The sequence below is a fragment of the Eubacterium aggregans genome (genome assembly GCF_900107815.1).
In the GTDB taxonomy this organism is placed as follows: Bacteria; Bacillota; Clostridia; order Eubacteriales; family Eubacteriaceae; genus Eubacterium_O; species Eubacterium_O aggregans.
The window spans coordinates 1-115,343 of sequence record NZ_FNRK01000008.1 but is presented as its reverse complement, the minus strand read 5'-3'; the positions used below and the strand labels follow the sequence as shown (position 1 = coordinate 115,343).

General features: G+C 50.4%; 111 protein-coding genes and 1 riboswitch (1 of these 112 running past the window's edge). Of the genes, 24 read left to right on the top strand and 87 right to left on the bottom strand.

Annotation, left to right across the window (positions count from 1 at the left end; genetic code table 11):
* Both BLW33_RS06355 and BLW33_RS06350 read right to left on the bottom strand, forming a co-directional pair.
* Nucleotides 1-144 carry the start of a DUF4956 domain-containing protein gene (locus tag BLW33_RS06355; protein WP_090306562.1) on the bottom strand. 528 nt of this gene lie to the left of the window's left edge, so 144 of the gene's 672 nt are visible here — the first part of the coding sequence; it begins with the start codon at nucleotides 142-144; its stop codon lies off the left edge, out of view.
* On the bottom strand, nucleotides 126-866 hold the full coding sequence (locus BLW33_RS06350; protein ID WP_090306559.1) for a polyphosphate polymerase domain-containing protein: 741 nt from the start codon (nucleotides 864-866) through the stop codon (nucleotides 126-128). Before BLW33_RS06350 ends, BLW33_RS06355 begins: the two co-directional genes overlap by 19 nt.
* Before the next feature lie 210 nt (nucleotides 867-1,076).
* Here BLW33_RS06350 and rbr point away from each other — a divergent pair, with 210 nt between their 5' ends.
* Nucleotides 1,077-1,676: a rubrerythrin gene (gene rbr, locus BLW33_RS06345; RefSeq protein WP_090306556.1), complete on the top strand. Its 600-nt coding sequence runs from the start codon at nucleotides 1,077-1,079 to the stop codon at nucleotides 1,674-1,676.
* 62 nt (nucleotides 1,677-1,738) lie between these two features.
* Here the strand turns inward: rbr and BLW33_RS06340 are convergent, their stop codons facing one another.
* The 13 genes from BLW33_RS06340 to dnaX all read right to left on the bottom strand — a co-directional run bounded on the left by BLW33_RS06340 (nucleotide 1,739) and on the right by dnaX (nucleotide 17,105).
* Complete coding sequence (locus BLW33_RS06340) at nucleotides 1,739-3,445, bottom strand: hypothetical protein (RefSeq protein WP_143032595.1); 1,707 nt, start codon at nucleotides 3,443-3,445, stop codon at nucleotides 1,739-1,741.
* 18 nt (nucleotides 3,446-3,463) lie between these two features.
* Complete coding sequence (gene trpS / locus BLW33_RS06335) at nucleotides 3,464-4,468, bottom strand: tryptophan--tRNA ligase (protein ID WP_176966646.1); 1,005 nt, start codon at nucleotides 4,466-4,468, stop codon at nucleotides 3,464-3,466.
* Nucleotides 4,469-4,483: 15 nt separating this feature from the next.
* Complete coding sequence (gene murI / locus BLW33_RS06330) at nucleotides 4,484-5,296, bottom strand: glutamate racemase (RefSeq protein WP_090306549.1); 813 nt, start codon at nucleotides 5,294-5,296, stop codon at nucleotides 4,484-4,486.
* Nucleotides 5,297-5,349: 53 nt separating this feature from the next.
* Complete coding sequence (locus BLW33_RS06325) at nucleotides 5,350-6,015, bottom strand: Crp/Fnr family transcriptional regulator (protein WP_090306546.1); 666 nt, start codon at nucleotides 6,013-6,015, stop codon at nucleotides 5,350-5,352.
* 374 nt (nucleotides 6,016-6,389) lie between these two features.
* Nucleotides 6,390-8,858, bottom strand: coding sequence for a DsrE/DsrF/DrsH-like family protein (locus tag BLW33_RS06320; protein WP_090306543.1), 2,469 nt, complete (start codon nucleotides 8,856-8,858; stop codon nucleotides 6,390-6,392).
* 256 nt (nucleotides 8,859-9,114) lie between these two features.
* Nucleotides 9,115-11,202: an elongation factor G gene (gene fusA, locus BLW33_RS06315; RefSeq protein WP_090306540.1), complete on the bottom strand. Its 2,088-nt coding sequence runs from the start codon at nucleotides 11,200-11,202 to the stop codon at nucleotides 9,115-9,117.
* Nucleotides 11,203-11,404: 202 nt separating this feature from the next.
* Complete coding sequence (locus BLW33_RS06310; protein WP_090306537.1) at nucleotides 11,405-11,761, bottom strand: DUF948 domain-containing protein; 357 nt, start codon at nucleotides 11,759-11,761, stop codon at nucleotides 11,405-11,407.
* A 3-nt stretch (nucleotides 11,762-11,764) separates the two neighbouring features.
* Nucleotides 11,765-12,181 carry a YtxH domain-containing protein gene (locus BLW33_RS06305; protein WP_090306534.1) on the bottom strand — a complete coding sequence of 139 codons (417 nt, stop codon included), beginning with the start codon at nucleotides 12,179-12,181 and terminating at the stop codon, nucleotides 11,765-11,767.
* A 79-nt stretch (nucleotides 12,182-12,260) separates the two neighbouring features.
* Nucleotides 12,261-12,542, bottom strand: a complete 282-nt coding sequence (locus BLW33_RS06300) for an HPr family phosphocarrier protein (RefSeq protein ID WP_090306531.1) — start codon at nucleotides 12,540-12,542, stop codon at nucleotides 12,261-12,263.
* 64 nt (nucleotides 12,543-12,606) lie between these two features.
* On the bottom strand, nucleotides 12,607-14,337 hold the full coding sequence (ptsP, locus tag BLW33_RS06295; protein ID WP_090306594.1) for a phosphoenolpyruvate--protein phosphotransferase: 1,731 nt from the start codon (nucleotides 14,335-14,337) through the stop codon (nucleotides 12,607-12,609).
* A gap of 21 nt (nucleotides 14,338-14,358) precedes the next feature.
* Nucleotides 14,359-14,958 carry a recombination mediator RecR gene (gene recR, locus BLW33_RS06290; protein WP_090306528.1) on the bottom strand — a complete coding sequence of 200 codons (600 nt, stop codon included), beginning with the start codon at nucleotides 14,956-14,958 and terminating at the stop codon, nucleotides 14,359-14,361.
* Nucleotides 14,959-15,318, bottom strand: coding sequence for a YbaB/EbfC family nucleoid-associated protein (locus BLW33_RS06285; RefSeq protein ID WP_090246773.1), 360 nt, complete (start codon nucleotides 15,316-15,318; stop codon nucleotides 14,959-14,961).
* A gap of 107 nt (nucleotides 15,319-15,425) precedes the next feature.
* A complete protein-coding gene (gene dnaX / locus BLW33_RS06280; protein WP_090306527.1) occupies nucleotides 15,426-17,105 on the bottom strand; it encodes a DNA polymerase III subunit gamma/tau in 1,680 nt (559 codons plus the stop codon).
* A gap of 164 nt (nucleotides 17,106-17,269) precedes the next feature.
* Here dnaX and BLW33_RS06275 point away from each other — a divergent pair, with 164 nt between their 5' ends.
* On the top strand, nucleotides 17,270-18,172 hold the full coding sequence (locus BLW33_RS06275) for a DMT family transporter (protein ID WP_242911609.1): 903 nt from the start codon (nucleotides 17,270-17,272) through the stop codon (nucleotides 18,170-18,172).
* 18 nt (nucleotides 18,173-18,190) lie between these two features.
* Here the strand turns inward: BLW33_RS06275 and BLW33_RS06270 are convergent, their stop codons facing one another.
* From BLW33_RS06270 to BLW33_RS06170, 21 genes are all read right to left on the bottom strand, one after another.
* Entirely contained in the window at nucleotides 18,191-18,937 is a 747-nt protein-coding gene (locus tag BLW33_RS06270; RefSeq protein WP_176966645.1) for a hypothetical protein, read from the bottom strand.
* Nucleotides 18,937-19,707, bottom strand: coding sequence for a ParA family protein (locus tag BLW33_RS06265; protein WP_090306521.1), 771 nt, complete (start codon nucleotides 19,705-19,707; stop codon nucleotides 18,937-18,939). Before BLW33_RS06265 ends, BLW33_RS06270 begins: the two co-directional genes overlap by 1 nt.
* Before the next feature lie 120 nt (nucleotides 19,708-19,827).
* The gene (locus BLW33_RS06260; protein ID WP_090306519.1) at nucleotides 19,828-20,376 is read right to left on the bottom strand and encodes a BMC domain-containing protein; all 549 of its coding nucleotides are present in this window, start codon (nucleotides 20,374-20,376) and stop codon (nucleotides 19,828-19,830) included.
* 63 nt (nucleotides 20,377-20,439) lie between these two features.
* Nucleotides 20,440-21,393, bottom strand: a complete 954-nt coding sequence (locus BLW33_RS06255) for a DUF7973 family transport facilitator (protein WP_090306515.1) — start codon at nucleotides 21,391-21,393, stop codon at nucleotides 20,440-20,442.
* 23 nt (nucleotides 21,394-21,416) lie between these two features.
* A complete protein-coding gene (locus tag BLW33_RS06250; RefSeq protein WP_090306512.1) occupies nucleotides 21,417-22,742 on the bottom strand; it encodes a 4Fe-4S dicluster domain-containing protein in 1,326 nt (441 codons plus the stop codon).
* A gap of 14 nt (nucleotides 22,743-22,756) precedes the next feature.
* On the bottom strand, nucleotides 22,757-24,166 hold the full coding sequence (locus BLW33_RS06245) for an aldehyde dehydrogenase family protein (RefSeq protein WP_176966644.1): 1,410 nt from the start codon (nucleotides 24,164-24,166) through the stop codon (nucleotides 22,757-22,759).
* 24 nt (nucleotides 24,167-24,190) lie between these two features.
* A complete protein-coding gene (locus BLW33_RS06240; RefSeq protein WP_090306509.1) occupies nucleotides 24,191-25,201 on the bottom strand; it encodes a cob(I)yrinic acid a,c-diamide adenosyltransferase in 1,011 nt (336 codons plus the stop codon).
* A gap of 14 nt (nucleotides 25,202-25,215) precedes the next feature.
* On the bottom strand, nucleotides 25,216-25,515 hold the full coding sequence (locus tag BLW33_RS06235; RefSeq protein ID WP_090242606.1) for a EutN/CcmL family microcompartment protein: 300 nt from the start codon (nucleotides 25,513-25,515) through the stop codon (nucleotides 25,216-25,218).
* 8 nt (nucleotides 25,516-25,523) lie between these two features.
* Nucleotides 25,524-26,381, bottom strand: coding sequence for a flavoprotein (locus tag BLW33_RS06230; protein ID WP_242911608.1), 858 nt, complete (start codon nucleotides 26,379-26,381; stop codon nucleotides 25,524-25,526).
* A gap of 22 nt (nucleotides 26,382-26,403) precedes the next feature.
* On the bottom strand, nucleotides 26,404-27,228 hold the full coding sequence (eutJ, locus tag BLW33_RS06225) for an ethanolamine utilization protein EutJ (protein WP_090306507.1): 825 nt from the start codon (nucleotides 27,226-27,228) through the stop codon (nucleotides 26,404-26,406).
* On the bottom strand, nucleotides 27,228-27,887 hold the full coding sequence (gene pduL, locus BLW33_RS06220; protein ID WP_090306504.1) for a phosphate propanoyltransferase: 660 nt from the start codon (nucleotides 27,885-27,887) through the stop codon (nucleotides 27,228-27,230). The genes eutJ and pduL overlap by 1 nt, the downstream gene beginning before the upstream one ends.
* Before the next feature lie 37 nt (nucleotides 27,888-27,924).
* Nucleotides 27,925-28,362, bottom strand: a complete 438-nt coding sequence (locus BLW33_RS14465) for a BMC domain-containing protein (RefSeq protein ID WP_090242602.1) — start codon at nucleotides 28,360-28,362, stop codon at nucleotides 27,925-27,927.
* An 11-nt stretch (nucleotides 28,363-28,373) separates the two neighbouring features.
* A complete protein-coding gene (locus BLW33_RS06210) occupies nucleotides 28,374-28,742 on the bottom strand; it encodes a glycerol dehydratase reactivase beta/small subunit family protein (RefSeq protein WP_090242600.1) in 369 nt (122 codons plus the stop codon).
* A gap of 1 nt (nucleotide 28,743) precedes the next feature.
* Nucleotides 28,744-30,558, bottom strand: coding sequence for a diol dehydratase reactivase subunit alpha (locus BLW33_RS06205; RefSeq protein WP_090306501.1), 1,815 nt, complete (start codon nucleotides 30,556-30,558; stop codon nucleotides 28,744-28,746).
* Nucleotides 30,559-30,641: 83 nt separating this feature from the next.
* On the bottom strand, nucleotides 30,642-31,142 hold the full coding sequence (locus BLW33_RS06200; protein WP_090306499.1) for a diol dehydratase small subunit: 501 nt from the start codon (nucleotides 31,140-31,142) through the stop codon (nucleotides 30,642-30,644).
* A 12-nt stretch (nucleotides 31,143-31,154) separates the two neighbouring features.
* Nucleotides 31,155-31,811, bottom strand: a complete 657-nt coding sequence (locus tag BLW33_RS06195) for a propanediol/glycerol family dehydratase medium subunit (RefSeq protein WP_090242593.1) — start codon at nucleotides 31,809-31,811, stop codon at nucleotides 31,155-31,157.
* A gap of 18 nt (nucleotides 31,812-31,829) precedes the next feature.
* Nucleotides 31,830-33,491: a propanediol/glycerol family dehydratase large subunit gene (locus BLW33_RS06190; protein ID WP_090306496.1), complete on the bottom strand. Its 1,662-nt coding sequence runs from the start codon at nucleotides 33,489-33,491 to the stop codon at nucleotides 31,830-31,832.
* Nucleotides 33,492-33,534: 43 nt separating this feature from the next.
* A complete protein-coding gene (pduB, locus tag BLW33_RS06185) occupies nucleotides 33,535-34,320 on the bottom strand; it encodes a propanediol utilization microcompartment protein PduB (RefSeq protein WP_090242589.1) in 786 nt (261 codons plus the stop codon).
* A gap of 23 nt (nucleotides 34,321-34,343) precedes the next feature.
* Nucleotides 34,344-34,619 (bottom strand): propanediol utilization microcompartment protein PduA, encoded by a 276-nt coding sequence (gene pduA, locus BLW33_RS06180; protein ID WP_090242587.1) that lies wholly within the window; start codon nucleotides 34,617-34,619, stop codon nucleotides 34,344-34,346.
* A 287-nt stretch (nucleotides 34,620-34,906) separates the two neighbouring features.
* Nucleotides 34,907-35,974, bottom strand: a complete 1,068-nt coding sequence (locus BLW33_RS06175; RefSeq protein WP_090242585.1) for a response regulator transcription factor — start codon at nucleotides 35,972-35,974, stop codon at nucleotides 34,907-34,909.
* Nucleotides 35,967-37,226: a sensor histidine kinase gene (locus BLW33_RS06170; RefSeq protein ID WP_090306494.1), complete on the bottom strand. Its 1,260-nt coding sequence runs from the start codon at nucleotides 37,224-37,226 to the stop codon at nucleotides 35,967-35,969. Before BLW33_RS06170 ends, BLW33_RS06175 begins: the two co-directional genes overlap by 8 nt.
* 232 nt (nucleotides 37,227-37,458) lie before the next feature.
* Here BLW33_RS06170 and BLW33_RS06165 point away from each other — a divergent pair, with 232 nt between their 5' ends.
* A complete protein-coding gene (locus tag BLW33_RS06165) occupies nucleotides 37,459-38,448 on the top strand; it encodes a biotin--[acetyl-CoA-carboxylase] ligase (protein WP_090306490.1) in 990 nt (329 codons plus the stop codon).
* 13 nt (nucleotides 38,449-38,461) lie between these two features.
* Nucleotides 38,462-39,139 (top strand): tRNA (guanosine(46)-N7)-methyltransferase TrmB, encoded by a 678-nt coding sequence (trmB, locus tag BLW33_RS06160; RefSeq protein WP_090306487.1) that lies wholly within the window; start codon nucleotides 38,462-38,464, stop codon nucleotides 39,137-39,139.
* On the opposite strand, the gene BLW33_RS06155 is transcribed toward trmB, so the two are convergent.
* The 25 genes from BLW33_RS06155 to BLW33_RS06035 all read right to left on the bottom strand — a co-directional run bounded on the left by BLW33_RS06155 (nucleotide 39,084) and on the right by BLW33_RS06035 (nucleotide 68,477).
* Nucleotides 39,084-41,033: an NAD(+) synthase gene (locus BLW33_RS06155; RefSeq protein ID WP_090306588.1), complete on the bottom strand. Its 1,950-nt coding sequence runs from the start codon at nucleotides 41,031-41,033 to the stop codon at nucleotides 39,084-39,086. The two genes, trmB and BLW33_RS06155, sit on opposite strands and share 56 nt — an antisense overlap.
* 417 nt (nucleotides 41,034-41,450) lie before the next feature.
* Complete coding sequence (locus BLW33_RS06150; protein WP_090306485.1) at nucleotides 41,451-43,076, bottom strand: CTP synthase; 1,626 nt, start codon at nucleotides 43,074-43,076, stop codon at nucleotides 41,451-41,453.
* A gap of 183 nt (nucleotides 43,077-43,259) precedes the next feature.
* The gene (locus BLW33_RS06145) at nucleotides 43,260-43,853 is read right to left on the bottom strand and encodes a type II secretion system protein (RefSeq protein ID WP_090306482.1); all 594 of its coding nucleotides are present in this window, start codon (nucleotides 43,851-43,853) and stop codon (nucleotides 43,260-43,262) included.
* 30 nt (nucleotides 43,854-43,883) lie between these two features.
* Entirely contained in the window at nucleotides 43,884-48,311 is a 4,428-nt protein-coding gene (locus BLW33_RS06140; protein ID WP_090306480.1) for a bacterial Ig-like domain-containing protein, read from the bottom strand.
* A gap of 17 nt (nucleotides 48,312-48,328) precedes the next feature.
* Entirely contained in the window at nucleotides 48,329-49,510 is a 1,182-nt protein-coding gene (locus BLW33_RS06135) for a prepilin-type N-terminal cleavage/methylation domain-containing protein (RefSeq protein WP_090306477.1), read from the bottom strand.
* Nucleotides 49,507-50,658 (bottom strand): pilus assembly PilX N-terminal domain-containing protein, encoded by a 1,152-nt coding sequence (locus BLW33_RS06130; protein ID WP_090306474.1) that lies wholly within the window; start codon nucleotides 50,656-50,658, stop codon nucleotides 49,507-49,509. The genes BLW33_RS06135 and BLW33_RS06130 overlap by 4 nt, the downstream gene beginning before the upstream one ends.
* 19 nt (nucleotides 50,659-50,677) lie before the next feature.
* On the bottom strand, nucleotides 50,678-51,688 hold the full coding sequence (locus BLW33_RS06125; protein WP_176966643.1) for a hypothetical protein: 1,011 nt from the start codon (nucleotides 51,686-51,688) through the stop codon (nucleotides 50,678-50,680).
* 162 nt (nucleotides 51,689-51,850) lie between these two features.
* Nucleotides 51,851-52,753 (bottom strand): hypothetical protein, encoded by a 903-nt coding sequence (locus tag BLW33_RS06120; protein ID WP_090306469.1) that lies wholly within the window; start codon nucleotides 52,751-52,753, stop codon nucleotides 51,851-51,853.
* Nucleotides 52,753-54,258 (bottom strand): type IV pilus biogenesis protein PilM, encoded by a 1,506-nt coding sequence (gene pilM, locus BLW33_RS06115; protein WP_090306464.1) that lies wholly within the window; start codon nucleotides 54,256-54,258, stop codon nucleotides 52,753-52,755. The genes BLW33_RS06120 and pilM overlap by 1 nt, the downstream gene beginning before the upstream one ends.
* 9 nt (nucleotides 54,259-54,267) lie before the next feature.
* Complete coding sequence (locus tag BLW33_RS06110) at nucleotides 54,268-55,452, bottom strand: type II secretion system F family protein (RefSeq protein ID WP_090306462.1); 1,185 nt, start codon at nucleotides 55,450-55,452, stop codon at nucleotides 54,268-54,270.
* A 30-nt stretch (nucleotides 55,453-55,482) separates the two neighbouring features.
* On the bottom strand, nucleotides 55,483-56,250 hold the full coding sequence (locus BLW33_RS06105) for a prepilin peptidase (protein WP_176966642.1): 768 nt from the start codon (nucleotides 56,248-56,250) through the stop codon (nucleotides 55,483-55,485).
* 9 nt (nucleotides 56,251-56,259) lie between these two features.
* Complete coding sequence (locus BLW33_RS06100; protein WP_090306459.1) at nucleotides 56,260-56,721, bottom strand: prepilin-type N-terminal cleavage/methylation domain-containing protein; 462 nt, start codon at nucleotides 56,719-56,721, stop codon at nucleotides 56,260-56,262.
* Between the two features lie 141 nt (nucleotides 56,722-56,862).
* Nucleotides 56,863-58,299: a pyruvate carboxylase subunit B gene (locus BLW33_RS06095; RefSeq protein ID WP_090306457.1), complete on the bottom strand. Its 1,437-nt coding sequence runs from the start codon at nucleotides 58,297-58,299 to the stop codon at nucleotides 56,863-56,865.
* 19 nt (nucleotides 58,300-58,318) lie between these two features.
* Nucleotides 58,319-59,515: a sodium ion-translocating decarboxylase subunit beta gene (locus BLW33_RS06090; RefSeq protein ID WP_090306455.1), complete on the bottom strand. Its 1,197-nt coding sequence runs from the start codon at nucleotides 59,513-59,515 to the stop codon at nucleotides 58,319-58,321.
* Between the two features lie 21 nt (nucleotides 59,516-59,536).
* Entirely contained in the window at nucleotides 59,537-59,896 is a 360-nt protein-coding gene (locus BLW33_RS06085; protein ID WP_090306453.1) for a biotin/lipoyl-containing protein, read from the bottom strand.
* Between the two features lie 27 nt (nucleotides 59,897-59,923).
* Complete coding sequence (locus BLW33_RS06080; protein ID WP_090306450.1) at nucleotides 59,924-60,316, bottom strand: OadG family transporter subunit; 393 nt, start codon at nucleotides 60,314-60,316, stop codon at nucleotides 59,924-59,926.
* Between the two features lie 190 nt (nucleotides 60,317-60,506).
* Complete coding sequence (locus tag BLW33_RS06075; RefSeq protein ID WP_176966641.1) at nucleotides 60,507-61,391, bottom strand: putative ABC transporter permease; 885 nt, start codon at nucleotides 61,389-61,391, stop codon at nucleotides 60,507-60,509.
* Between the two features lie 156 nt (nucleotides 61,392-61,547).
* On the bottom strand, nucleotides 61,548-62,783 hold the full coding sequence (locus BLW33_RS06070) for an O-antigen ligase family protein (protein ID WP_176966640.1): 1,236 nt from the start codon (nucleotides 62,781-62,783) through the stop codon (nucleotides 61,548-61,550).
* A gap of 119 nt (nucleotides 62,784-62,902) precedes the next feature.
* Nucleotides 62,903-63,397, bottom strand: coding sequence for a prepilin-type N-terminal cleavage/methylation domain-containing protein (locus tag BLW33_RS06065; RefSeq protein WP_090306442.1), 495 nt, complete (start codon nucleotides 63,395-63,397; stop codon nucleotides 62,903-62,905).
* 108 nt (nucleotides 63,398-63,505) lie between these two features.
* Nucleotides 63,506-63,590: riboswitch (cyclic di-GMP riboswitch) on the bottom strand.
* Nucleotides 63,591-63,742: 152 nt separating this feature from the next.
* Entirely contained in the window at nucleotides 63,743-64,315 is a 573-nt protein-coding gene (locus tag BLW33_RS06060; RefSeq protein ID WP_090306441.1) for a YcbK family protein, read from the bottom strand.
* The gene (locus BLW33_RS06055) at nucleotides 64,296-64,529 is read right to left on the bottom strand and encodes a DUF2922 domain-containing protein (RefSeq protein ID WP_090306436.1); all 234 of its coding nucleotides are present in this window, start codon (nucleotides 64,527-64,529) and stop codon (nucleotides 64,296-64,298) included. Before BLW33_RS06055 ends, BLW33_RS06060 begins: the two co-directional genes overlap by 20 nt.
* Before the next feature lie 64 nt (nucleotides 64,530-64,593).
* Nucleotides 64,594-64,818 carry a DUF1659 domain-containing protein gene (locus tag BLW33_RS06050; RefSeq protein ID WP_090306433.1) on the bottom strand — a complete coding sequence of 75 codons (225 nt, stop codon included), beginning with the start codon at nucleotides 64,816-64,818 and terminating at the stop codon, nucleotides 64,594-64,596.
* A 99-nt stretch (nucleotides 64,819-64,917) separates the two neighbouring features.
* Nucleotides 64,918-65,505 (bottom strand): RNA polymerase sigma factor, encoded by a 588-nt coding sequence (locus BLW33_RS06045; RefSeq protein ID WP_176966639.1) that lies wholly within the window; start codon nucleotides 65,503-65,505, stop codon nucleotides 64,918-64,920.
* A gap of 177 nt (nucleotides 65,506-65,682) precedes the next feature.
* Nucleotides 65,683-66,186, bottom strand: coding sequence for a gamma carbonic anhydrase family protein (locus tag BLW33_RS06040; RefSeq protein ID WP_242911611.1), 504 nt, complete (start codon nucleotides 66,184-66,186; stop codon nucleotides 65,683-65,685).
* Nucleotides 66,187-67,121: 935 nt separating this feature from the next.
* Nucleotides 67,122-68,477, bottom strand: coding sequence for a butyryl-CoA:acetate CoA-transferase (locus BLW33_RS06035; RefSeq protein ID WP_090306427.1), 1,356 nt, complete (start codon nucleotides 68,475-68,477; stop codon nucleotides 67,122-67,124).
* Nucleotides 68,478-68,696: 219 nt separating this feature from the next.
* Between BLW33_RS06035 and BLW33_RS06030 the strand changes: the two genes are divergently transcribed.
* Nucleotides 68,697-68,996 carry a hypothetical protein gene (locus tag BLW33_RS06030; RefSeq protein WP_090306424.1) on the top strand — a complete coding sequence of 100 codons (300 nt, stop codon included), beginning with the start codon at nucleotides 68,697-68,699 and terminating at the stop codon, nucleotides 68,994-68,996.
* A gap of 63 nt (nucleotides 68,997-69,059) precedes the next feature.
* Here the strand turns inward: BLW33_RS06030 and BLW33_RS06025 are convergent, their stop codons facing one another.
* Entirely contained in the window at nucleotides 69,060-70,424 is a 1,365-nt protein-coding gene (locus tag BLW33_RS06025; RefSeq protein WP_090306421.1) for an NCS2 family permease, read from the bottom strand.
* 833 nt (nucleotides 70,425-71,257) lie between these two features.
* On the opposite strand from BLW33_RS06025, the gene BLW33_RS06020 reads away from it, so the two are divergent.
* Nucleotides 71,258-71,668, top strand: coding sequence for a MerR family transcriptional regulator (locus tag BLW33_RS06020; RefSeq protein ID WP_090242511.1), 411 nt, complete (start codon nucleotides 71,258-71,260; stop codon nucleotides 71,666-71,668).
* A gap of 48 nt (nucleotides 71,669-71,716) precedes the next feature.
* Here BLW33_RS06020 and BLW33_RS06015 read toward each other — a convergent pair whose 3' ends face one another.
* The 18 genes from BLW33_RS06015 to BLW33_RS05930 all read right to left on the bottom strand — a co-directional run bounded on the left by BLW33_RS06015 (nucleotide 71,717) and on the right by BLW33_RS05930 (nucleotide 92,418).
* Nucleotides 71,717-72,727 (bottom strand): electron transfer flavoprotein subunit alpha/FixB family protein, encoded by a 1,011-nt coding sequence (locus tag BLW33_RS06015; protein WP_090306418.1) that lies wholly within the window; start codon nucleotides 72,725-72,727, stop codon nucleotides 71,717-71,719.
* Between the two features lie 16 nt (nucleotides 72,728-72,743).
* On the bottom strand, nucleotides 72,744-73,526 hold the full coding sequence (locus BLW33_RS06010; protein ID WP_090242500.1) for an electron transfer flavoprotein subunit beta/FixA family protein: 783 nt from the start codon (nucleotides 73,524-73,526) through the stop codon (nucleotides 72,744-72,746).
* Nucleotides 73,527-73,546: 20 nt separating this feature from the next.
* Nucleotides 73,547-74,683 carry an acyl-CoA dehydrogenase gene (locus BLW33_RS06005; protein ID WP_090306415.1) on the bottom strand — a complete coding sequence of 379 codons (1,137 nt, stop codon included), beginning with the start codon at nucleotides 74,681-74,683 and terminating at the stop codon, nucleotides 73,547-73,549.
* A 105-nt stretch (nucleotides 74,684-74,788) separates the two neighbouring features.
* A complete protein-coding gene (locus tag BLW33_RS06000) occupies nucleotides 74,789-75,628 on the bottom strand; it encodes a 3-hydroxyacyl-CoA dehydrogenase family protein (RefSeq protein WP_090306412.1) in 840 nt (279 codons plus the stop codon).
* A 95-nt stretch (nucleotides 75,629-75,723) separates the two neighbouring features.
* Nucleotides 75,724-76,500, bottom strand: coding sequence for an enoyl-CoA hydratase-related protein (locus BLW33_RS05995; RefSeq protein ID WP_090306409.1), 777 nt, complete (start codon nucleotides 76,498-76,500; stop codon nucleotides 75,724-75,726).
* Nucleotides 76,501-76,525: 25 nt separating this feature from the next.
* Nucleotides 76,526-77,722, bottom strand: coding sequence for an acetyl-CoA C-acetyltransferase (locus tag BLW33_RS05990; RefSeq protein WP_176966638.1), 1,197 nt, complete (start codon nucleotides 77,720-77,722; stop codon nucleotides 76,526-76,528).
* A gap of 526 nt (nucleotides 77,723-78,248) precedes the next feature.
* The gene (locus BLW33_RS05985) at nucleotides 78,249-79,583 is read right to left on the bottom strand and encodes an acetyl-CoA hydrolase/transferase family protein (protein ID WP_090306403.1); all 1,335 of its coding nucleotides are present in this window, start codon (nucleotides 79,581-79,583) and stop codon (nucleotides 78,249-78,251) included.
* Between the two features lie 36 nt (nucleotides 79,584-79,619).
* Entirely contained in the window at nucleotides 79,620-80,816 is a 1,197-nt protein-coding gene (locus BLW33_RS05980; protein ID WP_090306400.1) for an MFS transporter, read from the bottom strand.
* 396 nt (nucleotides 80,817-81,212) lie between these two features.
* Nucleotides 81,213-82,097, bottom strand: coding sequence for a LysR family transcriptional regulator (locus tag BLW33_RS05975; protein WP_090306397.1), 885 nt, complete (start codon nucleotides 82,095-82,097; stop codon nucleotides 81,213-81,215).
* Nucleotides 82,098-82,142: 45 nt separating this feature from the next.
* Nucleotides 82,143-83,384 (bottom strand): DVU_1553 family AMP-dependent CoA ligase, encoded by a 1,242-nt coding sequence (locus tag BLW33_RS05970; protein ID WP_090306394.1) that lies wholly within the window; start codon nucleotides 83,382-83,384, stop codon nucleotides 82,143-82,145.
* Nucleotides 83,381-84,679 (bottom strand): radical SAM (seleno)protein TrsS, encoded by a 1,299-nt coding sequence (trsS, locus tag BLW33_RS05965; RefSeq protein WP_090306391.1) that lies wholly within the window; start codon nucleotides 84,677-84,679, stop codon nucleotides 83,381-83,383. The genes BLW33_RS05970 and trsS overlap by 4 nt, the downstream gene beginning before the upstream one ends.
* Before the next feature lie 3 nt (nucleotides 84,680-84,682).
* A complete protein-coding gene (locus BLW33_RS05960) occupies nucleotides 84,683-84,982 on the bottom strand; it encodes a hypothetical protein (protein WP_090306388.1) in 300 nt (99 codons plus the stop codon).
* A complete protein-coding gene (locus BLW33_RS05955; RefSeq protein ID WP_090306385.1) occupies nucleotides 84,969-86,102 on the bottom strand; it encodes an aminotransferase class V-fold PLP-dependent enzyme in 1,134 nt (377 codons plus the stop codon). Before BLW33_RS05955 ends, BLW33_RS05960 begins: the two co-directional genes overlap by 14 nt.
* A complete protein-coding gene (locus tag BLW33_RS05950; RefSeq protein ID WP_242911610.1) occupies nucleotides 86,103-86,519 on the bottom strand; it encodes a DVU_1555 family C-GCAxxG-C-C protein in 417 nt (138 codons plus the stop codon).
* A gap of 37 nt (nucleotides 86,520-86,556) precedes the next feature.
* Entirely contained in the window at nucleotides 86,557-87,111 is a 555-nt protein-coding gene (locus BLW33_RS05945) for a class I SAM-dependent methyltransferase (RefSeq protein ID WP_090306380.1), read from the bottom strand.
* Entirely contained in the window at nucleotides 87,108-87,323 is a 216-nt protein-coding gene (locus BLW33_RS05940; RefSeq protein WP_090306377.1) for a DVU_1557 family redox protein, read from the bottom strand. Before BLW33_RS05940 ends, BLW33_RS05945 begins: the two co-directional genes overlap by 4 nt.
* 15 nt (nucleotides 87,324-87,338) lie before the next feature.
* Nucleotides 87,339-89,573, bottom strand: a complete 2,235-nt coding sequence (locus BLW33_RS05935; protein WP_090306374.1) for a pyridine nucleotide-disulfide oxidoreductase/dicluster-binding protein — start codon at nucleotides 89,571-89,573, stop codon at nucleotides 87,339-87,341.
* A gap of 121 nt (nucleotides 89,574-89,694) precedes the next feature.
* The gene (locus BLW33_RS05930) at nucleotides 89,695-92,418 is read right to left on the bottom strand and encodes a molybdopterin-dependent aldehyde oxidoreductase (protein ID WP_090306371.1); all 2,724 of its coding nucleotides are present in this window, start codon (nucleotides 92,416-92,418) and stop codon (nucleotides 89,695-89,697) included.
* 110 nt (nucleotides 92,419-92,528) lie between these two features.
* Between BLW33_RS05930 and BLW33_RS05925 the strand changes: the two genes are divergently transcribed.
* From BLW33_RS05925 to BLW33_RS05860, 14 genes are all read left to right on the top strand, one after another.
* Nucleotides 92,529-92,792: a hypothetical protein gene (locus BLW33_RS05925; RefSeq protein WP_090306368.1), complete on the top strand. Its 264-nt coding sequence runs from the start codon at nucleotides 92,529-92,531 to the stop codon at nucleotides 92,790-92,792.
* Nucleotides 92,793-93,070: 278 nt separating this feature from the next.
* Complete coding sequence (acpP, locus tag BLW33_RS05920; protein ID WP_090306365.1) at nucleotides 93,071-93,298, top strand: acyl carrier protein; 228 nt, start codon at nucleotides 93,071-93,073, stop codon at nucleotides 93,296-93,298.
* Nucleotides 93,299-93,384: 86 nt separating this feature from the next.
* Nucleotides 93,385-93,822: an acetyl-CoA carboxylase biotin carboxyl carrier protein gene (locus BLW33_RS05915; protein WP_090306362.1), complete on the top strand. Its 438-nt coding sequence runs from the start codon at nucleotides 93,385-93,387 to the stop codon at nucleotides 93,820-93,822.
* Between the two features lies 1 nt (nucleotide 93,823).
* Nucleotides 93,824-95,221, top strand: coding sequence for an acetyl-CoA carboxylase biotin carboxylase subunit (accC, locus tag BLW33_RS05910; RefSeq protein WP_090306359.1), 1,398 nt, complete (start codon nucleotides 93,824-93,826; stop codon nucleotides 95,219-95,221).
* Nucleotides 95,218-96,102, top strand: a complete 885-nt coding sequence (accD, locus tag BLW33_RS05905; RefSeq protein ID WP_090306357.1) for an acetyl-CoA carboxylase, carboxyltransferase subunit beta — start codon at nucleotides 95,218-95,220, stop codon at nucleotides 96,100-96,102. The genes accC and accD overlap by 4 nt, the downstream gene beginning before the upstream one ends.
* Complete coding sequence (locus BLW33_RS05900) at nucleotides 96,099-97,076, top strand: acetyl-CoA carboxylase carboxyltransferase subunit alpha (protein WP_090306352.1); 978 nt, start codon at nucleotides 96,099-96,101, stop codon at nucleotides 97,074-97,076. The genes accD and BLW33_RS05900 overlap by 4 nt, the downstream gene beginning before the upstream one ends.
* Entirely contained in the window at nucleotides 97,063-98,016 is a 954-nt protein-coding gene (locus tag BLW33_RS05895; RefSeq protein ID WP_090306349.1) for a beta-ketoacyl-ACP synthase III, read from the top strand. The genes BLW33_RS05900 and BLW33_RS05895 overlap by 14 nt, the downstream gene beginning before the upstream one ends.
* Nucleotides 98,009-98,941 (top strand): nitronate monooxygenase, encoded by a 933-nt coding sequence (locus tag BLW33_RS05890; RefSeq protein ID WP_090306347.1) that lies wholly within the window; start codon nucleotides 98,009-98,011, stop codon nucleotides 98,939-98,941. The genes BLW33_RS05895 and BLW33_RS05890 overlap by 8 nt, the downstream gene beginning before the upstream one ends.
* The gene (locus BLW33_RS05885) at nucleotides 98,938-100,005 is read left to right on the top strand and encodes an NAD(P)H-dependent flavin oxidoreductase (protein WP_090306344.1); all 1,068 of its coding nucleotides are present in this window, start codon (nucleotides 98,938-98,940) and stop codon (nucleotides 100,003-100,005) included. The genes BLW33_RS05890 and BLW33_RS05885 overlap by 4 nt, the downstream gene beginning before the upstream one ends.
* Nucleotides 100,002-100,934 (top strand): ACP S-malonyltransferase, encoded by a 933-nt coding sequence (gene fabD, locus BLW33_RS05880; RefSeq protein WP_090306341.1) that lies wholly within the window; start codon nucleotides 100,002-100,004, stop codon nucleotides 100,932-100,934. The genes BLW33_RS05885 and fabD overlap by 4 nt, the downstream gene beginning before the upstream one ends.
* 9 nt (nucleotides 100,935-100,943) lie before the next feature.
* Nucleotides 100,944-101,687, top strand: coding sequence for a 3-oxoacyl-[acyl-carrier-protein] reductase (gene fabG, locus BLW33_RS05875; protein ID WP_090306339.1), 744 nt, complete (start codon nucleotides 100,944-100,946; stop codon nucleotides 101,685-101,687).
* 21 nt (nucleotides 101,688-101,708) lie between these two features.
* On the top strand, nucleotides 101,709-102,950 hold the full coding sequence (gene fabF, locus BLW33_RS05870) for a beta-ketoacyl-ACP synthase II (RefSeq protein WP_090306336.1): 1,242 nt from the start codon (nucleotides 101,709-101,711) through the stop codon (nucleotides 102,948-102,950).
* Between the two features lies 1 nt (nucleotide 102,951).
* Nucleotides 102,952-103,383: a 3-hydroxyacyl-ACP dehydratase FabZ gene (fabZ, locus tag BLW33_RS05865; protein ID WP_090306333.1), complete on the top strand. Its 432-nt coding sequence runs from the start codon at nucleotides 102,952-102,954 to the stop codon at nucleotides 103,381-103,383.
* Nucleotides 103,384-103,473: 90 nt separating this feature from the next.
* A complete protein-coding gene (locus BLW33_RS05860; protein ID WP_090306330.1) occupies nucleotides 103,474-103,926 on the top strand; it encodes a MarR family winged helix-turn-helix transcriptional regulator in 453 nt (150 codons plus the stop codon).
* Nucleotides 103,927-103,986: 60 nt separating this feature from the next.
* Here the strand turns inward: BLW33_RS05860 and BLW33_RS05855 are convergent, their stop codons facing one another.
* From BLW33_RS05855 to BLW33_RS05845, 3 genes are read right to left on the bottom strand one after another with little or no spacing between them, the layout of a single operon-like run.
* On the bottom strand, nucleotides 103,987-105,513 hold the full coding sequence (locus tag BLW33_RS05855) for a Ppx/GppA phosphatase family protein (RefSeq protein WP_090306327.1): 1,527 nt from the start codon (nucleotides 105,511-105,513) through the stop codon (nucleotides 103,987-103,989).
* The gene (locus BLW33_RS05850) at nucleotides 105,503-107,638 is read right to left on the bottom strand and encodes an RNA degradosome polyphosphate kinase (RefSeq protein WP_090306325.1); all 2,136 of its coding nucleotides are present in this window, start codon (nucleotides 107,636-107,638) and stop codon (nucleotides 105,503-105,505) included. Before BLW33_RS05850 ends, BLW33_RS05855 begins: the two co-directional genes overlap by 11 nt.
* Nucleotides 107,635-109,179: a Ppx/GppA phosphatase family protein gene (locus BLW33_RS05845; protein WP_090306322.1), complete on the bottom strand. Its 1,545-nt coding sequence runs from the start codon at nucleotides 109,177-109,179 to the stop codon at nucleotides 107,635-107,637. Before BLW33_RS05845 ends, BLW33_RS05850 begins: the two co-directional genes overlap by 4 nt.
* A gap of 137 nt (nucleotides 109,180-109,316) precedes the next feature.
* On the opposite strand from BLW33_RS05845, the gene BLW33_RS05840 reads away from it, so the two are divergent.
* Nucleotides 109,317-110,021, top strand: coding sequence for a DUF554 domain-containing protein (locus BLW33_RS05840; protein ID WP_090306320.1), 705 nt, complete (start codon nucleotides 109,317-109,319; stop codon nucleotides 110,019-110,021).
* Nucleotides 110,022-110,059: 38 nt separating this feature from the next.
* Here the strand turns inward: BLW33_RS05840 and BLW33_RS05835 are convergent, their stop codons facing one another.
* The 4 genes from BLW33_RS05835 to BLW33_RS05820 all read right to left on the bottom strand — a co-directional run bounded on the left by BLW33_RS05835 (nucleotide 110,060) and on the right by BLW33_RS05820 (nucleotide 113,264).
* Nucleotides 110,060-110,233: a rubredoxin gene (locus BLW33_RS05835; protein WP_090242402.1), complete on the bottom strand. Its 174-nt coding sequence runs from the start codon at nucleotides 110,231-110,233 to the stop codon at nucleotides 110,060-110,062.
* A gap of 72 nt (nucleotides 110,234-110,305) precedes the next feature.
* Entirely contained in the window at nucleotides 110,306-111,238 is a 933-nt protein-coding gene (locus tag BLW33_RS05830; RefSeq protein WP_338070073.1) for a cation diffusion facilitator family transporter, read from the bottom strand.
* 55 nt (nucleotides 111,239-111,293) lie between these two features.
* Entirely contained in the window at nucleotides 111,294-112,136 is an 843-nt protein-coding gene (locus tag BLW33_RS05825; RefSeq protein ID WP_090306315.1) for a deoxyribonuclease IV, read from the bottom strand.
* A gap of 318 nt (nucleotides 112,137-112,454) precedes the next feature.
* Nucleotides 112,455-113,264, bottom strand: coding sequence for a ZIP family metal transporter (locus BLW33_RS05820; protein ID WP_090306312.1), 810 nt, complete (start codon nucleotides 113,262-113,264; stop codon nucleotides 112,455-112,457).
* Nucleotides 113,265-113,469: 205 nt separating this feature from the next.
* Here BLW33_RS05820 and BLW33_RS05815 point away from each other — a divergent pair, with 205 nt between their 5' ends.
* The 3 genes from BLW33_RS05815 to BLW33_RS05805 form a co-directional block, all read left to right on the top strand.
* Complete coding sequence (locus BLW33_RS05815; RefSeq protein WP_176966637.1) at nucleotides 113,470-114,186, top strand: LytR/AlgR family response regulator transcription factor; 717 nt, start codon at nucleotides 113,470-113,472, stop codon at nucleotides 114,184-114,186.
* 2 nt (nucleotides 114,187-114,188) lie between these two features.
* Nucleotides 114,189-115,046 carry a hypothetical protein gene (locus BLW33_RS05810; RefSeq protein WP_090306306.1) on the top strand — a complete coding sequence of 286 codons (858 nt, stop codon included), beginning with the start codon at nucleotides 114,189-114,191 and terminating at the stop codon, nucleotides 115,044-115,046.
* 66 nt (nucleotides 115,047-115,112) lie between these two features.
* Nucleotides 115,113-115,343, top strand: a 231-nt coding sequence (locus BLW33_RS05805) for a transposase (RefSeq protein WP_090306303.1), incomplete at its 3' end; no start/stop codon positions are given.

Below are 115,343 nucleotides of genomic sequence, written 5' to 3'. Positions count from 1 at the left end.
GGTCAGCACGAAGCTGCGGGTATAGCTCCCTGTCTTCATGTGGACCAGGGCGATGAGAAAACCCAGGATCACCGCCGCCGCCGTACAGATGAGGGCACTGCCGATGGTCACCCCGGTGGTGGTATTTATGATACTCGTAAACATGGTGTTCTCCCTTCCATTCCATGGGTGGCTTTATAAATATTCCCTACCTTTGAAAAAGAGGTGGGGTAAATGGCCAGCTCGGACAAAATGTCCACCAGCCATAGAGGAAACGCTCCCTCAACCTTAATTTCCAGCAAAAATTGTTCCTTTTTAAGCAAAGGTTTGCCATAGTCCCCTAACCCCAGCCACAAATCGTCCTCCCGGCTGCGGATGCCGTGGTCAAAGGTCATGCGCAGCTCCGGGTCCTCATTGCCAAAACAGGCGATGCGGTCATAGGCGATGAACACCTTGGGTATTGGATGATAAAAACTGCGACAGTAGTCCAGCTCCCGGAGGATCTGCCGATCCTCTGGCTCCACCTGGGGCAAGGGTCCTCCAGCCATAAAGGCGCCGGCCTGGGTCAGAGTCAGCGGAATCCGGCGTTTATAGACCACCTTCCGCCATTTCTTTTTAATTTCTAAAAAGACGGTATCCTCCGGGCCCGGTACACCATAGCTGCGCAGGCGGATTTTTTCCTTATACTTCGGACCTTCAATGGACCGTCGAACCATCTCATTCCCTGGTGTATCGTAGTATATATTACAAATGGTGTGCAGACCATAATCATCCACTTGCACATGGGGCTTTAGTCTCCTCACCAATTCCCGATATTGCCCTTCCGATAATAAATACTTTTTTTCAACCCGCTCAAAAACACAGCCGGGTTGTAATGCCTTTGTCATCAGTCATTCCTCCAATCAATGGTATGGCCTTATTTTACGAAGAAAATGTGTAGGCTCTTTGATTGGAATTTGATGTTTTCGTGAATTTTACCTGTTTTTTACTTAAATCTACCTTACTACACCTTATATTTATTCTAAATCTTACTTTCTTTTTTTATTGGAAAGACGTATAATATAAGTATTGATTTTAATGAGTAAGGGAGGATTACAATGGGTAGATTAAAAGGTACAAAGACTCTGGAAAATTTGATGAAGGCATTTGCCGGTGAATCACAAGCACGCAACCGTTACACCTTCTTCGCATCAAAGGCTAAAAAAGAAGGTTATGTCCAAATGCAGGAAATTTTCCTGGAAACCGCAGCCAATGAAAAAGAACATGGTGAAATGTTCTACAAATATATCGTCGCCTCTGAAGCAGAAGACGGTGGCTGTGTTGAAGTCAACATCGATGCCGGTTATCCGGTTGCACTGTCAGATTCCACTTATGACAATCTGATCCACGCTGCCGAAGGCGAAAACGAAGAATGGGCAAAATTATACCCTGCCTTTGCCGCCATTGCAAAGCTGGAAGGCTTTGACGATATTGCCAGCACCTTCATCCATGTTTGTGTGGCTGAAATGGCCCACGAAACCCGTTATCGCAAATTAGCGGAAAACATCAAAGAAGGCCGGGTATTCACCCGTGTCAGCCCCACCAAATGGAAATGCGGCAACTGTGGCTATATCCACGAAGGCGATTCTGCACCCCAGCTTTGCCCTGCCTGCAAGCATCCCCAGGATTATTTTGAACTGTTTGTAGAAGCCTACTAAAATTTAATGCAATAAAAAGAGCCATCCAGGGATGACAGCATCCTCTGTGAATGGCTCTTTTTTTAGTGGGCCTTAACCCATTTTTTCTTAAGTTGTCCTCCCAGCCAATAGAGACACAGGAATTCCACCACCTGCATCAGTGTACAGGCTGGGGAGGTGTAGTTATAAATATTATAGGGATAGTCTCCCACCATCCAGGAGGTAAACCAGACCACCCCAGCCAGTAGGACTAAACTGCTGAGGAAGAGTCCAGTGATCACCAACAGGATCGGTAAATCCTCAAGCTGCTGATGCCTGATTCCCCGGATGACCTGTACCAGCATGACTACCCAGGCCACACCGGCAAGCACTGCCAGGGCCGTTCCACTGGCCTTATACAGGCTACCCACCCCAGAGAAAATCTTCTGGCTCAGGCCCCCAACCTCACCCTGGATAGTCGCCCCGATATTTTCATCAGGATTAAAACCGGTCTCAGGATACAGTGTCAGGTTATTGGTGATGACCTCCATGGTGCGAATCCGCTCCATTGGGCCCGTAGAGGGCAACAGCCTGCAGGCGTATTGGGCATAGCTTATAATATCCAGAAAGCCGTTTTTAAAATTCTCGGCTAAAAGGGGAACATCCTCTGCCGTCATCCCCCGGGCAGCACCGGAAATATAGAAACTATTCCGCTTTTGAAGCCGGCCGTCGGCGTAGGCCGCTGACAGCTCAGCATTAATCTGGCTACAGGTTTTTTCCAGGGTAGTAGCATCCGCAAAGGCACCGCCTCGGTAAAGACCATCCCGAAGAGCCCAGACCGTGATATCTCCCGCAATGCCCCGATCCTCCGGGGTACTTCCCCAGGCTTCCAAGGCTTCATCGATGGCACCGGACATTTTCGCTAAGGTCGGACTAACGGCGTAGGCCTGCTTTAGCATATCCTTGGAGATCCACACAGCCACGTCCTCCTGACCATCATCCACATGAATGAGCTGGGTGATCATTTCGCCAAAGGCTGTGCCAGTCCGGTTGTTAATCATGTATTCCCCATAGACCACCTTGTTGATCATCCCCTGGCCAACCTGAACCATCCCCAGGCACAGCAGGGGGAGGAGGAGGAGCCCGAGCTTTTTCGTTCCCGCACGCCCTTCAGCCCTCCAAATGGTAATCCCGGTAATCCCAAGGGCCACCACCACAAAGGGCAATAGCCAGATGGTATCCTCCCGGATGTTCCAGAAGTAGGCGAAGGATAGGCCCAGGCCCAGGCTCCAGGGCCATAGTCTCCGGCTGGAATGCCCACAGCGGATATAGAGTCCAATGGCAGAGCCCAGTACTAAAAGGAGGGCTGGAGCCAAAATAGCGTTACGATATACCATCCCTGAAATCTGAGTGTCAAAGGTAACCGGGGAGTAGATTAAAAAGAGATAGAGGGCCAGCTGCCCATATCCATTCTTTACCCAGGGCTTTAGGGCATGGACAAAGAAGGCGGCTGCCCCAACATTGCACAGGGCCAGGGTGAGGGCGTAGGGCATTCCCACCAGATAATTCACCGCCAAAAATAAGGGGAAGGAAAGTCCCTTAACACAAACCATCAGGGTAAAGGGGCCCATCCATTGCCCGGCGGCCAGATACGCGGCATAGCGCACCATTAAGAAATCATCATGACTGGTTTCTCCCTGCATCACCAGGGGCATTTTCTGGGCCAATACCAACCGTAAAACGGTCAGTAAGGCCACTCCGATGATTGCCGCCAGCCAGGGCTTACGCATCGCCCTCCAGTCGCGCTTCATGACATCTCCCAAATCATTCTATTTCACCGTGACAAAGCCGACCTTACGCCGGACCTTGGACAGGGTCTTTCCAGCGATACGCCCGGCCTGTTCGGCACCGTGCTTCATAATGGATTCCAACGCACCCTTATCGGACAACAGGCGATGGTATTCCTCCTGAATGGGATGAATGGCATCGGCCACCACTTCCCCCACAGCTTTTTTAAAATCACCATAGCCCTTTCCCTCAAAGGCCGCACTGACTTCTTCCAGGGTCTGGCCCGTGGCACAGCCATAGATTTCCATGAGATTGGATACCCCAGCCTTATTTTCCCGGTCATAGCGAATGACGGTTTCTGAATCCGTCACTGCCCGCTTGAATTTACGGATAATGGTATCTGGATCGTCCAGCATGGATACAAAGCCATTGATGTTTTCGTCGGACTTGGACATTTTACGCACCGGGTCCTGGAGACTCATCACCCGGGCGCCGGCTTCCCCAAACCAGGGCTCCGGTACCTTAAAGGTTGGGGAATACTGACCGTTAAACCGTTCGGCAATATCCCGGGCCAGCTCCACATGCTGCTTTTGGTCGCTCCCCACGGGCACCAGGTCTGTTTGGTACAGCAAAATATCCGCTGCCATGAGCACGGGATAATCGAAGAGTCCCACCCGAATGTTATTTCCCTGCTTCTTGGACTTATCCTTAAACTGAGTCATCCGGGACAGCTCACCCATATAGGCCGAGCAATTTAAAATCCAGGTGAGCTCGGTGTGGGCCGGCACCTGGGACTGGACGTATAAAATACATTTTTCAGGATCGATGCCGATGGCCATAAGCAGTGCCATACATTCGTAGGTCCGGCGACGCAGATCCGCGGGCACCTGGGGAACAGTGATGGCGTGAAGGTCTGCCAGGCAGAACAGGCAGTCATGGTCATTCTGCATAGGGACCCAATTTTTCATGGCCCCAAAATAATTCCCGATGGTGAACATACCCGAGGGCTGGATGGCCGAGTACACAATTTTCTTTTGATCTTCCATAATCTTTCTTTTCTCCTAAGCTTTATCAATATCCAGCACGGCTTGATTCAGGCTGTGACACCGGATATCTAAATAGTCTACCATATCGCAAAATATTTTATAATCTGCCTGAGTCCCGGTGGTGTAGATTTCGGTTTTTCCACCAGCATCCATCCCACTAAAGGCATCCTGGGCGGTGAGTTTCTCCCTCAAAATATCAATTTCCTTGATGGCCGGATTGATAATGGTAAATTGGGGGTATAATTCCGCGATGGTCTCTCTAACGATGGGGAAATGGGTACACCCCAAAAGCAGCACATGGATATCCCGTTCCTCAATGAGGGGATCAATGGCCAGATGAATGTGGGTTCTGAGGAGCTCAATCTCCTCGGGATAATTATTAATGACTGAGGCCAGGGTTTTTGTCCCCTGTTGAACAAAGACGACCTGATCCGTCAGCTGGCGCAGCACTCGGGGGTAGGCCCCATTATTGACCGTTGCCCGGGTAGCGATGAGTCCAACCTCCCCGGTTTTACAGGTTTCCATGGTGGCCAGGCATCCTGCTTCCACAATGGAAAATAAGGGAACCTTGGCAGTAAGCTGTTCCATCAGGGAAGAGATGGTATTACAGGCCAATAGGATGGCCTTTACCCCCCGTTCCTCCAGGAAACGGATATCACTATTGGCATATTCTATAATGGCGGCATTATCCAGCTCGCCATAGGGCATCCGCAGGGAATCCCCCAGGTAAATGAGGTTTTCTCCCGGCAGGCGCTGCTGCAGCTCCCGGAGAACCGTAAATCCCCCGATGCCAGAGTCGATGAGCCCAATGGGGCTTTGATTGGTCATAATGACCTCCTTACTAAAGACCGGTCTATTATATCAATTGCGGGTTACCGGGGTCAAGGGGTGGCACATAAAGACCTCAGTCCTTGCCCATCGATGATGTCCACACTCCCCCGGGAGAGCTTAACCCATCCCTCCTGCTGGAAGTTTTTAAGCATCCGCGTGACCACCTCCCGGGCGGTGCCCAGATGCCTGGCGATTTGGTCGTGGGTCAGGGGCAGGTGAGATGTTCCTGACCGCTGGTACTCCGAGAGCAAAAACGTGGCCAGACGGACATCAAAGCGCTTAAACAGTACCTGCTCCATGAGCCACATAACCTCTGAAAAACGCTTTGCCATGAGGCGGTTGGTGTACAGAGCCAGGGTGGTGGAATGCTCCATGAGGTCCTTGTAAACCGGCGCTGGAATCACCCAATAGGCACTGTCCTCCCCGGCCTCTATGGCAATATCGAATTGCATTTCTTTGAGCATACAGGACCCGGTAAACAGGCAGATTTCCCCAGGGCCCAGGCGATACAGGGTAATCTCCCGCCCTTCCTCGGACATAATAAAGGCCCGCAGCCACCCCGAGGACACCACTAAAAGCCCTAGGCATTCCTCTCCACCGTCGTGGATTAGGGTGCCCCCAGGGACTAATCGATGCACCGCAGCCGCCGTCAACACCGATTGCTCCCCTTCCGTTAGCGCATCCCAAATGGGAAAAACCTCACATAATCGCCCCATGGGCCACCTCCTCTACAAATCCATGCTTCCCACACTTCAATATTTTCATTATACCGTCCCCAGAAAAGAAGTCAATACAAAAAGACCTGCGGTCAGCAGGTCTTGAAGGTGCGAGGGTTCGTCCGCTACAGTTTGTGGCGGTGGGTCGGCTGTCACAGTCGCGGCGGTATCGATAACCAAAGGCAGGATGGACATATCTTTCACGTAAGTCTGCATCGGGGCGGACTGGAGTATGTTCGAAAGTGCGTAGCAGTTTCGGTAACATACCCTGTCCGAATCCGCAAGCAGACGAAGTGAAAGCATATGTCCAGCATGCCGCCCAGACAGAGAGCTCACCCTACCGCCACAAATCTTCGCGGACGAACCGACCTCCCTTATATAAACAAGTTGACGTTGGATTCCTCGGCATCGCCCAGGTAGGCCCCCACGCCGGCGTAGGTAATCCCGTCGATGAGCTCTTCCTTCTTGATGCCCATGACATCCATACTCATGGTGCAGGCCACCAGCTTCACCCCATTGTCCATGGCCTTTTGCATCAGGGTCTCCAGGGAATCCACATTTTTATCCTTCATAATCTTCTTCATCATGGCTGTCCCCATGCCTAGCATATTCATTTTAGAAAGCTTGAGCTTTTGGGCGCCCCGGGGCATCATCACGCCGAACATTTTTTCCATCATGGATTTTTTAACGGCCTGTTTCTGGGGCTTGCGCAGGGCATTCAGCCCCCAGAAGGTAAAGAACATAGTCACCGGACGGCCCATGGCCGCGGCACCATTGGCAATGATGAAGCTGGCCAACACCTTATCCAAGTCTCCGCTGAACACCACCATGGTCTTGCCCTCTACCACGCCAAGGGCATCGGTCTTCACCACCGGCTTTCCTGCCCTTCCCTTTTGCAAAAGGGCGGTATAAACCCCACCACCTTCACCAGTTTCCAGCAGGGTATTCCCCGTCCGCCGACACCAGGCCGCAATATCCTGGGTAAAGCCAGGGTCCGAGGCCTGAACCTCTAAGGTATCCCCATCGGCCATTTCACCCATGGCTTCAAAAACCTTCATAATGGGTCCAGGGCATTGAAGGCCGCTGCAATTGATCTGAATACAAGCTGCTTTAGATTGGTTTGGGTGAGACATGGATTGACCTCCTGTGGGTACTGCGGCCTGGGGTTCCCCCAGGGCTTCATAATGGGTGGCACGATAAAATTTCATGCCCCCGGGATAGACCAATGCACGGGTGAAGCCATGGCCGGCTAAAATACGGGCGGCATTGTACCCCCGGACACCGATGGCACAGAACACCACCACCGGGGCAGACCGATCCTCCCCCAGCTCCTGGAGTCGATCCCGGAGCTGGCCCAGGGGAATGTGAATGGCCCCGGGAATGGCACTGACCATACACTCGGCATCCTCTCGAACATCTAAAACGGTATACTCCGGATGGGTCTCTAAAATATCCCAGGGGGTAAAGGCTACCCGCCCGGTCAGCACATTTTCAGCCACAAAGCCCGCCATGTTCACAGGGTCTTTGGCTGAGGAGTAAGGGGGGGCGTAGGCGGTCTCGATGCGGGTGAGATCGTCAATGCTGCCCCCCAGCCCCAAAACCACCGAAATGGTGTCGATGCGCTTATCCACACCATCCCGACCTACAATCTGGGCGCCCAGAATCCGTCCCTCTGGGCGGGTGAAGAGCAGCTTGAGGGTCAACGGGGTGGCCCCGGGGTAGTATCCGGCATGGCTATTCTGGGTGATGATGATGGTCTCATAATCCTCTCCCTTTACCAGGCCATCGGCCATCAAGCGTTTTTCATTATGACCGGTGGAGGCTGCGGTTAAATTGAAGACCTTGGCCACTGCAGTCCCTAAACTTCCGGCGTACGCACTTTTTCCTCCGGCCAGGTTATCAGCGACAATCCGCCCCTGCTTATTAGCCGGGCCAGCCAGGGGGATCATCCCCTTGGAACCATCCACTCGGTCCACCACCTCGACGGCGTCTCCCAAGGCGTAGATATCCGGGTCCGTGGTGACCATTTCCCCGTCGGTGATGATACCCCCCCGGGTTCCCACTGCCAGTCCCGCATCCACAGCCAGTTGGTTGTTGGGACGCACCCCAATGGCTAAAACCACGCCATCGGCAGTGATGTGGGTGCCATCTTCCAATAAGACCTTGACCTTCCCGGCAATATCCTCAAATCCGGTGACGCCCATGCCCAGGTGTAAATCCACCCCCTTCGCCACCAGCTCACCCTGAACCAGCTTGGCCATTTCCAAATCCAAGGGGGCCATGACCTGGTTCAGCTTTTCTACTAAGTGTACGGTGACACCGGCTTCCCGAAGGTTCTCTGCGACCTCCAGTCCGATGAAACCGCCGCCTACCACAACCATTTCTCCGGCACCGCCTGCCCCCAGAAGTGATTTGATACGATCCATGTCCGGCACGGTCCATAGGGGCATGATTTTGGGATGATCAATACCTGGCAGGGGGGGCACAATGGGAGATGACCCCGTAGCCAGCACCAATTTGTCATAGGGGACGGTAGTCGTCACCCCGGCTTCTAAATCCTTTACCTCCACCGTGTGGGCCCCACGATTAATGGCCACCACCTCATGGCGCACCTGCACTGCCACATTGTATTTCTTTCCCATTCCCTCGGGGGTGTTCAAAAGCAGGGCATCCCGGGAGGCAATAACATCCCCCAGATGATAGGGCAGCCCACAATTGGCGTAGGAAATATACTCGCCCCGTTCGTAAATCGTAATTTCAGCGTCCTCGTCCAGACGGCGCAGACGGGCGGCCGCACTGGCACCACCTGCCACGCCTCCCACGATAATAATGCTTTTCCCCATGATGATATCCTCCGTTTACTCACTTTTTTCTCATTATACCCCCTGCACCTATAATTTTCTGTGATATTATCACTAAAGTACAACTCGTTCCGCTTTGCTTCACTCGTTCACGGCTGCGCCGTGTAAAGGCACGGTCAACAAGGCTCTTATAAAAGCAAGCTTTTAACGTTCCTTATTAACCTTCCCTTTGTACTTCTGTTAGCTTACGCGTAAAAAGACCGACACCCCGAAGAGTGCCGGTCTTAGATTCAATTCATTATTTCTTTGCTTCCTTAGCCGCCTGGGCTTCCGCCACGACCTTATCCGACACCATGGAAGGTGCTTCTTCGTAACGGACGAATTCCATTTCGAATTCCCCCCGGGCCTGGGTCATGGAGCGCAGCTCTGTGGCATACTTAAACATTTCTGCCAAGGGTGCCTCTGCCGTAATGACCTGCTTACCGCCGTCAATGGGTTCCATCCCCATAATCCGTCCCCGCTTTTTATTAAGGTCGCCCATAATATCGCCCATGTAGGCTTCTGGCACGGTAATGGTCAGCTTGTAGATAGGTTCCAACAGCACAGGAACCGCATCCTTCATGCCCTTGCGATAGGCCAGGGTTGCGGCCATTTTAAAGGACATTTCGTCAGAGTCCACAGCATGGTAGGAGCCATCGTACAGGGTCGCCCTTACGCCGGTCACAGGGTAGCCGGCCAGTACACCCTCTACCATACAATCGGCCAAGCCTTTCTCGACAGCGGGGATAAAGTTCCTTGGGACCGAACCACCGACCACCTTATCCACAAATTCAAAGGCATCGTTGGGGTCGTTCCCAGGTTCAAAGGTGACATATACATGTCCGAATTGGCCGGATCCACCGGATTGCTTTTTATGTTTCCCTTCAGCATCCGCTTTTTTACGGATGGTTTCACGGTAAGGCACACGCATGGGCTTCAGCTCAACCTCCACCCCAAATTTTTGTTTCAGGCGATTACAGATGACCTCCAGATGCATTTCCCCTAAACCCGACAGCAGGGTCTGCTTGGTTTCATTATTTCGGTAGGAATCCATGGTCGGATCTTCTTCCTTCAAGCGATGAAGGCCCGTGGCCAGTTTATCAATGTCCGCTTTATTCTTCGCCTCTAGGGCCATGGAAATGACCGGTCTCGGCATATCAATGGGGGGATAGACAATGGGGTCTTTGGGCGTACACAAGGTATCCCCGGTGACCGTGTGGGCCAGTTTGGAGAAAGCACCAATATCCCCGGCTAGCAGAGCATCAACATCCAACTGTTTGTTCCCCCGAAGGACGTAAATATGGCCAACCTTTTCTTTAAGTTCCTTATTGGCATTATAAATCTCAGTCGTGTTTTCCAGAACACCGGACATCACCTTAAAGATGGACAGCTTACCCACAAAGGGGTCTACGATGGTCTTAAAGACCTGGGCTGAGAAGGGGGCATCCCCATTACAAATCCGTTCGATTTCTTTTTCGTCTTTAGGATCCTTCCCAATGGCAGGCGCACTGTCTGCCGGTGAAGGCAAATAGGCGATCATCATATTTTCCAAGGTTTCCACCCCGATATTCTGAACCGCTGAGGTACATAATACCGGAATTAAATCCCCCTCCAGCACCCCGGTACGGATGCCGTAGTGAATTTCATCCTCGTTGAGCTCTTCGCCTTCGAAGTATTTTTCCATGAGTTCTTCGCTGGTCTGAGCCACGGATTCCATAATCATTTCCCGGTAAGGCTCCAACTCTTCCTTCATATCATCCGGTACTTCCACGTCGAAGCAGCGGTTGTCCTTTCGTTCTGAGCCCGTCATATCGACGATGTTAACCACACCGCGCATCGCTTCTCCCTCGCCCATGGGAAGCTCCAGAGGGATCACCTTATTGCCAAAGGCTTCCTTCAGGCCGTCCATGACTTTGGAAAACTCTGCATTTTCACGGTCCATTTTATTGACAACAATAAAGGCCGGAATATCGGCCTGGGCCAAAAGTGCCATGGCTTTTTCGGTCCCAACCTGGACGCCCGCCAATGCATCGATAACGATGACGACGGCGTCCGCCACTCGGAGTGCGGCGTAAGCATCACCAATAAAATCAAAATAGCCTGGAACATCAATGAGATTGATTTTATGTCCACCATATTCCACTGGAACAATGGACGATGAAATTGAAAACATCCGCCTCTTTTCTTCAGGATCAAAATCGGCCAGCGTATTTCCTTCATCGATTCTGCCCATTCGATCCACAGCACCTGCATTAAACGCCAGCGCTTCGGTCAACGTGGTTTTTCCACTTCCTCCGTGTCCTAACAATAGGACGTTTCTGATGTTTTTGGTCGGATAAGTCTTCATGTGATTTCCCCCTTGATAGATTGCATCCCGCGGGATGCGGGATATTTAAGTGATGTCTCTATTTTAGACTATTTTAAACAATTAATCCAGAATTATTATGCTTTTTTGTAAAGGTGATTCATTTTCAATGCAGATGTAAAATGCCGAAAATAAAACAGGGTCGCACAAATGGTACGAACCCTGTTTTTTGTGATTCCAACAGCTATGCTGCTTTTTTCTTTTTTCTCTTCCCGGTAACCTTGCTGATGCCACTCATCACCTTGACCCCCTTGCCCACAATATCGACAACCGGGGTGATGATTTCATTGGTCAAGCTGTCCACGGTTCCGTGAACGTCCTCTAGAATCGATTCTGTTGTCTCTGCCATATCAGTGGTTTTATCCACAATGATTTTGACATTAGAACGGTTTTCTTCCATCATCTTATTGGCCGTATCCATGGCAAGGGCCAAGCTTTTAAACACCTTGACCAGATACACCGTGCCAATCACAATGGCAATGGCAATAATGAGTACCGCTACCTCCCAAAGGGTAAAACTGAGGGTGATGGTATTGGACATAGATTATGCCTCTTCCTTATCGTCATCTGCTTCCTCAGCTTCTGCGGGTTCTGCTTCTGCGTCATCTTCTGCTTCAACCTCATCGGCTGGTTCATCATCCAGAGCCGCCAATTCTTCATTGAGTTCATCAATATCCTGATTGACCTCATCCTGGATTTCCTGGATTTTATTTTCAATTTGGGTCTTATACTGGTTTACACGATCCGTCAACGAATCACTGGCATCCTGGAGTTGTTCTTTAAGCGTTTCACCATATTCCACTGCCTGGTCATACATATCCCCAAAGGATTCCTGAGCCCCTTCTTTGATCCGACGTCTGGTGCTTTCTCCGGATTCTGGTGCCATCAGTACCCCCAAGGCGCCTCCAATAACCGTACCAATGAATAATCCACCAATGAAATAACCTGTTTTGCAACTCATTCCAGCTTCCTCCTCATTTTTAATATAATCTACTATACGCCGTATTCCTTTAATTTCTCATATAATTACAAGAAAAAACCTAATGCCGATCCTTCTTGACCTCGCCAAAAGCAGATTCCACCAGATCAACCAAAGCCTTTAAAGCCTCACCTTCATCGTCGCCATTGGCTTCAATGCTGATGGTACTCCCCTGGGCAATACCGCCAGACATGATACCCATAATACTTTTGGCATTGATGCGGAGATCCCCCTTAACCACATCAATATCCGACTCAAATTTTCCGGCGGTCTGCACAAAAAGCGATGCAGGCCGGGCATGAAGCCCCGTTTGGTTAATGACCGTCACTTCTTTGCTTACCATAACTATCCTCCCCTATGAAATACTATATCCTGGATGGACCCATTGCCCATCTCAACGTCTGCTATTAGACGATTTTGATATCCAATTCGTTTAATTTTGCCTTGATCATGGCCTGTACTTCTTCACCCGTTTCCAAATCCAGGGCTTCTTCGGCGATTTCTTTTGCCGTTTCGAAGCTGACGCTGCGAATGATTTTTTTGACCTGTGGGATGGACGGCGCACTCATGGAAAACTCATTAAGACCCAATCCCAAGAGAACTAACGTCGCATAGGGATCTCCTGCCATTTCCCCGCACATTCCGGTGAATTTACCGGGATAACTATCCGATGCTTCAATCACCTTACGCACCAGCCGTAAAATGGCCGGATTCAGGGGATCGTACAGATAGGAGACCGTCTGGTTCATGCGGTCCACCGCCAGGGTGTACTGGCAAAGGTCATTGGTTCCAATGGAGAAGAAGTCCACTTCCTTGGCAATAATATCCGCGGTAACCGCTGCTGATGGAATTTCTACCATGATCCCAATACCAATTCCCTTATCATAAGCAACGCCTTCCGCATCCAGTTCAGCCATACATTCAGCCAATATCTCTTTGGCCTGGCGCACTTCCCCGATCCCGGAGATCATGGGGAACATGATCTTTGCCGTGCCGTAGGCCGATGCCCGGAGGATGGCCCGGAGCTGGGTCTTAAACATTTCCGGCCGTTCAAAGCACAGACGAATGGCCCGGAGTCCTAAGAATGGGTTCATTTCTTCCGGCAGCGGCAGGTAAGGCAGTTTCTTATCTCCACCGATATCCAGGGTTCGGATAATGACTGCGCCACCTTTAAAGGATTCAATAACGGTCTTGTAAGCCGCAAATTGCTTTTCTTCATCGGGCATGACATCACTGTCCATGTACAAGAACTCGGTGCGATACAGGCCAACGCCTTCTCCACCATTATTGAGTACCCCTTCGACATCTGCAGGGGAACCAATATTTCCCACCAACTCTACCCGGTGGCCATCCTTGGTCACTGCCGGCTGTTCTTTCAGCTGGCTCAGCTCTGCCATGTAGGCTTCATAATCTGCCTTCTTCTGCTGGTATTCTGCCAATTCCCCTTCTGAAGGATCGACAATGACCTTGCCCTGAATCCCATCGACAATAACGGTCTGACCATTACCCACAACACTGGTAATGTCTTCCAGTCCAAGGACAGCAGGGATTTCCAGACTCCGGGCCATGATGGCAGTATGGGAGGTCCGGCTTCCAATATCTGTGGCGAAACCCTTCACCCGTTTTTTATCCATTTGAGCCGTATCTGAAGGTGCTAAGTCCTCTGCAATGATAATGGTATCTTCATCCAAACTGGAGATATCCACATTATCAACCCCCATGATATTGTTCATGACCCGGGTTCCAACATCCCGGATATCTGCCGCACGACCTCTGAAATAGGGATCGTCCATGGCATCGAACATATCATAGAAGCGATCGGTAATGACCTTAGTGGCGTAAACCGCACTATAATGACTACCATTAATCTCACCGACAATGCTATCCACAAATTCTGGATCTTCTAACACCATGGCATGCGCTTCAAAGATTTCAGCTTCTTCTGCACCCAAATCGGCGGCAGCTTTTTCTTTAATCGCTGCTAACTGGGCCTTGGATTCCGTCAAAGCCGCTTGCAAACGGGTAATTTCTCCCTCGGTATCCGTGATCGTTGTCTCTTCAATATTGAGCTCGATCTTGGCGTATACAAATGCCGTTGCAATGGCAATACCGGATGATGCAATTATTCCTTCTTTAATCACGATACTGTTCCTCCAAATTTATATTTCTTTACGCCCTTCCAGGGCTTTAATAAGCGTTATTTCATCAATATATTCTACATCTGCACCAATGGGCATCCCCTTAGCCAGCCGGGTAACCTTTACCCCAGAAGGCGTAATCAGGTTTCCCAGATACATGGCCGTTGCCTCACCCTCTGGTGTGGGATTGGTGGCCATGATAACCTCCTCGACCCCGTCAGCTGCCAGGCGCTCAATAAGCTCCCGAGCCTTAATATCCTGGGGCCCGATCCCCTCCAGGGGGGAAATGACCCCGTGGAGCACATGGTATACCCCTTTGTATTCCCTGGTTTTTTCAATGGCGTAGATGTCCTTGGTACTTTGTACCACACAGATAGTATGCTGATCTCTTGCTGGATCGGCACAGATATCACACTCCGCTTTATCCGTGATCGAAAAGCATTTGGGACAGAGATGTACCTTATCCTTCACCCCCATCAGCGCCTCAGACAAACCGGTGATATCAGTCTCTGGAGCATCAATTAAATGGAACGCCAAACGCTGGGCCGTTTTTTCCCCAATCCCCGGCAACTTTCCCAGTTCGATAACCAAACGTTCGATAGCTTGGGGATAGAGTCCCACTTAGGATAACCCCGGAATGTTCAGCCCTCCGGTTAGCTTGCCCATTTCGTTGCCGGTTAGTTCATCTACCTTTGCCAGGGCATCATTAACCGCTGCAACAATCAGATCCTCTAACATTTCAACGTCATCCTCATCAATGACATCGGGGTCGATGCTGACACTGGACAGCAGCTTGCTTCCTTTAACTAAGACCTTCACTGCACCACCGCCGGCACTGCCTTCAATCTCTGTTTCTTCTAAGGCCTCCTGGGTACGGGCCATTTCTTCTTGCATTTTCTGAATCTGTTTCATCATATCGTTCTTCCCAGCAGGCTTCGGTCCGCCCATTCCCCGGGGAGCACGTCTTTTTGTTTTTGCCATCCAGTTCCTCCTAATTTATACAACAATCTATTTGGACAAAATTATACCATTAAACCGCCAAATAATCACTGCTTTCATTGATTTTAATCGATAATCAAGGAATTTTTTTAATTAATTTCTGTTACAGGAATTTTTTCATCACCCAGGATCGCCTGGGTTTTTTCCAGAAACGTCATTTCCTCATAATCCTTATCCACCACTTTAATGGAAAAGTGTACCTTTCGACCCGCAATACCCTGGGCTATCTCCTGTAGCAGATCAATTTGATCCCCTAGCATACCTGCAGGAGCCTCTCCATCCGGGGCCATAAACTGAAGGACCAGCTCGTCCGGCCCAGCTTCACATAAACGTCCTTTTAGGAACATCCCCCGGAGCAGCGGACTAATGCCATTGTGCATGGCCCGGGCGATACCATCGATATCCAGTCGTCCCTCTGTCCCCGAATTTCTCGTGTTAGACGACACGCGTGATTGTGCAGGTTCTTCTTCTCCCCTTATCCTGCTTTCCTCGGGCGACCGCTCCGCTGGTATACTTTTCACAACGGTGCTTTCCTGGGATGTGGTGGGCATTGCCACCCTTTCCGTCACCGCTGACGGCGACCTTTCCTGTTGTACCCTTTGTTGCTTTTGCTCCGGTGCTGTGGCGTTCGCCCTTATCGCAGCTGCCCCTTGGGACCCCGTAGCGACAACGGGCATGGGCACACATTGCTTGAGCACGCTCATTTCCAGCACTGTGGACGCCAGGTCATTGTAGCGCAGCTTCTGACGATCCTCAATAAAATCGGTCACCATGGTGAAAATGCGCCTAGGGGGAATTCCCTGGCACTGGTCGGTCATCTCCCGGATTTCAGACTCACCCCGGCCCAGGATATCCCCAGCCCGGCTTCCCGCAGCCATGACGACCGCCAAATTCCGCAGGCAATCGATTATCTGCCCCATAAGCAGTGAACTATCCACCCCCTTCTCCCGCAGCTGTTCTAAAATGGCCAAAGCTTCGGGGGCATCCTCCTTGAGCATCGCGCCGACCAGATGACTGATCGTGTCCTCGTCCGTCAGACCCAAAAAACTGAGAACTTGCTCTGAGGATATGGGCGCATTTCCCTGGCGGATATCGATGACCTGATCTAAAATGCTCAGAGCATCCCGCATGGAGTGATCCCCCCGGCGAGCGACAATTTCCAGGGCCGCAGGCTCCATTTCCACCCCAACGTCCTTTAAAATATTAGCCATTTGCCCCACAATCATTTCCTGGGAAATCGGTCGAATATCGTAACGCTGACACCGGGAAAGAATGGTTGCTGGCAGCTTGTTTGGTTCTGTGGTTGCCAGAATGAAAACAATGTGACTGGGGGGCTCCTCCAGGGTTTTAAGCAGAGCATTAAAGGCTTCCTTGGTGAGCATGTGGACCTCATCAATGATGTAGACCTTGTACCGCCCAATTTTAGGTGGATATTTTACCTTATCCCGAATATCCCGGATTTCGTCCACTCCCCGATTGCTGGCTGCATCAATTTCGATGATATCCATCACACCAGGTTTTTCAATCTCTGTACAAACGGCACAAACGTTGCAAGGATTCCCATCTTGGTTATCCTGGCAGTTAATGGCCCGGGCGAAAATTTTCGCAATGGAGGTCTTCCCCGTTCCCCGGATGCCTGTAAAGAGATAAGCGTGTCCGACCCGATCGGAGAGGATTTGGTTTTTGAGTATTTGTGTGACAAAGTTCTGACCGACGACAGCATCAAAGGTCTGCGGTCTGTATTTACGATATAGCGCCAGATAGGCCATGGCATCCTCCAATCTTCTCGTTATTTGTTTCTATTTTAGCATAATCTGCTCCCCTTTGGGGTATTAGTTTGTGTTCTGCAATTTCTTTCAGCACAATCCTGTATTAGAGCTTTACCCCCTGGGAAATATCCGTTATAATGAATAATCATACACTGGAGGTCGACGTGAAAACTTCAACCAAACATTCGATTTATGCTAAAATCACCTTGTTCGCGGCTGCTTTAATCTGGGGCAGTTCTTTTTTCGTCATGAAAAATGTGGTGGATGTTTTTCCGCCGAGTTTGCTTTTGGCCATACGATTTACCATCGGATTCGTGCTGTTGTCTCTATTTTTCTTTAAGCGGCTTAAGAACCTGAATTGGGAATATCTTAAAATTGGGGCGGTCATCGGTTTTTTCCTTGCGATGGCCTACGGCATTCAAACCCTAGGTCTAACGGATACCACCCCTGGGAAAAACGCTTTTTTAACCGCGGTATACTGCGTCATCGTTCCTTTTTTATATTGGATTGTCGATAAACGCCGACCGGATGGGTATAATATTCTGGCTGCTTTTTTGTGTATTGGGGGGATTGGCCTGGTCAGCCTAAGCGGCGGCTTTAGTATCACCTTTGGGGATTCCTTTTCCTTACTCAGCGGGTTATTCTATGCCTTACACATCGTGGCCGTAGCCAAGCTCGGCATTGGTCGGGATATGACACTGATTACCATTTTACAATTCGGCTATGCGGCGCTCTTCTGCTGGATTATCGGTTTGACCACAGAAACCTGGCCCACGGTCATTCCCTCGGATTGTTTTTATCAGCTGGTTTATCTCGGGGTTTTCGCCACGACCATCGCCCTTTTATTCCAAAACATCGGCTTGAAATGGGAGAATCCTTCATCCGCCTCCATCATTCTCAGTCTGGAATCCGTATTCGGTGTCCTTTTCTCGGTGTTATTCTACGGCGAGCAAATGAGTGGTCGTTTATTCCTGGGATTTTTCATCATTTTCATTGCCATTATTATTTCTGAAACGAAATTATCTTTTTTACGAAAGAATCCCGTAAAAAAAGACCCGATGCCTTAGCATCGGGTCTTCTAATTTTTAAAGGAGATACATGGGCAATTCTTTCATTGCCTTTTTCTTAGCCGCTTCCGCTTCAGCCTTTGCCCGGGCCTCAGCCTCTGCTTTTTCTCGAGCTTCTAGTTCTGCTTTTGCCGCAGCCTCTGCTTCAGCCTTCTTTTTGGCTTCTGCCGCTGCTTTCGCTTTGGCTTCTTCCTCGGCCTTTTTCTTGGCTTCCGCCGCCGCCTTCGCTTTAGCTTCTTCCTCAGCCTTTTTCTTGGCTTCCGCCGCTGCCTTCGCTTTAGCTTCTTCCTCAGCCTTTTTCTTGGCTTCTGCTGCCGCCTTCGCTTTAGCTTCTTCCTCAGCCTTTTTCTTGGCTTCCGCCGCTGCCTTCGCTTTAGCTTCTTCCTCGGCTTTTTTCTTGGCTTCTGCTGCCGCCTTCGCTTTAGCTTCTTCATCGGCCTTTTTCTTGGCTTCTGCTGCCGCCTTCGCTTTGGCTTCTTCATCGGCCTTTTTCTTGGCTTCTGCCGCCGCCTTCGCTTCGGCTTCTGCATCAGCTTTTTTTCTTGTATCTTCTGCCGCTTCTTTCAGAATAGCTGCATTGTCTTGTTCCTTCGGTGTCACTGCTTCTTTTACCTTTTTCTTTAAATCGTCCACCAAACCCACAGTTTCTTCCCCCATCTTCTTGGTTTCTTCTTCAGCAATGACCTTCGATGCAATTTCATTTTTTTCTTTAATGGTGCTGTTATGATTCTTTAGTTCTGATTTAAGCTTACTTTTCCGTGCCATTAAAATCCCCCTTTTGCTTCAATCTCTTTGAATAATCGTTGATAATCCTCAGCTCCCCTTGCTTTGGGCTTATATTCAAAGATGGATTGTTTGAATATGGGCGATTCCACCAAAGAAATATTCTTTCGAATGGTGCTATCCATAAATCGCTCCCCAAAGGCGGCTTTCAAATTATCGTACTGCAAATTATTTATATTATTCCGTGTGTCATGGAGGGTTGCAAAGAGTAAGGAAATGCTTTTGCTAACTCCAAGGGATTTACTGACATATTCCAGTGTTTCCTCCAAAAGATGGACTCCATCCACGGCATAATATTCCGTTTGAACCGGAATGAAAATATCATCCGTGATGATCAGCGCATTGGTGGTGACAATACTAAACGATGGTGAACAATCGATAATGCAGTAGGCGTAATCATCCTGGATTTCTTCAAGCTTTCGTTTCAAGACGAACTCCCGACCGTACATGCTCGCCAGACGCGGTTCGATGGTGGCCATTAAAAGACTGGACGGTATGATATCGATGTTATCCCGTACTGGATAAATGACCTCATGCACATCATTTTCGTCCGTGAAGAGATGATAGATACATGGGCGATCCAAATCATACTCCATGAGAGAGTTGGTCAGATTACTCTGCATATCACAATCAATATATAACAGTTTCTTTCCCTGTGCTTTGAGCTTTTCCCCTAAAAGGAAGCCCAGATTTACCGCAGAGGTCGTTTTACCGCAGCCTCCCTTTAGATTAAAAAAACTGATTGTCTTCACGTGGTCCACCTTTCTTGATGGTTTTGTTTTTTATAAGGGCTCTTTTACAAAAGCCTTTGTAAAAAACAAGTCCGAATCGATTTAGGCAGGGCCGAAGCCCCGCCTAAACACATTTGTGTTCTAGAAGATAACCTGCTTGATATCCTTATGAGGTGAAGGAATAACGGAGTAACTTGTAATAACACCGTATTCTTCCATTTCCACCTGAGCAGCCTTAACAGCTGTTTTAACAGAGGAAACTTCCCCAGTCAGTAATACGTATCCTTTACCACCTAAGCCACGGGCGATTCTGATTTCAATTAAGTCAACATTTGAAGACTTCACTGCTGCATCAGCCACCACAATTGAGGATATCGCATTAATTGTTTCAATAATACCAAGTGATTTGACCTCTTCGACTTCCCCCGCACCCAATAAAGCGGGTAGCACATCCTTATGGATGTTCGGAATAACGTGGGATTCGAGAACATAGATTCCACCGACATGTTCTCCGTTCTTGATTGAAGATCTTACGGCTCCAACATCGCCGGAAATAAGGGTAACATATTTCCCTGGGCAAAGTGGTGAGGCCGAAATTAAATCAACATTACCGGATTTCAACATCTGATCAGTGGCTTCGATACCGATAGGAATACTTTTAAATTCAATAAAACCTATTGCTTTTTTCAAAATACCACTTCTTTCTTTACTGTGAATAGTTAATCCTAGAGATTAAAGGCTTTGTCTTAATGATTATGCAGCAAACACGCCAGCTGCTGGGAACATCATTGCCAGCAGGCAGAAGTTAACTAACTGCCATACCCAGATGGTTGCGGCAGGAGGGTCAATGTGAGAATCTGCATAGCTATTGAAGGTCATGCCCATGAATTCACCCCATAAGGAGGTGATGACACCCATCACAGCACCGCCGATAACGGCGACGAAGGGATTAAGGGTAGCCATGAACAGGATCATTGCGGTTGTACCGGCAGGCAGGATAACATGGTGATATCCTTCGAGAGGAAGACCCATGCACAGGAATGCCAAGGACACAGCAGCGATACCGAAACCGATAACGCCAATGTTGCTGAAGAGAGCTAATGCAGCAGCATCGCCATCAGCAGCTAAAAGACCTAAGCTGGCAGCAGCACCACCAATGGCAACACCGATACCTAAACCAACGACGATTAAGAAGGAAAGACGTTGCCCAGATGGGAAGAATTTCCGCGGTTCTGCACCGTCATATTTGCCGATAACACCAGATTTTGTGAAGATAAGGCGAACGAGGATGCCGGAGATAACAACTGTTAAAGCAACAGTATCTGTCCAGCCAACCAGGCCAAAGACCATTCCGCCAAGAACTGCACTAAGCAGCCACTGAATAACAAAACCAATAATACCAAAGACACCACCCATTACTAAAACCATAGGATCCTGGGTCTGGAATAACGGAGTTACGATATCTTGACCATTGTCCAGAACGCCTTTTTGTTTAGCGTAGGCAGCAGCAGCGACAGCACCACCAAAGGCCACGTGAGGCCCAAAGAAGGAACCGAAGCTGATAAAGGATACGATGGGTGCACCAGCTTCACCACCGAAAACGGCAGCTAAAACGGTTAACCCTGTAAATACGAATGACGGAACCCCGCCGATTGCAGCAGCCAGAAGGCCGCCGCCAAATGCGGTAATTAACATTGTGAAGTCCATAATTATCCCCCTTGTTTAAATATTTAGGACTCGATGGTAATAACACCATCTTTGATGGCCGTTACCCTGCCATCAATACTTGCGAACAAGCGTGCGCTGAGTTTGCCTTCTGGAATTTCTCCAATCAGCTGTCCCCGCTTCACTTCATCGCCAACACTGACGACCGGTTCTGCTGGTGCACCAATATGCTGGCCTAACTGTAAATTGACCGCAGTGAAGGTCTTTTTACACTCTACCATTGGAGCCGGTTTATCATAAGCATCTAACCCCAGACGCGTAATCAGACGATGGACATCGTACTTCTTATCATCTTTAAAGGGATCTGCTTTGTCAGGATGGTTGTGGTGCGGGTTTTTAATTCCCTTTGCACCCAGTTCGCGTTTGAGTACCTGGTTGAACTTCCAGGGTTGGAGGTCCATAACACAGGCATATTGACATAAGCCACATTCACAGCATAAGAAAGCGTTGGTGGCTTGGGTGGTCATATCGCAGGTCGAACCATAGGCTGCAATCCGCATCAATTTATGCGGTTCCAGATTATGGCCGAGTGCATAGCGCGGACACAGCTCCGTACACAATGAGCATTGCATACAAGCCATTGCCGCTAATTTGATTGTATCCTGGACACTTTTGGTCTTAGATATAATCAAAGAGTGGTCTTTCGGTAAAACGATCAACCCCTTCGTCCCCTTCGTAATGAAGGAGTCAATATCAACAATTTTCCCCATCATGGGTCCGCCATTGATAATAACGAAATCAGAAATAGTGGGTCCCCCCGCCAATTCCAAGGCTTCACGCACCGTAATTCCCAGAGGTACCTGGGTGGTAATTTCCTTTTGGACGCATCCCGTCACAGTTATATATTTGTCAATGACCGGTTTTTCGTCTACCATCATATCATAAATATTTAAAAGTGTCTCTACATTAATGACTAAAGTTCCAACATTTAATGGAATACCACCTTCAGGGACGATTCTACCCGTCGCATCATACACGAGGGTTTGTTCGTCTCCTGCCGGATAGAAATTGTTCATGATATGGAGCTTAATGCCAGGAAATTGTGGAAGTTCCTTATTCAGAGCCCCAATGGCCGGCGTGTATTTCTTTTTTAAACCGACGATTCCTTGCTTTGCGCCGGTTTGATCCATTACGGCTTTGAGAGCCACCAGCATGTGGTGGGCTCTCAAATCCATAAGTTGTTGATCAACCCTTAACAAAGGCTCACACTCAGCACCATTCACGATCACAATTTCAACTTCAGCATCAATTTTCACATGGGTCGGGAAAGTCGCCCCACCAGCACCGACGATGCCGGCACTTTTGACAATTTCAACTAAATTTGAGCTCATGAATAACACTCCTGTTATTTAATATCAAATCCTCCAACCAAGACACATCTTCTTCTTCTGGCAAAGGATTTTGCAGATGTCAGACCTTCACCGGTCGGTCCAGCAATCGTGAATGTGGTATAACCTTCTCCACCTACCCCAATACCGGCATAGGACGGACCATTCTTTACAAAGATAGTCGTCTGGATACGCTTGGACATTTCAGTCAGCTTATCCACATTTTTGGAGTGCATAATTGCAGTATGGCGATTACCATGTTCCAGTTCACAGGCCAAATCGATACCTTCATCAACATTTGCGACACGGACGATGGGCAGGATAGGCATCATTAATTCTTCAACGACCAAGAGATGATCAGCCGGTGCTTCCATAATCAGCACACGCGTATCTTCCGGTACATCAATGCCAGCAGCTGCGGCAATGTATTTTGCACTCTTACCCACGAAATCACGGCTCAGTCTTCCTTCAGGGCAAACCATGTCTGCCAGGGCATCAATGACCTTTTTGTCAGTGATTTCGAATGCACCATGTTTTTTCATGTTGAAGATCAGGTAATCTGCGACCTGGTCCACGACGACAACTTCTTTTTCTGCGATACAGGGCAGGTTATTGTCGAAGCAGCAGCCATCGACGATATCCTTTCCGGCCTTTTCAATATCAGCAGTTTCATCAACCAGGGCTGGTGGGTTACCCGCGCCAGCACCAATGGCTTTTTTACCACTGGACAGAACAGATTTAACAACCCCAGGACCACCGGTAGCACACAGCATTCTGATCTTTGGATGGGCCATCATAACCTGAGAGCTTTCCAAAGTCGGTGCTGCGGTTGAAACGATCAAATTAGCAGGACCGCCCACAGATTTAATGGCTTCATTGATGAGCTTTACACAGTAGTTACTGGTCTTAACAGCCTTTGGATGGGGAGCGAAAACGACAGCATTCCCGGCTGCTAACATCCCGATGGAATTATTGATAATGGTTTCGCTGGGGTTGGTGGTCGGTGCGATTGAACCGATGACACCAAAGGGAGAGAGTTCGAGTAAGGTTAACCCATCATCTCCGGTCCAGGCTTCTGCCATTAAATCTTCCATACCCGGTGTTTTATCAGCGGCTAAGTACTGCTTTAAGAGCTTATCTTCAAAATTACCCATGCCGGTTTCTTCCACTGCCATCTGGCAAATGGTTTCTGCATGGTCTTTCTTCTTCATGGTTTCCCGAATGGCTGCAATCATTTTTGAACGCATTGCCAAGGGTAGCTTCATGTATTCTTTTTGAGCTGCAAAGGCAGCATCAATAGCATTGTTCATGTCCTGGAAGATGCCACATTCGCCATCAACAACAGGGACGTTGTTTTCTTCTGCGAAGTCGATGCTTTCCATTACTTTTTTGACAATCTGTTCAATGCCAGTTGTATCAATATTCATCCTGTCAGTCCTCCTTATAAGTTGTTACTTTGACTCTAAAATCGCCAGACCCGCTTCTGCAATGGCCATATCTTCATCAACGGTCCCGCCGCTCACGCCGATTGCACCAATCTGTTTTCCATCCACCATAAGGGGATAACCGCCACCAAAGGTCACGATACGCCCATTATTTGTGAATTGAATTCCGAAAAGTGGGCTGTCTTCTTTTGCAAGATCATGGGCTACGCTAGTCGGGCATTTCAACGCGTTCGCTGTAAATGCCTTATTTTGCGAAATATCGATACTTGCTAAAAGGGAATCTTCCATTCGTTCATAATAAGCAAGGTTTCCACCAGTGTCCACACAGGAGAAAACAATGGGAACCCCCATAGCTTCAGCCTTTACTCGAGAGGCAGCAGCTATACGCTTTGCAATGGTGAGCAATTTCTTCGGATCTTCTTGGGGCACACCAGATGTTTCAGTGCCTCCGCCTAAATCGATTTTGTCTCCCATTCCCTTTACAACTTCCCTTATCGTTTCTTCAAACTCTTCTGTCCGAGCCAGAACGAAGAGCAAGTCGGACAGACGATTAGCAAACTTGACCATTTCCGGACGAACATCCGGCTCCTGGCTACGGTAAGTCACAATCCGTCGCTCTCCACGCCTAACCACCGTCCGTGCATAGTGCAGTGCAGCAGAGGCAGGGTTTTTTCCTGGAATGATAAAGGCTTTTTGCTGTCCGATGATGGCCAGATAGTGCTCCATGGTACTTTCCATGAAATCAATGTCAGACTGCTCAATGCGGTCTGTTAACATTGCACGTCCCTTTTCATCACTAGCGAGTTCAGCGCCTAGAACAAAAATTCTTTCCTGTACATGGTGGAGGATTTCTCGGATATCATCGTCTTTCGACAATGCGTAAGCCATACCGATGGCTGAATTGGCTTCATCCATGGTCCCATAAGCTTCTACGCGAATGTCGTCTTTGGGTGTGCGGTTACCACCGAACAAGCCGGTTTCACCTTTATCGCCACCACGTGTATAGACGTTCGGCATTCACTATCCCCCCCTTAGTTTACTTTTTTATCGAAATCGGCGGTTTGAATTTCATCAACAATCCCGACAATGGTCATATCCAAAGGAGTATGTTTATCGCCATAAACATAGCGGGCAGTACTCCCTGTCGTCACGATGACGGTTTCCCCAATCCCTGCACCAACGGTATCAACCGCAATGGCTGTGGACTGGCTTGAATACTTTTCAAATTCGCTGGTTTCATTAATCTTCTTGATAATCATCAGTTTACAACCCACCAGATGTGGATCTTTTTGGGTTGAAACGATGGTTCCTACGACCTTTGCTAAATGCATGTTGTCACCTAAACCCTTTCAATACAGATACCAAGTTCCTTCGCTGCGTCCTTGGCGTACTCTGTAATAATGGCATTGGCGGACACCTTTACGGCTTTTCTACCGCGATTTTTAATAATATCGACGCGGCTAATGATGCGTTTCGTGGTCAAGGGATCCTCAGCGAAGGGATCCGGGTTCATCACTGGTGCTGGTGCTTCCAGCGCCTTTTCCGGTACAGCACAAGCTGTCGGCTTCAGCACTTCTTTTTTTGCTACCTTCCCAGCAGGTGTTCCCACACAGGCATCATATAAATCTTCGGCTGCGACCAGCCGCATTCCGTAATTTTTAAGAGCGCGCAAATTGTTTTTGAGCAATTCACGATATCCATCAGACGAGTTTCCCATCCCAAGCTGGGCACGGGTTGCATTATCCGGACAGGCCCCATCAACCGCACAAATAAAGGGGGTCCCTGCCATTAACCCATGGTTAATGAGGGTCAGCATTTCATTATCACACACACCCGTGGCAATTTTTGCCGCCGTGTTGACGGTTGTCGATGCAATGATAATTTGATCCACATCTGCATAGAGTTCTCTCTGTGGCGTTTTGGTCTGGCTTGTATGGATTTTATCCACACCCAGTGTTTTTCGAATATAGTCCTCTGTTAATACACAGAGCGCTGCATCTGAAAGGAACACTTTCAACTGCCAGCCATCATCCTTTAGCTTTACCAGAGAATCCATCGCCTGTTTAAAGCCGATGGCAGCACCGGAAAAGCATACCAGCGCCGTCTTTGGCCTATTTTTAATTCTTCTGATGACTTCATCAACAACCTTTTGGATGAAAAGATCCATAAAGGCTTCGCTGTTAATCAGTTCATTCATGTCCAACTTAATCACCACATTTCTACCCTTGACAATTAAAGGCTATTCCTAATGGCGTTACCAACAAAGGTTCAACCGGCTTGACCGTTTTGATTCCAATTTCCTTTTCGAAGACCTCTTCGAATTTATCAAAGACGCAGGCACCGCCTACGACATAAATGGTATCAACGTCATACCCCTGAATAAAACGATGGACGATGGATGCCATTTTTTCAACCACCGGCTTAATAACCGGGAAAACCTTCCGCTGATCATCATGTTTTTTCATCTCTTCAGCCTCTTCAAAGCTGACGTGGTAAGTACCGGCCAGAACCAGACTCATATGGGTCCCGCCAGTAGCCTCATCTGCCGTAAAGATGACCTCCCCATCCTTTAAGATGGAAATCCCTGTTGTGCCGCCCCCGACATCAACCACTGCCCCATTCTGAATCCCCAGAACAGTGGCCGCAGCCGTCGGTTCGTCAACGACATTCGTAACGACGAAATCGGATGAATCCACAACATTTGCAATGATTTTTGTATTCCCTGACATGATTCCTGGTGGAATAGCTGTTGCCGCATTGGCATAGCTCAGGTCTATCCCCAAAATTTCTTCAACCTGGGCCTTCAGTTTTTTAACGATGGTGACCGCACCGATATAATCGACCACAATACCATCCCTAACCACTGAAGCGCCCTGGGTTGCGCCTGCAATGGGGCGGTTGTTTTCATCCACGACGGCAACAACGATATTTGCAGTTCCGAGGTCGACGCCCACCTTCAAATTACCTTGATATGGGTTAGATTTCTTTGATCTGATTAGTTCATTGAACTCCAATATAGTGTCGTTACCGCTCTTCCAGTCCATTATTTCTCCTGTTTCTTCAGTACTTTCAGCAGGTCTCCATTGCTTAAGCCTGCGGCATTCGCTTCGTCCGTATCAAGATGCATTTCATAGGCAAAATCCGGAGATACCCGCACTAATACATCTCTAAACAGAAGCGGACGCAGGCCGGATGTTTCAACACCGACACAGTCCTTGTCTTTTAGACCAAGGGCATCTGCGATTTCCGGTGTCATGTGGATATGACGCAGAGCAATCATCACCCCATTTTCAAGCGCCACTTCACCACAAGGACCAACAAGCTTTACACCCGGAGTTCCGTCAAGCTGACCGGATTCCCGGATAGGTGCTTTAATCCCTAAGCTTCTTGCATCTGTCAGAGACATTTCAATCTGAGTCTTTGGACGTGCTGGCCCTAAAACACGAACCTTTGGAAATTCTCCTTTAGGTCCAACAATCTTTACTATCTCTTCACAGGCAAATTGACCTGGCTGTTTTACATCCTTTAAGTTGGTAAGCTGATGACCTTTGCCAAAGAGTGTTTCCACATCTTCTTGAGTTAGATGGAGATGCTTATTAGAAATCCCTAAAGGGACTCGATTAGGAGCATCCTTTTCTGCCATCAACCGTTTAACGGTATTAATGACAATCTGCTCAATAATTTGTCTTTCCATTTCGTTCATTGCTTACACCTTTTCTATTACGCTATTCGCTAACAGATTATTCTTCGTTTTCTTCCTCTGTCGCTTCTTCCCTAATTTCTTCTGCGCACGTCACCTTCACAGGTTCTTTGGTGGCCCGTGTAGGTTTTAATTGGTCATACTTACTGAATGCCCAATAATAATCCGTATCACAGGTGTCCTCCGGGTTAAAGCCAAGGGTTTGATTGTTATAAATCATCGGAGCCAGTCCATCGGCCGGTCTGGGGATCACTTTTACAGAAAACACTCCCCGTCCGCGGTCACAGGCGGCACTTGCCGCCTCGCAGGCTGCCTTAACGGCGCCCACATCACCGAGCACCTTAATGGTCTGCATCCCGTCACCTTTGCATGCTTCCATGCCCAGGAGTTCAACATTCGCTGACTTAACCGCAGCATCTGCCGCTTCAATGGCTGTCGCTAAACCGATGGCCTCAATTAAGCCCAGTGCTTGTTTCATGTCTTTCCTCCTTACTGTTCCGGGTTCCCGACATCTTTAAAAGGCATCCTTTTGACGAGTCGTGCTGCATTTGCACCAATATTTCGTAATGTAGTCTCGTCGCTTCCAGTAGAAACAATGAACAGAGGTTCATCTTCCTTTAACTTAATATACTGTAAAACGATTTGATCGCTGATGCCAATGCCAACTCCCAAATGGGATGCCTCTGCGGCCTTATAGGCCAATTCCACAGCAGCCTTTTTATCCTTTTCTTCTAAAGAAAAGGGAAGGCCTTCCTCTTCAATTCCCAAAAGAACTTCAACAAGGATGTCTTTAGGAACGGTATTCTTTACATAGTATACTTTAATCTCAGGTTTTGGAGCCTCAAAATTGACGTTCATTTCATTCACCTTCGCCGTAAGATAAAACAAGTCCCGTGGCGACGGCATTTCTTGGCCCTTCACAGGCACGGATATTTGCACGCCCAGCTACAATAGAGTAACGTGACAGCGCATCTGTAACCATTTGTGGAACCTCGAAATCGAGTGCTGAACCACCAACCAAGGTGACGAATTCCATGTCTCTTACGTTGCCCGTCGGGCTGACCCTCTCCAGTGATCGGATCGCGTTGACGACAAAGACTTTTTCCTTAGCATCCCGGCGCACCTGCTTGATGCGTTCCAGGGAGTGGTTTCCAGGAACCGGAACCATGCCGTTAGGCGTTAAGATAACCACCCGGGCAAATGTCCTCGGGTCCAATGGTGTGTCAAAAAACTGAACGGTTCCGTCTTCATGACGAATATGGAAAAGACTTTCAACCTTTGCAAGCGGATACTTCTTGATGTCCTCCGGTAGACCCATATCATCAAACCCCAGCTCAGAACCAATCAACATGGTTACCATGTTGCCGGCACCAGCCAAGTGGATGGATTTGATCTCACCAGCCCTGTTAATAATTGCCGCATCCGTTGATCCTGCCCCCATATCGATAATCGCCATCGGCTTGTTCGAACCCGGAGTCGTCAGCGCACCGCGGATAGCCATATCAGCTTCCACACCACCAACTTCAACTTTAACTCCCAGCTCTTTTTCAAGCTCTTCAGCGATCATGCTCATTTGCAGGCGATCTGCTTTAACCATGGCCGCGATACCAACAGCGTTTTCCATGGAAAACTCTTCAGCAACGCCCCCCCGTACACTTTGAGGTACGAAGGTGTCCACAGCCAGCAAATCCTGAATCTTGATGTTTACGGGTGATTGTCCAGTAAGGTTTGACATAACCTGTCGCACCTTTTCCAACATTCCCCCGGCATTTGTTCCGGGTTCTCCCTTAATGTCTTCGACGGGAGCCACACTTCTAATGGCCTCCATGATGACTTCTGCGCCTTCATCCACATTCACAGTTGCCTTTTTATTGACACCCTGAATAATGATTTGACCAGCGGGGATTTTACGTTCCTTAACATCCCCTGCTGGTGTCTTGATGACAACAGCGGAGCGATTACCGATCAGTGCCCGAGATACAGGCACGACCTGCTTGGTTTCTTCCGGAGATAAATCAAACACTGTAGCAATCCCATAGGGATTGGAAAGCTGTTCGACAACGGCGCCAGGTGAAGCTACTTCAACGGCAGCCCGCATACCTAGCGGCACCTTTTCGATTAGAGCCACTTCATCAACAATGGGAATTGGCTTTTTCAAACGGTTATTAATTAAAACGCCATCATCTCTTTGGACAATGGCACCATTTACGTAAATGCCGTTTGCGGCGGCCTCATTAATCATACGGGATGAGTTTTCAAAGTCGATTTCACGCGGTATAATCGCAATAACCGAATCCCCCTTCTTCGCATTCTTAATGTCCCTTATGTTCACCGTCACCCCAACACCGGTTCCCAGGCCACCAGGGGTGGATGGATTATGTCCGATCATTGTGGATTCTGTGATTATTGTTTCAGTAATGGTTTCCATTGCCACATCCCCAATAACAGGAGCGGCTTCGTTAAGGCGAATCAAATCAACGTCTTCTACAGCTAAGTTGACTTTATCGAGGGCTTGCTTTAAAGAGGAGAAGACACCATGGATATTCTGTCTCGTTCCCTTGATTCCTGTTGTCGGTACAATACCGCTGGAAAGGAATTCAGGTGAACCGGAGGTAATTCTTGCCAAGGCAGTTTCTGTACTGGCATTACCAATGTCTATCCCTGCTACTATCATATATCTTCCTCCAAACAGTCTCTTTATGATGAGACCTACAGGCAGGGAAAGTCCTGCCTGTAGGATTTAAGCGAATAATCCGCTTATTTAAATTCCTTCGTTCTCTTACGAGCGTATCCAACTTCAGCAGCTTCAGCAACTAATGAAGCAGAAATCGGAGCATTGTACTGTCCCTTTAATTCTTCTGCGATTGCTAAAAGTTCTTCTTTAGTGGACTTGTAAGGTCTCAGTGCGTTGTAGATTTCCAGTAAGCGAGCATCAGGAACTGCGATAAGTTCAGCTGCTCTTCTTAAGTTACCAGCGAAAGCGTCACGTTTAACGGATTCAGCAACCTGAGCCTGGAGTTCCAGGGTTTCAGGACGGATTCTTAAGTCTTCAGGGCTTAACTGGCCAGCTAACAATTTGTCAATGGTCAGGTCTTTATATGCCTTGCCGGTTGCGGAAACGATGAGTTCAGGTCTCTTGTCCCCGATTGGGTAATCAGCAGCGGATAAAGCGCCTGCTGCTGCAGCGGCAGGTGCAGCGGCTGACATAGAAGACATAACTTGTTTAACGATCTGTTCTAACATTTGTTCTTGAGTCATTCTCTCCACCTCCTATTTGAATGTTACTTGCATTTCAACGGCTTTTTTACCGTTGACAACATGTTCAACTTCCTTCAGATAAAGGAGAGCTGCACGTGCCTGGTATGCCGGACGAGCCATCTGGTCATTCCGTACAGGAACAGGATTCGGGCTTTCGCCTTTGGCATACTTAGCAGCATTCTTACCGATTGCACGATAGGTGTCTAAGTCGATCAGAGGACACTGGGAGAACAGTTCCAGGTTAGACAGCTGGGGTAAATCTTTCTGGTGGATGAGGCAGGTACCACGAGATTGAATCCCGATAGCAACGCCAGAACCGGAAAGTTCAGCACAGTCATGTCCAACAACAGCAACGTCGCCAGAACGATAAACCTTAACCACGCGGTATTTCATACCTTCTTCTTCGATACCAGCGATCATTTCCTTTAAGATCTTAGCGTGTGGTACGCCAATGATGTTAACGGTCTGAGCGTCTGCAAAAGCAGCGGAGATACCGATGACGACTTCGTCAGCAGCGGTTCCTACGGAAGCTTCGCCAACAGCGGTGAGTTCGACACCTTCTGCGGCAGCAGCCACAGGAGCAGCAGCCGGAGCTGCAGCGGGGGCGCCACTCATTTCTTTTAATACATCTTCGATGATACTTTTAAGCATTTGTTCGTTAATAGCCATTCTATACACCCCTTTCCACTAAATTGTTGCCGGGTCATCTGCCCATGGAATATTCTGGATTTCCTGCCATCTTTCATCACTGATCTGGTAGCCAGTTGCAACACCATGGTAGGTGTTCGGGTAGTTGACAGCGGAAATAACTTCGAAGTCAGATGATAACTTGGAAGCGGTGTGTAAGTAGTCGCCAGCGCACTTCTGTAACTGAATGTTAAAGATAGATTCAGCAACGTCACGCATGCCGCCACGATCCAGAGCTTTGATGAAGTCAACAGCAGTTGCTCCACGGCCCAGAAGATCATCAACAGCTTTAAGGTCAGCAACGACATCACGGTCAGGCATATCCTGAGAACCATTAGCATAGGTTGCAGCTTCAACTTCAGCATCGGTGATTTCGGTCAGGCCTAATTCTTTGAAGATAACCTGCATTGCACGAGCAGCTTTAGCACGAGCAGCAACAACGGTATCTTCATCAGCAGGCTGTAAACCGGCATCGATCTTAAGGTCACGCTGGATAACGTTCCAGTCATCATAGTCTTCTGCATCCCAGTTGGAACCAGCGAACATATTGTCGTAGTTCGGAGTTGAGGAGTAACCAGAACAGATATAGTCAGTACCAGGTACCATCTGCATCAGGGAACGGGCACATCTTCTCAGATCAGAGTGCGTAAATGTCTGGTCATTGGAAGAAGCACATTCGAGGTCTAAGCAGGCTGCCAAAAGGTTTTCTGCCAGGACTTCGCGGATACCACCGGGGACACCAGCGGGAACACCGATACAGGAAACGGAACCATTCTGAGTCCCCTGGACGCCAGCACCCTTGGTAACATACAGGCAGCGAGCTTCAAGGTACAGCATGGATTTACCTTCGGCATAACCCATCTGAACTTCAGAACCGGAACCGGAGGTGAAACGCATCTTCAAACCACGGGAAGCGTAGCAGGATGCTAAGAATGCTTTAGAGTAAGGCGTATCATCACCATCCATGAAAACAGGTTCTGTACCGTATACAGAAATGGTTTCAGCGTAAGCGGTGTAGCCTCTCATCCCTAAGTCAAGTTCAGTTGCTTCTTCAACAGCACACTGGGTTAAGATACCAGGACGGCCAACATTGGCGCCAATCATGATAGCCAGGGCGTTGAATGGTGCGTAACGAGCGATACCAACAGTTGTTTCCATTTCGTCGAAACCACGGATAGCAGCTTCAGCAGCATCCGCTGCGATTTGGATCATGTTATCTTTAACGTTGGTAACGTGGCACTGGTTGGAAGGCATGATACGGGCACGCATTTTGTTCTGTGCCATCATCATTTCCAAAACAGTCATTTTGTTGAGTACATCAACGATTTTAGCAGGAGTGATGGAAGTCGTAATATCGACAACTTCAGCTCTGGGTACGTGGATGTCAACTAATTTGTTGGCGATTTCCAGGGAATCCATTGCCATATATTCTTCTGCTTTGTCCAGACGGATACCATAGTTTGCGATGAAGGTATCCAGCATATCGAATTCAGCTCTGCATTTGCCGTCCATTTCGACGATGGTGCCGTTTTCGACCTTGATGCTAGGGGTAGGATCCCCAGCACTGTTCATCGCGATCAGACCAACTTCAGGCCATTCTTTAACGAAACCGTCCTTTTTTACCGGACGTGCATCTAAAGCTTCAAATCTTTTTGATCTCATTGTCATTCCTCCTTGATTTATCTTCAACTAATCCAATTTCAACTTAGATGTAAGGAGTAGTCGTAGACGGGCAAGGTCCACCTAAGGCTTCGAGGGCTTGTTTACCAATTTCACGTGCAGCATAAACAGCCTGACGCACAGCACCAGCATCCCCACATACGAAGATAATTGCTTCGTTGGAGTATTTGGTACCACCATTGTCAGGTGATGCAAAACCAATGAGTTCAACGTTAGCAGCTTTCAGGGCACCATCGCTCATGAGAACGCCGATACCAGCAGGAGCACCAACGATAATAGCGAAAGCTTTACCGATAGGAGCGCCGAATACCATGTTACATGCGAAAGAAGCACGAGCGGTGTACTGGAATTCCAGATGGCCAGCATCGTTGCCATAGACATCGCCGAAGGTTCTGTTTAAGTCATTCAAAGCGACTTCAACAGCACGTTTTGCATCGGAAACATCTTCTGCACCGAAGATACACAGGGAACCATGGCCAGCGCCACCCTTGGTGTCACGGGCAAATTCACAGATAACCAGTTCGGTGTTTGTTGCTTTAACAGCTTCATCAGCTGCGAAAACCTGAGGACCAGCACCAGTACGAGCGGAGAGGATACCGATAGAACGATACTTAGGATCGATCTTCATTGCTTCATGCAGGTTAGAGTCTACATTAGCGATAACGAAACCGATTGTGTCGCCAATAGCGGTTCCAACGAATTCAGTTAAACCACAAACACCAGTAGCAGCTGCACAGGTACCTGTTTCTTCAACTTCGTCCATTTTCTTCATGACTTCTTCCATCAATTTGTTCATTAAATCATCTTTCATTAATTCACACCTCCATTAATTTTTTAGAAACTGGGCAACATTTTTTCCACATCTTGATGTGGTCTTGGAATCACATGTACTGAAACGACCTGACCGACCTTGTCTGCAGCTGCAGCACCTGCGTCAACGGCTGCCTTAACCGCTCCCACATCGCCACGCACCATTACGGTTACGAGACCGGATCCGATTTTTTCGTATCCTGTGAGCTCGACATTAGCAGATTTGACCATGGCATCTGCGGCTTCGATACAGCCGACGAGACCTTTAGTTTCAATCATGCCTAAAGCTTCATTAGTCATAAGCTTCGTCCTCCTTGGTTTGAATATTATTGTTACTGTCATTATTTTAAACCATAACCCCGGGTAATTACTTGCACTATTATTATAAAAAATCCTTGAACGCCCCATTTTCAGGGCGTTTACACATATTTACATAAACTTGCAAAACATTCTTTTTTACACTCTTTACAAAATCATGATGTCTTCATAAAACCACAAAAAGAGAAGGCGTTTTTTTGTGTTCATCTTATACAATTTTGTCCTTCTAAAAAAGGGATACCTTCCTGACGGATGGTATCCCTGTTCTTTTATTCTTCTGCAGCAGCTGCTGCTGCCAACTTTTTCTTTTCCCGCCGGAATTCCGTGGGGGTGAGCCCGGTGCTTTTTTTAAACACCTTACTAAAATAATTGGGCTCGTGGTAGGATAAATCCAAGGCGATATTGATGATGGGTACATCGGTATTAATGAGCATATCCTTGGCAATTTCAATCTTACGCTCCGTTAAGTAGGTCACAAAATTGACCCCGGTTTCCTTTTTGAAAATCTTACTTAGATAATAGGAACTCATATTCGCATATTCCCCCACCTGATCCAGGGAAATGTCTTTATGGCAGTTTCGGTCGATATAGTTTAGAATATCCTCGATGCTGTTCTTTCGGTTATCCCGGATATCCATGAGCTTATCAAAAATCTTATCGATGGATTTCATGATTTCAACCTTCAAGTCGTACCGATTTTGATAACTGTTAACAAAATGCTGATGGTTATTGCGGTTGCGGAGGGTGCTCTTAATATCATAATTGCAGGTATCCACGCTGACCACATTGAGCTCTTCCATGAAATGCTGGATTTCATGCTGGATGGATATCAAATCGTAGCCATAATAATCGTACAAAATATCTAAATATTCCGTGAGCGCCACCCGAGAATCATTGTACTTCTTCTGCACCACCGCAAAAATAACCTCATTCATCTTCTCATCGAATTTATTCTTGGCATTCACCTTAAGAGAGGTGATCGCTTGGTTCACGGCTTCGATAAGCTGAGCAGGTCGAATGGGTTTTAATAGAAAATCATCCACCTTGGCTTTAATGGCCTGATGGGCAAAATCAAATTCATTGAAGGCTGTAATCAGGATGACCTTGGTATTGGGATCATCTTTTTTAATCTGCCTAAGCACCTCGATGCCGTTCATCTCCGGAATATTGATATCCATGATGACGATATCCGGGGTGGTCTTCCGTATATTTTCCAGGGCAACGGTTCCAGAGGCTGCGGTCCCCACCACATCCACATCATCAGCCTGTTGGGTCAATATCAGTTCAAGGGCTTCGATTTCCAGATGCTCATCCTCTACGATAAAAACTTTATACATTGAGTCCCCTTCCTGGCACGACTTTAAACGGCAGATGGATGACCACTTCCGTGCCGATCTCTACCGTTTCATTGAAACGTACCCCATAATCCTCTCCAAAATAATATTTTAAACGCCTATTGGTGTTGTCAATTCCAATACCGGTTCCGGTTCCTCCTTCTCCGGCTTCATAGGTTCCTTCCATCAATTGGGCTTCCAGTGCCTCATTGATGCCAGGTCCATTATCGATGACACGGATAGACACATAATCCTCCTTCATATGGGCTGAAATCGTAATTTTTCCCCCAGCCACACTGGGTTCAATGGCATGATTAATGGCATTTTCCACAAAGGGCTGGATGGTCATGAAGGGACAGAGCACATCGCTGCAGTCCTCATCCAGATCAATGGTGTAATCCAAACGGTTGCCTAATCGCATTTTCTGGATGGACAGATAATTTCCCACATGTTCCATTTCCTCACCCAGGGTTACAAAATCATTATTTTCCTTTTTAAGGGTATAGCGCATCATATCTGAGAAAGAGTAAATCATTTCCTGGGTCTTATCCGCATTTTCCAACAGGGCTAAACGCCCAATGGTATTGAGCACATTAAAAAGGAAATGGGGATTGATCTGCGCCTGAAGGGCCTTTAAATCCGCCTCCTTCAGTGCTGCCTCAATCTCACTGCGGTGCTTGACCTCCTCCATCAGCTCTAGATTTTTACTGTGAAGCTCCTCCTGCATGATATGGATCATTTGCTTTTCCACCAAATAGTTGGCAATGGTGTATAATAAATCGGCTGAGGCCCGCACTTGGTTCAGCGTTGTCACCAGGGTTTCATCGTGAAGCTTCTGCACCTCAGGATGATCCGAAAAATCCGTTAGCTCCATAGAAGAGCCCATGGGCAGCTTATCCATTTCTTCCTTGGGTATCCGTACCTGTCCCGATAAAATAGCCCCCAGATAATTCCCCTTCACCATGATGGGGACAGCCAAATCCACTAATCCGCCATGGCAGATATAAATGGACGGCTTTCCAGAACGTGCCGATTCAATCCCGCCGTGGGCATCAGAACGATAGCAGCATTCCAGACAATGGGCATCTTCACGGACTTTCAGGCAATACTTCGAAAAATTGCTGTATTTGGTGATGGGGTTCCCCTTGTAATCTACCGTAATGGTGGCAAATCCCGTTGCCTCCGAAAAGGAGTCCTGGATTCGCTGGAGAACATCCACGTCAAACACATCGGTTATTTTTAGCAAGACTCTCATACACACCCCACCAATTTCTGTTCCTTGTTTAAATGGATACTTTTCCGATTTTTACTCTATTATAGCACAGGACTCGAATTTTTATCAGTCTCTTTTCATTTTTCAAGATTTTTTTGTCATCCTCCAGCACTTAATTGACAGAAACCTTAAGTTTCCTTAGTTTTTTTATCCGTTGCCACCGGTTGACGCTCCCTCACCATTCTTATATAATGAAAGAAATCATGGAGGAACTATGCAATCATACCAAGAAGTATTAAAGCTTTTACACGAAAATCAGGGGAATTATCTGTCCGGCGAGGAAATGGGCACTCGCCTCGGGATCAGCCGCGGTGCCATTTGGAAAGCCATCGAAACCCTTCGCCGGCAAGGCATCCGCATCGATTCGAAAAATCGGTGCGGTTACGCCATCCTGGCGGCCGATGGCCGCTTAACCCCATCCGCCATTGCCCTGGAGCTGGGAGACGCCCAAGCCGCCGAGCACATCACCGTGTACGATTCGCTCCCATCCACCAATACCCTTCTTCGGGAGGAGGCTCTGGCAGGGGCCCCAGCCGGCCGAACCATCATCGCCGACACCCAGACCGGAGGCCGGGGGCGGATGGGACGCAGCTTCTTCTCTCCCCCAGGCTCCGGTATTTACCTCAGTGTTCTTTATCGCCCCACCCCCGACAGCACCTTGCCCCAAACCATCACCATGGCGGCCAGTGTGGTTATTGCCCAGGCTATTGAAGCGGTCACCGGGCAGTCTGTTGGCATTAAATGGGTGAATGACCTCTACCTGGATGGACTGAAGATTGCCGGCATCCTCACCGAGGCCTCCGTCAATATCGAAGCCGGGGGAGTGGACCACATGGTCCTGGGGGTCGGCATTAATCTTTACGCCCCAGAAGGTGGCTTTCCAGAGGATATAAAAGATATTGCCGGTTCCCTCTATCCCTGTGATAAGCCTACCGATCCTACCCTCCGCCTACGCCTCACCGCCGCACTCATTAAAGGGTTGTGGCAGCTGGGCCATTCCCGGGGCATCGGGGATTACATCGAAGATTACCGGGCCCGCTCCATCCTCATCGGTGAAGAAGTCATCATCACGGCAGGGAACCGACAACACCGCGGCCAGGTCATCGGCTTTGATGATGCCGGACACCTCCTCCTAGGGAATCCCGATGGCACCGTCCAAAACATCAGCTCCGGGGAAATCACCCTGCGCATCGCTCCCCATTAGAAAGGAAACAACCATGCATCTAAGACCAAAACCTTGGGCCAGACCAGAACTTCTATCCTCTGGTTTTTTCATTGAAGAGCCCTGGACCCTCAAAGGCCGCTGGGCAGAGGCCTTCCCCAAATCCCAGCCCCTGCACCTGGAGCTGGGCTGCGGCAAGGGCCAGTTCATCGCAGAGCTGGCCCATCGTAATCCTCAGATTAACTATCTGGCCATCGACATGATCGACACCGTGTTAGGACTGGCCAAGCGTCAGATCTGTGACGTCTACGGTGAGGCCCCAGTAGATAATCTGCGGCTGACCGCCTGGGATATCGGCCGGATCGACACCATTTTAGGCCAAGGGGACACCATTGAGCGGATCTATATCAACTTCTGCAACCCCTGGCCGAGACGCCGACACCATAAAAAAAGGCTGACGCATCCGCGCCAGCTCGAAAAATACAAAGCCTTTTTATCTCCCCAGGGAGCCATTCATTTTAAAACCGATGATGACGCCCTTTACGATGCCTCCCTAGGCTATTTTGAAGACGCCGGATTCACCCTCACCCAGGAAATCAGAGACCTCCACGCCACCCATCCCGCGAACAATATCGTCACCGAGCATGAGCGGATGTTTTCTGAACAGGGGATTCTCATTAAAAAGGCGATTGCCCAATCCGGTCCATTTCATCCATCCACAGCCGCACTTTAGCGTCCGAGGGCATCCGCCAATCCCCTCTGGGGGATAGGGCCACCGACCCCACCTTGGGGCCGTCGGGCAGGCAGGAGCGCTTAAACTGCTGGCTGAAAAACCGCCAGTAGAAATTTCGCAGCCATTTGTAAATCACCCTCTTCTCATAGCGTCCATCAAAGGCCCGGCAGGCCATAAAGAAAATCTTCTCCGGGGCAAAGCCATTGCGCATCACATGGTACAAAAAGAAATCGTGGAGGGCATAGGGCCCCACCAAATCCTCGGTTTTCTGGGCAATCTTTCCCGCCTCATCCGGGGGCAACAGCTCTGGGGACACCGGGGTATCCAGGACATCGTACAAAATCGCTTGGATCGCCCCATCCCCATTCATATCCGCCACATAGCTCACCAAATAGCGCACCAGGGTCTTGGGAATGCCGGCATTCACCCCATACATGGACATATGGTCCCCATTATAAGTGGCCCAGCCCAGGGCCAGCTCCGATAAATCTCCGGTTCCCACAACAATCCCCCCCAAGTCATTGGCCACATCCATCAGAATTTGAGTCCGTTCCCGGGCCTGGGCATTCTCGTAGGTGACATCATGGACCGTCAAATCGTGGCCAATGGCCTCCAGATGTTGAACACAGGCCTCTTTAATGCTGATTTCGTGGAAGGTCGCTCCCAGCCCTTTAATAAGCGCCACGGCATTGTCATAAGTACGGTCCGTGGTCCCGAAGCCCGGCATGGTAATGGCATGGATGCGGTCCCGGGAAATCCCCATGAGATCACAAGCATTCACACACACCAAAAGAGCCAGGGTTGAATCTAAGCCCCCAGAAATCCCCAGGACCATGGGCGGCTCTCCAATATGCTTTAAGCGGCTCACCAAACCCATGGACTGGATATTGAAAATCTCACCACAGCGCACCCGTCGGCTCTCCACATCCGCAGGCACAAAGGGGGATGGATTAAAGGACCGCTCCACTTTGTAGCCATGGCGAATGGTGAAAAACACATCCCGCAGGGGGGCATCCCCATAAAAGGCCACCCCATCCATAAAGGAGGACTGGGTTCTCCGGTCATGGAGAAGCGCCTCCACATCCACATCCGCCACAATGAGCTGATCCTCAAAGGCAAACCGGGTACTCTTGGCCAATAAGGTCCCCTTTTCATACACCAGGGCATCCCCCCCAAAAACCAAATCCGTGGTGGATTCACCGGTACCGCTGGAACAGTACAGGTAGCCCGCATTACACCGGGCGGATTGCTGTTTCACCAGCTCCCGGCGATACTCCCCCTTACCAATGAGCTCATTACTGGCCGAAGGGTTGGCAATAAGCACTGCCCCGGCCACGGACAACTTTCCACTGGGTGGAATGGGCGCCCACAAATCCTCGCACACCTCAATCCCCAGGGCCAGCTCCGGCCAATCCTCGCTGCGAAACAGTAAATCCGTCCCCACGGGGAAATCAAACCCCGCAAAGCTGGCCCATTCCCGTTTCAGAGAATCCCCCGAGGAAAACCACCGCTTTTCATAAAATTCATGAGAATTGGGAACATAGACCTTGGGTACCATACCCAGCAGCTCACCCTGGTTAAAGGCCACCGCCCCATTGTACACCGCCCCATCCACAGGAATGGGGACCCCCAGGATAATCAGCATGTCCTTATCCTTGGACCAGGCCCCAATCCGCCGAAGACCCTCCGCCACCCCATCCATTAAAAGGGACTGGGCAAATAAATCCCCGCAGGTGTAACCCGTCAAACACAACTCCGGGAAAAGGACAATCCCCACACCCGTATCCCAGGCCTTCTGGCATAACTCCAAAATTTTATCCGTATTGGCCACCGTATCCGCCACCGCCACCTGGGGAATGGCACAGGCCGTCTTAACAAATCCGAATCGTTTCATTGTAACCTCTTTTTCCATCAAAATGGTCATTTTTCATGTAAATTCCTTGAAATCCCCATATCTAGTATGGGATATTTTCAATTATAACCGCAAAATAATCCGCCCGCAAGGGTGTCATTTTTAATCCCCATTATCCACAGGTTTGTGGATAACTTTTACCCCAAACAATGCACACCTTCCCAGGCTTTTTTTTGGCTTGCCACGGACATTTTTAACACTATCCACCAAGTTATCCACATTATCCACTGTTATTATCCACTTTTTCCACAAAACTGTGGATAACTTTCGCCAATCCTGTAAATAATTTCAATTTATCCACATCAAAATCCCCCAACCTATATTTTGTGTCAAGGACTTTTTTGAGAAAAAATAACGCCGCAGATCTGTGGTTATCCACAGCCCTGCGGCAGCTCATTTTTACTTCTGATGTTTTCTGGATTCCTGGAACTTAAGCCCCGCTTTCACCAAATAGGCAAATAAGGGGTGGGCCTTATTGGGCCGGGATTTAAACTCAGGATGGGCCTGGGTGGCAATAAAACAGGGATGGTTTTTCAGCTCCACCATCTCCACCAGTACCCCATCCGGCGACATTCCGGAGAACACCAGTCCCTTTTCCGTCAGCTGCGGAATAAAGGCATCATTCACCTCATAGCGATGGCGATGGCGTTCTTCAATGGTATCGGTCCGGTAAATCTTATGGGCCAAAGTCCCCTCGGTCAGCTTACAGGGATAAGCCCCCAGACGCATGGTCCCGCCCATATTCTGGATCTTCTTCTGTTCCTCCATCAGGCTGATGACCGGATAAGGGGTTTCCTCATCCAGCTCAATACTATTGGCCCCGGCCATCCCTGCCACATTACGGGCGTATTCGATAACCGTCAACTGGAGGCCCAGGCATAATCCCAGGAAGGGCACCTTATGCTCTCTGGCATAGCGGATGGCTTCGATCTTGCCCTCGATTCCCCGGTTTCCAAAGCCACCGGGTACGATAATGGCATCCACATCCCCCAAGTACCGATCCACATTTTGCTCATTGAGATCTTCGGAGTGAATCCACTTAATGTCCACCACCGTATTATTGGCAATCCCGCCATGGCGCAGGGCCTCCGCCACGGATAGATAGGCATCGTGGAGCTCCACATACTTACCCACCAGAGCTACGCTCATTTTGTTCTCCAAGCTCTTCGCCTTGGAGACCAGTTCCTTCCATTCCTTCAAATCCGGCTTACATTCCGGCAGATGCAGCTTTTCACAGACCAGGTTGGCCAGTCCTTCCTTCTCTAAAAGCAATGGCACTTCGTAGAGCTCGGACGCGTCTAAGTTGCTCACCACCGCTTCCTTATCCACATTACAGAAGAGGCTAATTTTATCCTTCATGCCCTCTTCCACATCCTTTTCCGAGCGCATGACAATAATATCCGGCTGAATCCCAATGCTGCGCAGCTCCTTAACGGAATGCTGGGTGGGCTTGGTCTTCAGCTCGCCCGCCATCCCCAGGTAGGGCAGCAGGGTCACATGGATATAAATCACATTGTCTGCCCCCAAATCGCCTTTGCATTGGCGGATGGCTTCCAGGAAGGGCAAGCTTTCGATATCCCCAACGGTTCCCCCGATTTCCGTAATGACCACATCCGGATTGGCCGGGCTGTCCGCCACCCGCTGGATGCTTTCCTTAATCTCATTGGTAATGTGTGGGATCACCTGTACCGTTCCCCCGAGGTAATCCCCCCGGCGTTCCTTGGAGATCACATTCCAATACACTTTCCCCGTGGTCACATTGCTGTATTTCCCCAGACTCTCATCGGTAAACCGCTCGTAATGGCCCAGGTCCAAATCCGTCTCTGCCCCATCATCCGTTACAAATACCTCACCGTGCTGATAGGGGCTCATGGTACCCGGATCGTAATTGAGATAGGGATCAAACTTTTGAATGGAAACCTTCATCCCCCGGGCCTTGAGCAGCCGCCCCAGGGATGCGCTTGTAATCCCCTTGCCCAAAGAGGATACCACGCCGCCCGTTACGAAAATATACTTAGTCTTCATCTTGCCTCCCGATTAAAATAAAAAAATCACTGCAAAAGTGGTTTTTTTTTTGCAGTGATGCGTGCAACAATATTCTATTCTTATTGTACCGGATTTTTTGAAAAAGGCAAGGGGTAAATTATTTAAATTTAATCATCACCCCTGTCCATGATACCTGCGTTCATCTCTAGGGATAAGGGTCCATCACTTTATTTTAGTGACTGTCGTGCTGGGACCTCCATATACAGGATCCAACATGATGATTGTCCGATAGCGCCCCGTACGGTCGACATACCAAATAGCCTTAACATGGAAATCCAGATGACTGATATCCGTTCCACTTACTTTGGAATCAATCCACACCTTGGCCGTGGATTTCGCCGTAAACTTTTCTAAATCATTAATATATCGAGTTGAATTCGAATTATACTCTGTAAACTTCGTTCCGACTTCCAACGAATTCTCCTCAGGCGTGTGCCCCTCTTTCGTTATAACCTCTTTAGTAATTCCCAAATCGCTCCCCACAATGGCGATGATTTTTTGAGCATAGGTGGTTTTTAGGGCCGTGTACGCATCTCCGGACAAATCCTTGCCATCGTAAGCCGCATACATTTCCGCCGCCACCCCCTGTGCCGCCACATACACCTCCCGGGCCTCTGCAATAGCCGCCTTTCCCCGGGCATCCTCCACGAAGCCCAGCATAGCCGGTATGGTGAAGGCGGCGATGACGGCCAGGATCACCAGGACGACGATGATTTCAACGAGGGTGAAGCCGGTAGATTTTTTTCGATTCTCCATCGTTTTTTTCTCCTTTCACCTTCCATTCATCTACTCTGATATTTTAAGCGTTGCCGTATTCAGATAAGTATTTCCGTTTTTGCTGGCAGCCGTGATTGTTCCATTTCGATAATTCGCTAATTTGGTATCATAAACCATCACGGTGTAACTTTTGCCGGATTGGATGGCCTCGCTTCCGGTCAGACCATTGGTTGTGCACCAGATGATGGTGTAGCCATAGTCATCGGCGTTGGATATGCCAGAACTGGAATCGTATCCCCCATCCCTAGAATTGGGGACCACAGCCCAGACGTATTGACGATCGATATCCGAAATGTCTGCGGCGCTTGCCAATAGTGTGTTTGTGTTGCCATAAACATATTTATCAGTTATCCATGACCCACCAGTTGCATATCCATCCTTAGAACTCAATACCGCCCCATTAAAGCGATTATTGTTATGCGTAAATCCATTATAATATGTACAGGCATTCCAATACCAAACAGCATAACTCTCACCATACAGCATACTCGCAAGCTTTTGAATACACTGCTTCGCCTTATCATCCACTGGCGGTGCCTCCTGGACGATAATGGAATAGGTCGTCGTGACGCCCTTATAGGTCACCACCACCGTCTGCGCCCCTGCCTTGGATAAATCATACCCAGAGCAGCTGGCCTGGCTGAGGTCAATGTCTTTTGTTGTACTGTCACTATAGGTCGCCGTCAGTATACCACCTTCCGTCGAGAAAGCCTCCCCCGTTTTATACACGGTTTTGGGATAAAAGTATTTTTTTCCGTCATTTTTAAACGCAATGGACTGAATACTATTGGCCCATTTGATACTCGTCCCCTCTGCAGCACCGTACAGCCCTACGGTATCAGCCGTAAAGCATCCCTCCGGAATCGTGGTCGTGTTAGTCTTCCGTGTCCCAAATTGCTGGCCAACACTCATTCGGCCCTCTGCAGTGACTCCGATTTTCGCTCCATTCCCAAGATTATCGGTAACATTCAGTTTCTTAGCTCCCGTTAATAGAACATTACTGACAATTTTTGAACCATCTGTACCACTGGTGTTCTTGGTGATTTGGACATTATCCGCTACATTAAGGGTTGATTTTTCATTGACATAAATGCCGCCAGCACCTTGGGCTACTACATTATTACAAATCTGAGCATTCTCCGACAAAGTCATAATCAACGTTTTTTCACCAGTGCCAATAAGTCCACTGCTTTTACTTCCTTTAATCGCGTTATTGTTAATTTGCACCGTCCCACTTATATTTAAACGTGTATTGGGGTTTTGTCCATCGGTATCCGAATTCATCACGATTGCAGTGGTTTTATCCTCTGTACTCTTACCATTCGCCGTTACCTTTAAGTCCCCCTTGAGGTTTAACGCACTAATATCTGCCGATCGTCCATAGCAATCCATCAGCGCTCCGTCATCGGCATAATTGCCGGTGATACTGCCACCGGTAATGGTTACTGTGGATGCCCCACTGCTAAACACCCCGCCCTGGATGGCGTGGCATCCCTTTATGGTCGTTGACGTTATCTCGACGGCACCACTGTTTGCGGCACGAATGGCCCCGCCGCCGCTTGTGCCGGTGGTCTGCGTGCAAGAGCAGTTCTCAATGGTCGAATTAGTAATAGCGATCGGGCTCGAGTAGGTCGTAATAGCCCCGCCGTACTGGGTGGCGCTGCAATCCTTAATGGTCGTTTTATCCAGCCTAAGCTTTGACGTCGTATCTTTAATATAAATTCCCCCACCAGATCCTGTTGTTCCGGATGCCTGGCAATTCTGTATAGTAGAATCATCAAGACTGATCTGGGCTTTATCGCCCCAAATTGCACCACCCTGGGTATCGCTTCCAGACACTACACAATTCTGTAACTTACTCGATTTTATTTTAAGAGTCGCATTAGAGATGTAAATACCGCCACCATTTCCGGTGCTTTTAAACCCATTCATCGTAACATTCTCAAACGCAACCATTCCGCTGGTTTGATATATGGCCCGGCTATTCGCCTGAGCACTGGTTAAGCTTAAATCTTTGATGGTGGCTGTTTTTCCATCTGCCTTCATCGTAAACAGTGCATCGCCATTGGTGATGCTATCCGTCAAAATAACCGATGTTATCTTTTCTCCTTTGGTAATGGTGATATTTCTATCAATATCAATCTTTGCTTTTACCGTATAATTTGCCTGTAAAATTTCGATGGTATCCCCATCAGCGGCGGCCTTCATGGCATTTTGTATGGCCGAGTCCCCATCATAGGGTGTGATTGTTTCACCATGAAGCAGCTGGCAGACCGGAACGTAGTTCGCACTGTGCCAGACGATTGCTTTATCCCCAATCTCTTTGCCGTACAGCTTGTCATCATCCCCTAATGTTGGATTGATATCCGCAAAGAGCTTGTCGATATTTCTGGCATTTTCTTCTGCGGCCGTGGCAAATTGTTTTCCATTGGCCTCTCGGGTCTTATCCCCCATGGTCACTCCGATACTGGCAGTCTCTGTCAGACCCCCTTCCCCAATGGTCAGGTTCTTATTCCCTGGCAGGTAGAGGTTGCAGGGGCTGGGGGCCTCTACCGGTTGACTGTTTTCTGTAATCTGCACAGTACCGCCAAGGGTGGTACTCGTTCCTCCGGCGTAGATAGCACCAGTGGGGGAGGAACAGCCTGTGATGGATGTATCCCTTATGTTTAGGGAACTATTACTAATCAAATTGATGGCACCACCTTGATTGACAGCGGTACAGTTTTCAATCTTAGCCCCATCTAAGGTAACGGGCGTTGTCGATGATTTGTTGGTTTCTGTAACAACCGATAAGGCTCCGCCATATTGGGCGCTGCACCCTCTAATAACCGTTCCTTCACCCAGTGTCACCAAGGTGGTGCCACCTGCTGCAATGGCACCACCATTGCTTATTATTTCCCCCGTACCACCATCGGAATTAATGGTGCAGTTCTCTATGGTGCTTCCCTTGATACTCAATTCCCCTTCCGTTTTTAAAGCAAAAGCGCCGCCATAAAAAAGGTTTGTTTTAGAAAGCGTAAAGTTTTTTATTGTTGCCCCTGTCACAACCACCTTTCCCTTAGACACATAAGCCACGCGACAGGTCGCCCCTGACGAATTTTCGCCAGTATTTCCACCATCAAGCACAATATTATCCAAGGTCAATGTCGCATTAGAATCTTTAACCTGGAACAGATTACTGGCAGTCTGGCTATTCGTATAAATTCGGGACGGACCCCCGACGATATCCTGGGCGGTCGTAATCGTCACATTCTTACTGATGCCAATCCCTTCATCGCCCCCCCCTGCCGGATTAACTTGAACATCGGGATTCAGCCGATAATTCGCTACTACAATCTGGATGGTCTGATTATCTTTAACGTCTTTTACTGCCTGCTTAAGGGCTGTACTCTCCCCCGATACAGTATCGGTATATTCTGCGACTATACCATTGGCATCAACAATGCGAACCTGAACTAGCTTAACCGTAATTGACTGCCATGTCGCCGTTTTGGTTATATCCCCTTCGGTATAGCTGACGCCAATATCTTTTGTTCCTACACTCTGCATTCCCATTGTATCTGGAGCCGTGATGGTATAATCCGTCACAGGTTTTTGGCTTCCATCGGAGTAGGTCGCCGTCACCACCATTCCTGCCGGATTGAAACTTTCTCCAACATAATAGGTGGTTTTCGTTGGTGGTGTTGTAATGCTGAGTGCGGTCAGTTGAATATTTTCTTTGACATCAATGGTAAAACTGGCCGTTTTCCCGCTATAGCTCACCGTTACACTCTGGTTATCCCCTACCTGCTGCATATCAGGCTTTGAGCACATGGTATTGGTCATCGTGATATTTTTGGTGGTCTGCTTGCCATCCTTATCCTTGAAGGTCACCTCGATTTCTCCACCGGCCGCAGTAAATTCTTCACCTTTATTATAAATTGTTTTTGTGGGTGTCTTCGTGATTTGGATGCTTACCACACTTAATGCGTTTGCACCCTGACATACATCAACAACACCATGCTTACTGCACTCCAAATAAAAAACGACTTGGCCTCCGTCTGCAGTTGGCTTTGTCTTGATGGCGTAAACACCGCCATCCGGACAAAGGCCTGTATATTGCCCATAGGTGATGACCCCGGCATCATCCGACTGAGTGTCCAAGACTGCGGTTTCAATGCCATCCCCCTCTATTGCCCCTTTGGCTTGGAGGACGGTTTCCATATTCGCAATGTCAATGGTACTGCCCGGATTAGCCACCCCATCATCCACCAGCTGGGTGGTGTAGGCCTTGGCCAGATCCGTCCGCTTTGCCTGACAGTCCCGGGCGTGGGCATCCTCAATAAAGCCTCCCAGGGCAGGCACGGTAAAGGCCGCCACAATAGCCAAAATGACAAGGGTAACGATGATTTCGACTAGGGTGAATCCAGCGTTATTGTCTCTATTTTTTTTATTCATACCGCTCCCCTTTTCCCTTATTCAAAAATCTTCCAGCCCGTACCTTTAAGTTCTTCCAAAGTTTTAACCCATTCCTGATTCACCACAAAAGCATTGCCTGCGATTTTTCCACTCGAAACTTTTGTTGATGCATACATGGTACCGCTTTGACAATCAATGATAAAATATATATCGGCCCACCCTGTCGCCGCATTATTGGGACTTACAAAAACAAAGGTGTTTTTCCCCGCTAATGCTGCATCCGTTGTACTCATCACACCACAATATGGCCGCATATATAATGATTTTGTTACTGTTGGATAGTAAAAATTCTTTATTTCTGGATATTTTTCAAGCTTATTATCCTGTGGTTGGGGGAATTTTGGCCATTCGCTGTGATATTTATACTGAAATAAATATTTCAAAATATTATCATTGTTCGGATTTGTCTTAAAATAGTCTGATAAGTCTTTTGTCAGTTCTTTCCATCCCGGATATTTTGCTTCAATTTGGTCCACTGTGGAACTTTCAACAATGCAGGTGTACAAATTAATATAATCCGTTCGCAACTGGTTGGCGATGGCCATGGCGGGATCGATTTCCTGTTTGGCCGTATCATTATAGACAATCAAGGGGTTCGTATAGGCTGTCCCGCGGTCCCCTTTTACAGTCAGATTGCAATTCAGGTTTTTAATCCGCCCCTCAGTTTGATACACTTCCTGGCCTTGCTGATCGTAGACCATGACGGTCAGGTCCAGGAGATTTTCCACCGCCGTATCCCCATCTCCCTCTTTGGTGGCCTTTGGCAGGGTCACCTGGTACTTTATGGTATAGCTGCCATAAAATTTTTCACCCAGGACGTTTTCCTGGGTATCCTGATCATAATCCCCAAAATAGAGATATCCGGTACCCGAATCCCCCACCCGGGCATTGTCCTTGATATTGGCCATATACTTTTGATAGCTTTTATCATTGCTGCGGTCAGGGCGGACTTCCAGCTTGGTGGCATAGGTGATTTTTTGCTGCATGTATTTATAGACATTATCCCCGACATACTTCTCAGTATTCTTAACCTCAGTCTGGGTGTACATCCGCACACCGTAAAGGTAGGTCGTTCCCGCAACGGTGAGAACCAGGGATAAAATCACTAGGGTGACGATGATTTCCACCAGGGTAAAGCCATCCTGGCATTGAAGGGTCTGCTTGTAGGGTTTCCTCATGGCGTATCACTCCCATTGGTATAGGACTGCACCGTCCATTGGCTGGCTTTTAATCCCGTTTCATTTCCAGTCGCCAGCACGCCGGCATAGGCGTACCCACTGATGGGCAGCCGGGCAGGTACCTGATCCTTTTCCTTTTTAAAGTCCACAGTGGTACTTGTCGCATTGTGGATGCCATAGACCAGGGTCTTACTGCTACCCCCTGGTCCATTGACCACGGCCTGGGTTCCCCCCGTGCCGGAAACATACAGAGGATAGGGGATATCCTTACCGGCGGTACTCAGATTTTTACTGAAAGCAAGGGTCGCCTTTTGGGTTTCGGTTCCCTGTAAGAAGATAAAGATATCCGGACCGTAGTAGGTGTTCCAGTCGATAGTGTCTCCACCATCAAACCAGGCCTCCACCGAGTTATCCGACTTTGATGCCACACCCACTGGATTGCTCACTTTGACATCATTTATGGTTAGGGTTACCCCGGGCTGGACGTAGATAAAAATGGCTTTTTTTTCGGTATTAGTGTCCTTGGTGATCTCCAAGGTTCCCGCTTGATTGGTGGTCACCTTATAAACGGCCACATCCTTCACCACGTTATCTTCATTCTGAAAATTGGGGTTACCCCCACCCAGGGCAAACATACCATTACTAACCGGCAGCTCCGCTGCCCAACGGGCATTGGGCCAGTTTAAGTTAGTATCATCCACTTTGCGGTAAGCGGTGAGACTGACCTTCCCTTCGCTGGCGGTGCCAGTCACCGCATTCAGGGTAATAGTCCCCTTGCTGTAGTTCCCATCTACCGTACATTTTCCCATATTCTTAATCTCAGGTTTCGTCGCCCCAGCCGTTCCAAAGAAATCGGTAATGACCATTTTTTTATCGCCGTTAACCAGATGATCATTTAAATATGCATTAAAAGAGTTATTGTAGCTTTGACCCTCCGCCAATCCATTCAGCTCATTAACACAAGTATCCAGCGCCGACCGGGAGGTGAAATAATCCTGCCGGAGCACATAATTGGTCACGCTGCGCTTGTTCATAGAGAGGGCCACCCAGGCGATGGCGGTGCCCAGAATGGCGAAGATGATGCAGAGGACGAGTACCCAGATGAGGGCGGAACCGCGGGTGTTTTTTAATTCTAATACGCTTTTCATGGACAAACCTCCCTTCCTGTTATTGCACGGTGATCTCCAATTCGTTCAAACGCTCTTGAACCTCACTAAATTTTTTGTGATAGCTTAAAATTTTATTTCTCTTATCCTCATCATAAACAGCCTGTAAAATATCCACCGTTTCTCCCTCCGGGAATTCGTAAAAGCCCGCAGGCAGCTCAACGGGATTAATCGTTGGTGGCGTATTAGGAGGATTATAAACCGTAATATCCTCCGGATCAGCACGTAATTCCCATGGCTTTGGCAAATACATGATGGTTGGTTTACCTGCATCATAAGGGATTATTTTTAGCGATGACACATAGTGGCGTGAATTTACATCGCCAGTCTGAAGAGAAAACTTCACATGGGTTACCGTATTTTTGACATTATCTCCAACATATAAGAAATTCAAGTGAAATTGATAGGAACCAGACCCAGTCCCACCACCTTGGAATTTAAAGGGCTCTTCGTTTATAAAGAATAATTGCTGTAAATATTCAAAGGGCGGATTATTCGAATTCTGATTTGTAAAATAGCTTTGCGTCGTAACCCCTTTTCGCAGTGCTCCATATCTTTCATAATAAAAAGCACTCCACCCCGGGTTATGGTCAAATAACCAGGTCTGAATTTCTCCAGAATTAGAAAAAAAGGATTTTCCTTCATCCGGACTATAATAGGCTTTCTTCGACTCATAACTCGGTACCACCACTATTTTATCATCGCTCGGCACTGGGGTCGGCATCACACTGGGCAATGGCGGTGTATTCCGCGGTGTCTTCGGCTGAAAAAGAGTTAAGGACAAATCCGTCTGATCATTGGATTTCTTCGTCGTGGCCACTTTAAAGGTCCCTGCAATGGCCTTTCCATCAATGGTCAGTTTATCCCCAAGATCGGTCAAGATGGCCCCCTCGGCTTCCAGAGAGGACCCTAAGCTCTCCAGCTTGCTCACATTACTCTGTGTCGTATTATTAATGGCCTGGGCATTCCCCATCACCTTCAGCGCCGAGTTAATCCCATACAATAAAATCATAAACACAAAAACAAAAAGAACCAGGGCCACGGTCACTTCAATCAGGGTCATCCCCCGGTTCTCTCTAAGCTTACGCATTACTGCTTCCATGGCTGGCTCCTTTCAATTATTTCATTCATCCATTCTATTCCGTTTTCCCTAATGATTCATTCCCCAGCCCTCTCACTGTGCCTGGGTTTGCTTCACCGCCTGAAGCTGTCCGCTTTCATAGCTCATGTAGACGTTCAGGGTGACGCTGCCGGTTTGCTGGGCAACGGTGTAGTCGCTGGCCATGACCTGGATATCCGTCCGGGCATTGGCATTACTCATCAGGCTCATCAGACCATCGGCACCACCTTTAAAACCGACGGTGACCGTACCAATAACGACCCCGCTGGCACTGCTGGTAGCCACGCTGGTGGTGCTGCTGTCCCCGGTGGTGCTGGTGGTGGTACTACTGCTTGAAATATCCCCGGAGCTGCTGGAGTTGGTATTGCTCTCTCCGGTCCCGCCGGGGGAATAGGGCGTCAGGGGTGATGCGCTGAGACTATCGATGGACAGGCTCTGGGGGGTGAGGCCATTATTCACCACGAAGCTGGTGACAAAGCTATCCAGTTGGGCGTTGTTCATCTGCTGGGCAAAGCTTTCCTTTTTCGTGGAAAGGGCCACCCGGGTGTTATCCAGTGCGGTCTGGTTGGCGGCCAGGGTGCTGATGGAAAGCGCCATTTTCTCCTTGGTCTGCTGGCGTTCGTCTTTCTGGGCGGATAAATCCTGGTATCGGTTAAGCCCAGGCATCAGCACCAGGAAGAAGATGGCCATAACCATGAGGAACATCCCCAGGATGTAGAGGAGTGTCTTTTCCCGCTTGGTAAATTCATAGTTCAGACTGGGAAATTTCTCATTGATCATCGCCTTTAAGGGCTTCTTCGGTGGCTTTTCTACCTTTTTCTGGGCAGCTAAGGCCTGCTTTTTAGCCTGTGCCTGGCGTTGAGTGGCGGCCTTTTTAGCCTGCTCCTGCTTTTTCCGGGCGGCTTGTTCGGCCTTCACATCCGTTTTTGTCTTTTTTTCTGGAGGAATGGCTGTCATTATTGACCCACACCCCCTTTCATAAGCGCTGTGTAGGTAAAGCTATAGGATGGCGCGGTGGCGGCCTGGGCGGTGCTGCTGGTGGTCCCGGTGGATACAGTGGACCCCGCGCTGTAGCTGTATCCCAGATAATCCACACTGGCAAAGAGGCCAGAGTTAATAATATTATTCACATAATTGGCGGCCTGGTACTCATTGCCGGCGGTGCCACTATAGGATAATACCCCAGTCTTCGCATCAAGACTCACGGTGGTGGTGGTAATGCCGTCCCCAGAGTACAATACCTGATAAAGCTTATCCCCATCAAAGGAGGGATAGCTGCCTTCGGCTGTCTGAGTATCGTCATAGGCTTTGGCCTCGGCCTGGACGGCCCCAAGTTCATTATCCACACTCTGAGCCTTGGTATACAGGGAAACATTGGACTCATCATTAATATACTGATCCAAATCTTTAATTTGCTTCTGCATGACGATCCCCATGATAAAAAAGCCAATAAAGCCTACCATAAAAATCCCCAATAGAATGAGCGGTGGAATAACGGCCTTATTATGAATATCAATACCCTTATGGGGATTCATCGCTTTTTTATAGGCCCGAAGGAGATTGATGGCGTCCTTCTTCTCAAAACTGCCTACCGCAGGGAGAAAGCCATCGTCTAAAAAGAAATGATCATCCAAAGCGTGTTTCCCGGTGATATTATCCGTGGTGGGAAGCAGCTCACACAGTACCTCCATATCCTGGGTGTAGGCCTTCAGGCTTTTGATTTCCCCAGGGGTAACCCCTGTAAAATAAGCCCGTTCCAGGGGATACTGGGATTTTTGACTTTTATTAAATTGGACCAGGGAGCTGATTTTACCCGCCATCTCCGCAGTGAAGGCCTCGGTTCCCCGGTCAGCCATCATCCGGGCCTGACTGGAAAAGGTATAGCGTCCATTTTCAAACAGAGCATACAGCAGGTTATTGCCGTCCATCACATAGATGGCGAAGGTCTGGCTCTGAAAATCCAAGGTCTGCCCAAAGTAATCCACCAGAGCGGACAGGGCGGTATCAATCCGGGTAAGCTTGATGCCGGCGGTTTCAAAAAGGTGCATGTAGCTTTCCAGCACACCCTTTTCCAGGGCCACGGCAAACATATTAGTGGCTTCGCCTTTGCCCTGGATGCCCTTGTAATCCATGATGAGTTCTTCGTAACCCGGGGCGTCCTCAAATTCATGGTGGCACAGTTCCACCAGCTCCGCAGGCTTTAACTTGGGTACCGGAATGTTTTTATAAATGGCCAAGCTGGTGTTAATGATTAACTGCACATTTTTAAAATCAACATCGTACTCTTCCCGAGCACGATCCAGGGCATCCAGTAAAATACCTTCATTGGTAATCACCCCATTGATCAGACCACCGGAGGCCATGGGAATTTTAAGGAATTTATCGACAATCAGGGTATTCCCCTTACCTGCTCCCTGGAGGATTTGTAAGCTATCGGCTGCGAAATATAATGACGTTTGCATGGTTCCTCCTTATCCGATGTTTTGATATAAGCTCATAATCGGCATCATAACCGAGAGCATGACACTGCCAATGATGACCGCCATAATGATGATCATAATAGGCTCAATAAAGGCCACAATCCGCTGGATCGCCATTTCTGATTCGTAATCGTAGGAATCGGCCACCGATTCAAGCAATCCATCCAAGTTCCCCGTTTCTTCTCCAATAAACACCGTGGAAATCAGCTTATTATCGAAACCATGGATCGTGTCCAAGCCCGATGCCAGGGTTCCCCCAGTACGCACCATATCGATGGATTTGGGGAATTGGCTGGTGATATAGGCATTCCCCACAATTCTAGCCCCAATCTCCATGGCCCCAATCATGGATAAACCGCTGGAGTACAAAGAGCTTAAGGTCCTGGCAAAGCGGGCGGTGTACACAATGGCCACCAGCTTCCCGATTTTAGGGACAGATAATTTAAACTTATCCCAGGCCAAACGCACCGGAGGGGTTCCCAGCAGGGCCCGTCCCAGGAAAAACAGCCCCACGATGGCCATAACCACCCATAACCAATAATCCACCATAAACCCTGAGATATTGATCATCACCTGGGTAATCGCTGGCAGGGTTACCCCTTCAAAAAGGCTGAAAAACTGAGGTAAAATCAAAGTAAAAATAAGAATAACCACCGCGATTGTTACCACCGCCAATATAATGGGATACACCATGGCGTTGCGGATTTTGGTGTGGAGGCGATGCTCCTTCTCATAATAATCCGCCATTTTAAGGGCGGTTTCTGCCATCTGACCGCTGGATTCTCCGGCCTGATACATATTGATGATGAGCATGGGAAAGGACCCCCCCGTGGCCTCCATAGCCTGGGACAAGGTGATCCCCTTTTGGACTTCGGTGTAGAGTATCTCATACACCTCCTTCACCTTGGGCTTGATGTCCCGCTCCTTCATAATGGCTAGGCCTCGGACAACAGTAATCCCCGCATCGAGCATACTGTTCATTTGCCTGGAAAAATCCGCTAACTCCATATTTTTTAATTTGTAGGGTGTTTTCTTGACATCTAACTCTTTACTGCTTAACAGGAACTCGTCCTGCTCCCGCAGACGCCGCCGCAGCGCTGTTGCATCCGGGGCTTCCATCGTTCCAGTGACGACCTGGGATGCCAAGTTTTTTGCTTTGTATTTAAATTTTGCCAAAACCGCAACCTCTCTGGAATCTCTTTGCCATTAACCCAGCCCGAAGGCCGATAAATATAATCCGATAATATCGCTGCCATAGAGCATGGCGATAAAAATCCCCATGCACAAATAGGGGCCGAAGGCCATTTCCTTTTCCCCGGTTTTACGAAGGAGCTTCACCACCCCTACGGCCCCACCAAAGAGGACTCCCAGGAAAAGGGCCAACAGCGTTCCCTGCCATCCCAAAAGGAAGCCCGCCACCGCCATTAACTTAACGTCCCCCATGCCAAAGGCCCCCATGGCAAGAGCCAACGTTAAGAGGGGCAGAGCCCCAAGGGCAATACCGATGAGCCGGGAAACCAAATCCGGTGTGGGGTAGAGGAAAAAGCCAATCATAACGGGAATGGCCAATGCGATGACCAGCCCATTGGGAATAATCATCTCGTCCCAATCAATCACCGCAATGGCGATGAGGATGGCGGCGATGGCGAAGCCCGTCAGGCTCAGCCAGCCCAGCCGATAATGGGCGGCAACCCACACCGCAGCAATCCCCCCGGCAAGCTCCACCAGAAAATACCGGATGGGAATGGCACCGCCGCAATGACGGCATTTCCCCCGAAGCCATAGCCAGCTCACCAGAGGAATATTATCGTAAGCAGCAATGGGCGCCTTACACTGAGGGCAAAAGGAACGCCCCTTGGCGATGGAAATCTCTGCCGGTACCCGATAGATGACCACATTGAGAAAGCTTCCAATACAGCACCCTACAATAAAGATGAAACCATAAATCACAAAATATGCCAGCTCTACGCACATGCTGTCCTCCTATTGATTGAGATGCCCCTCCACGGTCGTCAGTGGCTGGTCTTTGCCATTGATACGCACCTGATCCCCGGCATCCAGCCGAATGGTATTGCCATCCTTTTTGAAGGAAATGGCATCAATGGTTCCATCCCGTCCTGCATCGTAAATGGTCAGCGTGGTAATGCCAGCGTAAAGCCCATCGCTTTCCAGATATTTTTCCAGATCCTTGGCCGTTGGGATTTCGTAGGGTGCTTCTGGTGTAGCTGCCGCCATGTTCTGGGTGGCCTGGGCCTGGGCCGCAATATAAATCGACCGGGCCGTGGTGACATCGGCCTGCTTTCTCGCCTCGTCAATCATACCCACCATCCCTGGAATCATCAGAGCGGCCACCAGGGCCACCACGACAATGACCGTGATAAGCTCCACCATATTATACCCCCGCTGATTTCGGAGGATTTTTTTGACACCTTTTAAACCATCCACGTCAGCACCTCGTCTTTAACCTTAACCTATCCGATACACATAATATATATATTATAGCACAGCAAAATACTTTTCTTCAGTATTTCTTAATGGTTTCTTCAAAAAAAGAGGCTCCAATGAGCCTCTTTACATCCCAGGGTTCTAGGCCCCCAAATCTTCTACCACCAACACCCGTACACCATCTTCTTTCACCGTGGCTTCCACTGGCTTTGGCTTCTCAGCCGGTGTATTTCCGGCCCGCTTGGCCGCTCGGCGCTCAAAGAACTTGGGTGCTACCTGGGGGAACAACGCACAGCTTAGCACATCCTCCTCGCTCTCGGCTATTCCCTTCGTTTCCTCCCGGAGCTTATCCATTTCCGGGGGAATATCATCTGCAGGCCGTCCGGTGATGACCGGGGTATCCCCAATGGCCATTTTTCGGACCTCCTCATTCACCGTCCCGGGAACCCGACCGTACTCTCCGGCCAGTAACCCCTTGGATTCCTTGGTGAACAGTTTATACCGCCCAGCCAGCACATTCATCACCGCCTGGCTCCCCACAATCTGGCTGGTGGGGGTGACCAGAGGCGGATAGCCAAAGTCCTGACGCACCACCGGAATTTCCTCCAGAACATCATAATACTTATCCTCGGCCCCGGCTTCCTTGAGCTGGGAGATCAAGTTGGACAGCATTCCCCCCGGCACCTGGTACAGCAAGGTATTGGTATCCACATGGAGGACCTTGGGGTTAATATCTCCTTCTGCCGTCAACCGGGCTGCCACCTTCCTAAAATGCTCCGCTGCCTTGGAGAGCAGTTCTAAATCCAGGCCCGTGTCCAGGGGGGTTCCCTTCAGGGTGGCCACCAGGGATTCCGTGGCCGGCTGGGCGGTCCCATTACCCATGGGGCTCAGGGCACAGTCCACAATATCCACCCCGGCCTGGGCGGCCATCAGATAGGTCATATCCCCGGTTCCCGTGGTATTGTGGGTATGGAGATGGATGGGTACCCGCACCTGGCGTTTCAGACGCTTCACCAGGCTGGCGGCCTCGTAGGGCAGCAGCAGGTTGGCCATGTCCTTAATACAGATGGAATCTGCCCCCATCTGTTCCAGCTCCCGGGCCACCTTCACAAAGTAATCCTCACTGTGCACCGGGCTTAGGGTATAGCTCAGGGCTGGCTCACACCAGCCCCCATATTTTTTGGTGGCCCGAATGGCCGTTTCCATGTTCCGGGTATCGTTAAGGGCATCAAAAATCCGGATTACATCGATGCCGTTTTCGATGGACTTCGCCACAAAGGCCTCCACCACATCGTCGGCGTAGTGGCGATAGCCTAGCACATTCTGCCCCCTTAGGAGCATTTGCAGCTTGGTTTTGGGCAGATGGGCCCTGAGGGTGCGCAGTCGCTCCCAGGGATCTTCATCTAAGAAGCGCATACAGGCATCAAAGGTCGCCCCACCCCAGCATTCCAAAGACCAATAACCAATTTCATCCAGTATTTCACAGGCCGGCAGCATATCCTCAATGCGCATACGAGTAGCCGCCTGGCTTTGATGTGCATCCCGAAGGATGGTATCTGTTATTTTTAAACCCATCATATCTCCTTACTCTTAAACCCTATGAGAGCACTGCCATCAGTACCCCCGCGGCAATGGCCGAGCCAATGACACCGGCCACATTGGGGCCCATGGCGTGCATCAGCAGGAAGTTCCCCGGGTCTGCCTTCTGGCCCTCAGCCTGGGAAACCCGGGCCGCCATGGGCACCGCGGACACCCCGGCAGAGCCGATTAAGGGGTTGATTTTCTTCTTGAGGAAAAGATTCATAAACTTAGCCAGCAGTACCCCGCCAGCGGTCCCCAGGCCGAAGGCCAGCACACCCATGGCTACGATAGCCAGGGTCTGGGGCTTTAGGAAGGTTTCTGCCGTGGCCGTCGCCCCCACAGAAACACCGAGGAAAATAACCACAATGTTCATTAGCTCGTTCTGGACCGTCTTGGCCAAGCGGTCCACTACCCCACTCACCTGGAGCAGGTTCCCCAGCATAAGACAACCGATCAGGGGTGCCGCCGAGGGTACCAGCAGGGCTACAAAAATGGTCACCACGAAGGGAAAAACAATCTTCTCGGTTTTACTCACCGGCCGCAGCTCCTCCATCCGGATTTTCCGTTCCTTCTCCGTGGTCAGGGCCCGCATAATGGGGGGTTGAATCACCGGCACCAGGGCCATATAGCAATAAGCCGCAATGGCAATGGGCCCCAGAAGCTCCGGAGCCAGCCGGGTGGCGACAAAGATCGCCGTGGGTCCGTCCGCCCCGCCAATAATCCCAATGGCACCAGCCTGGGCCTGGTTAAACATTCCGGAAAGGACACAGCCTAAATAGGTAATAAAAATGCCGATTTGAGCCGCTGCCCCCAGGAGCAGGCTCTTGGGGTTGGCAATGAGCGGTCCAAAATCCGTCATCGCTCCCACCCCCACGAAAATTAGGCAAGGGTACACCCCCAGCTTCACCCCGAGGTATAAAATGTCAATGAGTCCAACACTGACCGATTCCCCCGTGGTCTGGGAAACCGCTCCCCCAAAGGCCGCCCAATCGATATGCCCCCCGGCAAAAAGCTCCTCATGGAACAGATTGCCCCCGGGAAGGTTGGACAGCAGCACCCCAAAGGCAATGGGGAGCAGCAGCAGGGGCTCGTACTTTTTCACGATGGCCAGCCAGGCCAACAGACAGGCCACCCCCAGCATGATCAGGTTCTTCCAATCCGCCACCAAAAGGGCAAAGCCCGTTTGGTTTATAAAATTCACAATGGCATCCATCGGTTTACCCTCTGGCGCCCATTACGCAATCACACAAAGCGTTGCGCCGGACTCCACAGCAGCCCCCTCGGTGACACTCAGGCCATTCACCACACCCGCCACCGGGGCGACAATTTCGTTTTCCATCTTCATGGCTTCTAACACCATCAGCACCTGACCCTTGGCAACGGCTGTTCCGTCGGCCACCTTCACCGAAAGGATGGTCCCAGGCATGGGGCTTTTCACCACTTCCCCACCACCAGAAGCTGCCACCGGTGCTGCCGAAGCCGGAGCAGAAGCTGCAGGCTTCACCGGAGCCGGGGCAGCCACCGCTTCTTCGCTCAGTAATTCCACACCCACTTCATACTCTGTTCCATTAACCACTACACGATACTTTTTCATATTACTACTCTCCTTCTTCTTATTCTACTACGATACTTTTTTAAGGGATGTAATCCGAAGTCCGGAAACATCCATCCCCAGCTCCTCGGCCAGAGCCGCAGAAATAGCCGCCACCAGTTCTCCCCGGGACGGGTCCCCACCCGGTGACAGACGCTTTAATGAAACAATCCGAAAGCCCGGGGTATCCGTCCCCAGTTCCTCGGCCAATGCCGCAGAAATGGCTGCCACCAGCTCCCCTCGCTTTGGAATCGGAGCCACTGGGCCCGGTACAGCCACAGCGGCTTCTGGCACCCCAGGCTCCCGGTGTTGCCCTTCAAGGGCCCGGATCACCGCACTCATGGCCATACATAAAAATACAATGCAGATTAGACCGACAAAGACGGTGCCAATTCCCATTAATACCACAAAGGTATTCGACACAACAAATTCCCCCTTCTCAACAAAATAATATCTGTCGCTTTAAAAACGAAGATTGTTACTATTTTAACACGTTTTCAATTTAAGTACAATGCAATTTCTTGTCCTTTCCTAAACTGTTTCTTAAAGAAAAGCGCATCCGCCATCCATCAAAAAAGCGTACTGAGTTCGTCAGTACGCTTCAGCTATTCGATTAATCCTTAAAAATTCGACCATCAAGATCATGGAGTTTTTCCTTGGCCGCTTCCTCTTTCTGCTTAGCCGCTTCCAGCGCCTGGCGTAAATCGGCCACAGCCGTTGACGCCTTTCCCTGACCTTCTTTGATGGCGCGTTCATAGGGTTTAGCCACCTGATGGACCTGCTTCACGGCAAAGCTATAGGCCTTCTTAGCTTCCTTCCGGGCCGCCATCAAATCCTTTGGACGAGCCTGGGCATTGGGATACGCCGCCTCAATCCGTCTGAGGAGAAGCTGCTTGTCTTTAAGCATAGCATGGACCTGGCGGCTGATTTCCTCGGTATCATCCGCATCCTGGCTGTCGATTTCCCGCTTCACCAGATTCATTAAGAAGTGTGAGTAAGCATAATCCCCCAGCATCACCACGGCGATAATCACCGCCAACAGCTGAACCACGAAGGGTGACATCCCTGCCATCAAACCAAAGTAAATGGGGTCAATGAACCAGATAATCCCCACACTGGCCACCCCGAAGAGCACCAGATTCCCAATCCATATCCGGCCATTTAAATTCATGGGCTTTTTGCTATAGTCCCACCACCGGGCATGGAACACCTTTTCCATATACCAGCTGGTAAAGTACTCCAGTATCCCGCAAATCACAAATCCGGCGAGGAAGGTCTCCCCAATGGTCCCGTGTCGGCCAATCATTCCGCCGACTAACAGGGTCACGGCCACCACCCCAGCCCCATAAATGGGACAATAGGGCCCGATGAGGAACCCCCGATTAATAAAGCGATGGTATTGAATGTATTTTAAAACGACCTCCATACACCACCCCACCACAGCAAAGATGAAAAACTCGATGATTAGCATGCTGAGGTTCAAAAAAAACTGGTCCATAAATCTCCTCCTCCTAAAATTCATTACGATTATAATAGCATGAAAAGAAGTAATAGGCCAGAGAAATACTGTTGGGTATGTTCGAGAGTGGGCTTTAGGCGGTTTAGAACAGACTCTTACGGATGCCTTAGATAAATCGACTAACCTTGTAACAACTCATCTGGGTCTCATCAGAAAAGCCTCTGGGTCCGGATCCTCCTCCACCGTGCGGGTGACGGAAACCAGCATACCGCAGAAGGTCCAGAGGATGGGGGCCACGTTGACCACGGAGATATTCCACAGAGCGGCAATCATATAAGCCCCAATACCGAAGAGCAATGGAGCCTGGGGGCCCCAGAGGGCAAAGCGCCGAATCCCCCGAACCACCGTGGACAGCTGGGTCCCCACAAAAGCCACTGCCGCCGGAATGCCACTGCAAAAGGCCACCTGGAGGATTTCGCAATGGGCCTTGTCGATGATGGCGTAGTATCCAAAGTAGTCAATCACCTCCTGCTGGAAATGGTCGAAGATGGCAAAATCCAGGGTCTCAATCCCCCAGCCTGTTCCGGGCCGCATGAGAATGAGCTGAGTGGTGACCCAGTAAATAAAGCCCCGGGCATCCACCGAGCCAAAGTGCTTAAAGCGATCCGTCGCCCCGGTGCTGGTGGTAAAGTACACCAGGGTGATGGTCACAAAAATCCCACAGAGCATCAGAATGCGTCGGCGGCACCCGGGCTTAGGCCAATAGCACAGCACCATAATGGCGAAGACCACACAAGCCCCAATCCAGCTCCCTCGGGTATTACTGGACAAGAGCCCAAAGTAAATGATCCCCGCCGCCGGGTAAGCCAGTCCCCCGAACTTAAGGGCTGCCCAAAAAGCCACGGGCAGAGCCAGAGCCGTATAGGAGCCCAGAAAGTTTTGGTTGCCACAGCCTGTAAACTGAAGCACCAACAACTCCGTGGTTTTGGGGTCAATTCCAAAGAGGAGGGTTTCGTAACGGATGAACAGGGCGTGGAGGGCCATCACCACTGCCCCGCAAAGGTAGAGTTTTAAGTGCCAGGGCCGGGGGCGGTAGAAGAAAGCCGCCAGGAGAAACATCAGGATATAGAACACCAAAACGAGATACCCTTCCATCCGGGTATCCACCCCGTAGAGGGAACGGTAGATGTTTTGGGAAAAGGGCAGGGTGAGGGTGATAAGGAGGAGGTAAAGGAGGGCCCACTTCACCGGTAGGGGTGCCGCTGGTTTGCGTTCGAGGTAGATGATGATGCTGGGGGCGCAGAGGATGATCAGGGCGGTGATGGTGAAGAAGATGGTGGTGATTTTGGGCTGGACGATGGGGTCTGGGAGTTGTTGGATGGTGATTAGGGGGAGGATGGAGATGAGACAAACTAATAATGTAGAAATCATTTGATTGTAGTTCGTCAATTGTATAATTGTATTACTTTTCTTCTTCATATATGAATTCTTTCTAAGTCTATATATAAAAATAAGCGGTTGATTTTATTCAACCGCTTATAAACGCTTGTTTAGTAGGTTTCTGTTTCTCCACCACTCTTTAAGTGAATACCGTTAAAAAATACATCCGTTACTTCCGCTTTTGCATTAACATAAACGTATGGTGCTGTTGGAATATCGGCTCTCTTTGTTGCCTTTTTAGCTGCAGTAATATTATCAGGTGTAATATCTCCGACTGTAACCAGTGGAGCAACATTAATATCATTAGTTATCATATTCGTCGTTTTAGTAGCAACAGTTGCTGCATCTGAATTTGCAGTAGTACTAACACCAGTTTCTAAAGCAGGCGTCGCTTTTCCCGCAGCAACTTCAGTACTAGCTGCTTGTGCCGCCACATAAATTTCTCTCGCCTGTGCAATCGAAGCCTTACTTCTCGCATCATTCACAAACCCCAACATCGCAGGAATCGTAAAGGCCGCCAAAATCGCCAGAATAACCAGCACCACAATGATTTCCACCAGGGTGAACCCTTTACGGTTCTTCTTCATTTTCTTCCATAGTTGCATAACCGTTTCTCCTTTTATTTATATAATTTTTTATTAAAGCCTATTTTTTCTGGAATCAAAAACAGCGTCCTGTTTCCAGAGGCTTAAGGTCCAGAAATAGTCCGCATTCCCGGTAACTGGCTGCCCTATCCTGATGGACGTAGGCCCTTAAGCTTTGCGTCACAGCCTTTCGGCTGTTTTGCCTTTATCATAGGTCAAGCTTACACCCATTCCAGGGTATTGTCAAGGATTATCTGTAAGATTGGCTGCATTTTTTGCTATCGGCACCGACGAATATGTCTTTCACACCCTTTTGTAGCCTGGTGTCCCAATCAAAAGCCCCCGGTGTGTACCGGGGGCCTTTGGTTACTTTTCATTTTCGACATGGATAAAACCTTGGTCATAATAGGTGATGACGGTTAGTCCCAGGGTGCTGGCCACCTGGGCAACGGTGTGGATGTCGATCTGGGGGCTGTAGAGATCGGCGGCGTGGCCCCTTAGGTGACGGGAGTATTCAATGCCTCCCACCTCGGCGTTGTACCGGGGGCAGCGCACCCCGCTGGTGATGATGACCGGGGCGCCCAGGCTTTCCCGGAGGATTTCGATGGTGGCTAAGAGGTCTGGGTCCATGGGGCTGGGCCAACCATCGCAATAGCCCGGGCAGGTGCAGGCGTATTCTGCCATTTCAAAGTGGGCACTGGCCATGGGGATGGTGGTGGAGCCCTCTGGCAGGATGTCCGCCTCTGGGGTGTCGGGGATGGTGGCATCGACCACGGGCTTGGTGTCTGGGGCTGGGGGTGCGACTTCGGTGGTGGGGGTAGGTCCCGCCTGGCCCTGGGATTCCGGCTGGGCCGCCCCCGGACTCAGGGTCAGGGCGGCGGCGATCAGCAGGAGGAGGGTCAGGGCCAGAAGGCCAAGCTTAGTTGGCCAAGCTGACATCAGTGGTGGTCTTGTCGACCCGTTTGGCAGAGACCAGGGCCGTCAGATCCATGCCCCCAGGGGCGAAAATGTCCTGGGTCAGGATGGCCTGGGCACCGGTTTTTACTTCAGCATCGGTAATGCCATCCTTATAATCGGCTACAGTCAGGCTGTAGTGACTGTCATCCTCTTTTTTGTAGGTGAGGACGAGGTCCTTTTGGTTGATAATGCTCATTTTCTTCTCCTTAATCTGTGTGAATTTCTAATCCTTATTTTATCCGGTGATGGCTTCTTTTCAGCTACACGGTTTCGACGAGTTCTTCAGTAGTGACCACGTAGCAATTTTCTGCCGTGGGCTGCTGCAGGCCGTCCAGGGCTTTGTAAGTGGCCAGGATGGCGGTATCTGTGGCGGCAGCCTTGACATTTTTGTAGGTTTTGCTCTTGCGCAAAACCTCTCCGTCGACGGTGCCATAGTTGCTGACCATCTTCATCCCGATGCTGTTGACATTACGTTCAATTGCCATTTTCATTTCTCCTTTGTGCTTTTTTCTAAGCGTCCGCGGTGCTTATACTTATATAATGTTTTTTGGAAGGGTTTTCCCCCACGGTTCATGTATATTTTTTTAAAAACGCCTCCTTAAATTCTTAATCGCCCGGCTGTGGAGGTTTTCGACGGTCTTTCGGGCAAGTCCCAGTCGGCTGGCAATTTCCCCAGGGGACAAGCCCCGGAAATAGCGGTCCGTAATGATTTGGCGCTGGCGCTTGGGCAGGGTCTCCAGACGGCGGTGGAGCTCAGCATATTCCTCAGCCTCAATGAGGGTGGATAGGGCTGGAGGTGTATCATCCTCCAGGGTATCGGCCAGGGTGCCGCCCTCCTCGGGATCGCCCATGGGCGTATCCAGGGAGAGGGCTGGCGCCTTTTCCCGGCGGACCCGGGCCATCAGGTGGTAAAACACCTGGCTTTTAAGATATACGGGAAAGTAGACACCCTTCTCCGGGTCGTAGCTGTGGACCGCCTGGATGAGGGCGAGATGGGCTTCCTGCAGGGTGTCCTCCCAATCGGTGCTTGACCAGGTTGTTTTTTTCACTAAGCTTAATAGCAGGGGCCTGTAGGTACTGGCCAGCTTTTCCAGAGCGGCGGCATCCCCTTCTTTTCCACGCTGTACCAATTCGTCAATACGTTTCTGTCGGTTTTTCATTTCCTTTGTCATTTTAACTCCTTCCACTTCTGTTGAAGATTCTGTATGATTCATAAACGGGGAGTTCAAATCATGGTTTTATTATAATTCTTTTTATGGATATAATCAATAGTATATTTTATTATATTACCTTTATGGGTTCTAAAAATCCCCTTGGCGGATATTGTGCCAAGGGGATTTTGGGTGTTCTTAATTTCTTATAATAATATGACCTTCTGCGGTTTCATAAAAGCTGCGGCCAGGCTCCTCATCCATTAAATCCACATATTCCTGGGCATTGTTTAGAATACTCTGAATTTCTTCCTCGGTGAGGGCACGCACCACTTTGGCAGGGCTGCCCAGAACCAGAGAGCCTTCTGGGATTTCTTTGTTCTGGGTGACCAAAGATCCGGCTCCGATAATGGTATTCCGGCCAATTTTAGCCCCATTTAAAACGGTGGTTCCCATGCCGACCAGAACATCATCTTCGATGGTGCAGCCATGAATGGTGCAATTATGGCCAATGGTCACGCCACTTCCTATAACGGTATGGTAGCCATGGGCCACATGGACCACGGTGCCATCTTGAATATTGGAACGATCACCCACTGTGATGGGGGCTTCATCCCCCCGGAGTACGGCCTGGTACCAGACGCTGGTGTCATTGCCTAAGGCGACATTGCCGACAATATCGGCACTCTTGGCAATGAAGATGTGCTTGCGGTCTGTGGGCGTGGCGGTATGCTCTGACCGACGGCCAGGGGCCGCACTGCTCAGGGTTTGGGCCAAGGCTTCATTGATTTCTTTTTTTGCCATCTTGGGGGGTTCCTCCTGTTCAGGGATTTCTTCCCTGGGGGTAATGGGGTTCCAATTGCCTTTTATGGCAATGTCTTCCTCCCGGTGGTTAAAACGGGTGTAGCTGTAGCCTTCTCCGTCATCGGTAAGGGGATTGATGACTTTATTATGGTTTCCGCTGTAGGTCGCCACACTTTCTTCCCGGTCGGTCTTGGTGTAGCTGCCCAGGGGTTCTTCACTTTTATATTCCCCGGATACGGTGACCTTATAGCCCTCTCGGGGTCGTTCTTCCTCATCATCCAGGGGAAGGCGGGTCGGCTTTTTAATTTCCACCAGGCTTTCCTGGCTGAGTTGGCGTTTAACGGCCCGGTCTATGGCGGCGCAGACACCGTCAAAATCGGTATCCAGTTCGCGGTAGGTATAAGCGGCGGCCTTCAGGCCCATTTCCCGCAGGGCATCACCCTTTTTACCCGAAACCCCACCGGCACTGTCTGAAAACCGGCGGAATTTTTCCAGTTCAACCACTAAATTGGCGGTTGGGCAGACGAATAAAAAGCCGTCACTGCCTGCCAAAATGCTGCGCTGAAATTTTTCGGGGTAGTCCTTTAAATAGCTCTCCCATAGCTTCTTTTCCTGGGGGGTCGCTTTCTGTTCAAAATCCTCAAGGGTCGGATTATTAAAATCTTCTTGTTTTCCGTAGGGCATAATCGTTCCTCCACTTAATGGTGTCTTCGGTTTAATTCATGATTAGTTCTATATTAACACCTTTACATCCCCCTGAGAAAGCAGTTTATTGGCGACTTGCTATACTTTTGTGCAATTAAAAAGGATGCGGGAAGGCATCCTTTCTAATTCTAATCTTCTTTATTGGTCCGTCTCCAAATATTCATTTTTTCTGCTTCCGCAATGAGCTCATCCTGAAACTGTGGATGGGCCACCTTGATGATGGCTTCTGCCCGTTCCCAGGTCGATAACCCCTTGAGGTTTACAATGCCGTATTCGGTGACGAGATAATGGATATTGGCCCGGGTATCGGTAACCACTGAGCCGTTGGCCAGGGTGGGACGAATGCGGGAGTGTAGTTCCCCTTTTTTGTCTTTAAAGGCAGATGAACAGCAGATGAAGCTTTTGCCCCCCTTGGATTTATAGGCTCCCAGTACGAAGTCCAACTGACCACCGGCGCCACTAATTTGTTTGGTTCCTGCGGTTTCTGCATTAACCTGCCCATAGAGGTCGATATCCACTGCGTTATTAATGGAGATGAAATTGTCAATGTTCCCAATGGTATCAATGTCATTGGCATAATTGACCGGTACTGCCATACACTCCGGATTGTCATCCAGGAAGTCATAGAGCTTTTTCGTACCCGCTGCAAAGGCATAGACCTGCTTGTAGCGATTAACGGTCTTGTGGGAGCCTGTGACTTTACCCGCCCGGCTTAAATCCACAAAGGCATCCACATACATTTCGGTATGTACCCCTAAATCCTTTAAATCAGATTCGGCAATCATGGCACCAACCGTATTGGGCATTCCACCAATGCCGAGCTGTAGGCAAGCACCATTGGGAATTTCTGGTACGATCAGGTTGGCCACGGCGATATCCACATCGGTCGCAGGGCCACCAGCACCCATTTCTGCCATGGCGGGGTTTTCCCCTTCAACAATAACATCAACTTTAGAGATATGGATGGCTTCTTCAAAGCCCCCCAGGCAGCGGGGTATGTTTTCGTTCACTTCAACGATGACGACTTTAGCCCTTTCGCAGACAGCCATCATATGTGATGCATTGGGACCGAAGTTGAAATACCCGTGCTTATCCATGGGTGCCACCTGGAACATGGCAACATCCGGCGGCGTGATATTTTCCCGGTAATAGCGGGGTAGTTCAGAATAACGAAGGGGATCGTAAAAACTAAAGCCCTTGGCAACGGCTTTCCGTTCGATTCCAGACATATGCCAGGAATTCCAGGTGAAATGTTCTTTGGCATCGGGAAGTTTAAAAATCTCCGGTTCCCACATTAAGATCCCACCGCGGATTTTGAGATCCTTCAGTTCTGGTTCTTTTTTAATCCGTTCCGCCAGGGCCTCATCCAACGCCCGGACGGTTGCCGTCGTCCATCCATAATCCAACCAATCCCCTGATTTAACAATGGCGACTGCTTCTTCAGCCGTCTTTAATTTGTCTGCATATTCTTTGATATAACTCATTGTTACCCTCCTTGGTGCACTTGCTTGTGAATCCTTCTCAATGGATTGATTTTATCATGCCTGCCGCCCCATGGTCAAGGGGTTTAATCCGGGATTCCCCCCTTCAGTAACGGCCTTTTCTTTTTTTAATTTTTTCTTAAACATCAACCTAAAGGATGATGTTTTTTATTACTTATCGTGTTATACTCAATTTAAAATATGAAAGAAGGAGAATTGATTATGAGCTTTGAATTTGGAATGAAGGGCTTCACCTGTGGTATGATTGCCTTAATCTGTTGGGTGGTCTCAATTATCTTAAATTTAATGAATCTTTCAACGATTGGCTGGTTATTTGGAGTGGCTGTTTTAGTTTTCGGTATTATGGCTTTTGTCAACGGTAAAAAAGAATTTGCCGCTGATCCGAACAACAGCAAGGCTAAAACGGGAAAGACCATTGGTCTAGTCATCATTATTGTGGAAATTGTTACCTTTGTGGTTCTTTTAGTCGCAGCTGGTACACTGGCTGCACTGATGATGTAATCCTTCCAAATAAAAAACGGGTTTCCCCAGGGGGACCCGTTTTTTTATACCGATTCTGTCGCTTTAGATAAAGATATACTTACAAACAAACAGAACTGCAATGGCAACCATAACCCAACTGACCTTTTCCCGCTTCCCAGCAACCAGGTTTAATGCCACATACGAGATAACCCCAACGCCAATCCCTTCAGCAATACTGTAGAGCATGGGCATCCCTGCCAGGCATAAAAATGCCGGAATGCCTTCGGTGAGCTCATCCATGTCCAATTCCTTGACCTGCTGCATCATCAGGAAACCGACGATAATGAGGGCCGGTGCAGTGGCAAAGGATGGAATCGCCAGGAAAATGGGTGACAGCAGGAGGGACAGCGCAAAGAGGATGGCAACCACCAAGCCCGTCAGGCCGGTCCGTCCGCCTTCTCCTACGCCCAGACTGCTTTCCACATAAGTGGTGGTGGTGGAGGTTCCAAAGACGGCGCCTACAGAGGTCGCCACAGCATCCGCCAATAAAGCCCCTTTGATCTTTGGCAGCTTACCCTCTTCGGTGACGAAGCCTGCTTTCATCCCGCAGCCCATGAGGGTTCCCAAAGTATCAAAGAGATCCACAAAAAGGAATGCGAAGATGACGACAATGAAATCCAGGGTCAATACCTTTGAGAAGTCAAACTTCATGAAGGTTGAAGAAATCCCCGATACGTGGATCCCATTTGAAAAATCAGGAATCAGTGAATAAAGTCCAAGCTCTGGTGCGGGAATATAGACACCCGCCAACTGGAAGACAATCCCCAATAACCAGGTGATAATAATCCCCCAGAGTACGGCCCCTTTGATATTTTTAATCATCATAATGGCCGTTGTCAGGACGCCAAGGACTGCCAAACCGACGGTCAGGCCCATGGTGAAGGATTCCTGCCCCTTCCAGACATACATCGTAATCAATGTGGCATCACTGTTCACCACAATATTGGCGTTTTGAAAGCCAATCATCGCAATAAACAGCCCAATCCCACAGGTGATGGCGATCTTCAGGTTTTTCGGAATCGAATTAAAGAGGGCTTCTCGGACATTGGTCAGGCTGAGGACAATAAAAATAAGACCTTCGATAAATACAGCAGCCAGAGCCATTTCCCAGGTGTAGCCCATCTTAATGACGACGGTGTATGCAAAATAAGCATTCACCCCCATTCCCGGTGCCAATGCAAAGGGATAATTTGTGAATAGGGCCATTGCCAAAGTACCAAATACCGCAGCAAGTGCAGTCGCCGTAAAAACAGCACCCTTGTCCATACCGGTCGCACTGAGGATATCGGGGTTCACTGCGAGGATGTAAGCCATCCCCATAAAGGTGGTGAATCCGGCAATCAATTCAGTCTTCACGTTGGTGTTGTTTTTACTGAGGTGGAAAATTCTTTCCAAGAATTCGTTCATACCATACCATACCTTCCTTTCATTAAATATAATTAAATTTTAACAGATTCTTAATATTATTTCAACAGAACTCCCAATCCCACGTAAAAAAGTCCCCTCCAATAAAGAATTGGAGGGGACTTTTAAATAAGCAGGCGCTTACGCCTGCTTTAATTCTTTAATTTCACTCTTCAGAGCCTTGATTTCTTTTAACAGTTCTTCAACGGGATTATAATACATACCATGCATTTCAGGTTCCTCCTTATGCTTGTTCTCTTTTTTCCACAGCGGCACTCTGTTTCAGAGCATCCACTTCTTTACGCAGGGTCTTGACTTCTTCTAACAATGTATTTAATGGGCTGGCATAAACATTCATCATCATAACCTCTTCTATTTTAAATGGAAACTTTTATTGACCTGGGCTTAAATTAGTTAGCCTTGGATGCTTTTTCTAAAATTTTACGAATAGGATTGTAGTACATCATCACGATTACCTTCTTTCTGTTTAACTCATTTGTTTTATTTGTTTCTTGTTTTTTAACTTGTGTTTAGTATACCCCCTAAAGCCTACTCTAGCGCAAGGGATTTTTCAATTATTTTCACATTAGTTTATAATTACACTAAATTACATTTCGATAGGACGGTATACCTAACTTTCCAAGTCTTCATGTCCTCTGGCTTCTCGGGGCATTCTTCGCCATTAACTTAAGCTCTGATTAAGTTTTATGCCCAATCCTAGAGTTTACTCTAGGATTTGGTAGCCCTGTTCCTCTCCTTCTCTCTTTTATTTAAGCTACGTTTAACATTTCTCGCATAAACTAAAGGTGACTTTAGGATTTGCAAAAGGAGAACCCATGGACTATACCATTAAAGAAGCATCTGAACGAACGGGCTTGAGTATCCACACCCTACGCTTTTATGACAAATCTGGATTACTTCCCATGGTGGGACGGACAGAAACGGGTAACCGTATCTTTACGGATTCAGATATTGAATGGATCCAAACCATTTGCTGCTTAAAGGATACGGGAATGCCCCTCAAGGAGATTAAATATTATATCGATTTATTTATGAAAGGAACATCCACCCTATCTGAGCGACGTCAGATTTTTATTGACCATCGGGTGGCCTTAATGAAGAAAATTGCTGAACTGGAAAAGAATTTGGAAATTGTGGAGCACCGGATTCAGTTTTACGATGAAGCTTGTGCCGTCTATGCCATGCGGGATCAATTGGAATTGGAAAATGTAAAAGACCGTGCTTAAGGGGCACGGTCTTTTACGTTAGGTAATATTAATGAAAGCCCTACTTTATTATTTAGCAGCTCTTTCCTTTTTTAGCGCTTCCGTCAGAAGCGGTACGATTTTGCAGACATCACCAACGACGCCGTAATCAGCAGCGTTGAAGATGGGTGCGGTTTCGTCTTTATTGATAGCGACGATGATGTCAGATTCTTCCATCCCAGCTAAATGCTGGATTGCGCCGGAAATCCCACAGGCAATGTACAGGTTGGGGCGAACGGTTTTCCCGGTCTGTCCGACCTGAATGCCTTTTTCGACCCAGCCGGCGTCAACACAGGCACGGGAAGATGCCACGGTACCGCCTAAAACATCCGCTAAATCTTCTAACATGCTGAAGTTTTCAGGACAGCCCATTCCACGACCACCAGATACCAAAATGTTAGCATCTGCGATATCCATTTTTTCGGATACGGTTTTAACAATATCCAGGATTTCAACGTTTTTGTGCGCAGCTAAATCAGCAATTTCTTCAACAATAACATCTGCTTTGGCGTTTTCATCAAGGGGTGCTTTCTGCATAACCCCAGGACGGACAGTGGACATCTGCGGACGGTGTTCCGGGCAGAGGATGGTCGCCATGATGTTCCCACCAAAGGCGGGACGGGTCATCATGAGGCCCTTGTCTTCAGGGTTGATTTCCAGCTTTGTACAGTCTGCGGTTAAGCCGGTGTGGACGCGGGCAGAAACCCGGGGTGCCATATCACGGCCGATGGCAGTTGCGCCAAAGAGGCAGATTTCTGGTTTGTATTTATTGATAATTTCCACAAAAGCATGAACATAAGGTTCTGTGGTATAGACATCCAGTGCAGGATCATCAACAACAATCACACGGTCTGCACCATGCTTTGCTAAATCATCAGCCATTGCGGTAACACCAGAGCCAAGGACAACAGCGGTCACTTCGGTTCCGAGATCAGCAGCCAGTTCTTTACCCTTTCCGATTAATTCATAGGAAACGGGGGTAATTTCATTATCTACTTGCTGTACGAAGGTGAATACACCTTTATAATCTTGAATACTCATCTATTCTCACCCTTTCCTATATAATGAATTTTTCTTTCAGTTTTTCCACGATGAAATCAGCGGATTCCTGTGGGTCAAGCTGAACAACGGTGCCAGGTTCTTTTAATGCCTTGGGGAAGGATTTAAAGACTCGGGTTGGAGAGCCTTTCAGCCCGATGTTATCAACGTCGGCCTGGACGGTTTCCTGGGTCCAGATCTGGACTTCTTTTTCACGATAGGCATCAAAAATGCCACCGGGGGTCATATAACGGGGGGTGTTCATTTCGCCTAAAGCGGTGATCAGGCAAGGCATTTTTACCTTGACACTGTGGTAGCGATCTTCATACTGACGCTTAATGACCACAGAATCCCCATCCACCTGAATGTCTTCAGCATAGCTGACATTGGGTAGGTTCAAGTGTTCTGCAATCTGTGGACCAACCTGTGCGGTGTCTCCATCAATCGCCTGACGGCCAGTGATGATGAGGTCGTAATCCAGTTTAGCAATGGCGGCAGCAATGGTGGTGGATGTCGCCCAGGTATCCGCACCACCAAAGGCACGGTCAGTTACCAGAATAGCTTCGTCTGCTCCCATAGCCAGCGCTTCACGGAGAACGTCATCGGCTTGGGGGGGGCCCATGGAGACCACAGTAATGTGGGCACCGGTTGCATCTTTAATCTGAAGGGCGGCTTCCAAGCCAGCCTTGTCATCGGGGTTCATGATGCTGGGGACGCCTTCACGGATCAATGTCCCTTTTACTGGATCCAGCTTGACTTCGTTGGTATCCGGTACTTGTTTGACACATACTACTATATTCACGTGTTTTTCCTCCTGTCTTCCTAGAGAATAGCGCCAGAGATGACCATACGCTGGACTTCGCTGGTACCTTCATAGATTTCGGTGATTTTGGCATCACGCATCATCCGTTCAACGGGATAATCACGGGTGTAGCCGTAGCCGCCGAAGAGCTGTACGCAGCGGGTAGTAACATCCATGGCAACTTCTGCGGCGAAGAGTTTTGCGGTTGCGGCTTCGACGGAGAAGCTCTTCTGGGTGTCTTTTGCAATAGCAGCCTTGTAAACCAGGTTACGGGCGGCTTCGATTTTAGCGTACATATCAGCCAGTTGGAATTGGGTGTTCTGGAATTTAGCAATGGAACGACCAAATTGTTTCCGTTCTTTGACATAGGCGATGGTTTCGTCTAAGGCACCCTGTGCCAGGCCCAGGGCCTGTGCAGCGATACCGATTCGGCCGCCATCCAGGGTTTTCATAGCAAGACCGAAGCCCTTGCCTTCTTTGCCCAGCATATAGCTAGCGGGAACGACGACGTCTTCAAAGATGAGCTCGGTGGTGGAGGACCCGCGGATCCCCATTTTCTTTTCTTTGGTCCCAATGGAAAAGCCCGGGGTGTCAGCGGGAACTAAGAAGGCGGAGATGCCTTTGGTCCCCTTACTTTTGTCGGTCATGGCCATGACAACATAGGTGTCGGCGTAGCCACCGTTGGTGATGAAGATTTTGGAACCGTTGATGATGTAATTATCCCCATCCTTAACGGCCTTGGTCTGCTGACCGGCGGCGTCTGTACCGGCACCAGGTTCGGTTAATCCGAAGGCTCCCAAAAGTTTACCCTGGGCCAGGGGCTTACCATATTTTTCAATGACTTCGGGAGATCCCCATTTTAAAACGGGATCGGTTCCCAGGGATGTGTGACAGGAGACGATGACGCCGGTGGTACCACAGACCCGGGACATTTCTTCAACACACATGATGTAGGCTAAGGTATCGCAGCCCTGGCCACCCACTTCTTTTGAGAAGGGGATTGACATCATGCCAGATTTTTGCATTTTTTCTACCGTTTCGACCGGGAAGCGTTCCATTTCATCGACTTCCTGGGCAATGGGCTTGACTTCAGTTTCTGCGAATTCACGGTACATGGTCCGCAGCATCTCATGTTCTTTGCTCAGTTTGAAATCCATACTGTTCCTCCTAAATTTTTCTTTAACATCCCCACTTGGAGACAGATAAAGGCATCGGCTGTGCAGCCGGCATTGCCGCATCAGCCCATGCCTGTTAAAGACTTTTTATTTGCTGTAATCGTAGAAGCCCTTACCGGTCTTCATACCAAGTGCTCCACCGCGAACCATCTTTCTCAGAAGGGGTTCCGCAGCGTATTTATCCTGTCCAGTTTCAGCCTGGAGTACATCCATAATGGCTAAAACGACATCCAGACCAATTAAATCGCCTAGGGCCAGAGGTCCCATGGGATGGTTACAGCCCAGCTTCATGGCGGTATCGATATCTTCGACAGAAGCGGTGCCAGCAGCATAAACGCCGATGGCTTCGTTGATCATGGGGACCAGAATTCGGTTGACGGCAAAGCCAGCTGCTTCCTGAACCTGTACAGGGGTTTTTCCGATTTCCTTGGAAATTTCAAAGATTTTATCAACGGTTTCCTGATCGGTGTTGTAGCCAGCGATAACTTCGACTAATTTCATCATCGGAACGGGGTTGAAGAAGTGCATTCCAATAACGGCGCGATCCAAGCCCTTGCTCATTTCGGTAAGGGATAAGGATGACGTGTTGGAAGCGAAAATACAGTCCGGTTTGCAGATTTCCTGAAGGGCCCCAAAGAGCTCATGCTTCATTTCCATCTGTTCTAACACTGCTTCAACAACCAGATCACAATCTGCTACCTTGTCTCTTAAGCCAGTTGTAATCTTACCTAAGATTTCATCTTTTTTAGCTTCTTCCATGCGGCCCTTTGCGACCTGCTTGGTTAATGCTTTTTCAATCTTAGCTTTTCCGCCATCGGCAAATTCCTGTTTAATATCGCACAATACGACTTCATAACCATCGGTAGCTGCAAAAACCTGGGCAATACCAGATCCCATTGTCCCTGCGCCAATAACGCCAACTTTCATTGTAGAGTCCTCCTAGTTTTTTTCTTTGTAAAGAGGAAACCCCGGTGGGAGTTCCCTCTTTCTATTTTCTGTATCTTATATATAAGGTACTTAAATTAGCAGTTTTTAAAAGGTTCGTGCTTTCTCTTTTCGAGGAAAGCGGCCATTCCTTCTTTTTGATCTGCCGTTTCAAAGCATTTTCCGAACAGGTCACATTCGATTTCAATGCCTTTTTCGATGTCCACTTCGATGCCGTCGTTCATAGCCTTCTTGGCATTGCGTACGGCAATGGGGGCATTCTTTGCAATTTTACCTGCCAGCTTTAATGCAGCGGGCATCAGCTCTTCTGCTGCATAAACGCCATTGACTAACCCCCACTGAAGGGCTTCGTCGGCCTTGATGTTGGTGCAGGCATAGATCATTTCCTTGGCCTTTCCCACGGGAATCCGGCGCATCAGGCGCTGGGTCCCACCGAAACCAGGGGTAATCCCCAGACCAGTTTCCGGCTGGCCGAAGAGCGCATTTTCAGAAGCCAGACGGATGTCACAGCTCATGCATAATTCACAGCCACCACCCAGTGCGAAGCCGTTAACAGCTGCAATGACGGGGATGGGAAGGGTTTCCAGTTTTCTAAAGACGGCATTGCCCTTTTCAGCAAGAGCTTGTCCCTGGGCGACAGTATCATTTGACATTTCGCCGATGTCTGCCCCGGCCACAAAGGATTTCTGTCCTGCACCGGTGAGCACCAGACAGCGAACAGTATCTAAATCCACTGCATCAATAACGGCGTCTAAATCGGTCAGAACCTCAGAATTCAGAGCATTTAATGCCTTTTCACGATTGATAGTGATGACGGCAATCGCACCGTCTGCTTCATATTTTACAAAACCCATGGTTTTAGTCCTCTTTTATCTGGAATTACAGTGCTTCTACGATGGTGGAAACGCCCATACCACCGCCAACACATAAGGTTGCTAAGCCTTTTTTGGCCCCAGTCTTCTGCATTTCGTGGAGCAGGGTAACCATGATCCGGGTACCGGAGCAGCCGACGGGATGGCCTAAGGCAATGGCGCCGCCATTAACGTTAAGCTTTTCTGCGGGAATTCCCAGTTCCTGACCAACAGCACAGGACTGTGCAGCAAAGGCTTCGTTAGCTTCGACCAGGTCCATATCGTCAATGGTCAGGCCAGATTTTTCAAAGGCTTTACGGCTGGAGAAGATGGGGCCAGCACCCATGATGGACGGATCGCAGCCAGCGGATGCGCCAACGACGAAACGGGCTAAGGGTTTCACGCCCAGTTCTTTTGCTTTTTCAGCAGACATCACGACGATAGCAGCAGCCCCATCATTAATTCCAGAAGCGGAAGCAGCGGTAACTGTACCGTCTTTCTTAAAGCAAGGTTTCAGCTTGGATAAGCCTTCTGCAGTAACGCCTTTTCTCGGGAATTCATCAACCTTGAATTCGACGATATCTCTTTTTACTTTAACCGGAACAGGGACGATTTCATCGTCGAATTTGCCAGCGGCCTGGGCAGCTTCGCATTTCTGCTGGCTGTTGGCGGCAAATTCATCCTGCATTTCCCGGGTGATGCCGTATTTTTCAGCAACATTTTCAGCGGTGACACCCATGTGATAATTGTTGAAGGCATCGGTCAAACCATCTTTGATCATGGTATCGACGAACTGGCCATCGCCCATTCTGTAGCCGTAACGGCCCTGGGGCACAGCGTAGGGTGCTGCCGACATATTTTCCATCCCACCGGCGATAATGACATCCGCTTCGCCGTTCTGGATCATAGTAGCAGCCAGGTTGATACATTTCAGCCCAGAGCCACACAGATTATTCATGGTTAAAGCAGGTACTTCCACTGGAATTCCAGCGTTGACAGCAGACTGACGGGCGACGCTTTGTCCCTGTGCTGCCTGAAGCACGCAGCCCATGAGGACTTCATCGACGTCTTCCGGCTTGATGCCTGCACGTTTCATTGCTTCCTTGATAACGATGGTTCCCAGTTCTGCAACGGGTACACCCTTCAGGCTTCCCCCAAAACTACCAATAGCGGTACGGCAAGCGCCGGCTAATACAACTTCTTTTGCCACTTTGATACCCTCCATTAAATCTCACATTACTTTGTGATTATTTTTTTATTTTGACAGACGAACCGAATGCTCGTGGGACCGTCTGTTAAATATATAACAATACTAGCACATTTTGGGAGTTTGTCAAGATAATAACAAGATAATTTTCTGTTGAAAAGGTTATACATTCTTCTTTTTTAGTGTTTACTTTAATTTTCCAGAATACAATTCTACGCAGTCGCTCTTAAGGTTTTTCCTATTATTATTAATGACACTCTTTATAATAGATGTTCATGTATACCCAATTCTTTTAAAAAAACTATATTGATTGTCATTATATCTCTTTTTACCCGTAATAAAAAGAGTTTACACACACTTACATATTTACATGGATTACATCCGATTTTTTTATTATAACTATTCTTTTCCCGAAATGCCATGGACGGTTTATCCAAATTGTCTGTTTTTTCATTTGAAGGAATCGGTTCATTTGCCCAAGAATTTCATTTGGTTTAAAACTGCCCTTAAAAAAAGAAAAGCAGGGGATTTCCCTGCTTAGAATTTACCAAATTTCATATTCTTCCGCTTGTTTTCGCAATCCCTCCCTGAAATCGGGGTGGGCGATGTTAATGAGGGCTTCTGCCCGTTGTTTGACATTCAGGCCTCGGAGCCAGGCGATACCATACTCTGTCACCACATAATCAGTATCGTTTCGGGAGGTCGTCACCACGGCGCCTTCATGGAGGAAGGGGACGATTTTGGAGTGGAGGACGGGGTTCCCCTCTTCATCCAAAGTGGTGTAAGTGGCGTGCATGGCGATAATGGATTTTCCCCCTTCAGACATCTGCGATCCCTGAACGGTTTCCGACTGCCCGCCGGTCCCGGACCATTGATGATAGCCCACGGTTTCCGAGGCACATTGTCCGGTCAGGTCAACTTCTAAGGACGCATTGACGGAGACAAATTTTTTGTTCTTCCCAATGGTATAGGGATCATTGGTAAAGGTACAGGACTTAAAGAGGACGGCCGGATTATCATTGACGTAATCGTACAGGCGCTGGGTACCCATGGTAAAGGAGCACACGGAATACCCATCGAGCTGACCCTTGCAGGAGTTATCCACGGCACCGCATTCAATAAGGTCCACCATGGATTCAGTAAACATCTCAGTATGGATACCCAAATGCTTTTTATTTTTCAATTCGGCGGCGACGGCATTGGGGATATTGCCAATACCCAGCTGAATGGTGGAACCATCCTCTACCAAAGAGGCGACATGCTTGCCAATGGCGGCATCCACATCCGTATAGGGTGCTGGATTACTGATGGGGATGGGCCGATCGGATTCCACCAGGGCATCCACCTCTGAAATATGCACCTGGGTATCCCCAAAGGTCCGGGGAAAGTTGGGATTGACTTCTAAGATGGTCAGCGCCCCTTGATTAATGAGGTCCCGCTCGTAGATAGCGCTGATGGACAGGGACAGATAGCCGTGATCATCCATGGGAGATACTGTGGCCAGCACCACAGGCCGACGCTTTTCATAGGCCAAGCGCTGGAGGGTCTTGCGCAGGATGGAGGTGGAGCTTTGGGGAACGCAGCTCACCATTTTATGCTGATGGGCATCCCGGAGGCCGCCGCTGAAAAACCAGCCGTTGTGATCCATAATCCCAGGCATCTCAGGGTCCTTAAAGGCATCGTAATACTGAAGGGGCAAACAGGTGTTCAGGGTGGTTCCCTTGACCCCAGTTTCTTTTAAATGCTGAAGCTTGGATAAAATGGCTGCCGGCTCTCCGGCAGCCTGGGCTGAAAACAGATAATCACCGTCCTGAATGAGCTCCAGGGCCTCCTCAGCCGTCATCTTTTTCTCGTCATACATGGTTTTGTAAGATTTCATCGTGTTTGATCTCCTTTTCGTTCTCTATTCACACACTTATGCTTTCTTCTTCCCGGTTTCCGGTAAAAGGAAGGAACCGACAAAGAAGGTCAGACTCAAGGCCAGGGCGATGTATAAGCCCGTTGTATAGCCGAAGCTGTCAATGGCCAGGCCAATGGCAAAATAGGCGATGGTTTCTATAATATACGAGATGGCCCAGAACAGCCCCATAATCACCGTGAGCTTTCCGGGGGTCATGCCTGGCAGCTCCTGAGGAATGAGCACCAGGGAGGTCACCGGCAGGAAGATACACACCCCTGCACAGAAGGCCGCCACCGCTGAGATGATGCCATTATTGGTAATCAGCATCAATAACCCAAAGAGGGTAAGGGCCAGACCACTGTACCGGATCACCGGGAGCCGCCTGAAATAAACCTTTGCCAGGGCGATGGCCATTAAGGAACCTACAATCCCTCCCACGGCTACTAAAACACTTAAGGTTTTGGCATCAATGACCGTTACCCCGGAGATGGGGAAGATATTGAGCATGACGATGTAAAAGGTTAAAAGCCCAGAATACGTAAAGGGCAGCAACCAATTGATTCTTTCTTTAAGGGCATCTTTCATCCCATAGGGCGCCTGCTCCTTCCCGGCTCCGCTGTTTAAGTCGAAGTCCTGACCGATGATGGGCCAGATGACAAGCAGAATGGCACTGATAATGGCGAAGAAGCCCATGCTATACTGCCAGGTTTTTAGCCAGACAATGACGGGTCCGACAATAACCATGGCGATGACGCCCCCTACATTGTAGGCGACCCCGTTCAGGGCATTGACCGCGGGACGTTTTTCCGGACTGAAATAGTGAATGACCACGGGACTGAAATACACCACATACAGTGCGCCCCCAAATCCCATGACAAAGCGTCCGAGGATAAAGAGCCAATACTGGGGTGCGAAGATGGCCAGTACACTCCCTGCTACGATGAGGAGGGACCCCAGGCCGATGGCCTTTTTGGGGAAAAGCTTGGCCAGAATGCCCGCTGCCAGGAAATTCCCAATGATTTTCGCCAGGGTGATGGCGTTGGAAATGAAGGTGGCGGAGGCAAAGGTTTTAAGATTAAAGAATTCCATAATTTGCGGTGTCAGCGTACTCCCCGCAATCCAGTTCACGGCAAAGAATGCGTAGGTAAAAAACATCACGAACTCAATGATAACCGCCCTCGATGTGGAGGCTTTGCTAATTTGATTCTCCATAATATACTCCCTTTCTGTACTGCTTGTTCGCGATGGCCATTGCGATTTTCTAACCTCATCTTAGCATGGTCCGGGAGAAAAGAAAAATGGTTGTATTTCATTCTGCCATGAATTGAATTCATCGCTCTGGGCCACAAAAAAAGAACGCGGATGGCGTTCTGGGATGAGTGGCCGCGAGCGAAAGGTTCGCCGCGAAGTATACTGGCCATGGGGCGGCTGTTCGCGGATTGTATAACAATCATGCTCCCGCTCGTCGTACAGGCTACGCCTGTTCGCCTCAAGGTCGCAATGCCTGGCATACAATCCACGGACAGCCTCATTTTGTGGGGCGAACCAAAGTGGACGGACATCGGTGCAACTACTTCGCTGCGCGCCGCGCCTGATAGAGAGCTTTCCCTACCGCCCTCCGCCTTCTTCACACAGAGCCAGAAAATCCTTCATGGGCTCGGTGAGGACTTTATCCCTTCGGTATACCAGGGTGAGGGCCCAGGGGAAGGTTGGATTTTTCAGATGGATCTGACGGACCCGCTTGCTGTATAGCTTATCCACTAAGGGTTTGGGGAGAATACTGATGCCCTGTCCCGCGGCCACCATCTCTAAAATCAGATCCCATTGGGAGCTTTCAAAGGTAATATTGGGGGTGTAGCCCGCCGCTTTGCAATGGTCAATCACCACATCGTAATACATATAATCCCGGGAAACCATAAGGAATTGCTCCTGGGCCAGATCGGCCGAATCCACCGAACGCCGATTGGCCAGGGGGTGATCTTTGGACACAACCAAAACAGCCTCAGAGGTATAGACGGTTTGGGTAACCATCTTATCATCGAAAAAGGGCTCAATAACCACACCGATGTCCAGGGTACCTTCGTGGACCAGCTGCTGAACGGATTTGGAGGTCATCTCTGTGATTTTCAGATCCACCGCGGGATACAGCTTCCGATAATCGTAAAGCAGTGGAAAAAAATAGATGGTTCCGGCAGTTGGCGGCATCCCCAGATGCAAACTTCCCGGTGTCCTGCGGAGACGTTCATATAATGCGGTGGTCTGCTCGTCATAAAAATCGAGGATACGCTGGGCATAATCGTAAAAAATCTGTCCTTCTGGGGTCAACGCAAATTCTTTAGCCTGGCGATTGATCAGCTCCATCTCGACCTCCCGCTCCACCGCCCGGATGGACTTGCTCAGGGTGGATTGGCTGACATAAAGCTTTTCTGCTGCCCGGGTAAAATTACTCTGTTTAACCACTTCTACAAAATAGTTCAATTGATTTAAAGTCATTACAGCCCCTTCTTTGATTATGGTTTCATTGTGTCCTATTCTACCCTACTTTAGTGACGCCGCCAATGCCTTTTCATCTGTCACCCTTTGCTTTCCTCCAATGAGCCGGTCATTCCCTTGAATCGAACAAAGGGTGATCCCTCCACCAGGAGCCACTTCCCTCAAGGCATCCGCAGTGCTTTTTTCAATCCATCCAGCGATCGTAATTATTTTTATTTTCAGTTCGCCATTCTTTTGTGTCACCTCATAATCCACCACTTGGGCATCGCCAAATAAAATCCCATTCCACTTTCCAAAGGTACACTGGCCTTCGGCGCGAATGACATCCCAGAGTCTGGCCGTTGCTCCGCCGCAGGAGCAGGGGTGATGGGTCATCCTGCCAAGATCTCCGGTACGGTAGCGCAGCAGGGGCTGGATCTGCCTTACGAGGGTGGTGATGAGCAGTTCACCCTGGACGCCATCGGGAAGGGGATTTAGGGTGCAGGGGTCCACTACTTCCAGTAAAAGCCCCCCTTCCCAGATATGCATTCCCTGATGGCTTCCGCATTCTACTGCACCGGCACAGCCCGTCTCCATCATGGCGTAATGATTAAAGCACCGACAGCCCTGCTCTTCCTGGAGCCTCTGCACCACCACCGGGTGACAATGGTCTGAGCTTAAAATCGCCCCATTTATAGCCAAGGGAATTCGGCGGCTTTTAGCGTAACGTAACAGGCCAAGGAGGAAATTGGGGGCCGCAATCGCCTTGGTCACCCCATGGCTTGCCCCGTAGCGGCACGCTGCGTCAATGCAAAGATTAGCTGGCAGCACGATCCCCCGAGCCCCAAATGTGAAAAGCGCCCCGCAGATCAAACCTGCAAGGCTTTCCTCCCGGACACCGGGCATGGCGATGAGGACCACATCCCCAGGTCCGATGACCTCCTGCATTCCTGCCTGGAAAAAATGACGGGTTTCTTCTAAATCACCCCTGCTGAAAAACAGGCGTTTACTTGGGCCCGTGGTGCCGGAGGTCTTCAATGTAGATATCTTCGCCACCCATCGCTGGGAAATCCCCAAAACGCTAGGGGTCAGGACTGCAAGCTTGGCCGGATCCATTATCGGTAAATCCGAAAGGGCTTCCAAACCATTGATTTGTTGAGGATATCCAGGAATCCCGGCCCCATGATATTGGCGCAGGCGTTGATTCAGAGCTTCCAGCTGATGGCTTTGGATGATCCTGCGGTCCAGGGACTGTACGCCCCATTTTTCCTGGAGCAATCGGTCCACCCGGGACAGGGGCCCACTCATGGATAAAGCCCTTCTCCCCTGCGGTTGGTCAGATGATAGGCACAAAAAGGTATAAGGGCATCCTCCTGGGCCACAGCGATGTAGCACTTCTGAAGCCGGGACAATTCCAGATTTTCACAATCCTGAAAAGCCATCCCGGACACCGCCAGACTGTGGTAGGCCATGTCGTAAAGAAAGGAATCCAGGGCATCCCCCTCCGTTTCGCAGCAGCCTTTAGGGACTTCAGGCCAAGCCCACCGCATTTTCACATAGTCCTGGGATTGGCTGGAGGAGCAGCATCCCCCCTCCCCTTTAATGACTTTCAAGCAGCCGTCTTTTTCTTTGATATACCGGGTGTGGAAGGAGCAATATGGATTTTCCGCCCCGCCGCCGCTAAAATCCCCGCTCTTCATCTGACCTCCGGTCTGGCGCTCGATATTACGCAGAAGCTCTGGAATGGTCAGGGGCAGGCCCGGGGCGTCGACATCGAAGCGGCCGAAGTGGCTGGCGGGCTGAAAATGTACACAGCGCACCACAGGCTGGTTAATCAGGGCATATTTTAGAATAGCCCCCACCTGATCCAGATTAACGCCCCGGATCACGGTGGGCACCAGTACAACCCCCATTTGAGCACGGCGAGCGTTCTCAATGACTTGTTCCTTAATATGGAGCAGGGAACGTCCCCGGAGATGGCGGTAGGGCTCCTCTGTTACTCCATCGAATTGGAGATAAATGCAGGTCAGGCCCGCCTCTTTCAGGGCTAAAAGGTAGTCGTAGTCCTCTGCCAGACGCAGACCATTGGTATTGAGCTGAAAATAATCGAAGCCCATGCGCCGTCCCAGAGCGATGATTTCAGGCAGATCATCCCTCAGTGTCGGCTCTCCTCCCGAAAGCTGAATATTGTAGGGTCCCCCATTATCCAACATATAAGCGTAGCGCTTTTCGATATCCTCCATGGACAGGCTCCAGATTCTGCCCTCACCCGCCTGGGCAAAGCAGATCGGACAGTTCAGATTACAGGCATTGGTTAGCTCCAGCAGGACACAGCAGATTTCCTGTCGATGTGCCCTGCAATGGCTACAGCCCTCTGGACAAGGAGTATCGGCTTCGGTTTCTGCCCCAGAGCATCGCTGGGTATTCCAGCCCCTGTAGTGATCCGCCGTATCCCGCCAAATCAGGGTTTTAAATTCTCCATGCTCTGGACATTTCTTTTCCATAAAAATTCCGGCATTGCCCTGATGCTTTTTCCCAGGTATTCTTTTTAAACAGATGGGACACACGCTTTCTGTTTCCATTTCCCACACTTTTTCGCACATTTTCTACTCCTCTCCTTCCAGCAATTTCCCCAGCAATGCTTCATAGGCCATCTTTGCCGCCTGCCATTGATCCTTTGGAAAACTGACCTTCTGAATATCCCCAGCCAGAATTCCCTTGAACCGGGTCCCATCCTCTAAGGTGCCTTTAAAAATGGGTCTCCGAAACTGACGATTGACCTCTACGGAAATTCCATGGTCCGCCATTGCCAAAATCAGCCGTTCATTGGAAATCGGGGTCTGATATTCATAGGTTTGGGCATCGACAAAGCAATTATCGACCTTGGCACAATTAAACTCTAACATGGGCAACCGCCTGGACAGCCTGGGCCAGCTCCCGTATTTCTGCCTCTGTGGTAAATCGGGACAGGCTGATTCGAATCGTTTCCTTATGGGCAAGCCCAGGTAGTCCGGCGAATACCAACGGGGCACAGTGGAGCCCCGTCCGCAAATGGATATCATCGGCCATGCTAAGGATATCCCCAGCCTCTTCGGCCGAATACCCCGGCACCATAAAGGAGATTACCGGCATCCGCTCGCCCTGCACCGCCACGACTTCGGCACCAGCCTCCTCCAGGAGGGTCTGGGTAAGGACTATTTTTTCATTCTCTGTCTTTAAATCCAGGGGATTGGCCTCTGCCCAGCATAGGGCCGCCAATAATCCGGCCAAGGCTGGCTCAGCAGGTGTCCCCGCTTCTAAGTGCAGGGGCATTTCTTGGGGCATTTCTTCCTCATCACTATGGATGCCGGTACCGCCCACCAAGTGGGGATGCAGTGCCAGCCCCGGTGCCACATACAGGGCCCCGGTTCCCTGGGGCCCTAACAGGTATTTATGCCCAGTGACGGCCACCATGTCCATACCCCAGGCCTCTGCCTTAACAGGTATCCATCCGGCGGTCTGGGAGGCATCCAGCAGGGTAACGGCTCCTGCTCCACGGGCCAGGGCCGCTAGCTCCGAAACCTCATTGACGGCACCGGTAACATTGGATGCATGGGTAAACACCACCATCGCCGGATGATGAGCTTCCAGAGCAGCCCGCCAATCCCTAAGGGAAACCCGCCCCTGGTAATCCGTCCGAACTAAAACCCGTCGAATCCCATCCTTCTGGCTGCGGGTGTACAATGGCCGCAGTACTGAATTATGTTCTGCCATCGTGGTTAGGACTACCGCACCCCGGGGAAGGGCCATGCCAAAAATGGCCAGATTGAGGGCATGGGTGGCATTGGCCGTCAGCACCACCTGGGCGGGATGGGTTACCCCCAGCACCCGAGCCAGAGCCTCCCGAACCATCCCCGGCAGATTGAAGGCCGACAGTCCCCCTCGGTTTGCCGCTCCCGGCAATGCGATGATGCTCTCATACATGGCCTGGGCCACACCAGGGGGCTTGGGCCAGGAAGTCGCCGCATTGTTCATATAAATAGCCATTTAAACCACCCCACTTTTTGTAAGGATTTCGGTAATTTTTTCATAGGCCATCTTAAGGATTCCCGGGCATCGTGTCAGCTGATTCCGGGCATCGCCCTCCAGAATGGTGCAGCACGCACACCCGCCATAGGGATACCCCACGGTTGATTCAAACCAACGGACATACTCCCCAATCATTTGGTCCAACGCTGGTGCTTCCAGTTCATCGGGTTCCCCTTTTCCCGCAAAATAGCCAATGACACAGCAGCCGCTGGTCAGGGTCCCGCAAATGCCGCCACTGTTCCCCATTCCCCCGTTAAGTCCGGTCATGGCACGAATAAGGTCCGGATTGGTCCGTTCCTCCTCCCCCAATGCCAAGAGCATCATAATCTGGCTGCAATAAAAACCCTCCTCAGCATATGCGATGATTTCCTCCATTAAATCCACAAAGATCCCTCCTTTCAGATGTTTTCTGTCATTCGTTTTTATTCAGTATCAGAATGCCGTACCCCAATTCAGATAGCCGCACTCCAGAGGGAAGCCCCTCATTACATAAGCGTTCACCCTGCCAAATGGATCTGAGGACCCAGGTGCGAAAAACCGAGGTCAGGTCCTCCTCACCCCAAAGGGTGAAACCAGCCTGAGCCACCATCATCTTCCATTCTTCAGCCTTTGGCAAAACGCTGTGTCTGCCTTCAAGGGCGTATAAGTCGGAGATGATGGCCATCCCTCCAGGGCGCAGCACCCGATGGATTTCCTTGAGGGCCTGGGGAACACCTCCACACACCGAAAGGCTGCACATAGCCAGGACCATATCCCACGCCTCATCCTCTTCGGGTATCGCCCTCATATCCCCACAGTATTCCGGCACATGGTTCTGGCGACAGTCCAACCCCACGGCATGAAATCCCTCCGCCCCCAGGATCTGTACCATCTGTCCCTGACCACAGCCTAAGTCCAATATGCCAGCTCCAATCGGCAGCCCGGTCTTTTTAATCCAATGGAGGATTTGATGATTTTCAAATATCATTTATCTTCCAGCTGTTTTTCAACCTTTAGTATCTTTCCCATGGCCAATGCCTCCGGCACATAAATAAAGCCGCATTTTGGACAGACGGGCAACTCCACAGGAAAGCCATTTCCACCGTATTCCAGCATAACCGGCCCCTTTTCCATGGGGATGTGGCATTTTCCGCATACCAGCGTACCAGGGTCGATGGACTCGTAATAAGATTTATCCATTTTTTCTCTTTCTTCCTATAAAAGGGCTGTTTTCATCCGATGGGTATACACCCCATGAATTCGGTATGCCCCATCGCCTTCCTCAGTAAAGCGGACCCAGAAGGTAACATTTTCAAAGCGGCCGGAAGTACTCCGGATACCCTGGGCATCCAACACGCAGTCTCCGGTTTCCCGATACCGGTCCAGCACATCGTACACATCGCTTTCCAGCACCATGCGCTCCTGCATGGCGGATCGAATTCCCTCATCCATAATTAACCGATAGGGTATTGTCTGTTCTTCCACGTCTTCCTCCCAAAGCGTTCTGCGCAGTTTCTCATTAATGTGACGACGATTATAGCGGCGCTGGCTGAAATCAGCCGTTGCCTCCTGAGCATCACCATAGATGTATTCCAATAGATGCCGTGCCTGTCCGCCCCCCAGATTAATGCGATCCCGACAATTGATGCAATAGGCCAGTACCGGCTGATCCCCTTGAGCCGCAGCCAGCTTGGCGCTGGCCTCTCCCAGAGATGGGTTGGCAAAACCGGAAAGGCCACCGAAGCCACAACAGCTGCTTTTATCCTGGCTCATCTCTTTTTCTTCAATATGATATCCCCACCCTTCGACCAGGGCCCGGATGGCCTGGTGCACCAGAGGCATCTTCCGAGCCCCACAGGCATCGTGGATAACTAGGCTTTGCCCTTTGCCAGGAATCCCAGGCGGATGATTCTCCAGAAACTCCCAGATCCCCCGTACCGCCATTGGCGTCTTTTCACCCAGGGTATGGTAACAGGTGGGGCAGGCAGTAATCACCGTTGGACGCCCCAACTCCTCCCAGGCTGTCTGAAGCTTAGCCAGGGCCTCCTGGTATTCTTGAGGTCGCCCCGCCCAATCCAGCATCACACCACAGCATCCCAGAATCAGCCCGATTCCCCCTTCTAAACGCCCCATCAGATCTCCATAACTCTTTTCAAGCAGCTCCGGAGCCGACGCCCCCAGCATACAGCCAGGAAAATAAGCCCAATCACTTTTTTCCCAGCCTGGCTGATGGCGAACCAGAAAGTAGTTTTCACTATTGGAGTAGGCCATATCCTGCAATGCAAAGCTATGGGCCCGGGCGGGCATTTTATCTACCTCCACCATGTTTTCACGGGCCAGGTGGCATAACGCGCCCACATCCAACCCATTGGGGCAGACCACTGCGCATTGCCCGCAAAGGGCACAGCTGTTGATCATGGTGTTGGCAGTCCGCAATCCCATCGCCACCGACAGGTTATTAAATATTTCCCGTATCAGTTTCTTGGGTTCTTTGTCATAAAATTGAAGATATGCGCATCCAGGGACACATTGCAGACAGGTACAATTCAGACAACGCCTGGCCTCTGCCACACATTTTTCCCCCGGGGATTCACCCGCCCCTTCATCCAATGGAATGGGCGTTTCTACTTTGACGGATTTTGTGTTTACCCGCAGGGTTGTTTCAAAGGGAGCTTCTTTTTCTCTGCCTTCTCCCAGGGATACCCCCTGGACATAGCGATCCACCGTTATGGCACAGGTCCGGGCTTCCCCCAACTTTTTGATGAGACTGGATGTCCCACCTCCAACAAAGATTCCCTTGACCAGGCTTTCCCCAAGGCTCCCCTGGACCTTTGGCATCCCATCTCCCCCCTCGGGCACAATGGCAGCATGGAATCCGGCTTCTTTAAATCCCTCCTCCTCCAAAGGGAAGGGAGCATCACCACACTGATTAGGGACAAAGGTTAATCCCCCCTTTAAAAGTGCATCAACCTCGGTGTCTAAAACCACGGCGTAATCTGCCAGCGCTTCCAGGGGATGAGCCCCAGACCCATACAGGGTGACCGGATACCCCCGCTTTACCAGTTCGGCCGCAGCTGCCAGACTGAAGATGCCATCCCCCAGCACCGCCACCGCTAATTTTTTTAAACGGGTTTTAAACCGGGGTGGCTTGGGGGGAGCGCCATGGGTCAGGCAGGCCACTTCCAGACCTGGCATCTGTATCCCTCCGCCAAAATCCTTCCGCAGACAGGCCTGGGCACAGGGTGCTTCACAATACCGCGCCACCAGCCGAGGAAAAACGCAGGCCGCTTCTACCAGCTTTCGTCCTCCGGTAAAATCCGTCTCTGCTACTTTTTCACACAAGCCCCGCCCATCCAGATGCAGGGGGCAGGCAGCAGCACAGGCCGGCAGTTCATCCTGGGTACACTTCCCTTCGCTTTCATGCAGCAGTTTTTGAGTAAACTCATACATTGGACTCACCCTCCTTCCCAATCAAATAATCGGATTATTATCCAGTTCCCATATCTGATGACACCCAGAACAGTTGCATATGGAAAAACGGGCCATTGAAATGGCCCGTTAAATTTTCATACTAATCCCGTTCTTCCAGTGCTGCTTTGACCACTTCAGGCAAAGCCGGAACGGTGGTTATCCGGGCCCCGGTGGCCGCATAAATGGCATTAAGAATGGCTGGATGGGGTGCCGTCAGGGGCCCTTCGCCACAGCCGGCTGCCCCGTAAGGCCCGTTTTTACGGTAGGTTTCCTGATAGATAATATTAATGTCATCCGTAATGTCCATGGGATAAGGAATCCCACAAGCCTTGTAGGAGGTATGCTTGGTTAAATCCTCAAAGTTCTCGGTGAGGGCCAGCCCGATGCCCTGGGCCAAGCCACCGTACACCTGTCCGTCAACCACGGTCTTGTTGATAATCGTCCCAAAATCGGCAACGGTGGTGAATTTTTCCACCTTAACCTTACCGGTTTCCATGTCCACAGAAACCTCCGGCATGAACAACTCGTACATATAGATGCTGAAGGGATCGCCCTGTCCGGTTTCCATATCGCAGTCCGTACACATGCTGGCCACCCATTTGCCATCGTACTTCACCGGAATATTTTCTGCTACCATTTCATCGTAGGTCCGGTAGGTGCCGTCCCCCTTAGTCATGGCGTTTAAAAGCATTTCCGAGGCATTTTTAATGGCCTGGCCACACATTACATTGGAACGGCTTCCCCCGGCGGGTCCAGAATTGGGTGTGTACGCGGTATCATTCATCACCAATTTGAACTGCTCAGGGGTTGCTCCAGTGACCTTCAGGGTTTCATGGGCCATGGTCAAGGTTCCGATATCCGCGCCTTGTCCATGATCCTCCCAGGAATCGTACACGGTGAAGCCTTTGGGTGTGATTTCTACAGCGGCCTCAGAGGCGTCCGCCCCATCAAGTCCACAGCCATAAATCCCCTGGGACAGGCCCACGCCGTATTTCACCTTATCGGTGGATTTTTCTGCACACCGGGCCTTTGCTTCTTCGTACAGCGGACGGAGGGTATCATACATACTTTCCAGGCACAACACCTCAGGGACTTGTCCGGTGGGTGTGGTCGCTCCTTCACGGTAGATATTTTTGTACCGTAGATCAAAGGGGTCCATGCCCATTTCAGCCGCCAGTACATCCATGGCGATTTCACTGCCCATATAGGACTGAGGGGACCCATAGGCCCGGAAGGCCGAGCCCCAAGCATGATTGGTACACACGGTTTGGCTCTTGTTTCGGATATTTTTAATATCGTAGCCGGCCCCGACAAATTGGGTGAGCCGCAGGGTGAGCAGATCCCCAAATTCAGAGTAAGGACCATGATCGATATAGTTATCCCCTTCCAAGGCTAAGAGTTTGCCGTCTTCATCAGCCGCCAGGCGAATATGCATCCAGCCTGGTGAGCGTTTTCCTGTGTAAGTAATACTCTGATACATATCGTACACCAGGGAAACCGGTCTTCCCGTGGCCATACAGGCCACGCCCAGAAGCGCTTCCATGGTGGGTGAGAATTTATATCCAAAGGTCCCCCCGGTGTTATTCTGGATCAAGCGCAGTTCCTCGGCTTCCACCCCCAGGCCCGCACAAATCATGGCGTGATGGAGATGAATCCCGATGGATTTGGAATGGATGGTCAGGCGGCCGTCTTCATCGTAATAGGCAAATCCGCAGTCCGGTTCCAGAAACAGATGGGGCTGACGGCTACAGAAACTCTCTACATCGACAGTATGGGCCGCGGTTTCAAAAATTGGGCCGGTCTCTTCACCCTTAATACAATTCGTTTCATAATAAGCATTTGGCGTCCCGGGATGGATTTCAATGGCATCCTCTGCCAAAGCTTCCGGCGCGCTCATGTAAGCCGGTAGAATTTCTAAATCCACCACCACCTTGGCCGCCGCAGCCCGGGCATGTTCCTCGGTATCCGCGGCTACCATGGCAATGGCATCCCCAAATTGGAATATCTTTTCATCACACAGGATTGGACGATCCCATCCATCCCCCTTGTTGGTTGGGAAGGTAATCAACCCGGTGATGCGGTTTTTTCCTTTCACATCGGCATGGGTGATGACCTTAAACACCCCCGGCATGGCCTGAGCTTCAGTGATGTCGATGCCCTTGATGATCGCGTGGGATACATCCGACTGCACCAGGGCAATCCTCAGGGTATCCGCTGGCATACGCAGGGCAGCATCTGCACCAAAGTCCCAGCTTCCCGTGACCTTGGCCGTGGCGGATGGGCGGATGTACTCTGAACCCAGAATTTCATTTTCGGTTGGCTTGAATAAAAGGTCCTCTTTAGTTTTTTCTCCGCGAATCACCTCTGCTGCGGCCATAACAGCATCAATAAGGGGCTTGTAGCCTGTACAGCGACAGAGATTGCGATTGGTATTAAACCACGCCCGCACCTCTTCCCGGGTGGGGCTTGAGTTCTGTTCCAGCAGCACCTTGGCCGTCATGATAAAACCGGGGCTGCAGAAACCGCATTGGGCGCAACCATAGGCCATCCATGCCACCTGGAGGGGATGCAAATCTGTTGGTGTTCCAATCCCTTCGATGGTCTGGATTTCAGCATACTCCGGAACCTTTGACATTTTCACAACGCAGGAACGGGTGACTTTGCCATCCATGATGATATTACAGGCACCACACTGGCCCTTACCGCAGCCAATCTTACAGCCGGTAAGCAGCATCTGTCTGCGCAACACATCCGCCAAAGAGTCTGAATCCTTTACCACCAGCGTCCGCTGAATGCCGTTAATCACTAATGCTTTCTTAATCATTGCTCCACCTCTTTACATTTTTATATTTTTGAATTCTCAAATCTACTGGAAAAAACATTACCATGTTATAATGAAAGAAACTGTCAGAAGCCAATTCGAAAGGAGTTTTTATGGAACATTCTCAGCCCCACCACATCCACGCATCCAGCGTGACGCTCACCGTAATCGATGATGTAACCGGCCAGCAATACGAGCGCCAGTTGCCCCTTGATTTTATTGAAAACGCCAATGGTATCCTGCTCTCCGGAGAGGATGCTGCTGGTTTACCATCGTGTATTGTTTTTTTATCCCAGACTTACCAAGATCTGCTGAAAGATTTGATTGGAAAGGGGGCGAATACTCCCCGCTGCCATGAGGAAAAAATTGAAGGTTAACCTTCTTATTTGATTAAGAATGATATGAAAACATTTTCTTATTTATCTTCATTATACTGATTATCCACCCCTGGAGCAACTTATTTGTGAATATCACTCTATTGCTTAAGAGCTGTTAAGCTAATTCCCTGTGCTGCACCTGAAAAGGCCGCAGCACTTTTCTATTTTCCTTAAATAATCAATCCCCCCTTGACACAGAAAAGTCGAATGGTATAATACATAAAGATTTTTAACTAAGTATTTTTAATTAAATATTTTTATGAAAAGAGGATAATCAAATGAATTTTGATGCAATTAAAGCCATTATCGTCGAAACACTGAACTGTGATGCAGAGGATGTCACCCTAGAAGCCAGCCTCCAAGAAGATTTGGATGCGGATAGTCTGGAGGCCGTGGAACTGGCCATGGCTCTGGAAGAAGCCTTTGGCATTACCATCGAAGACGATGAGCTGGCCAATTTTAAAACCGTCGGCAATATTGTCGCGTATCTAAACGCCCAGGCATAATAGTAGCCGGCCAGATGGCCGGTATTCTTTTACTGTGTTATGAAAATATATGAAAGCAATGTAAACAACCATGAAAAGGAGTCGCTATGGAGCTTAAGGATATCCTGACATTAATGGATCGGTTTGATGCCAGCCAATGTGCCCATCTTAAATTTAAAACGGAAGGGAGCAGTATTGAGCTAAAGAAAAAGGAAACCTGCACCCCGGTTGAATTAACACCCCTCCCTTCCAGGGAGCCTGCTGGCCTTGCCCCTACCGAGGATCATGCAGAGGATATCACTGGGGGGCTGACCATCAATGCCCCCCTGGTAGGGACCTTCTACCATGCGCCCTCTCCTGGTGAGGCCCCCTTTATCACAGTGGGCAAGACCATTGAGGCGGGTAAGCCCATCGGCCTCATTGAAGCCATGAAGATGATGAACGAGGTAAATGCCCCCTTTGACTGTGTCATTGAGGAAATCCTCATTGAGGATGGACATTTATCACCCTACGATGCCCCCCTGGTTCGGGTTCGGGAGGTTTAGGATGTTCCGGCGCGTACTTATCGCCAATCGCGGGGAAATTGCCCTGCGTATCCTAAGGGCCTGTCGGGATATGGAAATCGAAACCGTGGCGGTGTACTCCACGGCAGATGCCGATGCCCTTCATGTCCAGCTGGCGACCCATGGGGTTTGCATTGGCCCGCCCAAGGCGGCGGATAGCTATCTCAATGCCGATGCCCTGATCCAGGTGGCCCGTTCCACCCATTGCGATGCCATCCATCCGGGCTATGGCTTTCTTTCTGAAAATGCGGATTTTTCCGATGCCTGTGCCCGGGAGGGAATCACCTTCATCGGACCCACCGGTGCGGTCATCCGGAAGATGGGGAGCAAATCCGCCGCCCGCTCCCTGATGATGGCAAGTGATGTCCCGGTGGTGCCGGGGAGTGTGGGCTCCGTAACCGCCGATACCATTGGGGATATTGCCCAGGAAATCGGCTATCCGGTCCTCATTAAAGCCAGTGCTGGCGGTGGTGGCCGGGGAATGCGCCGGGTTTACGCTCCCGAGGAGCTGCTCCCATCCTTCTCTTCCGCCCAGAGCGAAACCATCGCCTGCTTTGGAGACGATGAGATGTATCTGGAAAAGCTGGTGGAACACCCCCGGCATATTGAATTCCAAATCATGGCAGATTCCCAGGGCCATGTAGTGCATCTGGGAGAACGGGACTGCTCCATCCAGCGTAAAAACCAAAAGCTCATGGAGGAAAGTCCCTCCAGAGCCCTTACCCCAGAACTTCGGGCACACATGGGGGCCCACGCCATCGCCGCTGCCAAGGCAGCCCATTATGTGGGAGCCGGCACCGTTGAATTCGTCCTTTCCCCCACCGGGGAGTATTATTTTATTGAAATGAACACCCGGATTCAGGTGGAGCACCCCGTGACGGAAATGGTGTGCGGCGTGGACCTAATCCGAGAACAGCTCCGGGTGGCGGCGGGCCTGTCCCTTTCCTTCACCCAGGAGGAGGTGGTCCAGCAGGGCTGGGCCATAGAATGCCGGATTAACGCAGAAGATCCCTTCCGGGATTTTGCCCCCTGCCCCGGCACCGCCAGCTTTATCCATTTTCCTGCAGGCTGTGGGGTCCGGGTGGATTCTGCCCTGTACACCGGCTACAGCCTAAGCCCCTACTACGACAGCATGGTGGCTAAGGTCATCGTCCACGGGAACAGCCGACTGGAGGCCATCCGCCGAATGCGCCGGGCCCTGGAGGAGCTGATTATCGAAGGCTTTACCACCACCGCAGAGCTGGACTACCTCATCCTCCATCACCCGGCCTTTGTCCGGGGGAGCTACGACACCAGCTTTTTAGACACGGAGCTCCCCGAACTCATGGAGTGGAATGCGGTGGGTGCCGGATTAGAACCGGTTAAGGAGGTCCGTCCATGAATCCATTTTTCAAAAAACAGCGGGATAAGATTTTTAAACTCAAGGCCCTGCGGGAGGGACAATCCACCCCAAGTCCCGCATCCATTTCCGAAACACAGCCCCTGGGGATTACCTGTCCAGCCTGCGGCCACACCTCCACTCTGGATGTCCTTAAAAAGCAGGACCAGGTGTGCCGCTGTGGCTACCATTATCCCCTGGATGCCCATACCCGTCTCCAGATTACCCTGGACCCGGGCACCTTCCACGATATTGGCCGCCACGTCCGTCCCTTTGATTGGCTGAGCTTTCCGGGCTACGCCCAGAAGCTGAAGTCCATCCAGGATACCACGGGTTTAACCGACGGCGTGGTATCCGGCCGGGGTCGAATTGACGGATTTCCTGTGGCCATCGCGGTAATGGATACCCGTTTCCTCATGGGCAGCATGGGGTCTGCTGTGGGTGAGAAAATCACCCTGGCCATTGAACTGGCTGCCAAGAAGAAGCTGCCCCTGATCATCTTCTGCGCCAGTGGCGGCGCCCGGATGCAGGAGGGCATTCTCAGCCTCATGCAAATGGCCAAAACCAGTGCCGCCCTCAAACGCTTCTCGGACCGGGGGGGCCTGTACATCAGCGTCCTCACCCATCCCACCACCGGTGGGGTAACGGCCAGCTTCGCCATGCTGGGGGACATCACCCTGGCCGAGCCGGAAGCCCTCATTGGCTTTGCGGGTCCCCGGGTGATCGAGCAGACCATTGGGGAAACCCTGCCCCAGGGCTTCCAGCGCAGCGAATTTCAGGAGGACCACGGCTTTGTGGATGCAGTGGTGGAGCGTCGGGAAATGCGGGATACCCTTCTGCGCCTCCTGCGCCTCCACGATCTAAAGGGAGGGACCGACCGATGATTGCAGAAATTGAAAAACGCATCCTCACCATTGACCAGGAGCTTAACGCCCTGGATCAGCCTGACTCAGATGCTGACCGCCTGCGCCGAACCCAGCTCCTGCGCAATAAAAAGGAAATGCTGGCCCTGTGCTTAGACCTCTCCCCTTCGGATAAGGTATATTTAGCCAGACACCCGGAGCGTCCCGGTGTGGTGGATTATATTGGCGCCTTGTTCACGGATTTCTTTGAACAGCGGGGGGACCGCCACTCTGGTGAGGACCCCAGTATTCTGGGGGGAATCGCCCGGTATAAGGGGCGGCCGGTGACGGTCATCGGCCACCGTAAGGGCAAGGATTTAAATGAAAACCTCCGATGCAATTTCGGGATGCCCTCCCCCGAGGGATACCGCAAGGCCCTGCGACTCATGCTGGCTGCCCAGAAGTTTGGCCGGCCCATCATTACCTTTATCGATACCCCAGGGGCCTACCCCGGTCTGGATGCTGAATCCAAGGGCCAGGGGGAGGCCATCGCCCGGAACCTCATGGAAATGAGCGGGCTGACGGTTCCCATCATCACCATCATTACCGGTGAGGGGGGCAGCGGCGGCGCCCTGGCCCTGGGGGTGGCCAATGGCATCTATATGCTAGAGCATGCGGTGTATTCGGTGCTCAGCCCCGAGGGCTTTGCCGCCATCCTCTGGAAGGATGCCGCCCGAAGTGAGGAAGCCTGTGGGGTGATGAAGCTCACCGCCCAGGATTTAAAAGCCTTGGATGTCATTGACGGCGTCATTCCGGAGCCCCTTGGTGGGGCCCACCGCAAACCCCGGGCTGTTTTTGATGCCGTGGACCAGATTATCGATTTGGAACTGCGGACCATGGAACGGGTAAGCGGCAATGAACTGGCCGCCCGACGTTATAAAAAATTCCGGGAGTTCGGCCAAAGCCTGCCCAAGGCCAGTATTTTCAAAAAGGAGAGCACCCATGAAGGGAATTGAACTCATCGCCACCGGACGGGGAACCCCGGGCCGACTGGTGACCAATGATAATCTGGCACAGTTCGTCGATACCAATGACGCCTGGATTCGGGAACGAACCGGCATCGTCAGCCGCTATTTCTGCGCTGAGAATGAAGGAGGGGTGGATTTAGCCACCCAGGCGGCACAGTCCGCCCTGTCCCACAGTGGGGTTTCCCCTGAATCCATTGGGGCCTGTATTGTCGCGACGGTGAGTCCGGACAGCATGACCCCCAGCACCGCCAATATGGTGGCGGCCCGGTTGGGGCTACCTCTGGATATCCCCAGCTTTGACATTGGGGCGGCCTGCTCCGGATTTTTATACGCCCTCCAAGTGGCCCAGGGACTGCTGACCCCAGCCCGCCCCTACGCCATCGTGGTGGGCTGCGAGGTCCTCAGCCGGCTCTTGGATTTTACAGACCGTTCCACCTGCGTGCTCTTTGGGGATGGTGCCGGGGCTGCCGTGGTAAAGCGCTGTGAGGATGCCGGCTATTACAGCGTCCTTGGGGCCGAGGCCGATCCGGAAGCCATTTTAGTGGAGGGGCCTGCCGCCCCAAAATCCACGATCCATATGGACGGCCGGAAGGTCTTTCGCTTTGCCGTCCAGGCCATTCCCAAGGTGATCCATGCCCTCTTAGAGCAAAGCGGCTTAAGCCTCTCCGACATCGATGAGGTAGTATGCCATCAGGCCAACTCCCGGATCATCGACCATGTCATTAAGAAGCTCAAGGCCGATCCCGCTAAATTTTATCAAAACATGGACCGTTACGGCAATACCAGCGCAGCCAGCATTCCCATGGCCTTGGACGAGCTGTCTGAGCTGGGGCGGCTGAAGCCTGGAGCCCGGATAATGTGCGTGGGCTTTGGCGCCGGATTGACCTGGGGTGGCGCCATTATTAGAAAGCAGAACTCATATGACTAAAATCAATACACTCTTAAAAACCGAATTTCCCTTTATCCAGGGAGGTATGGCCAATATTGCAACGGGTGCCTTTGCCGCCGCGGCTTCTAACGCTGGCGGCCTGGGCCTCATTGCCTCTGGGGGAATGGACGCAGAAACACTCCGCCGGGAGGTGCTGGCCTGTAAGGCCCTGACGGATAAGCCCTTTGGCTTAAATATCATGCTTATGAATCCCGATGCCGATGCCATTGCCGCCATGGCGGTGGAGGAGCAGGTCCCGGTGATGACCACCGGAGCCGGAAATCCCGGGAAGTATATGTCTGCCTTTAAGAGCGCTGGCATCATCGTCATCCCCGTGGTTTCCTCGGTGGTTTTAGCCCGGCGCCTGGTGGGTGCCGGAGCCGATGCCATTATTGCCGAGGGTCTGGAAAGCGGCGGCCACGTGGGGGATCTCACCACCATGGCCCTGGTTCCCCAGGTGGTGGATGCCGTGGATGTTCCGGTGATTGCCGCCGGAGGCATTGCCGATGGCCGCCAGCTTCTGGCCGCCTACGCCCTGGGAGCTTCCGGTGTCCAACTGGGAACCTGCCTGCTGGCCAGTGTGGAATGCCCCATCCACAAGAATTATAAGCAGGCCATTTTAAAAGCTGGTGACCGCAGCACCGTGGTCACTGGCCAGTCCGTGGGGGCACCGGTGCGGATTCTTAAAAACAAAATGTCCCGGACCTACCTGAAAATGGAGGCCGAGGGTGCCGATAAGATGTCCCTGGAGGAATTTACCCTGGGCAGCCTGCGCAAGGCGGTACTGGATGGGGATGTGGAAAACGGCAGTCTCATGGCCGGGCAGGTCAGCGGTATGATTAAAGAAATCCGCCCCCTGCGCCAGATTTTCGAGGATTTAGCCGCCGAGGCGGAGGCCACCCTCAAAGGATTATCCCAATTATGACAAAGCTACGAAATAAAAATTTAGAGCTGCCCCTCATCCAGGGGGGCATGGGTATTGGCATCTCACTAGGGGGGCTGGCTGGTGCTGTGGCCGCCTGTGGTGCCATGGGCTGTATCAGCACCGCAGTGACCGGCTTTGCCGAGGTGGACTTCGCCAAGCATCCCCAGGAGGCCAATCTGAGGAGCCTGACCCGGGAAATCCGCCGGGCCAAGGCCATTAGCGGTGGCCGGGGCCTGGTGGCCATCAATGCCATGGTGGCCACCACCCAGTACGATGAAGTCATTCCCACAGCCATTACCGCGGGGGTGGATGCCATTATCTCTGGTGCCGGACTCCCCAGCTCCCTGCCAGCCCTGGCCCGAGATGCGGATGTAGCTCTGGCCCCCATCGTCTCCGGTGGACGGGCCGCCAAGGTCATCTGCCGGCTCTGGGACCGCCACCACGGGGTGATTCCGGACTTTGTGATCCTGGAGGGCCCCATGGCTGGGGGCCATCTGGGATTTACCCCAAAGGTTCTGGAAACAGACCCCTTGCCCCGGCTGGACGACCTCCTAAAGGAGGTTCAGGACGCACTCCTTCCCTTTGAGCAGCAATACGGCCGGGCCATTCCGGTCTTTGTGGCCGGAGGGGTGTACGACGGTGAAGATATTGCCCACTACACCAAATTGGGAGCCGCCGGTGCCCAAATCGGGACCCGGTTCATCGCCACGGATGAATGTGATGCCAGCCTGATTTTTAAGGAAATGATGGTTTCCGCCAAGGCCGAGGATATCGTCCTGATCAAAAGCCCGGTGGGGATGCCGGGCCGGGCCCTAAACACCCCCTTAATCCAGGGGCTGGCCCAGGGCAAGCGCTTCCGCCCCAGGTTCTGCACCAATTGTCTGACCCCCTGTAACCCGGCAGAGACCCCCTATTGCATCTCCGCCGCTCTGATTGCTGCGGCCCGGGGGAATGTCTCCGAGGGACTCTTTTTCTGCGGCAGCAATGCCCACCGCATTTCTGAAATTGTGCCCGTCGCCCAATTGATCGACGAGCTGATGACCGATTGGAGGTTGTGCCAATGACCATGGCTTTTTTATACGCTGGCCAGGGCAGCCAGCACCTGGGAATGGGAAAGGATTTATACGAAACCACTCCCCTCTTCGCCCAGGTCTACGACAATGCCCCCCTGGATTTCGATTTGAAATCCCTCTGCTTTGACGGTCCGGAGAATCAGTTAAACGCCACGGAATACACCCAGCCCTGTATGGTGGCCTTTGCCATGGGCGTGACCGATGTACTCTACGCCGCCGGCGTCCGGCCGGATTACCTGGCGGGGCTTTCCCTGGGTGAATACTCCGCCCTCTATGCCGCCGGGGTCCTGGGGGCTGCCGATGCCCTTAAGCTGGTGGCCTTCCGGGGCCAGGCCATGGCCACCGCCGCCCAGGGTTTACAGGTGGGTATGGCCGCTATCCTGAACCTGGGCCGGGATGTTCTTGAGCCTATTTGTGTGGAAGCTTCTGCCCAGGGTTTAGTGGAAATCGCCAATTACAATTGCCCGGGACAGCTGGTCATCTCCGGTGAAGCCGCCGGTGTGGATGCGGCCTGTGCCCTGGCCAAGGCCGCCGGTGCCAGACGCTGCCTTCCCCTAAAGGTCAGCGGCCCCTTCCACACCAGCCTCATGGCTTCCGCCGGGGATGCCCTGGCGGAGCGCTTTACCAGCACCACCTTCGGCCCCATGACAATCCCCGTGCTGTTCAACTGCCTGGGGAACGAAAAAGGGCCCGGGGATTCTATCCCGGACCTCCTGGTCCGCCAGGTCCAAAGCAGTGTCTATATGGAGGATACCATCCGGGCCCTCATCCGCAAGGGGGTGGATACCATCGTCGAAATCGGGCCGGGGAAAGCCCTTTCTGGCTTTGTCCGCAAAACCGATAAGAGCATCCGCACCATCCCACTGGAAACCGCTGTTGAAATCGACGCGTTCATCCAGGAATTTGGAAACCGAAAATAGGAGAACACTATGAATGAAATCAAACGCGTGGCCGTGGTCACCGGCGGCAGCCGGGGCATCGGCCAGGCCGTCTGCCTGGCTTTGGCCAAAAAGGGCCTTTCCATTGTGGTTAACTATTCCGGCAACGCCGAAGCCGCCGCAGAAACAGTGGCCCAGTGTGAAGCCCTGGGAGCCGAAGCCATGGCCTTTAAAGCCAATGTTGCCGTGGCCGATGAGGTGGCCGCTCTGATGCAGGCAGCCACCGACCGCTTTGGCCGCATCGATGTGCTGGTGAACAACGCCGGCATCACCCGGGACAACCTCTTAATGCGCATGAGCGAAGCGGACTTTGACGCCGTGGTGGATACCAACCTCAAGGGGACCTTCCTCTGCATGAAGGCTGTCTCCCGGATGATGATGAAGCAGCGCTACGGCCGCATTATCAATATGAGCTCCGTGGTGGCGCTGCGGGGAAACCCCGGACAGATGAACTACGTGGCCAGCAAGGCCGGGGTCATCGGGATGACCAAAACCATGGCCAAGGAACTGGCCAGCCGAGGAATTACCGCCAACGCCATCGCCCCGGGATTTATTGAAACGGATATGACCGCCACCCTTACCGATGCCCAAAGGGCCGATATGACCACCACCATCCCCATGGCCCGCCCGGGTAAACCCGAGGATGTAGCCGCCGCCGTGGCCTTCTTTGCCGATGAGGCATCAGGCTACATCACCGGCCAGGTGCTCTGTGTCGATGGTGGCATGGCCGTCTAATTTCGCAGGAAAGGAATCACTATGACGAAACGAAGAGTTGTTATCACTGGCCTGGGTGCCGTTACTCCCCTGGGCAACACAGCGGCGGACAGCTGGTCCGCCGCCAGGGCTGGGGTTTGCGGCATCGGCCCCATCACCCTCTTTGACCCCGTAAACCACAAGGTCAAAATCGCCGGGGAGGTGAAGGATCTGGATATGGAAGCCTTCATTCCCAAAAAAGAAATCAAACGTATGGACCGCTGTACCCAGCTGGCGGTTATTGCCGCCCAGGGTGCCATGGCGGACAGTGGCCTGAATATGGCCTCTGAGGATGCCACCCGCTGCGCCGTCATCATCGGCAGCGGCATCGGTGGTCTGCGCACCACGGAGCTCCAGGAGGACCGTGGCCAGGAAAAGGGCTTTGACCGGGTCTCCCCCTTCTTTATTCCCATGGCCATTGCCAATATCGCCCCGGGGCAAATCGCCATCGCCCACGGCTTTAAGGGGATGTGCTCCTGTATCGTCACGGCCTGTGCCTCTAGTAACAATGCCATCGGCGATGCCTTCCGCCACATCCGGGACGGCTACGCCGAGGTGGTCCTTACCGGCGGTGCGGAATCCAGCATCACGCCCCTGGGCATGGGGGGCTTCACCAGTATGAAGGCCCTTACTACCGAGTCCGATGCCAGCCGTGCTTCGATCCCCTTCGATGCCGACCGCAGCGGCTTCGTCATGGGCGAGGGCTCTGGCATCCTTATTCTGGAAGAACTGGGCCACGCCCAAAACCGGGGTGCTAAAATCTACGGCGAAGTGGTGGGCTACGGCGCCACCTGTGATGCCCACCACATCACCGCCCCAGACCCCACCGGTGCCGGAGCGGCTGGGGCCATGGCCATGGCCCTGGCGGATGCAGACATCCCCCCGGAAGCCGTTGGCTATATCAACGCCCACGGCACCAGCACCCCCTTGAACGATGCCGGGGAAACCGCCGCGGTCAAGGCCGTTTTTGGGGCCCATGCTGAGAAGCTGTGCATGAGCAGCACCAAAAGCATGACCGGCCATCTCCTGGGGGCCACCGGTGGGGTGGAAGCCATCTTCACCACCCTTGCCTTAAGAGATCAATTCGTCCCCCCCACCATCGGCTACAAAAATCCCGACCCTGCCTGTGATTTAGACATCGTCCCCAATGTAGGCCGGACCGCAGCGTTCACCTATGCCCTGAGCAACAACCTGGGCTTTGGCGGTCATAACGCCGTGGTGCTTTTCAAACGCTGGGAGGCTTAGGATGCCAGAGCTGAATTCCAACGAAATCCAACAAATCATCCCCCACCGGTACCCCTTCCTCCTGGTGGATCGGATTACCGATTACGAGGCGGGTAAATGGGCCAAGGGCATTAAGTGCGTCTCCGCCGGAGAAATGTTTTTCATGGGGCATTTTCCCGAGCAGCACGTCATGCCTGGGGTTCTTATTTTGGAAGCCCTCGCCCAGGTGGGGGCCGTTGCCCTCCTATCCATGCCGGAATACGCAGGTAAAATTGCCCTCTTTGGTGGGGTGAAGAACGCCCGGTTCAAGGCTCAGGTCCGCCCTGGGGATGTCCTGGAAATGGAAACCGAACTGACCACCCTCCGGGGTCCCATGGGTATTGGCAGCGCCATTGCCCGGGTCAATGGCAAAACCGCGGCTAAGGCAGAACTGATATTCGCCATTCAGGCTTAGCATTACCTTACGTCCTGGGTGAAATCCCCTTTACGTGGTCCTGTCCACCTGCTATAATAAAAACAGAAAATGATTGCAAGGGGAGAACACATGCTGGAAACGGTATTTAAAGAATTGTACACAAAATTTAAACTGCATTTTTATAAGGAAGTCATGTCCCGGTTCCAGGAGCGAGAGGCCAGCTTGACCACGGTGGAGACCTTTTGTATGGAGACCATCATGGCCTTGGGACGGCCCACCGTCAACGAATTCGCCACTTTTTTAGAGATTTCCTCCCCCAACGCCACCTATAAAGTCAACCAGCTGGTAGGTAAGGGCTATCTCAAAAAGGTGCGTTCGGAGCAGGACAAGCGGGAGTACCATCTCCAGGTGACCAAGAAGTATATTGACTACTACAACATTACCAACCGCTATGTCAGCGAAGTCATGGCACGGGTCCGGGACCGTTTCTCCCCGGAAGAGCTCAAGCAATTTGAAGGGGTGCTGCGCATCATCGACGAAGAGCTGATGAGCGAGCTGCCGACGCCGCATACAGAGGTATAAAAAATCCACTGTGCAGATCATGCACAGTGGATTTTACTTTTTTATCCCTATATAACCGCTTTATTTTACAATCTCATTCTCAATCACAAGCTCCTTGCCCATCACCCGCTTGAATTTCTTGCCGCACTCACTGATAATCATATCCGTAAAGACGGAGGCTTCCTTACTGGTGACATGGAGAACGACGGCATCCTCCTGGATGTCACAGGATAAATCCGTGACAATGCCGTCCATGCTGCGGTCCAGATACTCGGCAATTTGCAGGAACAGGCTGAGCAAATCGATGATTTCCAAGTCCTTTTTATCCAGCATGGAGGTATAAATGGCATCAATTTTTATTTTTTTCTGGGTCCGGTGATTCAGAGCCACAAAGGCGCTCATGAGCAGTTCCTTCTGGGTCAGGCCGTTGATCCCCGCACTCAGGATCAGATAAAAGCTGTGCTCATGGTGGTTATTGTACTGGATCATGATACCCGCATCGTGGAGCATGGCGCTGGTCTTCCGAATACGATCCAGGCTGCCATTCACCCCATGGATGGGCTCAAGCTGGGTATAGAGCTGATCGGACAGCTTATAGATATGCCGGGCGTGGGGAATATTCACCGTAAAACGATCCACGGCATAGCCCAGGGAGGATTCAAAGATATTATCAATGAGATCCCCCTCGGTGCGGCCGAAGTAGGTGTAGATCAGGCCATCCCGGACCCCGGCATCGGAGATGATGAGGGACTTTGAGCCAATGCGCTCCATGACCATCATGACAGCATGGCTGGCCCCAATGAAAATATCACTGCGTCCCTTGGACAGGCCCTTGAGTTCCCGGCGGCCCTCCAGATCAAGCTCCGCCGCGGTCTTGCAGACGCTCTCCACTGCATCCAAATCCATCTGGTAATTATGGGCGATTTCCAGGGGGTAATCCAGGGCCCGGCGGTGGATACGGCCCATATTCCGGATAGTGCCGCCCACCCCCAGAACCGGCAGGCCCTTGGCCTTTTTGAATAAATCGTACTGGCACAGGGCCCCATCCAGGAAGGCCGACAGGCGATCCAGCTTTTCCGGGGTGGCCACATCGGCCAGATCGAATTTTTCCGCCAGGTCGATGGAGCCAAAGGGCAGGCTGATGGCATCCACCTTCTGCCGATCCTTAATGAGGACGAATTCCACACTGCCGCCGCCAATGTCCATAAGCAGGGCATCCTGGATATCGATGCTGTTAATGGTCCCCAGGTAATCCATCTGGGCTTCCATTTCTCCGGGGATCACCTGGATATCGATGCCCACCTTTTCCCTGATCCGTTCGACAAATTCCCCTCCGTTCTCTGCCTTCCGCACGGCGGCAGTGGCCACCGCCACCACCTCGATGAGGCCGTAGGCATCGCACATCCGGGCGAACATGGCCAGGGTTTCCTCCCCCAGGGCCATACGCTCCTCACTTAAGCGTCCGGTTTCACTCAATCCTTCACACAGCCGCACATTGACCTTGGCATCGTCAATAATGGTATAATTGCCATAGTCGTCGTAGCATTTGGCCACCACCAAATGGACGCTGTTGGAGCCAATGTCAATGACGCCAATATTATTCTTCATGATTCTCCCTCACGGTTCCCTGGATTGCTTTTCTCGCAGTTTCAAAGCGTTCTTCGGCTTCGCGGCAAAAATAATCCTGACATTCAAGGAGTACCTTACCCCTTTTGTCCATTCTAACATATTCCCCGGACTTTGTCATAATCCGGGTCTTGATGGAATCCTGCCAGGTTTTCTCCAGAATGTGAAAGAGCTCTTTCTTTAAATCCTCATCTTCTACGGGAAAGAGGGTTTCGATGCGGCGATTTAAGTTCCGCTGCATCCAATCCGCACTGGAGAGGTAGATTTCCTCCTCCCCCTGATTGTAGAAATAATAAATCCGGCTGTGCTCTAAGAAGGTACCCACAATGCTGTGGACCGTAATGTTTTCGCTGATCTCTGGAATCCCAGGAATCAGGGAACACATCCCCCGGATAATCAGGTGGATTTCCACCCCGACCTGGGAGGCTGCGTAGAGCCGTTCCACAATATCATCGTCGATGAGGGCATTCATCTTGGCGATGATTAGACCCTTCCCCCCCATACGCACATTGTCCATTTCCCGGGAAATCATCCGAGTAAAGGCATCCCGCATGGTGGTGGGTGCCACCTCGAGTTTATTCCATAGGGTGTAATGGCTGTAGCCTGAGAGCAGGTTAAAGAGGGTAGACACATCCGAAGCATAGCTTTCCTTGGCGGTAAGCATCCCCATATCCGTGTACAGCCCCGCGGTGACATCATTGTAATTGCCAGTGCCCAAATGAACGTAGCGGCGGATGCCCTCACTTTCCTTGCGCACCACCAGGATCATTTTGCAATGGATTTTAAGACCCACCAGACCGTAGATGACATGGCAGCCGGCTCGTTCCAGTTTTTTCGCCCAGACGATATTATTGGCTTCATCAAATCGGGCCTTTAGCTCTACCAGCACTGTCACCTGCTTGCCGTTTTCTGCCGCCTGGATCAGGGCTGCGATAATGGGGGAATCCCCACTGACCCGGTACAGGGTCTGCTTGATAGCCAGCACATCCGGGTCCATGGCCGCCTGGCGGACGAAGTCCACCACGGTGTCAAAGGATTGATAGGGGTGATGTAGGAGCCGATCCTTCTCCCGGATGACTTCAAAAATATCATCCTGTCCGTAGAAATCCGCCGATGGCATGGGCTTCCAGCCCTTGGCCCGGAGCCCCTCAAACTCCGGACGCCCCTGGAATTTCATAAAACAAGTCAGGTCCAGGGCCCCCTTAAGCTCATACACATAGGGCGCCTCAATATCCATTTCCTCCATGAGCTTCTTCAGCGCTTTTTTATTAAAGCCCTTCTCAATCTCAATCTTGATACAGGCCCCCCATTTTCGCTGTTTAATGGATTTTTCAATCTCGATGAGGAGGTCCTCGGCTTCATCCTCATCAATGGCCAGGTCCCCATTTCGGGTAATACGGAATTCACCAATATGGCGCACCTCATACCCGGGGAACAAATCCCCGGCGTGGGGCCTGATGATATCTTCGATAAAGATATAACGGCGATTGTCCCCCTCCTCAGTTTTAGGCAGGGCGACGATGCGTTCCAGCACCCGGGGGATTTCCAAGAAGGCCATGAATGACTCCTCATCCTCCCCCTTCTTTTTTTTCTTCTTATTTAAATCACACTGGGTATCCGCCAGCTGGATACATAAATATACCTGATTATTTTTAAGAAGCGGGAAGGGCCGGCTGTTGTCCACCGCCTGGGGAGTCAGCACCGGGTAGCAGAATTCGCTGAAATATTGGCCGATGTACTCCTGCTCTTCGGGGGTGAGGTCCCCGTACTCCGTCAGCTCGATTCCCAGCTGGCTAAGCTCCGGGATCAGGGATTTGTTCAGGCAATTATACTGCCGTTTCATCATCTCATGGGTGATGGCGTTTAGTTCAGCCAACTGCTCCACCGGGGTTTTGCCATCCAGGCCTTTTTTAGTATAGCCCACCCCGATCTGGTCCATGATCCCGGCGATCCGCACCATAAAGAACTCATCGAGGTTGGAGGCGGTGATGGCCAGGAATTTAAAGCGGTCCATGACAGGGCTTGTCTTATCATAGGCCTCTTCCAGGACCCGATAGTTAAAATCCAGCCAGCTCCGTTCCCGATTGATGTATAAATTTTCTCTCATATGCTCACCCTCTTTACACGTAAACTTGGTTCGATGCCGTAGACGTCCTTCATGGCCTGGGCCCCTAGGGCAAAATAGTATTCCTCCAGCTGGATATTGCCCTTGGTCTGTACCGTCACCTCAAAGGCCTTAGCATCGAGGTGGCACCGGATCTTATCCACCCTTTGCTTATGGCTTTTATCCAGAGCCGTGGCCAGCTTAAGGATGGCGATGATCTTGGCCACCTGGAGGCGCTCCGCCACCCGCAGCTCCTCGTCATCCTCCACCTTCTCAAAAGTGGCCAGACGTACCCCGTCCACAATCCGTCCCAACACCCTTTTTTCCCGGGCATCCAGTCCGATGATATCTGAGCTCTCGATAATGCGGCGGTTTAAACAGCCCCCATCATCCTCTCCGACGAAGCGCCCGATATCCAGCAGGATGGCAGCCAGCCTTAGGAACTGCTCCTCGGCCCGGCCCATTTGGTACTGACCCTTGAGGGCCCCGAAGAGACGCAGGGCAATTTTTTCCACCGCTGCATTATGGGCCTGATCCACCAGATATCGCTTGGCCATGTACCGTGCCGAGGCGATGCTGCTGGCATCAATCCATTTATCCAGCTCCCTTGTCTTTCCAATACCCAGCTTGAATTCCAGTTGGGCATCACACACGGATAACCGCACCAGCTTTACCTGATGCACCCCGGTATCCGCCATGAGCTTCAGCACCAACAGCAGGGTGTGGCGGATGGTTTCTGCCTGATAGGGACCCAGGACCGAGTATCGCTTCTGGAGCTGTCCGGCGGATAAGTTTGATATTTCTTTACGCAGTTTCGTCAAGGCAGCTTCCGACACTTCAAAATAGCCCTCTGGCGCTGGCTTAATCTCACAAAGGGCCGCCAGTTTTTCCACATCGTGGGAGGTGACCACCAAATTGGCCACGGACCGCTTCTCCAGATTCTTTTTAAAATCCCGGGTGCGGATGGCGATAAAATCCGTCAGCAGGGATTCAAAATTCCCAGTCCGCTCCTCCATGGTTTTATATAAAGCCATCAGCTTAAGATAACCCATTTCTTCATTCTGCAAGGTGGTGATGGTGCCCCCGCTGACGAGGGCCACGGCAATGCTCCCGCTGGAAATGGCGGTCAGCACCGTATCCTCCTCTGGTGCGAGGATTTCCTGGCCGCAGATATGGGCCATATATCGAAAGAGCAGCTCTGTTTCCTCCTCCCGTTTGAGAAGGCGGACCGAATGCCCACCGGTAAACACCCGGATTTGCTCCAATACATAATCCCGATTAATGGCCTCCCTCAGGGCGGCGGTTCCGATAATCTCAATTTCATCCACCGCCGAAGCCTCAGCGATTTCAATATATTCATTTAAAATCCGGCTCAGGGCATAAACCGATTGGAAGGTGATGGTCCCCCGGGAAAAGCTTTGCCTTCCAAAGTCGATGGGGTACATGGTTCGGTCCAAAATGTTAATGGTACCCTTGCCCCGCTGGCCCACCACCATCTCACATTTACTGGAACCAATATAGATTGCTGCAAAGCGTTTAATCATGGTTTTTCATTTCCCTCCAATCTCAAGAATAGTAATGCTATTATAACACTAAAAAGAAAAAGCTTTTTTAAAGAGTCGGTAAAATTGAAGTAAAAATATGCTATCATAGATTCAGACAAAAATAAGGGAGGTCATCCATGCTCGGTACCATCATCAACGTCAGCGCCATTGCTGGCGGCAGCTTTCTCGGCTTACTACTAAAAAAAGGCATTCCCCCGCGCTTTTCAAACACCATTACCCACGGCCTTAGCCTGGGAATCTTTTTAATCGGTATTACCATGGGAATCCAAACAGAAAACATCCTCATCCCCCTGGTCTCTGTTGCCCTGGGGGCCCTTATCGGAGAAGGGCTCCGGGTGGAGCAGCACCTGGAACACGCCGGCGCACGCCTCCAGGATCGCTTTTCCCAGGGGGATGGCAGCACCTTTGCCGAGGGATTTGTCACCGCTACCCTGCTCTACTGCACCGGCTCCATGGCCATTATGGGCTCCATTGCTGATGGGATTTCCGGGGATATCACCATTCTAGCCACCAAGGCCCTCCTCGATGGTATTTTCTCCATCATCCTCACCTCTACCCTGGGCATCGGCGTACTGTTTTCCATCATCCCGCTGTTTATTTATCAAGGCTGCATCACCATGGCCGCAGGCGTGGTCGAGCCTTTTCTGACCCAAAGCATGATTGCTGAAATGAATGCTGTTGGCGGTATCTTAATGCTGGGCATCGCCTTTAATTTGCTGGATATCAAAAAAATCGCCCTGGGCAATCTCTTACCAGGCGTTTTTTTGCCCGTACCTATTTTGTGGCTGTTGGGGATGCTGCCAGCCTGGATGGGTGCATAAAAAAAGCCACGGTGGCCAATTGGCCACCATGGCTTTTTTTACGCAGAAACTTCTCTTTTTTCAAGAAATACATCAATCCCAATCCCACAGGTTGGACAAAACCATTCCTGGGGTAGGTCTTCGAATGCGGTTCCCGGAGCAATATTATTCTCTGGATCGCCCAACTCGGGATTGTAGATATAACCACACAGGTGGCATTCGAATTCTTGCATTTCACACCTCCACATTACATTAAAACTGCATTAATGATAGTCCTTTGGCACCTAATTTGCAAGGACAATTTTTTAACTTAAGGAATCTCTTTCTTTGGGATTCCCCGCGGGATTCACATGGATCATGCAATGCTTCAGGGTCGGGTATTTTTCCTCCAGGGCGTCGTGGATTTCTTCCGCGATGCTGTGGGCCGCCTGAAGGCTCATGGCCCCATCCATGGCGATTTCCAAATCCACATAAAAGCTGGAGCCAAAGGTCCGGGTGCGTAAATCGTCGATGCCCTCAACCTTGGGGTAGGCAGCCACCAGCTGCCGGATTTCCACTTCAGTCTCTTTATCCACCGAGGTATCCAGCATCTTGCTAATACTGTCCTTCCCGATATCAAAGGCCACCTTGATGACCATGAGGGCAATGACCACCGCGGCCAAAGGGTCCAGAATAGGATAACCCAGCCGTGCCCCGGCAATCCCCACCAAGGACCCAATGGAGGATAGGGCATCGGAACGGTGATGCCAGGCATCCGCCTGGAGAGCACCAGAATTAATCTTCTTTGCCGCCCCCCGGGTGTACCAATACATCCACTCCTTGACCACAATGGAAATGGCGGCGGCCACTAGGGCCAGCATTCCCGGTACTTCAAGGGGAGAGGTGTTGGCTCCGATAATCTTTTCAATCCCGGCCCAGCCGATTCCCAGACCCGTCAGGCATAAAATAACGGCTAAAAAGATCGCCGCCACACACTCCAGGCGATCGTGGCCGTATTGGTGACCCTCATCCTTCTCCTTGCTGGATACATTTACCCCTACAATAACCACAAAGGTCGACAGCACATCCGATGCCGAGTGGACCGCATCGGAGATCAGGGCCCCGGAATGGGCAAGTACCCCAATGACAAATTTTAATATTGAAAGGGCGATATTGATAATGATCGATACCACCGACACCCGCATGGCGATTTTCTTATTCTCCTGCTGGACATCCGTTGTCTTTATTTGTTTGTTCACTTTTTTCACTTCATTTCATTTTGCTATCCAGTATATGATTCACTGATTCTGTTTGTCAAAACTGAGCGGCAGCCTCCCGTAAAAACTCAATTTCCCGGGCATAGTCCGCCACCTTTTCCTGGGGGGTCTCTAAAAAGAAGGGTTTATCCCTTAGGGCCGGATGGGATACGATGGCAGCAAAGGCTCCTTCTCCCAGGCTTCCCTCCCCCAGACGGGCATGACGGTCCTTATGGCTTTCGAAGGGGGTCATGCTGTCATTTAAATGCAGGGCCTTGAGGCGGTGGAGCCCCACCACCTGGTCAAAGTCCTCCAGCACTGCCTCTAACTGTGCCGCGACATCGTACCCCGCCGAAAAAATATGGCAGGTATCCAGACACACCCCCATATGCTTTTCAAGGGTAACCCCATCAATAATGGCCCGAAGCTCTTCAAACCGGCTGCCGATTTCACTGCCCTTGCCGGACATGGCCTCCAAAAGCACGGTGGTGCTCTGCTCCGGCTGTAGGCACTCGTTTAAAATATCCGTAATCCACTGTATGCCCTGCTCACTTCCCTGGCCCACATGGCTGCCCGGATGAAAATTATACAGATGACAGGGGAGCTCCTCTAAACGGGCCAGGTCCTCGGTAAAGGCCCGCCTGGCAAAATCCCGGGTTGCCGCACTGGCCGAGGCCATGTTGAGGGTGTAGGGTGCATGGGCCAGTAAAGGACCGAAATGATGGACCTCCATCATCTGCCGCAATCCCTCGACATCCACGGGGTCCAGGGCCTTGGCATTGCCCCCCCGGGGATTTCGGGTAAAAAATTGAAAGGTATTGGCCCCAATGGACACCGCCTCCTGGCCGGCTTTCTTAAAGCCCTTGGCAATGGAGAGATGGGGACCGATGATTAAAGTCATAGTCTACTCGCTTTCTAAAGGATCACAAGTTCTACCGATTTTCTTATTTTTCCTTCGGAAAAAATCGGTCTCACTTGCGTAACATTGGGCACCGCAGACCATTCGCTCACGCTCATAAGACGGTCTGCTATGCCTTTGCTTTGATGCTTCGCATCTTTGCAAAGTCAGCGAATGGATCACAAGTTCTACCGATTTTCTTATTTTTCCTTCGGAAAAAATCGGTCTCACTTGCGTAACATTGGGCACCGCAGACCATTCGCTCACGCTCATAAGACGGTCTGCTATGCCTTTGCTTTGATGCTTCGCATCTTTGCAAAGTCAGCCCAATGCCACATCCAAAAACATCATGACGGCAAAGCCGACGATGACGCCCATGGTGGCGAAGTCGCCTTCACCGTCGTGGCCCAGCTGGGATTCGGGGATGAGCTCTTCCGCCACGACGTAGATCATGGCACCGGCTGCGGCGGCCAGGGCATAGGGCAGCATAGGCTCAATATACACTACGGCAGCCGCCCCGATGACGGCGGCAATGGGCTCCACCATTCCGGAAAATTGGCCGTACATGAAGGACTTCGTCCGACTGAGATTTTCTCTTCTCAGGGGGATGGAGACCGCCGCCCCTTCTGGAAAATTCTGTAGTCCAATCCCCACCGCCAGGGAAATGGCCCCAGCCAGGGTCATCCCGGCGTTACCTGAGGCCAGCCCCCCAAAAGCCACCCCCACAGCAAAGCCCTCGGGAATATTGTGGAAAGTAATGGCCAGTACCAGCAGCACACTGCGCTGCCAGGAGGTGTGGATTCCTTCTTCATGGCCACTCCCCGGGTGGATGTGGGGCATTAGCTTATCCACTAGCCATAGAAAACCACTCCCCCCTAAAAAACCAGCCAATGCCGGAAACCAAACAGGCAGAGCACCGCCCTCAGACATGGCGATGGCCGGAGCCAGCAAGGACCAAAAGCTGGCGGCAATCATGACCCCAGCGGCAAAGCCCAGCATTACATTTAAAACCTTTTTATTGATTTCCTTGAAAAAGAACACCGTCGCCGATCCCAGGGCGGTGACCCCCCAGGTAAAAATCCCTGCCAAAAGCGCAGCCAATACCGGCGGTATCGATTGTATCACTCCCATAATTCCAATTTCCTTCTTTCATCTAAATTCATTTTTATTTACATATTATAACCTATGAAGCTTCGTCTGTCACAGCTTCCTTAGCCCATAGTGGTATTATACCTCATTTGTTTGTTAGAATCAACTAACAAATAACATTATTCTTCTTTTTTCATCGCCACACCCTTAAAATATGCTATACTGTAGAAAAAACAAGGAATGCATCATGAACTTTGCAATTTGTGACGATTGCGCCAGGGATTTACAAGCCCTGCGCCTTTTATTAGAACAATACTGTCAAAATATCGGGAGTACATCCCATATTGATGATTATCCTTCTGGAGAGACACTGCTGGCCGCCGAGAATCTGACCCGCTATGACGTCTTCTTTTTAGATATCTACATGGATGGTTTGAGTGGGCTACAGATTGGAAAGACCCTTCGGGAGTTAGCCCCTCAAAGCAGCATCATTTTTATCACCAGCAGTGAGGAGCACGCCCTGGAATCCTACGGGCTTCAAGCTGAGGGGTACCTGGTAAAGCCTGTAGGATTTTCGGATCTGGCCACTCTTTTGAACCGCCGCCTTTCCCACCTCCCTAAGATGGGGGAAACCCTTCGAATTATCTCCAATCGGCTGACCCTGGATATTCCCATTTCCCAGATTTTATATATTGAGGTTTTTAATAAAAAAAGCTTGATTCACACTGCGGAAGGTGTCTTCACAACCTACACACCCCTGGCAAAGCTTTCCCAGGAGCTGCCCTCGGAGCATTTTATGCGCTGCCATAAAAGCTTTTTAGTCAATATGGAAGCCATCATCTCCACAGGAAAGGATGCTTTCTTACTTGAGGATGGCACCTCCATCCCTATATCCACCCGGGAAAGCAAACGGCTTCGGGAGCTCTATAACGATTGGTTTTGGGCCAAAGCCCGGAGGTCGTAGCCATGGACCTTTATTATCTGTTTTCCGTCGCCCTGTATTCCCTCCTGAATTATCTGCCCTATCTTGTCCTCATCCTCATTCCCTTTGAGGACTTTTTGCGTTTTTCCAAAAGAACCACCATTCTACTCATCATCGTCGCCTGCACTCTTCAAATCGCCACGGGAATATGGGTAGCTACCTTCGATACCGGTAAAATTGCCAGTATTCTCTCCATCGCAGTCAATTTATTTTTTATTCTGCTGAATATTAAAGCCCAGCCGGGGAAGCTTGTTTTTTTGCTTCTCATGGTTATTTGTTATGCCGATTTGGTCGTTATTGCGGCAAAGTTTCTGGAATCCCTCCTCTTTCCAGCCCAATTCGCCATTACCTACCACATTACCTTCAGCCTGACTACCACCATCACCCTCATTTTATCCTATCCTTTCATCCTCTATTATTTTAAAAAGCGCATGGCGCCGGTCATGGGGTACGAGGGCCACCAGGACTCCTGGCGTTATTTATGGCTGGTCCCCTCCACTTTCTTTTTATTCTACTACTATCTGGTGTTTGCCAACCCCGCTGCCAATTCTTTTTTAGGCTCCACCACGAGTTTCATCTTTATTCTTCTTATTAATATAGGGATGCTCTTTACCTTCGAGCTCATTGTCCGGATGTTAAAGGATGAACAGCATAACCTGGCCCTCATCCAGGAGAACCAGCTTTTGGCTGCCCAGTCCCGTCAAAATGAAGTTATGCTGGAACGGGTGGAGCAGGCCACGCAGCTCCGACACGATATGCGCCATCATATCAATGCCACCATGGCCTTTCTCGATCAAAAGGATCTCGAGGGGTTAAGGCACTATATTGGTGTTAGAATTTAAATAGTACAAAGTAAAATGAGATATCCCCTAGAAATATTGTATAATCAACATATGGAGGAACTCATTATGCCAAGAACAAACAAGCAACACACCAAACAGTTCAAGTTAGACGCAATCAACTATCGAAAGGAGCACCCTGATCTGACACAGATTGAATGTGCCAAAAATCTGGGTATCGCGACAAGCACCTTGGCTCGTTGGGAATCCCAATTTCGAAACAATGAAGGTGACATTCCCGTACGTGGATCCGGTAACTATCAATCTGACGAAGAAAAAGAAATCGCTAGACTCAAACGT

Coding starts and splice junctions, on each gene's coding strand:
- BLW33_RS06350 (WP_090306559.1), bottom strand. CDS start 866: ATGACAAAGGCATTACAACCCGGCTGTGTTTTTGAGCGGGTTGAAAAA.
- rbr (WP_090306556.1), top strand. CDS start 1,077: ATGGGTAGATTAAAAGGTACAAAGACTCTGGAAAATTTGATGAAGGCA.
- BLW33_RS06340 (WP_143032595.1), bottom strand. CDS start 3,445: ATGAAGCGCGACTGGAGGGCGATGCGTAAGCCCTGGCTGGCGGCAATC.
- trpS (WP_176966646.1), bottom strand. CDS start 4,468: ATGGAAGATCAAAAGAAAATTGTGTACTCGGCCATCCAGCCCTCGGGT.
- murI (WP_090306549.1), bottom strand. CDS start 5,296: ATGACCAATCAAAGCCCCATTGGGCTCATCGACTCTGGCATCGGGGGA.
- BLW33_RS06325 (WP_090306546.1), bottom strand. CDS start 6,015: ATGGGGCGATTATGTGAGGTTTTTCCCATTTGGGATGCGCTAACGGAA.
- BLW33_RS06320 (WP_090306543.1), bottom strand. CDS start 8,858: ATGGGGAAAAGCATTATTATCGTGGGAGGCGTGGCAGGTGGTGCCAGT.
- fusA (WP_090306540.1), bottom strand. CDS start 11,202: ATGAAGACTTATCCGACCAAAAACATCAGAAACGTCCTATTGTTAGGA.
- BLW33_RS06310 (WP_090306537.1), bottom strand. CDS start 11,761: ATGTCCAATACCATCACCCTCAGTTTTACCCTTTGGGAGGTAGCGGTA.
- BLW33_RS06305 (WP_090306534.1), bottom strand. CDS start 12,181: ATGAGTTGCAAAACAGGTTATTTCATTGGTGGATTATTCATTGGTACG.
- BLW33_RS06300 (WP_090306531.1), bottom strand. CDS start 12,542: ATGGTAAGCAAAGAAGTGACGGTCATTAACCAAACGGGGCTTCATGCC.
- BLW33_RS06285 (WP_090246773.1), bottom strand. CDS start 15,318: ATGGCAAAAACAAAAAGACGTGCTCCCCGGGGAATGGGCGGACCGAAG.
- dnaX (WP_090306527.1), bottom strand. CDS start 17,105: ATGGCCTATCTGGCGCTATATCGTAAATACAGACCGCAGACCTTTGAT.
- BLW33_RS06270 (WP_176966645.1), bottom strand. CDS start 18,937: ATGGCACGGAAAAGTAAGCTTAAATCAGAACTAAAGAATCATAACAGC.
- BLW33_RS06255 (WP_090306515.1), bottom strand. CDS start 21,393: ATGGACTTCACAATGTTAATTACCGCATTTGGCGGCGGCCTTCTGGCT.
- BLW33_RS06250 (WP_090306512.1), bottom strand. CDS start 22,742: ATGAGCTCAAATTTAGTTGAAATTGTCAAAAGTGCCGGCATCGTCGGT.
- BLW33_RS06245 (WP_176966644.1), bottom strand. CDS start 24,166: ATGAATATTGATACAACTGGCATTGAACAGATTGTCAAAAAAGTAATG.
- BLW33_RS06240 (WP_090306509.1), bottom strand. CDS start 25,201: ATGCCGAACGTCTATACACGTGGTGGCGATAAAGGTGAAACCGGCTTG.
- BLW33_RS06235 (WP_090242606.1), bottom strand. CDS start 25,515: ATGCATTTAGCAAAGGTCGTAGGAACCATCGTTTCAACCCAAAAAGAT.
- BLW33_RS06230 (WP_242911608.1), bottom strand. CDS start 26,381: ATGAATGAACTGATTAACAGCGAAGCCTTTATGGATCTTTTCATCCAA.
- eutJ (WP_090306507.1), bottom strand. CDS start 27,228: ATGGACTGGAAGAGCGGTAACGACACTATATTGGAGTTCAATGAACTA.
- pduL (WP_090306504.1), bottom strand. CDS start 27,887: ATGAACGAAATGGAAAGACAAATTATTGAGCAGATTGTCATTAATACC.
- BLW33_RS14465 (WP_090242602.1), bottom strand. CDS start 28,362: ATGAAACAAGCACTGGGCTTAATTGAGGCCATCGGTTTAGCGACAGCC.
- BLW33_RS06210 (WP_090242600.1), bottom strand. CDS start 28,742: ATGAACGTCAATTTTGAGGCTCCAAAACCTGAGATTAAAGTATACTAT.
- BLW33_RS06205 (WP_090306501.1), bottom strand. CDS start 30,558: ATGATAGTAGCAGGGATAGACATTGGTAATGCCAGTACAGAAACTGCC.
- BLW33_RS06200 (WP_090306499.1), bottom strand. CDS start 31,142: ATGACTCAAGAACAAATGTTAGAACAGATCGTTAAACAAGTTATGTCT.
- BLW33_RS06195 (WP_090242593.1), bottom strand. CDS start 31,811: ATGGCTATTAACGAACAAATGCTTAAAAGTATCATCGAAGATGTATTA.
- BLW33_RS06190 (WP_090306496.1), bottom strand. CDS start 33,491: ATGAGATCAAAAAGATTTGAAGCTTTAGATGCACGTCCGGTAAAAAAG.
- pduB (WP_090242589.1), bottom strand. CDS start 34,320: ATGAAAGATGATTTAATGAACAAATTGATGGAAGAAGTCATGAAGAAA.
- pduA (WP_090242587.1), bottom strand. CDS start 34,619: ATGACTAATGAAGCTTTAGGCATGATTGAAACTAAAGGTCTCGTCGGC.
- BLW33_RS06175 (WP_090242585.1), bottom strand. CDS start 35,974: ATGTATAAAGTTTTTATCGTAGAGGATGAGCATCTGGAAATCGAAGCC.
- BLW33_RS06170 (WP_090306494.1), bottom strand. CDS start 37,226: ATGAGAGTCTTGCTAAAAATAACCGATGTGTTTGACGTGGATGTTCTC.
- BLW33_RS06165 (WP_090306490.1), top strand. CDS start 37,459: ATGCAATCATACCAAGAAGTATTAAAGCTTTTACACGAAAATCAGGGG.
- trmB (WP_090306487.1), top strand. CDS start 38,462: ATGCATCTAAGACCAAAACCTTGGGCCAGACCAGAACTTCTATCCTCT.
- BLW33_RS06155 (WP_090306588.1), bottom strand. CDS start 41,033: ATGAAACGATTCGGATTTGTTAAGACGGCCTGTGCCATTCCCCAGGTG.
- BLW33_RS06150 (WP_090306485.1), bottom strand. CDS start 43,076: ATGAAGACTAAGTATATTTTCGTAACGGGCGGCGTGGTATCCTCTTTG.
- BLW33_RS06145 (WP_090306482.1), bottom strand. CDS start 43,853: ATGGAGAATCGAAAAAAATCTACCGGCTTCACCCTCGTTGAAATCATC.
- BLW33_RS06140 (WP_090306480.1), bottom strand. CDS start 48,311: ATGAATAAAAAAAATAGAGACAATAACGCTGGATTCACCCTAGTCGAA.
- BLW33_RS06135 (WP_090306477.1), bottom strand. CDS start 49,510: ATGAGGAAACCCTACAAGCAGACCCTTCAATGCCAGGATGGCTTTACC.
- BLW33_RS06130 (WP_090306474.1), bottom strand. CDS start 50,658: ATGAAAAGCGTATTAGAATTAAAAAACACCCGCGGTTCCGCCCTCATC.
- BLW33_RS06125 (WP_176966643.1), bottom strand. CDS start 51,688: ATGATTTTATTGTATGGGATTAACTCGGCGCTGAAGGTGATGGGGAAT.
- BLW33_RS06120 (WP_090306469.1), bottom strand. CDS start 52,753: ATGACAGCCATTCCTCCAGAAAAAAAGACAAAAACGGATGTGAAGGCC.
- pilM (WP_090306464.1), bottom strand. CDS start 54,258: ATGCAAACGTCATTATATTTCGCAGCCGATAGCTTACAAATCCTCCAG.
- BLW33_RS06105 (WP_176966642.1), bottom strand. CDS start 56,250: ATGTGCGTAGAGCTGGCATATTTTGTGATTTATGGTTTCATCTTTATT.
- BLW33_RS06095 (WP_090306457.1), bottom strand. CDS start 58,299: ATGATGGGTTTAAAAATAACAGATACCATCCTTCGGGATGCACATCAA.
- BLW33_RS06090 (WP_090306455.1), bottom strand. CDS start 59,515: ATGGATGCCATTGTGAATTTTATAAACCAAACGGGCTTTGCCCTTTTG.
- BLW33_RS06085 (WP_090306453.1), bottom strand. CDS start 59,896: ATGAAAAAGTATCGTGTAGTGGTTAATGGAACAGAGTATGAAGTGGGT.
- BLW33_RS06075 (WP_176966641.1), bottom strand. CDS start 61,391: ATGGACCAGTTTTTTTTGAACCTCAGCATGCTAATCATCGAGTTTTTC.
- BLW33_RS06070 (WP_176966640.1), bottom strand. CDS start 62,783: ATGATTTCTACATTATTAGTTTGTCTCATCTCCATCCTCCCCCTAATC.
- BLW33_RS06065 (WP_090306442.1), bottom strand. CDS start 63,397: ATGCAACTATGGAAGAAAATGAAGAAGAACCGTAAAGGGTTCACCCTG.
- BLW33_RS06060 (WP_090306441.1), bottom strand. CDS start 64,315: ATGTCAGCTTGGCCAACTAAGCTTGGCCTTCTGGCCCTGACCCTCCTC.
- BLW33_RS06055 (WP_090306436.1), bottom strand. CDS start 64,529: ATGAGCATTATCAACCAAAAGGACCTCGTCCTCACCTACAAAAAAGAG.
- BLW33_RS06050 (WP_090306433.1), bottom strand. CDS start 64,818: ATGGCAATTGAACGTAATGTCAACAGCATCGGGATGAAGATGGTCAGC.
- BLW33_RS06045 (WP_176966639.1), bottom strand. CDS start 65,505: ATGACAAAGGAAATGAAAAACCGACAGAAACGTATTGACGAATTGGTA.
- BLW33_RS06035 (WP_090306427.1), bottom strand. CDS start 68,477: ATGAGTTATATCAAAGAATATGCAGACAAATTAAAGACGGCTGAAGAA.
- BLW33_RS06030 (WP_090306424.1), top strand. CDS start 68,697: ATGAGCTTTGAATTTGGAATGAAGGGCTTCACCTGTGGTATGATTGCC.
- BLW33_RS06025 (WP_090306421.1), bottom strand. CDS start 70,424: ATGAACGAATTCTTGGAAAGAATTTTCCACCTCAGTAAAAACAACACC.
- BLW33_RS06020 (WP_090242511.1), top strand. CDS start 71,258: ATGGACTATACCATTAAAGAAGCATCTGAACGAACGGGCTTGAGTATC.
- BLW33_RS06015 (WP_090306418.1), bottom strand. CDS start 72,727: ATGAGTATTCAAGATTATAAAGGTGTATTCACCTTCGTACAGCAAGTA.
- BLW33_RS06005 (WP_090306415.1), bottom strand. CDS start 74,683: ATGGATTTCAAACTGAGCAAAGAACATGAGATGCTGCGGACCATGTAC.
- BLW33_RS06000 (WP_090306412.1), bottom strand. CDS start 75,628: ATGAAAGTTGGCGTTATTGGCGCAGGGACAATGGGATCTGGTATTGCC.
- BLW33_RS05995 (WP_090306409.1), bottom strand. CDS start 76,500: ATGGGTTTTGTAAAATATGAAGCAGACGGTGCGATTGCCGTCATCACT.
- BLW33_RS05990 (WP_176966638.1), bottom strand. CDS start 77,722: ATGGAGGGTATCAAAGTGGCAAAAGAAGTTGTATTAGCCGGCGCTTGC.
- BLW33_RS05985 (WP_090306403.1), bottom strand. CDS start 79,583: ATGAAATCTTACAAAACCATGTATGACGAGAAAAAGATGACGGCTGAG.
- BLW33_RS05980 (WP_090306400.1), bottom strand. CDS start 80,816: ATGGAGAATCAAATTAGCAAAGCCTCCACATCGAGGGCGGTTATCATT.
- BLW33_RS05975 (WP_090306397.1), bottom strand. CDS start 82,097: ATGACTTTAAATCAATTGAACTATTTTGTAGAAGTGGTTAAACAGAGT.
- BLW33_RS05970 (WP_090306394.1), bottom strand. CDS start 83,384: ATGAGTGGGCCCCTGTCCCGGGTGGACCGATTGCTCCAGGAAAAATGG.
- trsS (WP_090306391.1), bottom strand. CDS start 84,679: ATGTGCGAAAAAGTGTGGGAAATGGAAACAGAAAGCGTGTGTCCCATC.
- BLW33_RS05960 (WP_090306388.1), bottom strand. CDS start 84,982: ATGTTAGAGTTTAATTGTGCCAAGGTCGATAATTGCTTTGTCGATGCC.
- BLW33_RS05955 (WP_090306385.1), bottom strand. CDS start 86,102: ATGGCTATTTATATGAACAATGCGGCGACTTCCTGGCCCAAGCCCCCT.
- BLW33_RS05950 (WP_242911610.1), bottom strand. CDS start 86,519: ATGGAGGAAATCATCGCATATGCTGAGGAGGGTTTTTATTGCAGCCAG.
- BLW33_RS05945 (WP_090306380.1), bottom strand. CDS start 87,111: ATGATATTTGAAAATCATCAAATCCTCCATTGGATTAAAAAGACCGGG.
- BLW33_RS05940 (WP_090306377.1), bottom strand. CDS start 87,323: ATGGATAAATCTTATTACGAGTCCATCGACCCTGGTACGCTGGTATGC.
- BLW33_RS05935 (WP_090306374.1), bottom strand. CDS start 89,573: ATGTATGAGTTTACTCAAAAACTGCTGCATGAAAGCGAAGGGAAGTGT.
- BLW33_RS05930 (WP_090306371.1), bottom strand. CDS start 92,418: ATGATTAAGAAAGCATTAGTGATTAACGGCATTCAGCGGACGCTGGTG.
- BLW33_RS05925 (WP_090306368.1), top strand. CDS start 92,529: ATGGAACATTCTCAGCCCCACCACATCCACGCATCCAGCGTGACGCTC.
- acpP (WP_090306365.1), top strand. CDS start 93,071: ATGAATTTTGATGCAATTAAAGCCATTATCGTCGAAACACTGAACTGT.
- BLW33_RS05915 (WP_090306362.1), top strand. CDS start 93,385: ATGGAGCTTAAGGATATCCTGACATTAATGGATCGGTTTGATGCCAGC.
- accC (WP_090306359.1), top strand. CDS start 93,824: ATGTTCCGGCGCGTACTTATCGCCAATCGCGGGGAAATTGCCCTGCGT.
- accD (WP_090306357.1), top strand. CDS start 95,218: ATGAATCCATTTTTCAAAAAACAGCGGGATAAGATTTTTAAACTCAAG.
- BLW33_RS05900 (WP_090306352.1), top strand. CDS start 96,099: ATGATTGCAGAAATTGAAAAACGCATCCTCACCATTGACCAGGAGCTT.
- BLW33_RS05895 (WP_090306349.1), top strand. CDS start 97,063: ATGAAGGGAATTGAACTCATCGCCACCGGACGGGGAACCCCGGGCCGA.
- BLW33_RS05890 (WP_090306347.1), top strand. CDS start 98,009: ATGACTAAAATCAATACACTCTTAAAAACCGAATTTCCCTTTATCCAG.
- BLW33_RS05885 (WP_090306344.1), top strand. CDS start 98,938: ATGACAAAGCTACGAAATAAAAATTTAGAGCTGCCCCTCATCCAGGGG.
- fabD (WP_090306341.1), top strand. CDS start 100,002: ATGACCATGGCTTTTTTATACGCTGGCCAGGGCAGCCAGCACCTGGGA.
- fabG (WP_090306339.1), top strand. CDS start 100,944: ATGAATGAAATCAAACGCGTGGCCGTGGTCACCGGCGGCAGCCGGGGC.
- fabF (WP_090306336.1), top strand. CDS start 101,709: ATGACGAAACGAAGAGTTGTTATCACTGGCCTGGGTGCCGTTACTCCC.
- fabZ (WP_090306333.1), top strand. CDS start 102,952: ATGCCAGAGCTGAATTCCAACGAAATCCAACAAATCATCCCCCACCGG.
- BLW33_RS05860 (WP_090306330.1), top strand. CDS start 103,474: ATGCTGGAAACGGTATTTAAAGAATTGTACACAAAATTTAAACTGCAT.
- BLW33_RS05855 (WP_090306327.1), bottom strand. CDS start 105,513: ATGAAGAATAATATTGGCGTCATTGACATTGGCTCCAACAGCGTCCAT.
- BLW33_RS05850 (WP_090306325.1), bottom strand. CDS start 107,638: ATGAGAGAAAATTTATACATCAATCGGGAACGGAGCTGGCTGGATTTT.
- BLW33_RS05845 (WP_090306322.1), bottom strand. CDS start 109,179: ATGATTAAACGCTTTGCAGCAATCTATATTGGTTCCAGTAAATGTGAG.
- BLW33_RS05840 (WP_090306320.1), top strand. CDS start 109,317: ATGCTCGGTACCATCATCAACGTCAGCGCCATTGCTGGCGGCAGCTTT.
- BLW33_RS05835 (WP_090242402.1), bottom strand. CDS start 110,233: ATGCAAGAATTCGAATGCCACCTGTGTGGTTATATCTACAATCCCGAG.
- BLW33_RS05825 (WP_090306315.1), bottom strand. CDS start 112,136: ATGACTTTAATCATCGGTCCCCATCTCTCCATTGCCAAGGGCTTTAAG.
- BLW33_RS05820 (WP_090306312.1), bottom strand. CDS start 113,264: ATGGGAGTGATACAATCGATACCGCCGGTATTGGCTGCGCTTTTGGCA.
- BLW33_RS05815 (WP_176966637.1), top strand. CDS start 113,470: ATGAACTTTGCAATTTGTGACGATTGCGCCAGGGATTTACAAGCCCTG.
- BLW33_RS05810 (WP_090306306.1), top strand. CDS start 114,189: ATGGACCTTTATTATCTGTTTTCCGTCGCCCTGTATTCCCTCCTGAAT.